The organism is Myxococcaceae bacterium, from assembly GCA_016000045.1.
Lineage (GTDB): Bacteria > Myxococcota > UBA727 > UBA727 > JABDBI01 > AER2-1.
The window spans coordinates 54,950-142,350 of sequence record JAECQY010000003.1 but is presented as its reverse complement, the minus strand read 5'-3'; the positions used below and the strand labels follow the sequence as shown (position 1 = coordinate 142,350).

The 87,401-nt window shown below is 46.7% G+C and carries 79 protein-coding genes and 1 tRNA gene (1 of these 80 cut by a window edge); 55 read left to right on the top strand and 25 right to left on the bottom strand.

Annotated features, from left to right (window positions below):
* From tuf to I8H75_02720, 4 genes are all read left to right on the top strand, one after another.
* Positions 1–146 (top strand): elongation factor Tu (gene tuf / locus I8H75_02735; protein MBH2006252.1); only part of this gene is annotated, 146 nt, incomplete at its 5' end.
* A gap of 21 nt (positions 147–167) precedes the next feature.
* Positions 168–243 (top strand) — tRNA-Trp (locus tag I8H75_02730).
* A gap of 139 nt (positions 244–382) precedes the next feature.
* A complete protein-coding gene (locus I8H75_02725) occupies positions 383–1,453 on the top strand; it encodes a hypothetical protein (protein ID MBH2006251.1) in 1,071 nt (356 codons plus the stop codon).
* A gap of 430 nt (positions 1,454–1,883) precedes the next feature.
* Entirely contained in the window at positions 1,884–2,111 is a 228-nt protein-coding gene (locus I8H75_02720; protein MBH2006250.1) for a hypothetical protein, read from the top strand.
* Positions 2,112–2,506: 395 nt separating this feature from the next.
* On the opposite strand, the gene I8H75_02715 is transcribed toward I8H75_02720, so the two are convergent.
* Entirely contained in the window at positions 2,507–2,668 is a 162-nt protein-coding gene (locus I8H75_02715; GenBank protein ID MBH2006249.1) for a hypothetical protein, read from the bottom strand.
* Between the two features lie 1,031 nt (positions 2,669–3,699).
* Here I8H75_02715 and I8H75_02710 point away from each other — a divergent pair.
* From I8H75_02710 to I8H75_02690, 5 genes are all read left to right on the top strand, one after another.
* On the top strand, positions 3,700–3,936 hold the full coding sequence (locus tag I8H75_02710) for a hypothetical protein (protein MBH2006248.1): 237 nt from the start codon (positions 3,700–3,702) through the stop codon (positions 3,934–3,936).
* On the top strand, positions 3,914–4,162 hold the full coding sequence (locus I8H75_02705) for a hypothetical protein (GenBank protein MBH2006247.1): 249 nt from the start codon (positions 3,914–3,916) through the stop codon (positions 4,160–4,162). The genes I8H75_02710 and I8H75_02705 overlap by 23 nt, the downstream gene beginning before the upstream one ends.
* A 261-nt stretch (positions 4,163–4,423) precedes the next feature.
* Complete coding sequence (locus I8H75_02700) at positions 4,424–5,722, top strand: amino acid permease (GenBank protein ID MBH2006246.1); 1,299 nt, start codon at positions 4,424–4,426, stop codon at positions 5,720–5,722.
* A 14-nt stretch (positions 5,723–5,736) separates the two neighbouring features.
* Positions 5,737–6,537 carry a helix-hairpin-helix domain-containing protein gene (locus I8H75_02695; protein MBH2006245.1) on the top strand — a complete coding sequence of 267 codons (801 nt, stop codon included), beginning with the start codon at positions 5,737–5,739 and terminating at the stop codon, positions 6,535–6,537.
* 26 nt (positions 6,538–6,563) lie between these two features.
* Positions 6,564–8,957, top strand: coding sequence for a DNA polymerase I (locus I8H75_02690; GenBank protein ID MBH2006244.1), 2,394 nt, complete (start codon positions 6,564–6,566; stop codon positions 8,955–8,957).
* 19 nt (positions 8,958–8,976) lie between these two features.
* On the opposite strand, the gene I8H75_02685 is transcribed toward I8H75_02690, so the two are convergent.
* On the bottom strand, positions 8,977–9,780 hold the full coding sequence (locus tag I8H75_02685; protein ID MBH2006243.1) for a hypothetical protein: 804 nt from the start codon (positions 9,778–9,780) through the stop codon (positions 8,977–8,979).
* Positions 9,770–10,264, bottom strand: a complete 495-nt coding sequence (locus tag I8H75_02680) for an NADH-quinone oxidoreductase subunit C (protein ID MBH2006242.1) — start codon at positions 10,262–10,264, stop codon at positions 9,770–9,772. Before I8H75_02680 ends, I8H75_02685 begins: the two co-directional genes overlap by 11 nt.
* Positions 10,265–10,535: 271 nt before the next feature.
* Here I8H75_02680 and I8H75_02675 point away from each other — a divergent pair, with 271 nt between their 5' ends.
* The 6 genes from I8H75_02675 to I8H75_02650 are packed head-to-tail and all read left to right on the top strand — an operon-like array spanning position 10,536 to position 17,523.
* Entirely contained in the window at positions 10,536–12,314 is a 1,779-nt protein-coding gene (locus I8H75_02675; protein ID MBH2006241.1) for a diguanylate cyclase, read from the top strand.
* Positions 12,311–13,171, top strand: coding sequence for a DNA-processing protein DprA (locus I8H75_02670; protein MBH2006240.1), 861 nt, complete (start codon positions 12,311–12,313; stop codon positions 13,169–13,171). The genes I8H75_02675 and I8H75_02670 overlap by 4 nt, the downstream gene beginning before the upstream one ends.
* A complete protein-coding gene (gene topA, locus I8H75_02665) occupies positions 13,153–15,408 on the top strand; it encodes a type I DNA topoisomerase (GenBank protein MBH2006239.1) in 2,256 nt (751 codons plus the stop codon). The genes I8H75_02670 and topA overlap by 19 nt, the downstream gene beginning before the upstream one ends.
* 50 nt (positions 15,409–15,458) lie before the next feature.
* The gene (locus I8H75_02660; protein MBH2006238.1) at positions 15,459–16,340 is read left to right on the top strand and encodes an alpha/beta hydrolase; all 882 of its coding nucleotides are present in this window, start codon (positions 15,459–15,461) and stop codon (positions 16,338–16,340) included.
* Positions 16,337–16,753 carry a GNAT family N-acetyltransferase gene (locus I8H75_02655; GenBank protein MBH2006237.1) on the top strand — a complete coding sequence of 139 codons (417 nt, stop codon included), beginning with the start codon at positions 16,337–16,339 and terminating at the stop codon, positions 16,751–16,753. Before I8H75_02660 ends, I8H75_02655 begins: the two co-directional genes overlap by 4 nt.
* On the top strand, positions 16,747–17,523 hold the full coding sequence (locus tag I8H75_02650) for a class I SAM-dependent methyltransferase (protein ID MBH2006236.1): 777 nt from the start codon (positions 16,747–16,749) through the stop codon (positions 17,521–17,523). The genes I8H75_02655 and I8H75_02650 overlap by 7 nt, the downstream gene beginning before the upstream one ends.
* Here the strand turns inward: I8H75_02650 and I8H75_02645 are convergent.
* Both I8H75_02645 and coaD read right to left on the bottom strand, forming a co-directional pair.
* Positions 17,508–17,750: a 30S ribosomal protein S20 gene (locus I8H75_02645; GenBank protein MBH2006235.1), complete on the bottom strand. Its 243-nt coding sequence runs from the start codon at positions 17,748–17,750 to the stop codon at positions 17,508–17,510. The genes I8H75_02650 and I8H75_02645 overlap by 16 nt on opposite strands.
* A 32-nt stretch (positions 17,751–17,782) precedes the next feature.
* A complete protein-coding gene (gene coaD, locus I8H75_02640; protein MBH2006234.1) occupies positions 17,783–18,268 on the bottom strand; it encodes a pantetheine-phosphate adenylyltransferase in 486 nt (161 codons plus the stop codon).
* 132 nt (positions 18,269–18,400) lie between these two features.
* Here coaD and I8H75_02635 point away from each other — a divergent pair, with 132 nt between their 5' ends.
* The 4 genes from I8H75_02635 (at position 18,401) to I8H75_02620 (ending at position 21,488) form a co-directional block, all read left to right on the top strand.
* The gene (locus tag I8H75_02635) at positions 18,401–18,973 is read left to right on the top strand and encodes a hypothetical protein (protein MBH2006233.1); all 573 of its coding nucleotides are present in this window, start codon (positions 18,401–18,403) and stop codon (positions 18,971–18,973) included.
* A gap of 41 nt (positions 18,974–19,014) precedes the next feature.
* Positions 19,015–19,806: a nucleotidyl transferase AbiEii/AbiGii toxin family protein gene (locus I8H75_02630; protein MBH2006232.1), complete on the top strand. Its 792-nt coding sequence runs from the start codon at positions 19,015–19,017 to the stop codon at positions 19,804–19,806.
* 228 nt (positions 19,807–20,034) lie between these two features.
* On the top strand, positions 20,035–20,325 hold the full coding sequence (locus tag I8H75_02625; protein MBH2006231.1) for a hypothetical protein: 291 nt from the start codon (positions 20,035–20,037) through the stop codon (positions 20,323–20,325).
* Between the two features lie 56 nt (positions 20,326–20,381).
* Positions 20,382–21,488: a bifunctional folylpolyglutamate synthase/dihydrofolate synthase gene (locus tag I8H75_02620; GenBank protein ID MBH2006230.1), complete on the top strand. Its 1,107-nt coding sequence runs from the start codon at positions 20,382–20,384 to the stop codon at positions 21,486–21,488.
* Here the strand turns inward: I8H75_02620 and I8H75_02615 are convergent.
* On the bottom strand, positions 21,485–21,817 hold the full coding sequence (locus I8H75_02615; protein ID MBH2006229.1) for a TfoX/Sxy family protein: 333 nt from the start codon (positions 21,815–21,817) through the stop codon (positions 21,485–21,487). The genes I8H75_02620 and I8H75_02615 overlap by 4 nt on opposite strands.
* Positions 21,818–21,965: 148 nt before the next feature.
* Complete coding sequence (locus I8H75_02610; protein ID MBH2006228.1) at positions 21,966–22,373, bottom strand: DUF423 domain-containing protein; 408 nt, start codon at positions 22,371–22,373, stop codon at positions 21,966–21,968.
* 240 nt (positions 22,374–22,613) lie between these two features.
* Between I8H75_02610 and xseA the strand changes: the two genes are divergently transcribed.
* A complete protein-coding gene (gene xseA, locus I8H75_02605) occupies positions 22,614–23,798 on the top strand; it encodes an exodeoxyribonuclease VII large subunit (protein MBH2006227.1) in 1,185 nt (394 codons plus the stop codon).
* A complete protein-coding gene (gene xseB, locus I8H75_02600) occupies positions 23,788–23,994 on the top strand; it encodes an exodeoxyribonuclease VII small subunit (protein MBH2006226.1) in 207 nt (68 codons plus the stop codon). Before xseA ends, xseB begins: the two co-directional genes overlap by 11 nt.
* Here xseB and I8H75_02595 read toward each other — a convergent pair.
* From I8H75_02595 to I8H75_02585, 3 genes are all read right to left on the bottom strand, one after another.
* Positions 23,989–24,219 carry a hypothetical protein gene (locus I8H75_02595; GenBank protein MBH2006225.1) on the bottom strand — a complete coding sequence of 77 codons (231 nt, stop codon included), beginning with the start codon at positions 24,217–24,219 and terminating at the stop codon, positions 23,989–23,991. The genes xseB and I8H75_02595 overlap by 6 nt on opposite strands.
* 72 nt (positions 24,220–24,291) lie before the next feature.
* Positions 24,292–25,347 carry a cytochrome d ubiquinol oxidase subunit II gene (locus I8H75_02590; GenBank protein ID MBH2006224.1) on the bottom strand — a complete coding sequence of 352 codons (1,056 nt, stop codon included), beginning with the start codon at positions 25,345–25,347 and terminating at the stop codon, positions 24,292–24,294.
* Positions 25,334–26,599, bottom strand: a complete 1,266-nt coding sequence (locus I8H75_02585; protein ID MBH2006223.1) for a cytochrome ubiquinol oxidase subunit I — start codon at positions 26,597–26,599, stop codon at positions 25,334–25,336. Before I8H75_02585 ends, I8H75_02590 begins: the two co-directional genes overlap by 14 nt.
* Positions 26,600–26,745: 146 nt before the next feature.
* Between I8H75_02585 and thiM the strand changes: the two genes are divergently transcribed.
* From thiM to I8H75_02535, 10 genes are all read left to right on the top strand, one after another.
* Positions 26,746–27,552, top strand: coding sequence for a hydroxyethylthiazole kinase (thiM, locus tag I8H75_02580; protein MBH2006222.1), 807 nt, complete (start codon positions 26,746–26,748; stop codon positions 27,550–27,552).
* Positions 27,549–28,136: a thiamine phosphate synthase gene (gene thiE, locus I8H75_02575; protein MBH2006221.1), complete on the top strand. Its 588-nt coding sequence runs from the start codon at positions 27,549–27,551 to the stop codon at positions 28,134–28,136. Before thiM ends, thiE begins: the two co-directional genes overlap by 4 nt.
* Positions 28,133–28,927, top strand: coding sequence for a bifunctional hydroxymethylpyrimidine kinase/phosphomethylpyrimidine kinase (gene thiD / locus I8H75_02570; GenBank protein ID MBH2006220.1), 795 nt, complete (start codon positions 28,133–28,135; stop codon positions 28,925–28,927). The genes thiE and thiD overlap by 4 nt, the downstream gene beginning before the upstream one ends.
* Before the next feature lie 13 nt (positions 28,928–28,940).
* The gene (locus tag I8H75_02565) at positions 28,941–29,633 is read left to right on the top strand and encodes a TenA family protein (GenBank protein ID MBH2006219.1); all 693 of its coding nucleotides are present in this window, start codon (positions 28,941–28,943) and stop codon (positions 29,631–29,633) included.
* On the top strand, positions 29,626–30,921 hold the full coding sequence (hemL, locus tag I8H75_02560) for a glutamate-1-semialdehyde 2,1-aminomutase (GenBank protein MBH2006218.1): 1,296 nt from the start codon (positions 29,626–29,628) through the stop codon (positions 30,919–30,921). Before I8H75_02565 ends, hemL begins: the two co-directional genes overlap by 8 nt.
* Before the next feature lie 7 nt (positions 30,922–30,928).
* Positions 30,929–31,363, top strand: a complete 435-nt coding sequence (gene ccsA, locus I8H75_02555; protein ID MBH2006217.1) for a cytochrome c biogenesis protein CcsA — start codon at positions 30,929–30,931, stop codon at positions 31,361–31,363.
* On the top strand, positions 31,353–32,504 hold the full coding sequence (gene hemA / locus I8H75_02550) for a glutamyl-tRNA reductase (protein ID MBH2006216.1): 1,152 nt from the start codon (positions 31,353–31,355) through the stop codon (positions 32,502–32,504). The genes ccsA and hemA overlap by 11 nt, the downstream gene beginning before the upstream one ends.
* 134 nt (positions 32,505–32,638) lie before the next feature.
* Positions 32,639–34,465 (top strand): translational GTPase TypA, encoded by a 1,827-nt coding sequence (typA, locus tag I8H75_02545; GenBank protein ID MBH2006215.1) that lies wholly within the window; start codon positions 32,639–32,641, stop codon positions 34,463–34,465.
* Between the two features lie 6 nt (positions 34,466–34,471).
* Complete coding sequence (locus I8H75_02540; protein MBH2006214.1) at positions 34,472–34,729, top strand: DUF1178 family protein; 258 nt, start codon at positions 34,472–34,474, stop codon at positions 34,727–34,729.
* A gap of 996 nt (positions 34,730–35,725) precedes the next feature.
* Positions 35,726–36,001, top strand: a complete 276-nt coding sequence (locus I8H75_02535) for a transposase (GenBank protein ID MBH2006213.1) — start codon at positions 35,726–35,728, stop codon at positions 35,999–36,001.
* Between the two features lie 208 nt (positions 36,002–36,209).
* Here I8H75_02535 and I8H75_02530 read toward each other — a convergent pair whose 3' ends face one another.
* Positions 36,210–38,210, bottom strand: a complete 2,001-nt coding sequence (locus I8H75_02530) for a lecithin retinol acyltransferase family protein (protein ID MBH2006212.1) — start codon at positions 38,208–38,210, stop codon at positions 36,210–36,212.
* 590 nt (positions 38,211–38,800) lie between these two features.
* Here I8H75_02530 and I8H75_02525 point away from each other — a divergent pair.
* From I8H75_02525 to I8H75_02515, 3 genes are all read left to right on the top strand, one after another.
* Positions 38,801–39,004 (top strand): hypothetical protein, encoded by a 204-nt coding sequence (locus tag I8H75_02525; GenBank protein MBH2006211.1) that lies wholly within the window; start codon positions 38,801–38,803, stop codon positions 39,002–39,004.
* Positions 39,005–39,007: 3 nt separating this feature from the next.
* Entirely contained in the window at positions 39,008–39,256 is a 249-nt protein-coding gene (locus I8H75_02520; protein MBH2006210.1) for a transposase, read from the top strand.
* Positions 39,257–39,433: 177 nt separating this feature from the next.
* The gene (locus I8H75_02515; GenBank protein ID MBH2006209.1) at positions 39,434–39,976 is read left to right on the top strand and encodes a transposase family protein; all 543 of its coding nucleotides are present in this window, start codon (positions 39,434–39,436) and stop codon (positions 39,974–39,976) included.
* A gap of 153 nt (positions 39,977–40,129) precedes the next feature.
* Here the strand turns inward: I8H75_02515 and I8H75_02510 are convergent, their stop codons facing one another.
* From I8H75_02510 to I8H75_02485, 6 genes are read right to left on the bottom strand one after another with little or no spacing between them, the layout of a single operon-like run.
* A complete protein-coding gene (locus I8H75_02510) occupies positions 40,130–41,548 on the bottom strand; it encodes an HAD-IG family 5'-nucleotidase (GenBank protein ID MBH2006208.1) in 1,419 nt (472 codons plus the stop codon).
* On the bottom strand, positions 41,545–42,603 hold the full coding sequence (locus tag I8H75_02505) for an isochorismate synthase (protein MBH2006207.1): 1,059 nt from the start codon (positions 42,601–42,603) through the stop codon (positions 41,545–41,547). Before I8H75_02505 ends, I8H75_02510 begins: the two co-directional genes overlap by 4 nt.
* Positions 42,578–43,240 carry a bifunctional demethylmenaquinone methyltransferase/2-methoxy-6-polyprenyl-1,4-benzoquinol methylase UbiE gene (ubiE, locus tag I8H75_02500; protein MBH2006206.1) on the bottom strand — a complete coding sequence of 221 codons (663 nt, stop codon included), beginning with the start codon at positions 43,238–43,240 and terminating at the stop codon, positions 42,578–42,580. The genes I8H75_02505 and ubiE overlap by 26 nt, the downstream gene beginning before the upstream one ends.
* Before the next feature lie 8 nt (positions 43,241–43,248).
* Positions 43,249–44,370 (bottom strand): PD40 domain-containing protein, encoded by a 1,122-nt coding sequence (locus tag I8H75_02495; protein MBH2006205.1) that lies wholly within the window; start codon positions 44,368–44,370, stop codon positions 43,249–43,251.
* A complete protein-coding gene (locus I8H75_02490) occupies positions 44,367–45,029 on the bottom strand; it encodes a TonB family protein (GenBank protein ID MBH2006204.1) in 663 nt (220 codons plus the stop codon). Before I8H75_02490 ends, I8H75_02495 begins: the two co-directional genes overlap by 4 nt.
* Positions 45,016–45,384, bottom strand: coding sequence for a biopolymer transporter ExbD (locus I8H75_02485; protein MBH2006203.1), 369 nt, complete (start codon positions 45,382–45,384; stop codon positions 45,016–45,018). Before I8H75_02485 ends, I8H75_02490 begins: the two co-directional genes overlap by 14 nt.
* Positions 45,385–45,464: 80 nt before the next feature.
* On the opposite strand from I8H75_02485, the gene I8H75_02480 reads away from it, so the two are divergent.
* The 8 genes from I8H75_02480 to I8H75_02445 all read left to right on the top strand — a co-directional run bounded on the left by I8H75_02480 (position 45,465) and on the right by I8H75_02445 (position 57,986).
* On the top strand, positions 45,465–46,220 hold the full coding sequence (locus I8H75_02480; GenBank protein ID MBH2006202.1) for a gamma-glutamyl-gamma-aminobutyrate hydrolase family protein: 756 nt from the start codon (positions 45,465–45,467) through the stop codon (positions 46,218–46,220).
* 4 nt (positions 46,221–46,224) lie between these two features.
* Positions 46,225–47,406, top strand: coding sequence for a cation:dicarboxylase symporter family transporter (locus I8H75_02475; GenBank protein ID MBH2006201.1), 1,182 nt, complete (start codon positions 46,225–46,227; stop codon positions 47,404–47,406).
* Positions 47,403–48,983, top strand: a complete 1,581-nt coding sequence (locus I8H75_02470; GenBank protein MBH2006200.1) for an ABC-F family ATP-binding cassette domain-containing protein — start codon at positions 47,403–47,405, stop codon at positions 48,981–48,983. Before I8H75_02475 ends, I8H75_02470 begins: the two co-directional genes overlap by 4 nt.
* 6 nt (positions 48,984–48,989) lie before the next feature.
* Positions 48,990–50,267, top strand: a complete 1,278-nt coding sequence (locus tag I8H75_02465; GenBank protein ID MBH2006199.1) for an FAD-binding protein — start codon at positions 48,990–48,992, stop codon at positions 50,265–50,267.
* A 424-nt stretch (positions 50,268–50,691) separates the two neighbouring features.
* Positions 50,692–52,311, top strand: a complete 1,620-nt coding sequence (locus I8H75_02460) for a hypothetical protein (GenBank protein MBH2006198.1) — start codon at positions 50,692–50,694, stop codon at positions 52,309–52,311.
* Positions 52,312–52,409: 98 nt separating this feature from the next.
* Positions 52,410–53,825 carry a hypothetical protein gene (locus I8H75_02455; GenBank protein ID MBH2006197.1) on the top strand — a complete coding sequence of 472 codons (1,416 nt, stop codon included), beginning with the start codon at positions 52,410–52,412 and terminating at the stop codon, positions 53,823–53,825.
* On the top strand, positions 53,776–56,139 hold the full coding sequence (locus I8H75_02450) for a DUF1566 domain-containing protein (protein MBH2006196.1): 2,364 nt from the start codon (positions 53,776–53,778) through the stop codon (positions 56,137–56,139). The genes I8H75_02455 and I8H75_02450 overlap by 50 nt, the downstream gene beginning before the upstream one ends.
* A 260-nt stretch (positions 56,140–56,399) precedes the next feature.
* A complete protein-coding gene (locus I8H75_02445; GenBank protein ID MBH2006195.1) occupies positions 56,400–57,986 on the top strand; it encodes a DUF1566 domain-containing protein in 1,587 nt (528 codons plus the stop codon).
* Positions 57,987–58,141: 155 nt separating this feature from the next.
* Here I8H75_02445 and I8H75_02440 read toward each other — a convergent pair whose 3' ends face one another.
* Positions 58,142–59,695, bottom strand: a complete 1,554-nt coding sequence (locus I8H75_02440; protein MBH2006194.1) for an AAA-like domain-containing protein — start codon at positions 59,693–59,695, stop codon at positions 58,142–58,144.
* Positions 59,696–59,816: 121 nt separating this feature from the next.
* Here I8H75_02440 and I8H75_02435 point away from each other — a divergent pair, with 121 nt between their 5' ends.
* Positions 59,817–61,649, top strand: coding sequence for a DUF1566 domain-containing protein (locus I8H75_02435; protein MBH2006193.1), 1,833 nt, complete (start codon positions 59,817–59,819; stop codon positions 61,647–61,649).
* 82 nt (positions 61,650–61,731) lie between these two features.
* Here I8H75_02435 and I8H75_02430 read toward each other — a convergent pair whose 3' ends face one another.
* A complete protein-coding gene (locus I8H75_02430) occupies positions 61,732–62,586 on the bottom strand; it encodes an oxidoreductase (protein MBH2006192.1) in 855 nt (284 codons plus the stop codon).
* Between the two features lie 28 nt (positions 62,587–62,614).
* On the opposite strand from I8H75_02430, the gene I8H75_02425 reads away from it, so the two are divergent.
* Together I8H75_02425 and I8H75_02420 are read left to right on the top strand one after the other, a co-directional pair.
* Positions 62,615–63,442 (top strand): RMD1 family protein, encoded by an 828-nt coding sequence (locus I8H75_02425; GenBank protein ID MBH2006191.1) that lies wholly within the window; start codon positions 62,615–62,617, stop codon positions 63,440–63,442.
* Positions 63,443–63,527: 85 nt separating this feature from the next.
* Complete coding sequence (locus I8H75_02420; GenBank protein MBH2006190.1) at positions 63,528–63,872, top strand: cell division protein ZapA; 345 nt, start codon at positions 63,528–63,530, stop codon at positions 63,870–63,872.
* Here I8H75_02420 and I8H75_02415 read toward each other — a convergent pair.
* From I8H75_02415 to truB, 6 genes are all read right to left on the bottom strand, one after another.
* Positions 63,843–65,051: an inorganic phosphate transporter gene (locus I8H75_02415; protein MBH2006189.1), complete on the bottom strand. Its 1,209-nt coding sequence runs from the start codon at positions 65,049–65,051 to the stop codon at positions 63,843–63,845. The two genes, I8H75_02420 and I8H75_02415, sit on opposite strands and share 30 nt — an antisense overlap.
* 13 nt (positions 65,052–65,064) lie before the next feature.
* The gene (locus I8H75_02410) at positions 65,065–65,733 is read right to left on the bottom strand and encodes a TIGR00153 family protein (GenBank protein ID MBH2006188.1); all 669 of its coding nucleotides are present in this window, start codon (positions 65,731–65,733) and stop codon (positions 65,065–65,067) included.
* A 9-nt stretch (positions 65,734–65,742) separates the two neighbouring features.
* Entirely contained in the window at positions 65,743–65,928 is a 186-nt protein-coding gene (locus I8H75_02405) for a hypothetical protein (GenBank protein ID MBH2006187.1), read from the bottom strand.
* A 128-nt stretch (positions 65,929–66,056) separates the two neighbouring features.
* Positions 66,057–70,226: a DNA-directed RNA polymerase subunit beta' gene (gene rpoC, locus I8H75_02400; GenBank protein MBH2006186.1), complete on the bottom strand. Its 4,170-nt coding sequence runs from the start codon at positions 70,224–70,226 to the stop codon at positions 66,057–66,059.
* A gap of 14 nt (positions 70,227–70,240) precedes the next feature.
* Positions 70,241–74,365 carry a DNA-directed RNA polymerase subunit beta gene (rpoB, locus tag I8H75_02395; GenBank protein ID MBH2006185.1) on the bottom strand — a complete coding sequence of 1,375 codons (4,125 nt, stop codon included), beginning with the start codon at positions 74,363–74,365 and terminating at the stop codon, positions 70,241–70,243.
* A gap of 194 nt (positions 74,366–74,559) precedes the next feature.
* Complete coding sequence (truB, locus tag I8H75_02390; GenBank protein MBH2006184.1) at positions 74,560–75,405, bottom strand: tRNA pseudouridine(55) synthase TruB; 846 nt, start codon at positions 75,403–75,405, stop codon at positions 74,560–74,562.
* Positions 75,406–75,453: 48 nt separating this feature from the next.
* Here truB and recR point away from each other — a divergent pair, with 48 nt between their 5' ends.
* From recR to I8H75_02340, 10 genes are all read left to right on the top strand, one after another.
* Positions 75,454–76,050, top strand: coding sequence for a recombination protein RecR (gene recR, locus I8H75_02385; GenBank protein ID MBH2006183.1), 597 nt, complete (start codon positions 75,454–75,456; stop codon positions 76,048–76,050).
* Between the two features lie 58 nt (positions 76,051–76,108).
* Positions 76,109–77,032, top strand: coding sequence for a hypothetical protein (locus tag I8H75_02380; protein ID MBH2006182.1), 924 nt, complete (start codon positions 76,109–76,111; stop codon positions 77,030–77,032).
* Positions 77,029–82,083: a tetratricopeptide repeat protein gene (locus I8H75_02375; GenBank protein ID MBH2006181.1), complete on the top strand. Its 5,055-nt coding sequence runs from the start codon at positions 77,029–77,031 to the stop codon at positions 82,081–82,083. Before I8H75_02380 ends, I8H75_02375 begins: the two co-directional genes overlap by 4 nt.
* The gene (locus I8H75_02370; protein ID MBH2006180.1) at positions 82,080–82,343 is read left to right on the top strand and encodes a hypothetical protein; all 264 of its coding nucleotides are present in this window, start codon (positions 82,080–82,082) and stop codon (positions 82,341–82,343) included. The genes I8H75_02375 and I8H75_02370 overlap by 4 nt, the downstream gene beginning before the upstream one ends.
* 13 nt (positions 82,344–82,356) lie before the next feature.
* Entirely contained in the window at positions 82,357–82,989 is a 633-nt protein-coding gene (locus I8H75_02365) for a MotA/TolQ/ExbB proton channel family protein (protein ID MBH2006179.1), read from the top strand.
* A complete protein-coding gene (locus I8H75_02360; protein MBH2006178.1) occupies positions 82,986–83,474 on the top strand; it encodes a biopolymer transporter ExbD in 489 nt (162 codons plus the stop codon). The genes I8H75_02365 and I8H75_02360 overlap by 4 nt, the downstream gene beginning before the upstream one ends.
* Positions 83,471–84,028 carry a biopolymer transporter ExbD gene (locus tag I8H75_02355; protein MBH2006177.1) on the top strand — a complete coding sequence of 186 codons (558 nt, stop codon included), beginning with the start codon at positions 83,471–83,473 and terminating at the stop codon, positions 84,026–84,028. The genes I8H75_02360 and I8H75_02355 overlap by 4 nt, the downstream gene beginning before the upstream one ends.
* A 1-nt stretch (position 84,029) precedes the next feature.
* Positions 84,030–85,043 carry an AgmX/PglI C-terminal domain-containing protein gene (locus tag I8H75_02350; GenBank protein ID MBH2006176.1) on the top strand — a complete coding sequence of 338 codons (1,014 nt, stop codon included), beginning with the start codon at positions 84,030–84,032 and terminating at the stop codon, positions 85,041–85,043.
* On the top strand, positions 85,030–86,160 hold the full coding sequence (locus tag I8H75_02345) for a hypothetical protein (protein ID MBH2006175.1): 1,131 nt from the start codon (positions 85,030–85,032) through the stop codon (positions 86,158–86,160). The genes I8H75_02350 and I8H75_02345 overlap by 14 nt, the downstream gene beginning before the upstream one ends.
* A gap of 71 nt (positions 86,161–86,231) precedes the next feature.
* Positions 86,232–87,401: the 5' end (the start) of a DUF1566 domain-containing protein gene (locus I8H75_02340; GenBank protein ID MBH2006174.1), read on the top strand. The gene runs 1,341 nt beyond the window's last position; only the first 1,170 of its 2,511 coding nucleotides appear in the window; it begins with the start codon at positions 86,232–86,234; the stop codon falls past the right edge of the window.

Sequence of the window (87,401 nt, the reverse complement as noted above, 5' to 3'; positions counted from 1 at the left end):
GCTCGGAAATGGTTATGCCGGGTGATAACGTGACCATCACGGTGGATTTGATCACGCCGATTGCGATGGATAAGGAACTTCGTTTTGCGATTCGTGAAGGCGGTCATACCGTAGGCGCGGGCGTTGTTTCGGAAATTTTGGAATAATATCTTTTCAGGGGGGGAATTAGGTCGCTAGCTCAATTGGTAGAGTTGCGGATTCCAAATCCGCCGGTTGGGGGTTCGAGTCCCTCGCGGCCTGCCACGAAAAGATGGTTTCTACCAAAACAATAAATCAAGAGATGAGCATATTGGCTTGTCTCTTTTTTTTTAAAAAAAAACTCTTGACGAATTAAACTAAAATTCATAACCAGATCTATCTGTGTCCGTTAAGAGTTGTCTTTATGCGATTTTTACTGTATAGAATAATTCCATTTTTAGGATATCTGGGTTCTTCGGCTTTGCTCTCCTCAGAGACGTGCAATTGGGAATCTCCAAGACTTTATTTGAATCTTAGCATGCAAGAGCCTCTGATTCCGGAGATTTTACCGCCAGAGGTGATTGAGACGGCTGTCCTCGGAAGTAAAATCGCGAGCGTTGCCAATATCGCAACAGTCTCTCCTACCACCGTGAGCCAGGGAGCGCGTGTGGGCGCGCTCGTGGCCATTCTCTCTTGTGACTTCGAAGACGAGTTTCAGGTTGAGCCCTTGAGTTGGTTAGATAGTCCTACGCAGATCTCCTTGGGGAGCACCGATCTGCACTATACCAATGGCGCGGTTTTTGGGAATTGGTTGGTCATTGGGGGGATTGAAATCGTCCATTGGGGTTTGTCGAAAAAATTTGGAGTTCGAAAAACACGATTTCCGGGTTTTGCTGTGTTGCCGTTTCTGTATTTTATGTCGCCGACGACTCAAGCATCAACGGTGATGGCCAGGCAAGGAAATACCATCGAAAAGATCTTTGGAAGCTTATCCATCGCAACCAATCTCGCTGGGGTGATTGGCATGAGCTACTGGCTGTGGAGCCATCGGGGCCAGATTCCAAGGGCCATTCATCTGCATCGAAGAAACGGTGATTCAACTTTTTTGGCTCAATACGGCGTGCTATTTGAAGACGTTAAAGCCAATCGCTACCCGTTCTTGGCTGCAGAATGTTTGATGAGTTTTTCCGCAGGTGCCTTAGCCGCGATTCAACAAGAGCCCTTTGTATCCTGCCAAAAACTTGGATGGAGCACCTTTGCGGTTTACGGTGGATTTGCAGGAGCAGTTCTCGGGTTGCAGCCTCAAGAAGAGCGCTTCGATCGATTTTTCTCGCTTACAGTAGCGAGTTTAGAAGCTGTCGCCGCGTTGATTGGAGCAGTTCGTCAAACGCTGGATCCCGATAGCCTGAATCAAATTTGGTTAGCATCGGCCAAAATAATCCCCTACTATCACCATGTATTCTGTGGTGTTTTAGTTCATCCTCATCAAAAGTAAGTCATTCCCTTGGCTCCGGAGGTGAAGTCTTGACCAAAAACGATTGCGAACAACGAGCGGCAGAGCGACTTTTGAGAGATTTTAGACGAGAACATCCGCACTTAAAGACAGCGGTGACGGAAGATGGGTCTGTACGCGGCCGGCAAGCATCTGGAACTGCTTCAAGAATTGGATTTAAAATTTATCATTACCGACAAGCCTGAGAATCTACGCTTGCTTTACGACTGAATCGATTCCTTCTCGCTCACAGAGTTGGTTCGTTGCCTCACCTAGCGTTATCACTTCCTGAATCAAGTGCCATTAAACGATACTTTCTTCGAGAAAAAAGTAAATTTTTTGGAATACGATGAAATCAACGCCTAAGGCAAAAAGCAGCATTTTGCTTGGATCACAGATCTTCCTTTAATCGGAATCGATCCTCGAAACGGTGATGCGATGTGGCCGAGCGCGTTGGCGGATTGAAAACGAAACGTTTAACACGCTGAAGAATCAAGGCTATGAGATGGGGCATAATTACGGGCACGGGCATCAGAATCTGTGCAGCAATTTGGGTTTATTGATGCTGCTGGCGTTTCTGCTTGATCAGCTTTCGGGCTATCGGATTAAAGCTTTCAACGAGCGAAAGCGTCTGCGAAGAGCTATCGAGTTTTATGAGTAGAGGTTCGGGCTGTTTTTAAGCTTTTTATATTGGAGAACTTTGAAGGTTTGTATTTGAAAATCCTACCGAAGCATCGGTACAACAGCGGCTGAGGGTGTGGCACAATCTGTTCTCACTGCTAATTTCCTTTTTTGAGGATCTAGGGGCCGGTTTATTTTCTCGTAGCTTGAATCAGTCAAAATGAAGTATTTTTCTCAAAGATAAGCGATTGCTTTTGCATCCCTTGCTATTTTTCCACGTTCGCGGGAATGGCTGTTGGACCCAGACACGGTATTGACACTGCTAAATGGTCTCCGTAGCACGATGGCAAGGAGTTCACGAATGAAAAACATATTGATGGTAATCAGTTTTTTCGGTTTATTGATACTTTCCCCTAGTGTGTTGTTAGCGGAAGCTTATGAGAAGGACCAAAATACCACTTCTGAAAGTAATGAAAGTGTCACTTTAAAGTGTTCAGGAGGCCAATCATTATGCGGTACTGCATGTTGTGTAAACAATGCTACTGTGTGCTGTGCCAGCGGTGTTTGTCTTCCAAAAAGCAATAAAACTTCTTGCATGAGTGATTACGGCCCTTATTGTTGCGAAAAAACACAAAATTGCTGCTCTTTTACTGGTGCTCCTAGCTGTTGTGCCAAGGCAAATCGATGCTGTGCTCCTAGCGGTCCAGGGTGCTGTCCCGAAGGGACAGCGTGTGGTTACTTACCTAGCCAGCCTTGTATTCGTTTGGGGGATAGATTACCAAGCGGTGAGATCCTGGACGAGAACCATCCTGATTTGATTCGACCTGGACAGCCGTGATGTCATCTTGAGGTATATATCCAAAAACTGGATACCTCTCTTAGGGAGTTTGGCTCGATGGATGTCGGGCAGGCGATTTGTTCTTCATCTGTTTGGGGGGAGAGGGGGAGTATCACCTTCAAAAGTGTCAATAAATTTTTTTTAATCCCCATCAGATCCGCAGTTATGCAGCACTATTTGTTTCCTGCCTAAGTTTGGTTGCCAAGGACTAGCTTCCAGGTGGTGGGTGATTTTTCCTGCGCGGGCCTATTCGCTGGGCTTTATTAGGGGTTTTAATCCAGCGATTTCCGCCAAAATAAATTATAGTGTTTAGACGCGCTTTCATGAATGGGGTTCTAAATTACTTTCGTAAATTTTGGAGCTTATTGTCAGGAAAATCAAAACGTGATCCACTCAAGGGATGAAATCGCTTTCTAGTTCAGGCCGAAAGCAGCTCTTGCCCAGAAGCCTTCGAGGCATCTTCAAAATCCTCTTCGCTTTTGCATAGCGTGCCAAGATAGTGGGATCTTACCCTTCTGGAACCAGCACTATCTTCTCTCCGTGGACGGCAGTGGACATCATACCTCCTTCAAAGTTTTCTGCGATGATTGCTGTGTCAAGCAGCTTGAGAGTGGTCAAAAGATCTATTACCACCATGTATTGTCTGATGTTTTAGTTCACCCTCATCAAAAGTAAGTTATTCCCTTGGCTCCGGAGGCAGTTCAGAAGTCTGAAATCTTCACCAAAAACGATTGCGACAACGAGGGGCGGAGCGACTTTTGAGAGAGAACACCCGCGCTTAAAGAGAGTGGTGACGGAAGATGGTCTGTACGCGGCCGGCAAGCATCTGGAACTGCTTCAAGAATTGGATTTGAAATTTATCATTACCGCCAAGCCTGGGAATCTATGCCTGCTTTACGACAGGATTGATTCCTCCTCGCTCACAGAGTTGATTCGTTGCCTCACCCAACGTTATCGCTTCCTGAATCAAGTGCCTTTAAACGGCACTTTTTTTCGAGAAAAAAATGAATTTTTTGGAATACGATAGAATCAACGCCCAAGGCAAAAAGCAGCATTTTGCTTGGATCACGGATCTTCCTTTAATCGGAATCGACGCTCGAAACGGTGATGCGAGGGGCCGAGCGTGTTGGCGGATTGAAAACGAAACGTTTAACACGCTGAAGAACCAAGGCTATGAGGTGGGGCACAATGGTGGGTACGGGCATCAGAATCTGTGCAGCAATCTGGGTTTGTTGATGCTGTGGCGTTTCTGATTGATCAGCTTTCAAAGCTATCGGATAAAAGCTTTCAACGAGCGAAAGAGTCTGCGAAAACCTGCGGGCTATTTTTAAGTTTTTTATGCTGGAAAGCTTTAGGTCTGTATTTGAAAATCTTACCGGAGCATCGCTACAACAGTAGCTGAGGGTGTGACACAATCTGTTGAAATAACCGATTCCTCTTGCATCCCTTGCCCTTTTTCTAAGTTCGCGAGAATGGCTGCAGATCAGGCTTAATACCTTGGAGTTCCGAAAAATATGGCTTATAAGCCCCCGAGCATGAAAATAGGATTTTGGGCTCTTTTTGCTTTGGTCACCGGCAGCCAGATCGGTTCAGGGGTTCTCATGTTGCCGGCGAACTTGGCCCCCTTTGGGTGGTATAGCCTCTTGGGTTGGGGGTTTTCGGCGATTGGAGCTTTGGCTTTGGCGCTTGTATTTTCGAAGATGTGTACTTGGTTTCCTAAAACGGGTGGTCCGCATGTCTACATTCATCAAGCTTTTGGCAAAGATGCTGCATTTTTTACGGGCTGGACTTATTGGGTCGTTTCTTGGGTGAGCACCACAGCGGTGGTGGTTGCATCAGCAGGCTATTTGAGCCCCTTGTTTGGACCCTTTAGCCCTACCCAGATGCTAGGGGTAGAAGCTATCTTGTTGTTTTGCGTGGCGGCTTTGAATTGGAAAGGGGTGCATGCCGCCGGCAGCATGGAAAAGATATTCACCTTGCTGAAATTCATTCCATTGGTCATTTTGCCTTGTATCGGAATTTTTTATTTCAATCCTCAAAACATTCAAATTTCTGCTGCAGTCGCTGAAATGTCCGGCACCTCTATTGTGAGCCGCGTGCTTCTTTTAACCTTGTGGGGTTTTATTGGGCTCGAATCAGGAACGATTGCTGCCGAATCCGTTGAGAATCCAACGAAGACAATTCCGAAAGCAGTGGTGTTCGGAACACTTTCCGTTGCGATTCTTTATCTCTTTAACAGCCTAGGCGTGTTGGGTGCGGTTCCTGCCAGTGCTCTAGAGCATTCCAAAGCGCCTTATGCGGACATGGCGCAAAGCTTGCTGGGAGGCAGTTGGTATTTGATGGTGTCTTTGATTGCATCCATTCTTTGCCTTGGAACTCTCAATGCCTGGACGCTAGCAAGCAGCCAAATTGCTTTGGGCCTCGCTCATGATCAACTGTTGCCTAAAATATTTGGAAAGACCAATCGAAACGGCGCTCCCTATTGGTCACTCCTGATCAGCGCAGCAGGCATCCTGCCTCTATTATACGGCACGACGCATTCAAGCGTATCGGAGCAGCTAGCTCAGATTATTGATTTTTCAGTTGTGGCATTTTTATATGTTTATTTGATTTCCTGTTTTGCTTTTATAAGACTTTTGAAAATTAGAAAAGAATCTTCTATTTTCGAATATGCATTGGGAACGATAGCGGTTCTGTTCTGCGTTTTAGCTCTTTCTCAGGTAGGTTGGAAAACCCTTTTGCTTTCTACGCTCTTCATTTTGACGGGGCTGCCGATCTGGTTTTTTCGAAATCGAAATAGAATGGGTTTCTAGATGATTTGCCAAGAGTGTTCTTACTTGGAGTTTTACTTTCTTTTCAACTGATTGATTTAAATCAAGCCTCTGTAAAGCAATTGATGACGGTTGAAGGCATCGGTCAAAAAATGGCTGAACGAATGCTGGAACACCGGCATGAAAAGGGAGGTTTCAGCCGCCTTGAAGACTTGATGTTGATTCCAGGTATGAAAGCCAAGCTTTTCGAGAAAATTAAAACCCAAATCACGGTAGGGCGTTTTTCCAAAGCTCGTCAAGCGATCCAAAAAAATGACTCGATGGCAGATTCAGAACTTCATGAGTTGTTCAAAGAACATTCAGCAGAACCTTCGATTCAAAAAGTCCAAGAAGAAGCCTTGCGTTATGCAAATGCGCATCCGCAGCAGCTTCGCAACTGGATTTCCAGGGCTCGCAAAGCTCATTGGTTACCCCGCCTTGAAACAGGGTTTTCTCCTCATTTTGGGCGTTGGGTTTCTAGTCGCGATAGACCCGGAGATCTCGACGAACTGAGTGCTCGTCAAGGACACGAGTGGCGTTTTCAGGTGCGGTTTGAATGGCATTTGAATCATTTGGTTTTTAATCGTGAGGAGCTTTCTGTGGGACATGAATTTTCACGTCAGTCCTTGATGCGAGAGCGAATCTTACGCAAAGTTAACGAAACTTACTTTGATCGACGAAGATTGCAGCTTCAAATCAAGCTGAATGGATTTTCAGATGCATCAAGCAAAATGGAAGCTCAAATTAAAACGGAGGAATTGACGGCTGAATTGGATGGCTTTACGGGAGGCTGGTTTAGTCAACAGCTAGACCGCTGATCGAATAAAAGCTAGACCTTGAAACCATGACAATGAAAGAACCGGTCTATATCATTGACGGCTCAGGCTATATTTTTCGAGCCTATTACGCGATTCGGCCTCTGACTTCGAAACGAGGCGTTCCAACCAATGCGGTCTATGGCTTTATGACTCTGTTGCAAAAGCTTTTGAAAGAGCATCGGCCGAAATATCTGGCCATTGCTTTTGACCCCGGGGGAAAGAATTTTCGTCACGAGCTTTACGCGGACTACAAGGCGAATCGCCCGCCCGTGCCTCCCGATTTGGTCCCGCAGTTTGCCCTCATTCAACGCTTGGTGGATGCTTTTGCGATTAAGCAGTATCGCAAACCAGGTTTTGAAGCGGATGATTTAATCGGAACATTGACCAAGCGCTCTTTGGAAGCCGGTCACCCAGTTGTGATTGTAACGGGCGACAAAGATATGATGCAGTTGGTGGACGATCGGGTTTGTTTGCTGGATGAACTTCGTGCTTTGAGGACTGGATCCGAGCAATTTATTCGAGCTCCTCAAGTAATTGAAAAATTTGGAGTGCCTCCGCATCAGGTGATCGATGTTTTGGCGCTTGCTGGAGATGCATCGGATCACGTGCCTGGGGTCCGAGGCATTGGTGAAAAAACGGCGGCTGAACTGGTTCGAGAGCATGGCCGGCTTGAATCGATTTTAAACTACGCACCTTTGATGACTCAGAAATCAAGGCGTGAAAAATTGATGAGAGACAGCGATATGGCTCGTTTAAGCAAACAACTGGTGACGATTGATTGTGCCGTGGATTTGGACTTTTGCTTAGAGGATATGCAAAGCCGAGATCCGCATTGGGAGGTTCTGGAAAATTTATTCGAAGAACTCGATTTCAAAAAAAGTGCTCGATCGGTTCAGAAACAAGAGCCTGAAATGAAGCTGGATGCTTCTCGATTGGGGGTATTTGAAGGAGTGCGAAGCTCGGAATCCTCTGAAAATCTTGGACTGGTGGCTTACGATGCCAAGCGAAGCTTGAAATGCGGACAGATTTCTGGAGATCCGATGATTGCTTCGTATCTTTTGAATCCGGATGCAAAGCACGAACTGGATGCACTATTTGAGAATCACCTTGGCCGAATTCCAGATAGCGCTCAAGAAAAAGCGATCGGCGTTCTGAAATTGACTCAAATTTTAGAGGCACAACTTCAGCAAGAAGGGCTCTGGGAGCTTTATGACACCCTTGAGATTCCATTGGAGAATCTCCTCGCCAAGATTGAGGCAAACGGGATTAAACTTGATTTTCATTTACTTCAAGAGATGAGCCAACAATTCGGTGCTAGACTCCGAAATCTTGAGGATGAAGCGCACCGCTTGGCGGGCCTTTCTTTCAATCTGGGAAGCCCCAAACAAGTGGCTGATGTTTTGTTTAACCGGCTTCAATACCAGTCTTTGCGCAAGACCAAGACCAGCCAATCAACAGACGCGGATGTCTTGGAAGAGCTGGCTCAGCAGTATCCTTTGCCCAAATTATTGCTTGAGCACCGCATGCTTTCAAAGCTTAAAGGGACTTATATTGACGCTCTTCCTCGTTTGGCGGACCCAACAACGGGACGTATCCATACTGTATTTAACCAGGCTGTAGCTGCTACAGGACGCTTAAGTTCCAGCGACCCCAACTTGCAAAATATTCCGATTCGAACGCAGGAGGGCAAACGAATTCGAGAAGCGTTTATAGCTTCTCCAGGCTTTCGATTGGCCTCGTTGGATTATTCTCAGATCGAGCTCAGAGTTCTTGCCCACGTTACAGAAGATCCGGTTTTATTGGAATCGTTTGCTCAAGATCAAGATGTGCACGTTCGAACCGCGAGCGAAATTTTTGATCTTAAACTGGAGCATGTCAGCTCAGAGCAGCGACGAATCGCTAAGACGATCAATTTTGGGCTTTTGTATGGAATGGGTGCCTATAAGCTGAGTGAGACTCTGAATTTATCCCGAGCAGATGCCACAATCTATTTGAAAAAATACCAAGAGCGGTACTCAGGCATCTATTTATGGCATCACAAACTTCTAGAGCAAGCCAAGCGCGAGGGGTTGGTGAAAACGCTTTTAGGTCGAAGGCGCTTTGTTCAGGATTTAAATTCCGAAAATCGCATGCTTGCCGCTCGGGCCGAGCGCATTGCCATCAACACACCGATTCAAGGTAGCGCTGCTGATATTGTGAAAAAAGCGATGCTGGATGTGGACCGATATCTCGAGGCGAAGTTCCCTCAAGTCAAGATATTGCTTCAGGTGCATGACGAGCTGGTGTTGGAAGTGCCAGAGCCGATCGCGCAAGAAGTGGTGTTTGAGGTTGCCAAGATCATGGAAGGAGCGGTTCAACTCAAAGTTCCCATGAAGGTTCAAAGTGGAATTGCAACAAACTGGGCTGCTGCGCATTCGTAATCGCAGCAACGACAAAGGTTTAGCGATCCATTTCAGTGCCTACCATGCCCAATGAGGCGAGGATGATTGGGATGTCGTTCACGCGAGATCCAACCAGGATGGTTTCCAAGGCTGCTGCATGAAAAAAGGAAGGCGTTCGAACCCGCACGCGACCGCCAAGAATGTTGACTTGAAACAGACCTTCAGGTGCTCGATTAGGATTGGGGTTTTCTATTTCAGCTAATTTGATCAAAACCCGAGACCAAGCGTCGCCACAATGAGAAGCTTCACACGCCTCGAGCGAAGGTCCTGTGAGCCCGTAAGAAAGAGCTTCTGCCTTCAGAATCGACCCTTTTCCCATCAAGGCGTTTTGAACGCGTTGACAGGATTTGAACTTCTTCAGAAATTGATTGAGGTTTTGATAAGACAGACGCAACAAAGATTGTTCTTGCAGAAGCCCTAAGATGCGGCGAACAAAAAAGAGATGATACTGTTTGGCTTCTTCTGCCAAGATGGATGGATTCAAAGCAGGCATTCCGCTTGCCAAGCGATAGGCATTTTCGCAGTGATGAGGACAGAGAAAGTTAACACGACGAATTTCAACGCAAGCTGCTTCTGGTTCCAGATATTCAAGCAGCTTTTCAATGCCTTGATGGGACCAACCTATTTCACTCTCTACTCGGAGGATATTTCGATTTTCTAAAACAAGTCGCAGATAGATGGGAAATGGCTGTCCTGGATCTGTCGGAAGGATAACGTGTTCATATTGTCCCGCTGCGAGTCCGTAGAATTTAAAGCGGCAAGACTCTCGCTCGTGCGGAGAAAGGAGCAGTTCATCTTGCATGGTGAGGCACCAAAGGCTGAGCTTTTGTCCATGGATAGGTCTTTCGAAGGGGGTATCCTGTGAATTCGGGATACAAAAGCAAGCGTTTTAAATTTCGATGCCCTTCAAACACAATGCCAAAGAGATCAAAGCACTCTCTTTCAAGCCAGCAGGCACTTTTAAAGCGGTCCGTGAGACTTGGCATGTGTAAATGATCGGGGACTGGTATGGTTAAGCGAAGGGAATCAAATTCATATCGAAGCAGCAAATGAGTGTGTTGATCAATCGCGAAAAGGTCCAGGAGTACTTTCGGTTCTTGAGTTTCCAGGCTCTTCAAGAGAGAATCTTCCGAGATATCGCAAGAGAGGGGTTGAATGTCTGCAGGATGCTCGAAAAAGGGGGGCTCTACGCTGGAATAAGATGCATAGGAGATGAAGGAATCGTTTGAACGAAGACCCATGAAATCCAAAAATGGACCCATTTTATGAGATGGAATGGCGATCATCGAAAGATGTCTCTTCGATGGGAAAGCCAGCCTAGAACGGGAACTGTCAGCAGCGATAAAGGTTCAAGTTCCGAAGCAAGGATGGCGGCCCCAACGCAACTGAAAAAAACGAATCGCTCAACATACCGAACCGAATAGCGAGGGGTTCCGGTTTGTTTCAGGTAGAAGTTGAGCGAATGACTGAAAGGACGCCGCATAACGAGTTGAATTGCTAGCACAGATTTGCGTTTAGTTGTGTTAGGGTTGGAACAAATACGTTGGAATCGGTTGTATGTTTAAAAAAAATCTGTCTGTTTCTAAGCAAATAGCGCTTCGAATCGTTTTTTTTGGTTTAGCGCTTTCTGCTTTTGTTTTTTCATTCTTGATTCCAATCCAGATCAAGATGGATCGGAAACATGCGATTGAGCATGCTCATATGGTTTCTGATGCGATCGCTTCCGTTTACCAGACGATCGAGCGGCGTGATCAAGCAGAGGCGATGAGCGAAATTATGCTCGATTTCGTCGGCTCCTCGGAAGTGGCGTTTGTCCGAATTATGGGCGCAGGGAACCGTGTGCTCTACAGCAGTGATCCGAGTCAGAGTACTCGAAAGGAAGCTTACGAGCAGGGCGAAAAGCAAGTGGGAACACTTCTATACGTTACAAAACGTATTTCAACCCACGATGCCAGAGTCAAAGCCATCGAAGTGGTGATGGATTTAAAAGCGATCCAATCCGAATCAAAGCTATTCTTAGTGAAGCTAGCCTTCTCGTTTTGGCTGGTGATCCTTATTTTGGCTGCCATGATTGGCTGGATGACTCATGGGATTGTCGGAGTTCGATTAACTCGCTTGATCTCAGCCATGGGCACGGCCGAAAAGGGATCTTTTCTGGTGCGCGCCAAAGTGGATAACATGGATGAGGTCGGTATCCTGAGCGTCGCGTTCAATAAACTTTTATCTGCTCTGACACGCATGCAGGTGCGAGAAATCGAGTGGGAACATGACTTACAAGAGGCCCATGAGCAACTTTCCATCAAAGCCCGCCTAGAGCAAGCGAACCAAAGTCTGAAGCGGCGTATTCAAGCGCAAGAATTGTTAATGGACGCCGCTCATCAATTAGGGGCTATTTTAACAAAGGAGTCTTTAGCTGGGCGGCTATACAGCTTGTTGAAGGAAAGGCTTGGATGGGCTGATTTTGGAATCTATTTGCTGTCACCGGAGAATCAATTTGTTCTTGAAATAGGGTGTGGATTTCTGGACACATCCGCCTATAAAAATTTGCGTTTTTCGTTTGGAGAAGGAATTACCGGTACGGCCGGTCAAGAAGCAAAGCCCATTTTGGTGAATAACATTTTGGAAGACGATCGGGTCCTTTTCAGGGACAGACCTGAAATGCCTAAAGGCTCTCTTTTGTCGATTCCTATGTTGTATCAAGGAAGAGTCATTGGCGTGATGAGCTTTTTTCATGAAAAGGCTTATGCCTTTGATGAACAAGACGTCGTGATGTTGGATACCTTAGGAGCTTTGGTTTCGATATCGCTTAAAAATGCACAGCTTTACGAGGAAACGGTTCAACTCGCTACGACCGATCCTTTGACGGGGCTTATGAATCGCCGAGCCATGGAACGATTGATTGCGAATGAAATCATTCGTTCCAATCGCTTTGACACTCCGATGACTTTGTTGATGATCGATGTCGATCATTTCAAGGACTATAACGATCGAATGGGGCATGTCATGGGAGATTTCGTGTTGAAGGAAATAGCCAGTTGCTTACAAGAGTCGGTCCGAAAAGTGGATGGGGTGGCACGCTTTGGAGGAGAGGAGTTTTGTGTTATTCTACCGCAAACTGGCCCGGACTCCGGGCTCGAGGTGGCTCAGAAATTAAGAATAGCCGTTCGAGGATTGAAGGTGTCCGGTGCTTCGGGGCAGCCTTTGAAGCATCTTTCGGTGTCCATTGGAGTGGCTTGGTATCCTGATCAATTGGAGTCGAATCTAATTGCTGCTGCGGATCGGGCTCTTTATCAAGCCAAGCGAGCTGGCCGCGATCGGGTTGTTTTAAGAACATGATCTGTCAAGTTCTCGGCCTTCATCATCCTCACGTACTTGGGCGTTTATTGCGAGCTCCGAGCGTGCCTAAATGCGCTTATGTTCGGGGAAATGCGGAATTGCTCCGGTTTTTGCCATCGGTAGCGATTGTAGGGACTCGAAAGCCTTCCGAGCAAGGCCTCAAACGAGCGTTTAACATAGCGGCTCAATTGTCCCAGTCAGGCGTTTTGATCGTTTCAGGAGGAGCCATTGGGATTGATATGGCTGCTCATCGGGGCGCAATCTCCGTCGAAGCAGAAACGCTTGCGGTTTTAGGAGAACCTGCGCGCTTGGAGGGCGATGAACGCCCCGAGCGACTCAGAAAATTAGGTTCCCTTTTAACGACGGTAACTGTTTTTGCTCCGGAGACTCAAATTGGAAAAACCCTTTTCGTAGCCAGAAATCAGTATATTGCAGCTTTGGTGGATGCAGTTGTGATTGTCGAAGGGACTCTAAATTCAGGAACGCTTCATACGGCTCGGTATGCTCAAAAGATCGGAATACCGGTTTGGGCCATACCGGGTGATCCGGACAATCCGCTCGCATCGGCTTCGAATAGTCTTCTTCAAAACCAGGAAGCCCGTGCACTCTTTGAGCTTTCAGCGCTTGTCAACGCTTTGGGCTTAGAAAAAAAATCGTCTTCTAAAAGCGATTGCCTTGAAGAGCAACACCCTTGGCAGGCGCTGTTTCAGCGACATCAAGGCTCATTGACGCTTGACATTCTATGCGATGCGCTTCATCTTCCGATTTCTCAAATCCAGTCCGACTTGCTTCGACTTGAGTTGACCGGTAGAATTAGCCGAAAAGGCGCAGAAATTGTATGGCAAAATCACTCGTAATCGTTGAATCTCCAGCAAAAGCCAAAACCATTCGAAAGTACCTCGGTCATGGGTACGAAGTCTTAGCCTCGGTGGGCCATATCATCGATTTGCCTCCTAATCGAATGGGCGTTGATTTAGAAAGCGGCGAATTTACGCCTGAGTACGTTCCGATTGAAGGCAAATCCAAGGTCATCAAAGAGATCCAAAATGCCGGAAAGCACGCGGAGGCGATCTATTTAGCTCCTGACCCGGATCGCGAGGGCGAAGCCATCGCTTATCATTTGCGCAATTTGATTCAAGAAAAAGCAAAAAACACACCGATATTCCGGGTTCGTTTTCATGAAATTACGCAAAAAGCAGTCAAAGAAGCCTTTAAGCATGCCAGTGAGTTGAATTCCGATCTTTACGATGCCCAACAGGCTCGTCGGGTTTTGGATCGGGTTGTTGGGTACCAAATTAGCCCAATTTTGTGGAAAAAAGTCCGCCGAGGTCTCAGCGCTGGCCGCGTCCAGTCTGTGGCGGTACGTTTGGTTGTGGATCGTGAACGCGAAATTATAGCGTTCGTTTCCGAAGAGTATTGGTCTGTGGAAGCATCCAGCGATGCCGGTAAAAAACCATTGTTTACTTCCAAGCTTATCAAAACAGACCAAAAGAAAGTGGAGCTGAAAGAGGCAGAGCAGGCCTATGCTGCGAAACAGGAAATAGAGCAGGCCAAAGCATTGGTTGAGCAAGTGACAAAAACCCGACGTCAACGGCGGCCGGGTCCTCCCTTTATCACGTCCAAGTTACAGCAAGATGCGGCCAGGGCTTTTCGCTTTACCAGTAAAAAAACCATGATGCTGGCTCAAACGCTCTATGAAGGGATTGATTTGGGCGAAGAAGGGACCGTTGGTCTCATCACTTACATGCGTACCGACTCAACTCGAGTGAGCGAAGAAGCGATAGCTGCTGTTCGTGGCTATATTGGGTCGAATTTTGGAACGGATTTTTTACCGGAGAAACCAAACTATTTTAAGACTAAGAAGAGCGCTCAAGAGGCGCATGAAGCGATTCGACCCACTTCGATGCAGTATCATCCTGATCAGGTAAAAAGCTTTTTAAAACCAGACCAATTCAAGCTTTATCAGCTAATTTGGGAGCGCTTTGTGGCCTCTCAGATGACACCCGCTCAGTACGATCAAACGCAAGTCGATATTGCAGCAGGCCGGCATACGCTTCGTGCAACCGGTTCGGTGTTGGTTTTTGAAGGTTTTCTAAGGGTTTATCGTGAACAGGTCGATGAAGACGATCGCGAGGCTCAAAGTGAGCAAAAGGAAGAAAAGACGCTTTTACCGGAATTGGCTCAAGGAGATCCCATTGATTTCAAGAATGTGGAAGCGCTTCAGCATTTCACTCAGCCTCCACCAAGGTTTACGGAAGCCAGTTTGGTTAAAGAGCTTGAAGATAAAGGCATCGGTCGCCCCTCGACGTACGCGAGTATTTTGTCCGTGATCCAAGATAAAGAATACGTTGAGAAAAAAGAAGGGCGCTTCTTTCCAACGGAACTCGGCTCTCTGGTAACCGACTTGTTGGTGGATTCGTTTCCTCAAATTATGGAAGTCGCTTTCACGGCTGGGATGGAAGAAAATTTAGATAAAATCGAAGAAGGTGCCGCTGATTGGAAACAAGTACTGAGGGCTTTTTACGAACCGTTTAAACAAACACTGCTGGGCGCTAAAGAATCCATGCGAGACGTCAAACGCATGGAGGAGCCAACGGATTTTGTTTGTTCGAAATGCGCTGAGCATAAGATGGTTGTGAAATGGGGAAAAACAGGCAGCTTTCTAGGTTGCTCAGGCTACCCTGCTTGTAAAAATACCATGGCATTTTCTCGGGTAGATGGAAACATTGTTCCTCTGGCAGAAGAAAAAACGGACTTGGCGTGTAAAACCTGCGAAGCACCCTTGGTGATTAAGCGCGGTAAATTTGGATCATTTTTGGGATGCAGCCGCTATCCAGAGTGTGCTTTTACGATGCCGATGCCGACGGGTGTTAAATGTCCTAAATCTGGCTGTCATGGGGAAGTCGCTGTCAAGCGAAGTCAAAAAGGCAAGGTTTTTTATGGCTGCAGCAATTATCCTTCTTGCGATTTTGTATCTTGGGATAAGCCGGTTAATTCGCCATGTCCAGTTTGCAATAATCTCTATCTCATCGAAAAAACTCTTCGCTCTGGAGCTCAGATAAAGTGTCCAAGCTGCGGATATCAAAAAAATTGAACTGATATTACATCCTAATGCATTATTTAATTATTTTTTTTGTTACCATAATGGGTTCTTCTTGTAATTTAGTTCAATTGCAGAAGCGTTATGTTGAGCGCAATGTCCGTCAAGTGGGCCTTCAATCCCAAGAGATTCGATTGGGTGAAGATACGATCCGGTATTGGAAAGGCGGAAAAGGCCCGACTCTTCTATTGCTTCATGGATTTGGAGCAGATGGAACCGTTGCTTGGGAATCTCAAATTCTAGAATTAGCCAAACATTTTCACTTGATCGTGCCCGATTTGCTCTGGTTTGGAGGATCGTATTCGCTTAAGGCCGACTTTTCCGTAGAACATCAAGCTCGAGCGATTAAAAATCTCTTAGAACATCTGCAAATTCAAAAGACCGATGTGATGGGCATTTCGTACGGCGGCTTGGTGGCCATGCTATTGCTGGCAGAATCTCCGGAGCAAGTTGGAAGAGCTATTTTTGTTGCTTCGCCAGGACCTGTATATAATCCACAAGATTACGAGGAGCTGCTGGAGCGATTTCAAGCCAAAAATCCGGCTGAGATTATTCTCCCGCGGACTCATTCGGGGCTGAAACGATTGCTTGATATTGCTTATCGAAACCCACCGTGGGTTCCATTCTTTGTTCAAAAAGATTTGATCGAGTACGTTCAAGACAACCCAGAAGGTCAACGTACAGCTTTGTTGGAGGATTTGGTGTCCAACTTTACACGGGTTCGCCATCGTCTTCAGATACACCCCAAGCATGTGCTCATCGTTTGGGGGAGCGACGATACGATTTTTCCATTGAAGATCGGGAAACGATTAAAAGATTATTTTGGAGCAGAAGCTCAGCTTCAAGTGATTGAAGGAGCTCGGCACGCTCCCAATATTGAGTTTAATGTCGAATTTAATCACATTGTTTTGGGCTTTTTGAAGTGATTCGAAAGCTGGCCTTAGAAGATCTGGGCTGGATTGCCCAGCTTGATTCGTTGTGTTTTGAAAAACCCTGGTCCAAGTCTGCTATCCAAGAAGAGCTGCTTCACGCGGATGCGCATTGCTATGGAATTCCAGAAGCGGCTGTTTTATTAACTCGCCAGCTGGCAGATGAACGCTGGGTATTTCGCATCATGACAGCACCTCATGTGCGGAGGAAGGGTTATGCTAAGCAGCTGATCAAGGCACTTGAAGGGCTTGATTTATGGCTTGAAGTCAGTGAATTAAATCTTCAAGCAATCGCGTTCTATGAAAATTTAGGCTTTGAAAAAATCTGCAAGCGCCTGAATTATTATCCTGAAAGTGCTTGGGTGATGCGACGTTGTTCGCCCAAAGAAAATGGAGTTTCAGCATGTTAGACTATGAATTGGTGGACTTTGGAAGAGGGCGTAAACTTGAGCGTTTTGGGAGTGTTATTCTGGAGCGCCCGGAAGCTTTGGCTCAACAGGAAGCATCGAGTTTGAACTGGAGGCCGCATAGCCTATGCCGAGATCTTGTGGGAAATCGGTACGATTGGCAACCCAGACTTGAGCCTTGGCTGATTCGCTACGAGTCTTTGGAGTTTGAACTTCGGCAATCACAATCTAAAAACATTGGAATTTTTCCAGAACAAGAACAAAACTGGAAGTGGCTTAGCAAAAGAGTTCGCTCCGGCTTTAAAGTACTCAATCTTTTTGCTTACACGGGTGTTGCTAGTTTGGTGTGCGCGAAAGCAGGCGCTTGCGTGACACACGTCGATGCATCCAAATCAACGGTTGCCTGGGCTTCAGCGAATGCTCAAAGAAATCAAATGAAAGGCATACGATGGATTGTGGACGATGCTCAAAAATTTGCGGAACGGGAGTTCAAGAGAGGCAATCGTTACGATGGAATTATTTTGGATCCGCCGCCTTTTGGACTGGCTCAAAACAAACAATTTGTGTTTCAAAAAGAGATTTTAAATTTATTGGTGAGCTGTAAGGTGCTTTTACGAAGCAACGAATCGTTCTTTCTGTTGAACAGCTATGCCCAAAACATGAGCCCTCAGAATTTGAAATTGCTCATTGGAAAGGTATTTTATGAAAAAAAAGCAGAAGTGGGAGAGCTTAAACTCGGCCCACTGTCGATCAGTACTTACGCGCGATTTTGAGCCGCTTTCATCAAACGAGAGATGCGTCTAGAAGCTGCTTTCTTGTGGATCACGCCTTTGCGGGCGGCGACCGCTAGTGCTTGTTGGCCAAGCCGGATGGCCTCTGGGCCCATATCACCCTGTGTTTTTTTGATTTGGGTATGTAAAGCGCTTTTAGCAGCACGATTACGCGAACGTCGCTTTTCGGATTGAATATGTCGTTTGGCTGCAGAAACGTGATTGGCCATTCTTAAAAATCTCCAGAACGCTCACTCTAGTCCTAATTCGAGGCTTTTGTCAAATGGGATAGAGCTTCTGAAACCGCTTTGGGGACCATGGATTCCACGTTTCCTCCCAAGCGAGCAACTTCATGCACCAATTTAGAGGATACATAAAAATTAGTTTCACGAGTCATCATAAAGACGGTTTCGATATCATCTGCAATTCGGCGGTTCATGTTTGCCATCATGAATTCATATTCGAAGTCACTGATTGCTCTCAAGCCCCGTAAAATTGTTTTAATGTGGCGTGATTTCGCGTAATCGACCAAAAGACCTTGAAAGGAGTCGATCTCGACGTTCTTAAACTCGCTGGTGCAAACTTGTATCAGTTCGAAACGTTTTTCGAGACTAAAAGTAGGCGTTTTGCTCGAATTTTGCGTGAGAGCAACGACAACATGATCGAACGCCGATGTGGCGCGCTGAATGATGTCCAGATGGCCGTTGGTAATAGGATCAAAATTTCCGGGATAAATGACGCTTCGCATTAATAAGTTTCTGGAGTGTGCATGAAAGAAGGGATGCTCACAAGTGAGTTCTTTATTTGGAGACATGTCCGGAAAGCTCTCAAAAAAAGGCATAAAGTTGACACTTTTTACATATTGTGTCACCTTTGTGTCGTGTCTCATCTCCTTCCATCTGGTCTTCAGCACGCACCCTTTTCAATTGAAAAGGCATGCAAGGAAGGTATTTCCTATAAAAAACTTAGGATTTGGCTGCAGCAAAGGCGCATTGAGCAATTGGAACGCGGGATTTTCAGAGCGACTGGGGCTCGTGATTATTGTGAAACTGACCTATTCAAATCTGCCTTGCTGCGCATAGGAGAACCCAGTGCAATCTGTTTGTTGTCCGCCTTGGCCTACTACCACTTGACAGACGAGATCCCCCATAAAACCTGGATTATGGTTCCAAGGTCTAAACGATCTAAGCAACCTGACCTCAGACTGGTTCGTGTAACCCATCCTTATTTTGAAATCGGTATTGTATCTCAAACTGGGCTTCGAATGACATCGCTTGAAAGAACTTTGGTTGAGGCCATTACAAAATCTCGTTACCTGGGTAAAAGCATAGGTTTTCAAGCCTTAAACCAGGCACTTCTCGAAAAAAAAACAACATTAAACGCTGTAATAAAAATGGCCAACCAACTTGGAGTCATTCAGAAACTCCTGCCCGTTATCGAGGTATTGTTGTGAGCATTCATCAGAAACTAATGGATCTGGCAAAAACCAATTCCATGCACATTAATCAACTTCGGGTCCTTCTAGGCTTAGAACGTATCGTGGCACGCCTTGAGCATCACTCTATTTTAAGAAAGCATGTCATTTTCAAAGGTGGATTTGTTTTATTTAAAACAATTTCTCACCCACGATTTACGCGCGATATAGATGCTTCTGCCCTCTCGTTATCCAAATCGAGTCTAATAAACTGCGTAACAGAAGCCCTGAGAACCGATCTCAAGGATGATCTCTGGTATGGCGATATCACCATAAAAGAACTTGTTACTCACCATGAACTGGGTGGATATCGGTTTGATTGTGCTTTTCAGATCGGAAGTATTCCGCTGACAAGACAAATTCACAAACTTTCACGTCTACATTTGGATATTGGCTTGGGAGATCGCATTCCTAAAATTCCGAAAACTCAAAAAATGATTCCACTCATCCAAACAAATTCCGAAATTTCATGGCGAGTCTACCCGCCTGAAAGCATCTTGGCTGAGAAACTGGAAACTCTTTGCCGGCGATCAGAAAGTAATTCCAGAGCAAAGGATGTCTTTGATTTGCTTAAACTGCTCTCCATCTGCAAAAATTCTAAAAGATTAGAGACCTCAATACAAACCACTTTTCAAAATAGAAACACTCCCATCCCACCCTCGTTTTTTCAGCATATTTCTGTTTTGAATCCGTGGGTACTGAAGCATGCCTGGAACTCAGTTAGTCTTGCTGGCAAGAGAGATTCATTTGAACAAGCGTGGTCAACACTTTTGAGACACTTGGAAGAGCTGGATGCCCTATTGTACGACTAGCAATTTTTCCGGCGACCTTTTCCTCGGGAGCTTCTAGGAGTGGGATTCTCGCGTCATTTTATCATCCGACATGTTAAATTTCAGGAGAGATTAGCTGGGAATGGCGCTTCTACTTTGCCTGGGGGACCCGTTTTTCATCGGTGATACGCTGAGGCAAGCATTAAATTGAACCCGTGCTATTCCAGAGCACCCGAGTTGAGTTAAGATCCAAGACAAAGGTGGCGCAGTATGAAAATTTTATTGATCGATGATAATCTAAATGATTTTCCAATGTACTTAGAAAAGGTTGCTTTTCTACGCTCTCCTCTTGAATTACTCTATACGAATACGGTCGAATCTGCCTTGAAACAAATCGAAAAAGGAGGAGTGCATCTGGTTTTTCTTGGAAAGTCTTTTCAAAAAAAATCAAGTTTGTTGAGGGAGCAACACCCTCATCTAGATGTTGTTGGGATAAAGGGCCCGAACGATCGAGCGTTTTCTATGCTAAAAACGCTTTCATGCAAAGTGAAGATTACCTAACTGCTCTAAGACAACTGTTGGATGCAGGTTCCAATCCAAAGATGGGACTTGAGTGTATGCGTCTTTTATTATCCCGTGTTGGGAACCCTCACAGAGGCTTCTCCTCTTTGCATGTGGCTGGTACAAATGGCAAAGGAAGCACCTGTGCTTTTGCGTTTTCGATTTTAAGAGAGCAAGGGTACAAAGTCGGGCTTTACACAAGTCCGCACCTTGCTTGCGCGAGAGAACGAATTGCAATGAATGGATGCATGATCTCGGAAGCTGATTTTGCACGTTTACAAGCGATACTCCCCCAAGGAGGCACGTTTTTTGAGCGGTTGACGGTGATGGCGTTCCTTTATTTTGCAGAGCAAAAAGTTGACATGGCTGTGATCGAAGTAGGTTTGGGAGGACGACTGGATGCTACCAATGTCCTGACCCCTTTGGCTGTTGGGATCTCAAGAATTGGATTGGATCATCAAGAGTGGCTAGGAGACAATTTACTGGAAATAGCAGCTGAAAAAGCTGGCATCCTAAAGCCAGGAGTACCTGCTTGTTGGAGCCCTCAAGAGCCTGAAGTAGACGCTGTTTTTTGCCGAATGGGAGGAAGCAATGCTTACCAATCGATTGAACCGTCATGGGAGTTGGGACTCAAAGGCTCGTTTCAATCTCAAAACGCGAGCTTGGCTGTGAGCTTGATTCGATCGGCAGGGATCGATGTGTCTTCAAGAGCGATTCAAGATGGGCTTCGAAAAACAAGATGGCCGTGCCGATATGAGTGGATCTCAGAAAATCCAAAAGTATTGATCGATGGCGCGCATAACCCGGATGGCACCCAAACGCTGATTGACTCTTTACGCGAGGATCTGGGAGACTCTTTATCGGAGGCTGTTCTTTGGATCGGTTGTACCCAAGGGCATTCGGTCGAAGACATAGCGGCTTTATGGTATGAAGTGAGTCCAAAGCTATCCGTGCGCGTTGGGCAGTCTCGTGTGCCGAGAGCGGTTCCTGCAGCAGAGCTCAGAGCCTTGTTTCAACAGGTTGGATTTCAAGACGTCTGTGAAGCGACGGAAACTTTTGAATCCGATCGAATCCATATCATCACAGGATCGCTTTATTGGTCAGGAGAGGTGCGGAATCGTTTTGTTCCCATGATTCAAGATCCGTTCTTGGGTTTCTATTAAGGTTTAGAGGCAGCTTGTCCAATTCGAATGGCTTCTTTAGCCCAAAGCATCAACTGTTCACGATTCTCAACAATTTCATTGGGTACTTGGTAGTAAGATTTTAAAATTTGTTTGGGGTTGGGTTGAAATGGCTTCATATTGGCTTTCAGATATGGATTGCGGCTAAGATCGTCTGTCTTAAAGAAAAGGGTTCCTTGCCAGATAAGCCCAAAAAATGTCATGCCTCGATAAAGCCCGACTCCACCAAACATTCTGCGGCCCCGGATTTGCAGAGCCTGTAGCTGGTCATGAATGATGTAGTCGCTGAATGAATCCAGTTCTTGTGCCATAAGCCTACCTTTCCTAATCAACCCTGCTTGAGTCTGTGTTTGATGACAACAGGGTTCAGCTCTCAAAGCAAGACGTTTCAACAGATATTGTTCACCATTCCAGTGATAGCAAAGATATAGAGCAAGCTGTAGGACAGGATGTAGAGGCTCATAAACGATGATATTCGGAAGAGACTTCATTTGGCGACGGACGCGCCCACTCGCATGGATGCACTCGAGTTGTTAGGAAGCCAACGCTCATCCAAGCAGCCATCAGCAATAGTCCGCCGATGGGTGTGAAATTTGACCAAAACTCCATTCCTGTCATCGTTTTCAAGTAAATTGATCCGCAAAAAAATACGCAGCCGATGCTGATAAGAGAGCTTGTGGCACGCGATCGCGAAGAAACTACGATCAGAAATATGGCATGCATAAGCTGAAATCGAGTTGCGGTTTCAAAGCTTTTAAGGCTCGGAGACTCCGATAAAATGTGAGCGCCGACAGCTCCCAGTAGCACGGCTGTAAAACCTAGAAAAGCGGCTGCGATTTGAAAAATTTTGATCCAGCGTGATTCCATAAGTTCGTTGCTAAGTTAAATAAAGATGATTTTCAATTCGGCATGCACGATCACGATGATGGTGGTCGCCGGCCTTGTTGTTTCAAACCGGTTATTTGACCATCCAATCCTATGGTTCCAGAACCAAAAACTTTTATTTGGATTTGCCTTGATGCAGTGCTCAATTTGTCAGAATGGGTATTGGGATCGAGCTTTGTGTCCCTATTGCGATTTTGTATGAACTCCTCAATGAACCGGGTGATGGACTCAAGTTTAACGGTCAGCCAATTGGTTGCCAGGATTCGGCAGGATCTTGAAACAGGTTATCGGCAGGTGACTGTTGTGGGAGAAATTTCTTCCTTTAAGCCCTGGCGCTCAGGCCACTGGTATTTTGACTTGAAGGATGAACAAGCAACCTTGCCCTCGGTGATGTTTAAAGGGTCCTGCGATCGAGTCAAATTCGAAGTGCAAGATGGTTTGCAGGTTTTGCTGACGGGCCGGGTGTCGGTTTATCTTCCTCAAAGTAAGATACAGCTGATTGTTGAAAGCATGGAACCGGTCGGTTCCGGCGCGCTTGCGCTTGCTTTTGAGCAACTGAAGCAAAAGTTAGAAAGAGAGGGTTTTTTTGATTCGGCCTCAAAGAAACCGATTCCATTTTTCCCAAAAGTATTGGGTATTGTGACCTCGCCACAGGGAGCTGCTTTACAGGACATGCTTCGAATTCTGAAGCATCGCATGCCCGGTCAATCGGTGCTGTTGTCTCCCGCTCGTGTGCAAGGCCAAGGGGCTGCGGAAGAGCTGGCCATAGCTCTTAAACGATTGGAAAGCCAGAACTGCGATCTGATTATTATCGGTCGAGGCGGGGGTTCTTTGGAAGATTTATGGGCTTTTAACGAAGAAGTTCTCGCGCGCGCCATTTATGCGTGCAAAACACCCATTATTAGCGCGGTCGGTCACGAAACAGATTTCACCATTGCTGATTTTGTAGCAGATTTGCGGTGCGCAACTCCAACGCATGCTGCGCAAACAGCTGTCCCAGACAAGGCTGAGCTTCGGCAGGCTTTGAAGCGTTTTGAGGCGCGCCTGCACAAGCAGGTTCAGGCAACCCTCAACCGAATGCATTTGCTTTTAGAGCGTCTTTCTAAACGTTTTGTTTCTCCGAAGGTTCGGCTTTTGACTACGGTGCAACGTTTGGATGCCCTGGCTCAGAAATTAGAAAAAGTTTTATCCAAGCGTTTGCAGAGCACACGCGAAAGAATGGTTTCCAGCGTGACCAAATTAGAGGCTCTTTCGCCGTTGAAAGTCTTAGCCAGGGGCTATGGGGCTGTATTTTTTGAAGGTCACGTGGTGAGCAAGTTGGAACAGGTTCATTTAGGGAGCTCGGTCGATGTGCGACTGTCGAATGGAATTTTAGGAGTTGAGGTGAAAAGCAAAGATGGACTTTGAACAAGTATTGAAAAATTTAGAGAGCTTGGTGAGTCAGCTGGAAAAAGGCGACTTAGCCCTGGAAAAGAGTTTAGAAGTCTACGAAAAAGGTGTTCAGACGGTGAAAGAAGCCGAGAAACGTTTGCAAGACATGCAAGGCAAGATCGAGCAACTCATGGCCGATGGTTCGAAAAAAGAGTTGCAAGAGCATTCATAAAAACATGCCATTGTCGGCGATAACCTGATCCAAACGCGCTGTTGCGATCAGTTCAATGGCTTTTGGACGTTGCTTTTCGGGAGCTAGGATCCGGAGAGTATGCCATTCCAGTGGTTGAGGTAGAGGAGAGCTCACTTCAAGCATGGCGGCAACGCGCTCGCTAATCAAAAAACGGACGATGCGTTGGCCTTCGATTTCATTAGACGGTGCGTACACTGGAACCATACCTTCCTCTCCATGCCTCAGCGTAGCATTGCTGAAGGGTTCATTGCCAGTTTGGGACCCAAAAATCTGATTTCAAACCGGCTTGGTGGGTGAAAACAGGCGATAGAGCCAGATGAAAGAAGGAATCAAGGCACAGGCTCCAACACCTAAAGCAATTAAAACTGGGTTTAGAATCGCACGTGAAGCGGCGCTATCTAAGATGGTATGAGTATCTACGATCAGATAGGGAAATTGCCCGAGCGCCCACCCTAAAAGAACAAGAAGGACTTGACTGATGCCAGCTAATTGCGCAACTCGGTCATAGCCCTTGCGCAAAGCCGAAAACAAGACAATTGCGCTTAGAAATGTCAGGGCCTGTAAAGCAAGAGACCAATCTTCATAAAGAAGAGCCTCGTGGAGCCTCGGGGCATCCGTTCGAGATGTAAAAATAGCTATTAAAAGCGAGACCGCTGTCAAGACTTCAAAGAGAATTCCAAATTTCCGAAAATCATTTTTGAGCTTTTCGGAATTGGCGCGCAGAACAAGATAAAGTGAGGATAGCAGGCCGCATAGGCTGAGAGTTAAAAATCCGATGATCACCGGAAATTTCTGAAGCCATGGCCCGATAAAATAAAAATAAAAATCTTGATCAATGATCTGCCTTGAAGTTCCCCAGGAACCGTCAATGAAGGTGGGTGAGGGCAGAGTCGGTATTTGGCCAGATGCAATGGTGGCTAAGCAGATTCCCAGCATGAAAGGTGTCAATAGGCTGGCAATTCCAAAGATAAAGCCCCAAGTCTTTTGAGTTTGGCTGTTCGGAAGGTCGTATGCACGAAAGATGAATGAACACCCTCTTAGAATAATCCCCACAAGCACCAGTGTCAGTGGAATGTGGAGAACAATGCTGATGGTTTCAAAAACGAGTGGAAAACACACAAATAGAAGAACCACGATGATAATTAGCCAAATATGGTTCGATTCCCAAATGGGCGCGATCTGATTTGCGATCAGCTTTCTTTTTTCTGCCCGGTGTGGTCCAAATGAGAGAAGATCCAGGATTCCTCCTCCAAAATCAGCTCCTGCTGTGAGCATGTAGATGCACAAGGCGATCCATAAAACCGCCGCCAGTAAATACTCAGGCGTCCACATGAAACACCCTCTTTCGAAGCAAGTAGACAACAATGAATGACAAAATGCCATACAGACCTGTAAAAAATAAAAATGGAATTTGAAGATATGGCATTGGCGTTAAAGCTTCACTGGTTCTCATCGTATGCCAGATAATCCAAGGTTGTCGACCGATTTCTGTCACCATCCAGCCTGCTTCCACCGCGATGAAACCCATGGGAGAGCACAAAGCCAGTAACTTTAAAAACCAAGGAGTCGATTCAAAAGATTTTTTCTTTCCGTGCAAAAATACTCCGAGCAAGGCTGTTGCCAGCATGGCCATACCTGCGAAGATCATGACTTGAAAGCTTACATGAATGGGCCAAATGGGAGGGCGCTCATCGACGGGGAAGTCTGCGATGCCTCGGACGACTGCATCCGGGTTTTCATAGGCTAGAAAGCTCAGCATTTTCGGTATCTCGATCGCGAACTCGGTTCTTTGCTCTTTCTCATTGGGCCAGCCGAAGATTCGCAGAGGGGCTCCTGCTTCTGTTTTCCATTGCCCTTCCATGGCCGCAAGTTTCATGGGCTGGTATTGAGCCACATGCATGGCGCTTAAATGGCCGCTTGCAAGTTGCAAGGGAATCGTCACTGCGCCGACCCAGAAGGCGACCCGAAGCCCTGTCTGGTGAAACAGATTCTCGGGTTTCTTCAGGAGTCCGATGGCGTGAATCCCTGCCGCAAAAAATCCCATCGAAGCATAAGCTGCTAGAACCATATGCAACGACTGAGGCAGCCAGGCTGGGTTATTCATCGCTTCGAAGGGATCAAAGTGCGTAACGACTCCATTTTGAATCGTGATGCCCGTTGGGGTGTTCATCCAACCGTTTGCTGCAACCACTAAAATCGCAGAACTCGTGCCGCTGATCAGGACCATCACTCCTGTTAACCAATGCGCTCTCGTTGAGATTTTTTCCCATCCGTAGAGATAGATTCCGAGAAAGATGGCTTCCAAGAAAAATGCAAAGCCTTCTAGAGAAAAAGGCATTCCAATGACAGGACCGGCGAACTTCATGAAGGTTGGCCAAAGTAAGCCAAGTTCAAAGGATAGAACAGTTCCGGATACGGCTCCCACCGCAAACATAATTGCCGTACCTTGTGACCAGCGTTTGGCCAAAGTCAAGTAAAGTAGGTTGTTGGTCCTGAGGTAGACCCACTCCGCAATGCACATGAGTAGAGGCATTCCGATGCCGCAAATGGCAAAGATAATGTGGAATCCCAAGGATAAGCCCATTTGCGAACGCGCAGCGAGGAGATTTGTTATCATTGCTTCCATCATGCCAGATGCAATATTAGGATTGCAATGGAGGGTTGTTTTTTTTGAGGAATTGCGACAGCCATGGGCTTGCTCGAAGAGAATTACATCTGTATGGCTGCGATATGAATTTGGATTTTCATTCGATTGTTCGTGATTTGGAGTTGGTAAGGCGCAACAAGCCGCTGGTCTTAAATTTAACTAACTTTGTTTCTGCGGGTTGGGTTGCGAATGGATTGTTAGCCATAGGGGCTGCACCTGTGATGTCGCAGGCAGAAGAGGAAATAGAGGAACTCGTCGCTTCTTCAGATTCGCTGGTCTTAAATATCGGCACAGCCGATCGAATGATGGTTGGAGTCATGAAGCGCGCACTTCGTCAAGCGTCTCAACTTGGAAAGCCTGTGGTTCTAGACCCGGTTGGAGCAGGTGCCACACCCTGCAGAACCCGGATTGTTCAGGAGTTGCTTGAAATCGGAGGCGTTTGTGTGGTTCGTGGAAATCCTTCTGAAGTCGCTGCATTAGCGGGAGGGAAATCAACGACTCGAGGAGTTGAGACTTCGTTGTTGCCAGCCGAAGCGCTGGAGTACGCCTATTCAATCAATCAGCAATATGGTTGTGTCGTGGTGGTTAGTGGTCCGGATGATTTAATCGTTCAGAGCCAAGGAACCGCTCGACTTTACAATGGAACAGCGATGATGGCTCGTATCACGGGCATGGGCTGCTTAGCCTCTGCCATGATAGCGGCTTTTTGTGCTGTTCAACCCGTTTTGTTTTCAGCCTCTCTTCATGCAATGGCTTCGATTTGCATTGCAGGTGAGAAAGCAGCTTCAACGGGCTGTGGTCTAGGAAGCTATCAAACAGTCTTTCTGGATGTTTTAGCAAATTTGGATGAAGAAATAGTCAAGTCATTGTTAGCAGTGGAGTGTTTATGAAATTACAATTGGTTTTAGAGCCTCATGCAGATTTACCTGCCCTGATTAGGGAAGCGGTCCGCGGGGGGGTTACCTTGGTTCAGTGGCGAGACAAGTACTACAACGATCGCGATTTTTACGAACAAGGTCTTATTGTCAGGCAAGTATGCCGGGAATTGCAGGTTCCGATGGTCGTGAATGATCGCGTTGATATTGCTTTGGCCATCGGTGCGGATGGAGTTCATATCGGGCAGTCTGATTTGCCTTACGAAGTGGCTCGCCGGATTTTGCCGGCTCATATGATCATCGGTTTGACAGCCGAAACGCTGAAAGATGTCGAGCAAGCGGAACCGCTTGAGGTTGCCTATCTGGCCTTAAGCCCTGTTTTCGAAACACATACCAAAGAGGACACAAAGGCACCTTTTGGCTTGGAAGGCGTTCGGAAAGCCCGTTCCATCAGTCGGCATCGATTGATCGCAGTGGGTGGAGTGAACCGCGGCAATATTCATGAAGTTTTGAATGCTGGAGCGGATGGAGTAGCCGTTGTAAGCGCAATCTGTCGTTCTTCATCTCCCTGCGAGGCTGCCAAGGCCCTTGTGGTATGAAGCGTGTCTTAACGATCGCTGGCTCCGATTCTGGTGGGGGAGCCGGAATTCAAGCCGATCTTAAGACCATTTCGGCCATTGGCTGCTACGGAGCAACTGCCATTACAGCTTTGACTTCTCAAAATACAAGAGGCGTTAAAGGGGTTTTTCCGGTCGAGCCTAGTTTCATTCAAGAACAAATCGAAGCGGTCCTGGAGGATATTGGGGCTGATGCCATTAAATTGGGAATGCTTTACAACGCCAATGTGGTTGAGATCGTAGCCAATTGTTTGAAGCGTTACCCAGCGATTCCAGTGGTGATTGACCCGGTGATGATTTCACAATCCGGGCATCGTCTTCTTGAAAACGATGCCATACTCGCTTTGAGAGAGTATTTATTTCCCAGAGCCTATCTTCTGACGCCTAATCTTGACGAAGCGACTGCTTTGGTTGGCGAGCATCACGTCGAGAGCATGGCACATAAGATTCTTTCAATAGGACCTAAGGCTGTGCTGATCAAAGGGGGTCATCGGAATACGCGTACCTTTGATCACGCAGAGGATTATTTGCTGAAATTTGGTAAAACTCAAGGAACCTATTTTCGTTCTTCTTGGATTCGAACCCGCAACACTCATGGAACAGGCTGTACTCTATCTGCAGCCATTGCGTGCTATGTTGCGTTCGGACATCCTCTCAGTGAAGCTGTAGCCCTCGCAAAATCCTATTTGAATGGGGCCATGAATCGCTCAAGTCCGTATTCGATAGGTGCCGGAGCCGGCCCTGTTTGTCATCATTGGAAGATCCTAGGATGAAGGGAAGATTGGCATGAAATTAAGCTCTACCCGTTGCGCATGGTTATTCAGCTTGATGGCTTTCAGTGCTTTTGGGTCGAATTTTATGGATCTTGCAGACCAAAGAACAGAGCCTTTGTTGATTCGCATTTTAAACCATCCTTTCGTTCAAACTCTGGCAAATGGAACTCTTAAAGTTGAAAATTACCGCTACTACAAACAACAAGATCGACTTTACAGCACCCGTTACGCAGACGTTCTCTCGGCTTTGTCGATTCGCACGCACAATGTAACCGTTAAGAAATTTTTAACGAAAGCGGCGATCGATTCTCTTGAATACGGCGCGACGGGAAGCGAACATGATTCGCAACAATGTCCTAGCTGCCAAGCCTATTCGGATTTTGAGCTATCTTCGGCTTTCTTTTCTTTTGCAGTTGGACTTTCCGCAATGACACCTTGTTACACTGTTTACGAACGAGTGGCGGATTGGATGCTTCAGCATCCTGTGAGCGATAATCCCTATCAGTCGTGGATGGATGCTTGGTCTTCATCCGATTTCAAGAACAGTGTTCAAGAGATTCGGGCGATCATGAATCAAGAGGCTCTGAAAGTCGATTTGTCTGTATGGGATCGAATGTTAGAAGCTTATGCTTTAGCAGTTCGCTATGAATGGCAATTTTTTAATAGCGCCTGGAATTTAGCCAAATGGGAGCCAACTAATGAATGATCGGTTAACCAACGAGCGCTGCTTTGAGCAAGCTCAAAGCCTGATTCCAGGTGGAGTGAATAGTCCTGTCAGAGCCTTTCACTCAGTGGGTGGAACACCGATATTTATTGAAAAGGGTCAAGGGGCTTTTTTGATTGATGTGGAAGGCAATCAATATGTAGATTACGTCCTTTCCTGGGGGCCTTTGGTCTTAGGTCATGCTTTTCCTACGGTGGTCGAATCCGTTGTTCAGTCGGCGCAAAATGGCACCAGTTTTGGTGCCCCCACTCGAGCAGAGACGGAATTGGCGGCATTGCTGGTGTCCCTTTTCTCTTCGATGGATCAAGTTCGCTTTGTCAACAGTGGCACCGAAGCAACGATGAGCGCCATCCGACTGGCTCGTGCTTTTACTCGACGAGATAAAATCATCAAATTTTCGGGGAATTATCACGGGCATGCAGATATGTTGTTGGCGCAAGCCGGTAGCGGTCTGGCGACCTTAAGCCTATCGGCTTGCTCTGGAGTGACCCTGCATTCGGTTCAAGACACCTTGGTTGCTCAATACAATCATTTGAAATCCGTTGAAACTTTGTTTGAAGCGCATCCAGGTCAGATAGCTGGCATCATCGTTGAACCGGTTGCGGGCAATATGGGTTTGGTGTTGCCTCAGCATGATTTTTTAAGTGGCTTACGCCGGCTTTGCGATGAGCACGGAGCTTTACTGATTATAGACGAAGTGATGACTGGATTTCGTGCAGCGATTCCAGGGGCTCAAACCCATTTCGATGTTCAAGCGGATATTACGTGTTTGGGTAAGGTGATTGGTGGGGGCTTGCCCGTGGCAGCGTATGGTGCTCGTCAGGAGATTATGGAGCAGGTGGCTCCTGTTGGAAATATGTATCAAGCGGGTACGCTTTCTGGAAATCCCCTTGGCATGGCTGCTGGTTTATCCACTCTGAGAGCTTGGTTATCGGAGGGAAGATTTGAATACACTTCTCAGCTTTGTCGTGAATTCGTAGAGGGCTTGAATGAACTTGCAAGTCGGCGAGGGATCTTGGTTCAAATCAGTTCGATCGGCACCCTGTTTGGCATCTACTTTTTAAAAGAGCCGGGTCGAGTGACCAACTATGAAGAAGCGAAGCGCTATGTGGATCCTGTGCGATATGCTCAGTTTTTTCATCAGATGTTGAAGCGAGGTGTCTATTTCGCTCCAAGTGCGTATGAAGCAGGTTTCATGAGCTCTGCTCACACGAAGGAAGATATTGCTAAAACTCTGCATGCTGCGGAGGTGGCGTTTGCTTTGTTGTGAGGCCCATTTGCTTTGGATACACCTCCTTTCATCGCTTGCTTCCGATGTGTTTTTGGTGCTCTCGGCGCTCATCTCGATTTTGTATTTGAGGCAAGATGCAAACCTGAAGCGTAAAAAGCGAATCGGTTCATTGCCTTCGCTTCACAAGATGGATCAGTTCGGGCTTTTTCTATTGTTTGTGGCGTTTGTTTTGATGACATTGGGAATGTTTGCAGGCTCGATATTGGCCTATCAGACCTGGGGACCATATTGGTACCTCGATCCGCGCCAGCTTTGGTCCGTTTGCGTATGGCTACTCTTTGCTTTCGTCTTATTGGCTCGTTGGCAGGCTGGTTGGCGTGGACGAAAAGCGGTTTTTGTCAGTTTATCTGGAAGTATGGCCATGCTTCTCGGTTTTTTCCTTTTGAATTATTTTCATTGGAGCCAGCATTATGGGCTCTGACTTTCTGTGTTTAGGAATTAATCACCAAAAAACCCCGGTGGAACTTCGAGAGCGGCTTTCTTTTTCCAGTGAACGCTTAAACGAGGCTTTGTTGCAAGCTGTCGCTTCCGAGTATGTTGATGAGGCTGCGATTGTGAGCACATGCAATCGCATTGAAATCTACGCTCAAGGTCACAAAGATTTTGCCGAAGCAGCCTTACAAGATTTTGTGACGGACTACCACCGAATACCAGCTCAAATATTGGCGCCGCATTGGTACTGCTATCAAGGTCAACACGCTTTTACTCAGTTGATGCGAGTCGCTTCTTCGCTGGATTCGCTGGTGATTGGAGAACCGCAAATCCTTGGGCAGGTCAAATCGGCGTTTAAAAGGGCTCAAGAAAGTGGGACTGCCGGACCCAAACTAACCCGGGTATTTTCCCAAGCTTTTCATGCTGCCAAAAAGATTCGCTTTCAAACAGAGTTGGGCAAAAATCCAGTCACAGTTTCTTATGCTGCAGTTCAGCTGGCTGAGAAAGTATTTGGAGATTTAAGTTCTCTCAAGTGCTTGCTCTTAGGACGTGGGGAAATGGGCTCGTTAGCGGCTTCTCATTTCAAAGAAAAAGGGACGCAGATCCAATCCGTCGGAACCGATTTTTCGCTGCAGCAAGATCTTCTCGAACCGGATTTACTCGTTGCTTCTGCTACGACCCAGGCTTATTTAGTCACAGCAAACGCACTGCGTTCCATCATGAGGCTACGCCGCTATCGTCCACTTTTTGTGATTGATATTGGTGTGCCGCGCAATATTGACCCAGATATTGTTCAAATTGATGGCGTTTATTTGTATAATATTGATGATTTATCTCAGGTGGTCTCAGAAAATCTGAATGAGCGCAAAGGCAAAGCTCTTTTAGCGGAAACGATTATTCGTAAGCAAGCTCTTGCTTACGATCAGGATAAAAAAATACGGAATTTGAGCAGCCTCATCCTAAATTTGGAAAATCAATCTCGAAGTATCTCGGAAGAAGAGTGGGAGCGTTTGTTGAAAAGCAATGTATTCTCAGCGGATCAGCGAAATCGTTTGCTAGAGTTTAGCCGTGTGCTGAGCTCAAAACTATTTCATGTGGCCGTAGAGGTTCTGAAAGAATCAGCAAAGTAGAAGATAGCTAAAGCCCCCATCGGCCATTCCCGCTCCTGCTCCGCAATAAAGGCGACTACGACGACTTTACGGTTGCCCTGATTTCATCAGTAGCGCATTGCATAACTGCGCCATTTTGTTAGGGTGCCGCTTCTATGACCCAAATAACTCCGGATAAAATTCGCAATGTTGCGATCATTGCTCATATTGACCATGGAAAGACAACCCTTTTGGATGGGCTTTTAAAGCAGTCCGCAGTATTTCGAGAGAATCAAGCGGTACCGGAGCGCGTCATGGATTCCTATGACCAAGAACGAGAGCGCGGGATTACGATTTTTGCAAAACATTGCTCGATTTCCTTTGGCGATTATAAAGTCAATATTATCGATACACCGGGACACGCCGATTTCTCAGGCGAGGTTGAACGAGTCTTGGATATGGTGAACTCTGTGCTCTTATTGGTGGATGCGCGAGAGGGTCCTATGCCGCAAACACGTTACGTCTTGAGTCAGGCGCTGAAACGAGGATTGCGTCCTTTGGTGATTATTAACAAAGTCGATCGCCCGCATGCGGATCCAGACCGTGTTTTGAGTGAGACTTTTGATTTATTTGTCGAACTCTCGGCAAACGATGAGCAATTAAACTTTCCGTATATCTATGCGTCTGGTTTATCAGGCTATGCTTGCAAGTCTTTAGACGATCCCAGGGACAGCTTGGCGCCTTTGCTTCAGCTCATTGTGGATGCAGTTCCAGCTCCGGGCGGTGAATTGGATAAACCCTTTTTGATGCAAGTGGCGACGGCTCCCTACGATGAATATTTAGGCCGTGGAGCTTGTGGGCGTATTCTGCATGGAACCGTTCGAAAGGGAACGGCTGTCACACACGTGACTGCTCAAGGTGAGCAAAAGACGCTTCGACTGACTCGAATCAAAGGCTATCATGGAATCCAGCAAGTGGACATAGAAGAAGCAGGTGCTGGCGATATCGTGAATCTCTATGGGGTTCCCGATGTTTTGATTGGAGATACTCTATCCGATCCAGACCATGTTCAAGTTTTGCCGGCTTTGCGAGTCGAAGAGCCGACCATCTCGGTTAACTTTATGGTGAATTCAGGCCCTTTTGCTGGACAAGATGGCAAAAATATCACCATGAACAAGATTCGGGATCGTTTGAATAAGGAAAAGAAGGCCAATATTACGCTTCGAATTGAAGAACTGCCAGATTCGCAAGAAAGCATGCGGGTGTCTGGGCGAGGAGAGTTGCACTTAGCCGTTTTGATTGAAGCAATGCGTCGAGAAAGCTACGAATTTTGCATATCCAAACCAAAAGTGATTACCAAGCAAATCAACGGAATTTTGCATGAAGCCTTGGAACGCGTCTACGTTGAAGTTCCGGAAGAGAATTCAGGGGCCGTGATCGATGCTTTAGCGAAGCGTAAAGGAGAGATGCAAAGTTTTGATACCAACGAACACAAGATTACCCGAATGGAGTTTTTGATTCCTACTCGAGGCCTCATGGGGTTCAGGCACGACTTTCTAACCATGACGCGGGGGGAAGGAATTCTGACCAATATTTTTGAAGATTTTGTTCCTTGGAAGGGTGAGATTCCCAAACGTAAAAACGGTGTCATGATTTCCATGAATCAAGGTCGAGTGACTCCTTATGCTTGCTTTTCATTGCAAGAAAGAGGCGTCTTATTGGTGGAGTCGAATGAAGATACCTATGAAGGAATGATTGTTGGCGAACATTGTCGAGATAATGATATTCCAGTCAATATTACCCGAGAAAAAGCGTTAACCAATATGCGAGCAGCGGGTAAAGATGAAAATATTGTTTTGACTCCGGCACGAAAGTTAACGCTGGAACAAGCGATCGATTACATTGAAGACGATGAACTGGTTGAAGTCACTCCGAATCATTTTCGATTTCGAAAGATTTATTTAAAAGAAAATGACCGAAAACGGGCTGAGAAGCATAACTAATGACACATGTATGACTTAAAGCTTGAATGTGAGGCAGGGCACCGCTTTGAAGGACTGTTCGATACAGAGAAAGACTATATCGAACGATTGGATCAAGGCGAAATCTGTTGCCCGGTCTGTGATTCAGAGTTTGTCATGCGATCCCAAGCGGTTCGATCTCAGTCGGGTCGGGCTCTGATGCAGCTCATTCAAAGCCTCAAATCCATTTCGGACCTGAAAGTCGATCGAGCTGGGGATCTGTTCTTTAAGCTTTTATTAGATTAACCTGAGTTTCGTTTAAGAGATTCTCAACAGGCTAAAAATAAAAGATTTTTTCTTCACATTGGAGTTTTTAAAGATCATCCTGCTTTTCTCACTCAACACAGGAGAAAACAAGATGACAGAAATATTTTGCATTGTTGGCGATTTTTTCAGGCCCTTCCAGAAGATTTTGAGAAACAACTGGGGATATGAAATGCAATGAAAATCCGTCGACGTCTAGGAGAACTATCCCTCACCCAGATAATGGCAATCCTTATTCTGTTTCAGAACTCAGGATATCGCAATTTTAAGACCTAGTACTTGGACTATGTCGGTCGACATTTGCGTTCAGAATTTCCGAACTTGATTTCTTATTCCCGTTTCGTTTATCTCATGCCAAGGGCTTTGCTCGTATGACCTTTTTTGATGCTTAATGTGTGGAAAAATAAAGGGGATTCAGGTTCTTTAGGTAGAGCAAGAACATCATGTGGGATATTCACCTCATGAAAAGACTTTGAAGCCCAGGCCCTATGAGAAGACGGATGCTACTTTGGAAGAATAGATTACAGGTATGTATGCTCGGGGCATGAGTGTTTGAGATATTTAATCTCAGCTTGAAAGCTTTCAGGGAGTCGACGTTTCGTCCGCGCTCATCTCAAAAATTACGGATAAAGTGTTTGAGGGCATTCAGGAATGGCAAGGCACCCCCTAGATGATGTCTATGCGGTTCTTTTCAGAGATGCCGTTCACTACAAAATTAGAATGGATTTGAAAGTGGTCTCCAAAGAGCGTGATCGGAATCAATCCTCAGTGAAAAGTCGATGTATTGGGATTATGGCTGTCTGAGGCGGAGGGCCTCACTTCTGGTTCAGCTTTGCATCGTTTACCCAATCCGCAGCAGCCCCAAATACCTGGCTTCACGTTGCCAGAAAAAGTTTGTAGCCGATCTAAAGTGTGTCTACCGGGGGCTTCCTCTCGTGAACTTGCTGAAGCGGCTCTGGAAATCTAGAGACCAAGTGGATGACAAATCAAGAAGTGCAGTCAAGGGATGGCGAGATAATTGGCTCACCTTTCCACATGCTTTGTTTCCGGGAGGAAATCCGTAAGATGATTGATACGACCAATGCTGTGGAAGCGCTGCATCGTCCATTTCGAAAAGTGACTAAAGCCAAGGGCTTTTTTCCTACAGACGAGGCGCTCAAAATTGGTTTAAAAGACTTTTTCAGAAACAAGCGAGACAGGCCAGTGATACTGGGCTCGCTTCAGATGATATCCGGGGATCGAGTGTCGGTTTGATCAATAACACGACCAGTTACACAAACTATTTTACAGTCTCAGCAAAACTTTTGTTCTTGCCGTCCTATCATCCAAGGCTGAGTTATCTAGTCAAATACACGTAATCCCGCTTTACAAGCCTTCTCACAAGCGTTTGAAGCATGTTTGCTCTCTCAGGGAGAGCCCGCCATCACACAATGAACAATGCCCATGTCGAAACCGTTAATACCTAATTAAGCGGCAATTTAATGGTCCTTGGTAAACCCTTGATCTGCTCACCAGCGCTTCGCAGTTCAAGCTCGACCTCATTACGGCGTACCGAAGTTTCATTGTTTACATGCGGCCCAGGCACTATAGTAATGTAAAGGCGTTTGCCCTCTAATTTTGTTTTGTAAGTTGGCCTTTCTCCTACCTTTACATAACCAGAAGTATAATTGGGTATTCTTTCTGTCCGCGTATACTTTTTCCCTCCACAGGATACACTACAGGTATAGTGATCTTCCCATTGCTTGACATCTATTCTAATTTGATCCATCGAAAACGGTAAAGGCTCAACCTCAAACGTTACAGTAAGACCTGTGGTTTGTATGTGCCGCAATGATCGAGACACATTGGTAGCAGGTTGACGAACCTGTTGCGAAAAAGCGACTGGTTTTCTTGAGAGTTCTTCGGCAATTTGCCTTCGAGAGCGAGGCGAAACGTCAATATTGGCCATCGAAGGCTGTTCTGCGGAAACAGGAACGTGTCCCGCTCCCGATTGCCTTCGAGAGCGAGGCGAAACGTCAATATTGGCCATCGAAGGCTGTTCTGTGGAAACAGGAACGTATCCCGCTTCTGATGCTGGGGTTGATTGTTCAACTTTGACATCGGAGACAGGAGATTTGGAAGTTGCCTCAGATTCACGCTTCCCTTTTGGCTTTGTCAGTCTCATCCCTTCACATTGTAATGTCGTTGTATTAGGCAACTCAGCAATAGTATTTCTTACTTCCAACTCTGTTCTAGCCTTCATAATTTTTTTTGCAGCCTCAATAAATAGATCACGAGTGGGATTTTCTGAGCCATTCTTAAAAACTAAAAAATTACCATTTCTATTAATCGAATTGCTAATTGCTCTCCAAAAAAATATGGAAAATGAGCCAACAATTGTTTCATCAACTGAGTTGTGGAGATAAGGATCATTTTCATGACCATTGACTGGGTATTTTACACAAAACAAGGCAAGGTGATGACAATTTTCATTGATTAGGCCCCAATTGGCGCGCCCGAGATTTAGAAGAGCTAGGGCAATAGTCTCTTCGGGTTTGCTTGGGCGATCACTTAAAACCTCAAAAAAAGTTTGCTCACCATCAAGAAATCGTACCAATGTGTCAACTCGAACACGCGTCGATGATCCCCATTTGCTCAACTCACGAAGATTAGAGGCACTTTCATCAGGAAAGTAGTGAACAACAAGGCCGTTACCTATGTACAGAGCATAATGTTTTGAACTGACAGGACGATGTATAATCATAGGCACCATGGATGGCTCTTCCCCTAGATGCAATTCTTTTGTTTGGGGCTTGTACGATGACACTCCATCAAGTGGTTTCCCTGTACGAGACGGCATTATATCATTTTTTAAGACTTCATTCAAATCACTTTCAGAAGCTTTTTGTTCGCTCCCGTGCGATGCCATCCGTATTCCTGGCACAACATAAAAACCCAGAACAATTGGTTGCTCAAGGTCTCCTGCCTTCGGATCAAATACACCTGCAACTTCATCATCAGATTCTGACATAAGTCCTAGTTTCACAGGTTCTCTCAAAAGCTCATACAACTCAGCCTGCATCTCCTCAACAGACTGGCCCTCACCAATTCGTTTCACGGAATGCCGCGCCTCATCAATCTGCCGCCTTAGCTCTTTGATGCGCTCTTTACGTTCTCTGACAAGCTCTTCAAACGTTTTTTCGCGCTTCAAGAGACTTTTGAACTCATCTTGCCTCCGCTTCGCCTCTTTGTTTATTTCTTCTGTCTTCACAACTCCTTCTTGGATAACCGAAGCGATGTTCGACAAAAGGGGAAACACAAACAAACTTTGACTTAAGCGAGAACGACTTGTTTGCAACTTAACCAGACTGCCGATGGTCCTAAAGGCACCATGAAAACCAATTGGATGCCGAACGGCCAGCTCAGCCTGAGAAACGGAACAGATGAAAAACACATGAAGGAAGACAAGAAAAGACTTATTCATTTCGAACTCCTATGGACTACATTTCAGTCAAAATCCTCACTATTCCTTTAAAATTTGAATTGCAATCCTTGTTTTTTAATCTGGATTTGTTGGGCTCGAAAGTAAGCTTCTTGAATCCTACAAACCTTCTCATCAGCAAGCAAAGCGTCGAGTTCCGTTCCGTCTTATGATCAGTTTCAAGAGCCCGATACATCCAAGGCCTCAGAATAAGCCCGCAGATGGCTCAGATATGGTTGAGCGACAACAAGGCTCGATTTCCACTTCGAGGATCGAGAAAAATAGAGATTTGATTTGACTTAACCTCGCTTTTTTTGAATATTTGCTGTTTTTATACAGCCGAGATTGTTAGATGTTTAGTCCCAGACTGCGATGGTATCTATGGTGTGCCAAAAGCAACTTGGGAGAAAATACTGGACAAATACTTCATGGATGCGCCCGAACGACAAAGGCAGTGTGCCGAGAGATATAAAATAGTCAAACGAGCCTAGCGTCATGGGATTAGTCGACTGCCCAGCACTGTCGAGCAGCCAAACAAGAAAGAGAAATTCAAAAATTATCCCATTGGCTATTTTCATATCGATATTACGGAAGTGCATACAGAAGAAGGTAAACTTTATAGGTTCGTAGCGGTTGATAGAACCTCGAAGTTTGCCTACGCTGAACTCTTGGAAAAGTATGGAAAAATAGAAGCTGCCGAGTTTCTTAAGCGCCTTGTGCAGGTTGTTCCTTATAAAATCCATACCCTTTTAACAGACCATGGTGCTCAGTTTACGAACCGCGGAGATCAGAAATAGGCATTGACGCCTATTTTTGATCGGATCTGCCAGCAAGAAGACATTGAGCATCGTCTGACACAAGTGAATCACCCATGGACCAATGGCCAGGTAGAACGGATGAATCGGACCATTAAAGAAGCGACAGTGAAAAAGTATCCCTATCAGACACATCAGCAGCTTAGTCAGCACCTCAGGGATTTTCTCAATCCCTGTAATTTTGCAAAGCGCCTTAAAACTCTAAAAGGGCTAACTCCTTACGAATTTATTTAAAATCATGGCAAAATCTGCCACAATCATTCAGGACTCAACCAAACCATCACAACCAGGGACTAAACACCTGGTTGCATTTATGGAATATTAAAACGCTATCCGATGAATCGGAAAACTCCTGCCATGCGTGAAGAAAAACGAAAAATCATCAAGGAAAAAGCGGGCGAGCTTGCGCACATCGATTGCCATCACTTATCTAAAGACACGGTCGTCAATGACCCCAAACGCTACGATTTAGTTTGTGTTGTTGACAGTTGTACTCGAGTGGCTTGGGCTGAGGTTATGGACGACATCACAGCGCTATCGGTCATGTTTTCAACCCTTCATTGCTTGAACCAAATAGGTGACCGCTTTGATATTCGATTTGCTGAGGCCATCACGGATAATAGTCCTGAGTTTGGTCCCCAAAAATCGGCTAGCAAGAAGAACCATCCTTTTGAAAGATTGTTAATGGAATTGGGCATCAAACATCGTTACACGAGACCCTACCGCCCGCAGACGAACGGTAAAGTAGAGCGCTTTTGGAAGACGTTGAATGAGGACCTGATTGAAGGAACCTATTTTGAATCCATTGATTCTTTAAAAAAAGAGCTTTTTAAGTACTTATTATACTACAACAAGTTGCGTCCTCATCAGGGATTAGCAGGGAAGAGACCCCAGGGGAATTTGCCAACTCTTGTCAACGAATTACTTGACATCTACAATTGCGAGGAGGCCTAGCCGACGAAGTAATGACGACGTTCTAGCTAGGCAAAAAGTCTATTCTAGTCCTTCTCAAGCTCCTCAATTTGCCCGAGAACAAGATCTGAAGCTGTTCAAAAACTTTGCCCATCGAAAATGTGTTCCATGTTAAGGGTTCGATTCAATATTTCGCTAGAATCGAAATGGCAGATCGTGACTCATCAACTCGGCTCGCTTTCGGAAATGATGCATGGGGCTGTAAGGGAGGAAATTGGTAATACGAGAAGTGTAGATGCAAGCATAAGCTTTTACCTGAGAACCAAAGCGGCTTAAGTCGTGGTGTTCGTAGAAGAGTTCGCCCCAAAATGGATGAAATCGCCTTTCAAGGTCGTCTTGGACGAGATCCATTTTGCGATCAAGGCTCCCCAGGTGTTTTTTGGCGGCCTCCATTTCATTCCGCAGTCGAACGGCCTCTGCCTGAAGTCCGGTGGAATCCAAATAGGCGAGTAGAGCCCGATGAAGGCCAATTTCCTTATCTAGGGTGATGCGTTCTTGATCAATCTGTCTGAGTTGATCGAGTTCAGGTGTGAAACGCATTGATAATTCAATTTCTCGTGGAAGCTCTTCGACGATCAGGCAAGTTCTCCAAAGAGTTTCTTTGCGGCTTCGCACAATGTCTCCGTAGATGTGATCGCCTACGTAAAGAACCTTCCCACCGACTAGGCCGGCCATTTCTTCAAATTCAGCAATATTGCCACCTTCATAGATAGGATGCGAAGACTTCTCAGATATTTTTTTAAAAGGAGCTCCTTCCGTAAAGAAAGCAGGCTTTCGACTGTCTGTGATGACGTAATCAAAATAGGGCATCCAGTTTCCCAACAAATAGCTCATCACGGTTTCGGTGTAGTCGAAGTGACTGTTGGTTAATAGAAAGAGCTTTTTACCCGATGAACGTAGTTTATGAAGCGTGAGAGCAATATCGTTGTGTGTTTCGATGAAGCGAGGCAAATCTTTTCGAATGATGGATTTGAGCGAACCATTTGAGTGAATCGTATCGATCGAGTGTCGAATATCTTCGAAAATTTGAGCGAAATTCGGAGATTGATGACGAAAAAAATGGACGAGATCGCAGTACAAGGAGGCCTCGGGCATCGCAAATAAGGTGTCGAGCGAAGCGAAGTCTGAAGTGATTTTGATCTTATGATTTTGATAGAGATCCTTGATTTCTTCGCTGGCGAGCGCTCGATAACCGTGCTTGGCTCTCCAAACTTGCCCATGCATATCCATTTTTAAAAGAAGGCCATAACGCTTATCGACCACCAATCCTCGAATACTTAGATTCGGATCGTACTGAAGTTGATACAGATCCGCTGGATAGCCCAATGTCTTTACGAGATACTCAAGGGTCATCTCGTACTGGAGCTGTTCCATGGGTTTCTTGTGATAGTTGACGAGAGTATAGTCCATATCAAAGCCAATGGCTTCGATGGAACTGAGATCCAGGCTTCGATTGGTATAAATCTCTTGGCTTGGATCTCGAACAAGGCTTTGGGGATCTCGTATGTGTTGCAGGATTGAGGGTGAAATCGGTGAGAAATAGGATGAGCTCATAGTAGTTTTTCCCAAAATGACATTTTATGGCTAATTTCATTCGATTCCAGATTTGAAATCGAGCCTGGAACCAGACCCGCTCCTGCAAAAGCGCTTAAATTCGGAAAGTGAAGTAGCGCTCCTCGTATGGCAACATAGAACTCACTTTCCATAGGACCGATATAACCCATTGTACCGGCATAAAATCCACGATCAAAGGACTCTATCTGGGAAATGGATTTTCGACTCTCAACAATCGGCCATCCGCAAACAGCAGCGGTTGGATGCAGAGCGGTTAAAATATGTTCATCGGTGATCGATGGAGCTAATACTCCTTGGAACTGAGTTCGAAGGTGCATGATGTTGGGAAGTTTGACCACTTCGCGCCTCAGAGTGATCCGGTAATCTAAGCAGAGGCTTTGAAGGCTAAGAAGAATGTTGTTCACGACGATTTCGTGTTCATGAATGAATCGGTCGTTGGTTTCAAGAATCTGTTGATTTTGTTGATCTTCTTCGAGTGAGAGTCCTCGTGGCATGCTTCCCGCTTGAGCTTCGGTGTAAAAATTTTGAGATTGACGCCGGTAAAGTTGCTCTGGAGAGCTGCCTAGAAAGACGATTCCAGGCTGGGGTTCGAAATAGTAGGGCGTGCACGTGGGAAAGGCTTCGATGAGACCTTGCAACAAATCCAATGGATTTGGCTCACTGCTCAGAGAGTAGATTCTTTTGCGAGCTAAAACGAGTTTGCGAAGGGATTGATTTTTTAAGAGTTCATAGGCTTCTTGAAAAGGTTGCTCCCAATCGGACTCGATCGAAGTGGCTGGATTCTGGTGAGGCTTCGCGATGGACCTTCGGTTCGATCGAACTGGATTCGCAGTTTGGACCTCGATGGGAACCATGAAACGTGAATTGCCAAAAGGTTCCCAATCCGCATCAGAGCCTTTGGTTGAATCAAATCGAAGCAAGCCAAAAGATCCTAAGACCGGCTGATCGCTTTCAAAACGAATCCCATACCCTGCTCGTGAGCCAAGGTAGAAACGAGGCGTTGGCTTGTCACGAAGCCAGTTTATCAGTGACATAGATGGTTGCCACTCCAAAGCAGAGCGGAATTCGTCGCATCTTGTGAAAAACTTTTTCTGAAAACTCTTCAACCGACCGGTTGAGGTATCGATACGCTTGGTAGTCTCCGGAAATGAGCCCACCCATATAAGGAAGGATATGGCGAAAATAGAAGAGGTAGAAGAGGCGAATCAAAGCGTTGGGGGGAAGAGAGAATTCAAGAACGATGAGACGACCGTTGGGCTTCAAAACGCGCATCATCTCGGCGAGTGCTTGCTCTCGATTTGGCATGTTGCGCAAGCCAAATGCGCTGGTGACGACGTCGAAAGTATGATCTTCAAAGCGAAGGTTTTGTGCGTCTCCTGGCTCAAGATGAATTTGCTCGGAAAGCCCTAGGCGTTCAATTTTGCTTTGGCCAAATCGAAGCATTTGCTCGGCCATATCGATTCCAATGACTTGAGCCGCTGGGTGATTCTGAGAAAAAAACTGAATGGCTAAGTCGGCCGTTCCTGTGGCAACGTCCAGAATGTGTAAATTCGAAGACTCAGGAAGCAAGGAAGCAACTTTTTTCCTCCAAAGTTGATCCTGACCAAAAGAGAGGAGACGGTTTAAAAGATCGTATTTTGGCGCAATTTGATTAAATAAAGCGTGTACCATTCAGGTCCCTACAGGTTTGGCCCCCAAGAAGGTGTCCAGTACTGGACGCCTCGTGTGATTTGCTTTTGGAATGTGCCATCCAGATTTGAAATAAACAAGTCACGTCCACCATTTCTGGTGGAAGCGAATACGAGCATCCGTCCATTGGGAGCAAACGATGCCTCGTCATTTCGACCCTGATCCTGGGTGACACGAGTCACTCGACCGCTTTGAACGTTGACCAGAAAGACATCGAAGTTTTTTTGCTCATCGCGTCCCGTAAAGACAATCTGATCGCCCAAAGGACTCCACTTGGGTGATTGGTTGTATTTTCCTTGCCAGGTGATTCTTTTGATATGCGAGCCGTCTTGATGCATGGTGTAGATTTGCGGGTTACCCGATCGATTGGAAACAAAAGCAATTTGTTTGCCATCCGGGCTGAAGGAAGGAGAGGTATTGATGGAGAATCCCGAAGTTAATTTCCGGAGATTTTGTCCTTGGGTGTCCATCAAATAGATGTCGCTTTTTCCTTCGTATGAGAGAGTCGTCGCGATCTCTTGTTCGTTGGGAGAAAATGAAGCCCCCGAGTTGATTCCAGGGCGATTTGAGAGGATTCTTAAATGGCTGCGGTCGGTGCGGATGCTGTAAAGGTCTGGATTGTTTCGGGCGTAGCTGGTGAATGCAATTTCTTGGCCGTTTGGCGAGAAAATGGGCAAGATATTTATGCTTGGGTGGGTGGTGATGGGTTTCGGATTTTCTCCGTCAAAGTCTAACAAGATAATCTGTTTTTTCTCATTGGAGGCAACGATTTTTGAATTAAAAAAAGCAGGCTCCCCGGTGAAGAGCTTATAGAGATCGGAAGCAATCCGGTGAGCTAGTTGGCGTGAGGCTGGGGATTGATAGCGAAAAAGCTTGTTTTGAGCTTTCACCCGGATGCTTTGCGGGTCAGAAGAAATTTCAATTTGGGCTTCTGCTGAAGAGGGCTGAGCAGATTTGAAGACCCCTGAAAGTTCCAAGTCTTCCAGAATGATCGGGCAGAGTTCGGCTTGGCCTGTGATGGAGATCTGAAAGGGCCGAAAACGCGCTTGTTCGACCTTAATGTGGGCAAAAGTCCAAAAAGCACAAAGTACAAAAAGGCTGATTCGAATCATGAACACTCCATGGGGCAAAATTGGATCAAAAGACCCTGGGTTTGGTACTGGCGAGCCAGCGTGAGAGGAGGGGGGCCAAAGCTGTGAATGTTTTCGCTGGCTTCTAATACAGCTTGATCAAAGCGCCTGTTTCGGGACGCTTTTTCAACGCGGATGCGGATCAGGTGTCCGGTGGGAGCAATCCAAAGGCGTACGAAAAGTTTCAGGGTTCGAGCTTCTCGCTCTGAGATCACACGCGGAATTTCATAGCTCTCACGTAAAATTTCAGAGACTTGCAGTTCGTAAGAATGGGCAATCTCACGGGACAGTGAAGTTCCTAAGCTGCTGCCTTCTTTTTGGCCTTCCGTGCTTGGTTTTCCAAAACGCTTTTTAAGAAGATCCAATGGATGGCTCGGTTTTGGATCCATGGGCTTGACCGCCTGCTTGGCCTCTTTGGGTTTTGGGATAGCTTGAGGAGCTGGCGGTTGATATTCTGAAGCATCCAAGCGAGGCAGTAACTTCTCATCGCGAGGAGTCCCCAGGCGTGTTAAGCGAACCTGAATGTTTGCAGAGTCCAGCCTAATCGTAGGTTTACAGGCATCCAAGAGGTAAAAAGCAACGAAGAGCCCATGCAGGACTAAGCTTCCAGCAATCGCCAGCCCAAATCTACTCAAGCTCATCTCCGGCTGCTTCGGTTACCAAACTGATGTTATCGACTCCGTTTGCTTTCAACGCTCCCATGATTTTGACGACGTATCCATAAGGAAGCTTTCGATCCGCGTGCAGGAGGATCTCTTTGGACTTTTTGAGGGTATCTGCGACCTGATCTAAGGTGATTTCTTGTTCCCCTAAAAAAATTCTTCGATCCTGAGTGAGGCTTAAAGTGGGTTTTTGATCCGCTCCAGCAATTTCATGAGCGGTGGCTTCCGGGAGCTGTAAATCAAGACCCGAGGTCATCATGGGAGCCGTAACCATAAAAATAACCAGCAAAACCAACATGACATCAACCAATGGCGTTACATTGATCTCGCTCATGGGGTGATAATTTCCAGATGAGGAAGAGTTCAATTGAATTGCCATGCTGTAAACTGTATCGTGCTTAGAGGATTTTGACCATGACCGCTGCGAGAAAACCCATCATTGGTATTACCACCGTTTCAACCATTCTCGAAAAGCCGCTGGTGATGCTTGCGCAGAGTTACGTGGATTTGATTGCTTCCGCTGGGGGCATTCCTGTTTTGCTGACGCAAGATCCCGAGGTGATGAAGATTTTAGAGGGTTTGTTGATTATAGGAGGCCAAGACTTGGATGCTCGATTGTATCAACCGAAGCCCCGGGTTGTTTATCGTGCGGGTTGCAACATGCCTTGGAAGCGGCCGCTGGATTACGCTCCTAATCGAAGGCGCGATGATTTTGAAATCGAACTGTATCAAGCTGCGAAAAAGAAGCGAATCCCGATTTTGGGGATTTGCCGAGGTCTGCAACTCATCAACGTCGCAGAAGGGGGGACGCTTTACGAGGAGCTGCCAAAATCCAAGGTGTTGCACGAGTCAGGGCCAGATGGTTGGGCCGAAGGGCATTTTATACGAATTGATTCTCAGTCTAGGACGTTTAATTTCTTTAAGACGCAGAGCTACTACCTGTCTTCTCGACACCATCAAGGAATCAAAGACTTGGCAAGCAGCTTGAGAGCGAGTGCTTGGGCGGAAGATGGTTTGGTGGAAATCGTCGAATGGGCAGGCCCCGATCAATGGATCTTTGGAGTCCAAGGCCATATCGAGCAAACTCGCCATAATTTCCCTTTGTATCAAAACATGATAGACGATTTCATCCGAAGCAGTATCGAAACTGGCTCTTCGTTGTTGGGATAAGTGAATGACTCAGGTTATTTTAATCGTGTCCATCGTGTTGGGTGGGATGCTTGGTATGCAATTTCCGGCTTTCGGCCGCTCGTTGGCACCGCTGGGCGATGCGTTTATCAATTTGCTTTTGGTGACGGTTTTGCCGTTGGTATTTTTCTCGATATCAGGGGCAATTTCGAAGCTCGGTCATCGGCAGCAATCTCGAAATCTTTTCATGGCGATGGGTCTTGTCTACGGCTTTTTGAGTTGGATGGTTGCTTTGGCAACGGGTCTTGTGTTGATTGGCTTATTCCATGGGAATCCGAGTGCCCAAAGCTCACTTCAGGCGCCGGTATTGGCAGAAATCGATCTATTTTTCATCGTTAAGAACTTCTTTTCGGTAACGAATTGGACCGAACTTTTTGCCACGAAGAATATCCTAGCTTTGATTCTTTTTTCTATTTTGACGGGTCTAGCCGCTCGAGAGGATCAGAAATGCCAAGACTGCTTTGCTGTGGCTGAGAAGTTGTTGATGCGCATGTTCGATCGGGTGATGAAATTCGCACCGCTGGGCTTTTTGGCCTTTTTTGCTTCTTTGGTCGGCCAAATGGGGGGTGAGGCGATTTCAAAATATCTTGAAATTCTTGTCATTTACCATCTTTGGGGCGGAATTTGGGCCCTGGTTCTTTTTGGATTTGCTTTTTGTCTGGTAGGCCGTTCCTTGTTTCCGGCACTGGTACTGCCGTCGCTCACTTCGGTGGCGACGTGTAGCAGCATTGCGAGCATTCCTGCCAATCTAAAAGCGGCTGAGAGACTCCAGATTCCAAAGTCCATTTACGAAGTGAGTACCCCCATTGGAGCGATTTTATTCAAACAAGGTTCTGTGATGGGAGGAATGTGTAAAATTGCGTTTTTATTTTCGTTCTATCATCAGGACTTGGCGAGCTGGCCTGTTTTCATGAGTGCTGTCGGGGTGTCCGTCTTGGTGGGATGTGTGATGGGTGCCATTCCGGGTGGAGGTTCGATCGGAGAACTGTTCATTTTGAGCGTCTATGGTTTTCCTCAAGAAGCCTTGATGTCCATCGTGGCCATTAGCCTTTTAATCGATCCCATGGCTACTTTTTTGAGCGTGACCGGAAATACGGTGGCGAATCTTTTCATTCAACGACAGATTGACATTTTGAACCGATTTACTAGTCTGCGACTCCTCCCATGATTAAAACGCATAAGATTTCACTGTTTTTTGGCAGCCGTAAGTTATTCGAAGACGTTAATTTGGTTTTTACGGACGGTAATTGCTACGGAATCATCGGGGCCAATGGCGCTGGCAAATCGACTCTTCTGAAAATTTTAGCCGGTGAGCAGGAAGCGAGTTCGGGGACGGTTGAGATGAGTCCGAACGATACCTTGTCGGTCTTGAAGCAAGATCATTTTCAATACGAGGACAATACGGTTCTCGATACCGTTTTGATGGGCCATACAAAGCTTTTTAAGTTGATGAAAGAGAAAGACGCTTTGTACGCGAAGCCTGATTTTTCAGACGCCGACGGCGAGCGAGCGGGTGAGCTCGAAAATCAATTCGCCGAACTGGGCGGGTACGAAGCGGAAACCGATGCCGCAACTTTGTTGGCAGGGCTTGGCATCATGCAAGACCTGTTGTCTACCACCATGCGAGACTTGAAAGGCCTTCAGAAAGTAAAGGTTCTCTTAGCTCAGGCCTTGTTTGGAAAACCAACCAACTTGCTTTTGGATGAACCCACCAACCATTTGGACGATAAGTCGATACGATGGCTTGAAAACTACCTTTTAAACTACCCAAACACCGTCATTGTGATTTCCCATGATCGGCATTTCTTAAACAAGATTTGCACGCATACGGTTGACGTGGATTATGGGAAAGCCAAACTTTACACGGGTAACTATGATTTCTGGGAGCAGTCCAGCCAATTGGCTTTGGAGCTTCGTTCCAGCGAAAATAAGAAACGAGAAGAAAAAGCCAAAGAACTCGAAGCCTTCATTGCCCGATTTAGCGCTAACGCTTCCAAGTCGGCACAGGCGACCTCTCGGCGGAAAATGCTTGAGAAATTAACCATTGAAGATCTGCCGATATCGGGTCGAAAGAGGCCGAATATTCTCTTTCAGCAAAAAAGAGAAGCTGGCGACATTATTCTCGAAGTCAAAGACCTTTGTTTGACTAAAAATGGTCAAAAATTGCTGGATAATATCTCATTTTCTTTGAAAAAAGGCGATAAAGCGATTGTCGTTGGTGATCACGAGCTGGCCCGGACAGCGCTTTTCCAGGCATTGATGGGGGAGCTGCCGGTGGATTCTGGAACCATTCGTTGGGGTTCTACCGTAACGCCCGCTTACTTGCCCAAAGATCAGAATCCTTACTTTGAAGGGCTGGATAGCAATTTGATCGATTGGCTGCGACAATATTCCGAAGATAAATCAGAGAATTTTATCCGTAGTTTTCTCGGTCGCATGCTTTTCTCCGGCGAAGAAACCTTGAAGCAATGCGGCGTTATTTCCGGAGGAGAGCGGGTTCGTTGTCTATTGGCTCGCATGATGTTGCTGGGACCCAATGTTTTGCTTTTTGACGACCCGACGAATCACTTGGATTTGGAATCGATTACAGCGCTCAACAATGCGGTGAAATCGTTCCCAGGGACTGTTTTGTTTGCAACGCACGATCAGACTTTTGCCCGCACGGTCAGCAATCGCTTATTGGAGATGCAAGGTATCCAGCTCATGGATCACCAAGTGAGCTATGCGGAGTTTTACGTTGATTAAGTACCCATGAGATTTGAAACTGCTCCACAACTCTTGCAGCGTTATGCTCAGGATGAAGCCGCTGGGGTTCAGCCTTGCCTGCCTTGTGCCGTGGCTTTCCCAGAAACGAGTGAGCAAGTACGCATGGCTTTGGATACTGCTCGGAAAAATAACTGGTGCGTCGTTCCCAGAGGGGCTGGAACTGGAAAAGCAGGCGGCTGTGTGCCTGTGGGGCCAAGCCTGGTCCTGGATTTTTCGAAAATGAACCGGATTCTTTCCGTTGATGCCATCAACCGCACCGCTCGGGTTCAACCGGGAGTTGTACTGGCTGAGTTTCAAGCGGTTTTGGATGAACAGGGCCTCTTCTATCCTCCCGATCCGAATTCGTTGAGCCGTTGTACCATTGGAGGAAACGTTGCAACCAATGCAGCCGGTCCCAGTTCCCTGAAATACGGTCCCACGCGAGACTATGTACTCGGTCTTGAGGTGGTGCTGGCGAATGGGCAAATCGTTCGCTTGGGCAAAGAAACACTGAAAGGAGTTGCCGGTTACGACTTGGTCTCTTTGATCTGTGGCAGCGAAGGCACCTTGGCACTGGTAACGGAAATAGTTCTGAAAGTGATCCCGAAAGTCCCGGTTGCTCAAACCCTTCAGCTCTGGTTTCAAAGCGATGAGAGTGCGATGGAATCGGTTTTTCAAATTTTAAGAACAGGCATCTTGCCCCGCGTATTTGAATTCGCGGATAAGCTTTGTGGAGAGGGTCAAGCCAGCGTATTGCTGGAGCTTGAATCGGAAATGCCCGAAGCAAGTTGGCGCAATCTTCAAGGTGTTGTTGAATCGGAGATAGCACTTGATGAAGGGAACAGGCGGCGCATTTGGAGCCGTCGAAGACAATTGAGTGAGAATTTGCAACGCCGTGCTCCGCATAAACTCTCGGAAGATATCGCGATACCCTTGAATCGATTGCCTGAATTTGCAAAGCGTTTTAAGCATCTAGGAGATTCTTGGGGGATTGAAACAGCGATTTTCGGCCATGTGGGAGAGGGCAATCTGCACGCTCAGATACTAAGCGATTCTGTCCTTGGACCAGAAAAACAAGCTCACATTCTTTCTGAGCTATTTAAGTTAACCATCGAATTAAATGGAACTATTTCAGGTGAGCATGGGATTGGATTGGTGAAAAAGCCGTATTTGCCATTGGAACAATCCGCTGTCGTCATCGATTTGCAAAGAGCGATTAAGAAAGTATTTGATCCAGAGCAAATTCTAAACCCTGCTAAGATTTTTGAACATGGAACCCAGTAAGAAAAATTACGCTTTATTGCCGGATGTGCTGGGGGTAGCTTCGGGGGCTTTTGCGCTCCTGGTGTTCTTCTCGTTGCTCTCATTCGATGTGTCGGATAATTTCGTCTACCCGCATGGAGGCTATCGAATCCAGAACTGGATAGGCCCTGGGGGAGCGTTGTTGTCAAACGCGCTCTACACCTTATTCGGTTTTCTGGCTTGGATCCTGCCGGTTTTTCTGGTTTTTTTGTCCGGTTCTTTCTTTTGGAGACAATCTCGATTCGTTCGTCCACCGGTTTTAATCGGTGCATTTTGCCTCCTCGTTGGTAATTCAGCGATTTTGGGAGCATTGGGTCAGGGAAATGCCTTCATTTCTTTTCCTTGGGGTGGGTTATTGGGCTGGAGCATTCACCAGGGTCTTACAACACTTCTGCATCCAACCGGTATGTGGATTTTCTCCATGAGCCTCAGTCTCATTGGGGTTTTGTTGATGGGAGTTCCAATTCGTCTGCGTTGGCCGCTGAGATCCCCCAAAAAAACGGAAACAACTTCTGTTTTAAAAATACAAACACCCTCCACGGTTGCCAAAGAACCACCCGCTCCATGGACGATTCCCGTTGTCGAAAAGCCCAAACTGGAAGTTCCAGAATACATTGTTCAAGCGGAACAAGAGGTTCCTTTCGAACTGCCTCCTTTGAGATTGTTGGATTACGACGCGCCTCCTCCGATTCAGATCGATGAACGACTCATGAAGGCTCAGGCAGAGCGCTTAGAGAAAACCTTTCGTCAATTTGGCATTGAAGGGCAAGTGCGTGAAATTCGCCCAGGTCCCGTGGTGACTTGTTTTGAGTTTGTTCCAGCGCCTGGAATCAAGCTTTCTCGAATTGCCGCCCTGGCAGACGATATCGCCATGGCCATGACGGCTTTGCACGTTCGAATTGTGGCTCCCATTCCGGGCAAGGGAGCCGTTGGGATTGAACTTCCCAATGAACAACGAGAAACCGTTTATCTCAAAGAGATCGTGGCTCACCCAAGCTATCGAGAACAGCCGCACAAGTTATGCATGGCTGTTGGTAAAAGCATCGAAGGCAAGCCCTTTTTTGTCAACTTGGCGGATATGCCGCACGTGTTGATTGCGGGGACCACCGGTTCCGGGAAATCGGTGAGCGTGAACGCGATGATTTGTTCCATTCTCTACCGGGCGACTCCGCAAGAAGTGCGATTCTTGATGATTGACCCGAAGATGCTTGAATTAAGCATTTACGAAGGGATCCCGCATCTTTTGCTGCCGCCGATCATTGATAGCAAGAAAGCTTCTTTTGCCTTGAAATGGGCTGTTCGAGAAATGGATAAGCGCTACGCGCAGATGAACGAGGTGGGAGTCCGAGACATTGCGGGATACAACGAAAAAGTCGATTTAGCCGATCGCATGCCCTTTATTGTGGTGGTGATTGATGAATATGCGGACTTAGTGGCTGTTGCTGGGAAAGACGTTGAAGTTTATGTGATGCGACTGGCCCAAAAAGCTCGTGCTGCGGGGATTCACGTCATGCTGGCCACTCAACGACCGAGCGTTGATATTATCACCGGGGTGATCAAAGCGAATTTCCCCGTTCGAATGGGGTTCCGGCTTTCGGCTTCTCAAGACTCAAAAACGATTATTAATCGATCGGGGGCTGAGAAGCTTTTGGGCAGAGGGGACATGCTGATGATTCCATCGGGTAGTTCAGAACTTGTTCGAGTTCATGGGGCTTTTATATCGGAAAAAGAGCTTTCGCGTGTGGTGGATTTTTGGAAGCTTCAGTCTAAGCCAGAGTACGACATGAGCATCGTGGCCGGAAGCGAAGAAGAGGGTGGGGAAGGAAGCGGTAGCTCAGACTCGAACGACGAACGCTATGCAGAAGCGATTGAAATCGTTCGCCGAACTCAGAAATGTTCCACCAGTTGGCTTCAACGCCAAATGGGTGTGGGCTACAATCGTGCCGCGAAGATGGTTGACCAGATGGAAAGAGAAGGGGTTGTAGGTCCGATTTTGAATGCCAAAGGCGATCGCGATATTTTTTAGAAAGTTTAAGAAAGTATCTTTCAAGATCGTGAATCTTGTTCTAGAGATTTGCTTTTGAGCATAAAATAGCGATTATTTTTTTGCAGGTTTCGGAGTGTATGAAACGGATTGTTGCCTTCAGTTGGGTGTTTGGGAGTGCACTTGTTTTTGGAGCGACGGATTTTCCATGTCCTCGACCAGAATCCAGGGTTTGCTTGATCTGGGATGAATTGAGCCCTTTTCCAGAGCCTGCTTTGCCGGTTGCTTTGACGCAAGCCACAAAAACAGGCAGCAGCGTGTCGACTTTGTTAAGTACGGTGACTTCGGTGGGCCCGAGTCAAGTGGCGCAAAATGCCAGAGCCGGTTTAACGCTTAGCCTGCTGTCTTGCGAAGACAGTTTGCCACCCGAAACGGGTTCTTTAGGGTGGTCAGAAAGCCCAACGCAATTATCGCTTGGGAGTGGTAACTTGCAATATCACCTTGGAGCAGTCGTCGGAAATTGGCTGTTGCTTTCAGGAGCCGTGGGAATCTGGAGCGCTGTCGCCTACAAACTCGGAGCTTCTCGAGCTCATTTTCCAGGAAGTTTGGTGTTGCCGGTTTTGTTTTTGATCTCTCCCACCACCTCTTCGTCTTTTGCCTTGATCCGACAAGGGAATATTCTTCAAGGCTGTGTAGGATCAGGCTCTTTGATTCTGTCTTTCATGGGAACGAGTGTCGCAGGCGTGGCCTTGCATCCTCGATTTTTCAAGGCTCGCTGGGATGCTCATGAAAAAGAGTGGGTAGATATGCCCCCATCTTCAGCCTGGCTGGCGAAATATGGCGAGCTGTTTGAAACCTATGGAAAGGATCGAGAATGGTATATTTTGATTGAGCTTATGACTTCGATGGCTGTCGGAGCTCTTCAATCGTATCAGGCGTTGCAAGCAGACTGTGGAAATTTGTTGTGGGCGGGGATGGCTGTTTACGATGCTTACGCATTGTCTCAGTTCGCGTTGTGGCCCAATCAAAATCAACATGCTCAAAGATTTTATGCCGCCGTCGCGGCTTTGCAAGCGATAGCTCTCAGCACACAAGCCATTGCTTCTGCCACGGCATCGGAGGAGACGCAGCAGAAGATAAAAAGCGTTACTCAAACCATCGTGGTAGTCACCGAATACGCAATGATGCTGAAGACTCTATTTGATATTGGGCTGCGTTTCAAAAGTTGGTACGAGCATTTTCGCCCTTCGAAAAAGCTTAACGCCTTGGCCAAGTCTTCTTCTTCGAGCGAAGCCGCAGGGATTTTGCTGACCGAAATGGCAGGCCCCTTGCAGGGAAGCCTACCTGCTTTAGAGGCCGATTGGGCCCCTTCTACTCGCGCACAAACACCCATTGATTTAAATTTTGAAGATTTGGATTTTATCCCAGAAGCAACCGAATTAACGACTGCAGAAGAGTTGTTCGAGTCCAATCCAACTCTCCAGAGCTTCGGAGAAGTGTTGAAAGATGCGCAGATGGCTTATGAAGAATCTAAAAACCCAAGCACGGTGCTTTAGGCCGGCAAGGCTTTTAGCATTCTTGATTTGGGGACAAGCCGCCAATGCTGCCTGGCTTAATCAAAGCCAGATAACGGATACCGTGGCGAATCAGGCACTAACGCAGCTCGTTTCGAACCAGACATTGCCTGCCGCCCAGCAAAAACAATTGTTTTCGACCGGATTGAAGGCTTTGTTTGCCGAGTTAACTCCGGCGATTCAAGCGATGCCGGATTATACGGGCCAATTTGTGGCCAATTGTTCCATTTTCATGAACACTCAAATCGAGCAGGTTCTGTGCGAGATCAACTCCACGATCGCTTTGGGGAGACCGGAGAGTTGCGGACAAAGTTCCTTACTTCCTTTGGAATATGAGCATCAAATTACCGAAAGCGCGATTTTGTTGGTGAGTTTTTACGCGGATTGGACGGGTAAGACGTCGTTATCCTCCGAGTCTTATGCGGTTCGTTTGTTCGATCGGATGCCAACGTGCACCGTGTCTGCGAGTGTTTCAAAGACAGGACCAGCGCTCAGCCAAACCTTGAGCCCTACCGAGTCTATCTCTCTAAGTCCTACCACAAGCCCAAGCGCTCCGGTGGTTTGGAACCCCCAGTGGGCGAATTGGCAAGTGACAACCGGCGTCTATCGAGATAACGCCAATCAAACGGGCCGCTATTTTGAATCGGTTCCATGGGTTATCACGGATCGGATGACCGGTTTGCAGTGGCAAAAGGTAGGGAGTGCACCTGCTAGCAATTGGACGGCTGCCCAGGCCTATTGTGCCAATTTGTTTGAGTCTGGGTTTGGAGACTGGCGTTTGCCCACACACGTGGAACTTCAGACTTTGGTGGATTATACGATGGATTGTTCTGGTCCCAGCGTCGATCGGGATTTTTTCCCAAGCACTCAAACCAGCAGTTACTATTGGTCCTCCGACGCTGTACAGGGTTACCCTGGGAGTGCTTGGTGGGTGAGTTACGGCAGCGGTGCCTATTACGCAGGCCTCGTTTGTAGCCAGGGTTATAGCGGTGGTTGTTTTGCAGTGCCTGCGAGCGGCTTTGTCCGTTGTGTGCGGCCCTGGTCGGTAGATCGAGAAGTAGGTCGTTATACCTTTAACAACACACAGGTTCTGGATACCGTGACGGGCCTGAACTGGCAACGAACGGTTTCCGGAACTTACAACTGGAGCGCGGCTCAGGCTTATTGTGCGGGTTTAAACTTGGACGGTTTGAGCTGGCGTCTTCCCAGTATCAAAGAATTATCGACGCTTCTGGATGTTCGCGTGGCATCTCCGGGTCCGACCATCAACACGACGGTTTTCCCAAGCACGTATCAGACTGGGTTTTGGGCGTCGACGCCTTATTCGTGTGCGTCCCCGTCCCGCGCGTGGAATGTGAATTTCGGTTATGGTAGTGTCGCCACGTATGGCATCAGTAATACGCTCTATGTTCGTTGTGTGTGTTCTCCTCAGGTTTACAATGCCGAGTGGGCGAATTGGCAAGTAACAACCGGCGTCTATCGAGATAACGCCAATCAAACGGGCCGCTACCTTGAATCGGTTCCAGGGGTTATCACGGATCAGATGACCAGTTTGCAGTGGCAAAAGGTAGGGAGTGCGCCTGTGGGCAATTGGACGGCTGCCCAAGCTTATTGCGCAGATTTGTTTGAGTCTGGATTTGGGGACTGGCGTTTGCCCACGCATGTGGAACTTCAGACCTTGGCCGATTATACGATGAGTTGCGCTGGGCCCAGCGTGGACCCGGATTTTTTCCCAGGCACTCAAACCAGCAGTTACTATTGGTCCTTCGACGCTTTGCAGGGTTACCCGGGCAGTGCCTGGTGGGTGAGTTACGGTAGCGGTGCCGGTTATGCTGGCCTTGTTTGTGGCCAGGGTTATGGTGGTTGTTCTTCAGTGCCTGCGAGTGGCTTTGCCCGTTGTGTGCGACCCTCATCGGCGGATCGACAGGTGGATCGTTATACCTTTAACAACACACAGGTTCTGGACACCGTGACGGGCTTGATTTGGCAACGAACGGTTTCCGGAACCTATAACTGGAGTTCGGCACAGGCTTATTGTGCGGGTTTAAACCTGGATGGTTTGAGCTGGCGCCTTCCCAATGTCAAAGAATTGTCGACGCTCCTGGATATTCGCGTGGCATACCCGGGTCCGACGATCAATACGACGGCTTTTCCGAGCACACCTCAGGCTGCATTTTGGACATCAACGCCTTATTCGTGTGCGCCTTCGTTGTACGCCTGGTTGGTCTATTTCCTCAGAGGTGCTGTGATCAACGCTGGCCTAGGCTCTAATTACTCTGTCCGTTGTGTGCGCTGAGGAGGGATTCTGGCCCTTTGCGTCGCCGTAGATGTCGAGTCCTTGATGAGCACGCAATTTCGTGTGAGTTATTGGATGGAATAGTGGTTGTCACGTTTATGGAGAACACTTAGAGTGTGTCGAGAGAATTGCTTTAGATTTGAGCTTGCATTTATAATTCTTCCTATTTCGGAATTAGAGATGTATGACAATTTTAATTATTTTATATTTAAATATAATACTTATTTGATTCAATTTCACATCCTCGAGAAGGGGTGTGAATGATGAATCGGTGTTTGGGTTCATGGCTGTTATTGCTGTTTTTACCGGTTCAAGCAGGCTTTGTGCTTCGAAATGGCTTCTCTGCATTTTTGAATCAACAGTTTTCAAATCTGACGCAGCTCAAGAATCAAACAAGCTCTTTATCCAAAGAACTCGTGACACAAAATGCCATGAGAGGATTATGGGCTCTTATTGGGCCTCATCTCGGAGCCTTACCGGGTTGTTGCAAGAAGCCTTTTAGTTCAAATTGCTCTGTGTTTTTTGATGCTGAAATTAACCAGATTGTATGTGATGCGCAATTTGAAGAGGTTCGACAAATTTCGAAATTCTGCGAAGCAGAGCAACCGTTTCCAGCGGAGTATTTGACGCAGTTACACAAGAGTAATATTCTCCAGGCACGCATTATTGTGGGTCTGGCCCCTGTGCAGCATCCCCAGGTAATGTATTGGTTGTATGACAAATTGCCATCGACGCTTTCACAATCTGTGACACAGTCAAATTCCATGAGTGGCCACAGCACTCAAACCGACACAGATTCCGTAAGCCGGATGAATAATAGCACCACGGGTTCTGCTAGCTCAACGATTAGTCTTACAGAGAGTTTGTTGTCGAGCAGGAGCGTGTCGCTTAGCCAAACTGTTACTCAATCAATTACTCCAAGCGATTCAGTCGCAACAGACTCGGCTAATCTGTCGCACTCTTTGAGCACGAGCGATGAGGTGGTTTGGAATCCTGAATGGGCGAATTGGCAAGTAACAACGGGTGTCTATCGAGACAACGCTAATCAAACGGGCCGCTATCTTGAATCCGTTCCAGGGGTTATCACGGATCGGATGACAGGTTTGCAGTGGCAAAAGGTAGGGAGTGCACCTGCTAGCAATTGGACGGCTGCCCAGGCCTATTGCGCTGATTTGCTTGAGTCTGGGTTTGGGGACTGGCGTTTGCCCACACACGTGGAACTTCAGACCTTGGTCGATTACACGATGGATTGCGCTGGCCCCTGCCTGGATCTGAATTTTTTCCCAGGCACTCAAACCAGCAGTTACTATTGGTCCTCCGACGCTTTACAGGGTTACCCAGGCAGTGCCTGGTGGGTGAGTTACGGCAACGGTTCCTATTACGCAGGTCTTGTTTGCAGCCAGGGTTATGGTGGTTGTTCTTCAGTGCCGGCGAGTGGCTTTACACGCTGTGTGCGGCCCTCGTCAGCAGATCGAGAGATAGATCGTTATACTTTTAACAACACGCAGGTTCTGGACACCGTAACGGGCTTGATTTGGCAGCGAACGGTTTCTGGAACCTATAACTGGAGTTCTGCACAGGCTTATTGTGCGGGTTTGAATCTGGACGGTTTGAGCTGGCGTCTTCCCAATGTCAAAGAATTGTCGACGCTTCTGGATGTTCGCGTAGCATCTCCGGGTCCAACAATGAACACGACGGCTTTTCCAAGCACGCCTCAGAGTTGGTTTTGGACATCAACGCCTTATTCTTGCACGTCCCCGTCCGGTGCGTGGGTCGTGTATTTCGGTTATGGCAACGTCAGCACGTATGGCATCAGTCCTCCCTACTATGTTCGCTGCGTGCGTTGAAGACGGGATTTTTACTTTTTATTTTTATAAAAATATAGACAAAAATAAAACCTATGAAGACATTTAGAAATATGCGTAAAATTTGTTCATCTGTTGGAAAATTCGTATGATACTCATTTTAAATTGGCTTAATTTGGCCTAGACAAAGGAGTGTGCTATAGCCCCCATACTTGAATGCTTCGCAAGCCAACTGAGTGGGCCTTTTGATAAATCTTTTCATCCCAAGTCTTTTGACTCTTGGTGTCAAACAACAAGAGGTGGCCCTGGGTGGAATTGTTTTTATCCATGTAATCTGCGGTCTGTTCCAAACCATCGACTAATGTTTTAGGGCCGTAATCAATCTTGGTTTCAATGACAAAACGTTGGTGTTTAAACTCCACCAAAAGATCCACACGTTTACGCCCTAATGCGTACTCACGATGGATTTTTCCGCCTCCGTTGATGACTCGTTGCAGAAAGGCCATTAAGAGCAGATGCGGCCCCGCTTCTTTATAGCCCATGTTCGGAACCAACATTTCTGAATTTTCTCGATAAAACTGCACAAAGGCTTCCAGCAACTTCTGCATGTTCAAAGTGCCATCCGAGTTTAGATACCAAGCGGTCTGTTGGACCATGGAGGCTTGGATAGCATGGGTGAGTTCTCGGGGGATGATTTCTTGATAGATGGGATTGGCAATGACCAAGTTTTTGTTCTCATCTCGTTTAATCAAGCCCAAGTCGATGGAGTAAGACAAATCGTCCTGAGGTAAGTCAAAGACAGGGTCACCCAACAAAATCGCGCTAATAACTCGATGAATCCTGGGTTCTCGCAAGCGATCGATCAGAACATCTAAATGGGTGTCTCGCCGGGCGATCAGAACCTCTTTGGCCCGTTCGAACACGGCTTTCGTAATGGGTTGCGTGCGGTCTTTAATATCGTCAAAGCACGCTTGATAGGCCATGGCATTGATTAACCATGGCTGTCCTCCGGTTTGCTCAAAGGCGTATCGAACGGCATCTTCCTCAAATACCTGACCCGTTTCACGCGTATGTTGAGCGTACAAATCAGCGACTTGCTCAAAATGAAAAGTATCTAAAAATAGACTCTTGGCACTGATATTAAAGGCACTGCCTCCCTGAATAACGGCTTGAGTGGCTTCAGACCAGATGGGGTAATCTCGGATATCGCGAACCCCAATCAGGCAAACAGAAGAGGGAAATAGGCGAGGTCTTTGGCTATAGCCAGCTCGTAACTGCCTCAATACGGCAATCAATGAATCACCCACTAAAGAATCTATTTCATCGATAAACAATAGAATCGGTTTTGGGCGCTGAGATGCCCAGAATTGGAGAAAGGCCCCCAACTCATTGCCAGTACTATCTTCGTATTTTCTAGCCGAATCGAAATAACTTAAAACCGGATCATTCGGGAAATAGGCTAATAACCCCAACCGAATTTGGTCTACAATCATCCGAATCGCATCCTTCACATGATTTCGCATGGCCTGTGCTGGTTCTACATTGACATAAAGGGCAGTATATTGACCTTCTTGATTGATTTTATCCGTCAAGCTTAAGATGCCCGAGGTTTTGCCTGTTTGCCGAGGCGCATGAAGCACGAAATATTTTTTTTGTTCTATCAGGCTCCTGATTTCGGATTCATGCGAACGACCGGGAACAAAATAGTGGTCACTGGGGACAATCGGCCCGGCTGTGTTAAAAAAGCGCATAGGGGCAGTATCTCATGGTTCAGGGGTTCCATCAAGCAGAACGCCATGCGGCTTCTTGATATCCCATTTAGAACTCCAAAGCCTTTTCTTGCTTTCTCTCTTGCGCTAGCAATGGCGAATCGTGATTAGGAAAAATCTAAAAACCCAAGCACGGTGCTTTAGGCCGGCAAGGCTTTTAGTATTCTTGATTTTGGGACAAGCCGCCATTGCTGCCTGGCTTAATCAAAGCCAGATAACGGATACCGTGGCGAATCAGGCACTAACGCAGCTCGTTTCGAACCAGACATTGCCTGCCGCCCAGCAAAAACAATTGTTTTCGACCGGACTGAAGGCCTTGTTTGCCGAGCTGACCCCGGCGATTCAAGCGATGCCGGATTATACGGGCCAATTTGTGGCCAATTGTTCTATTTTCATGAACACTCACATCGAGCACGTTTTGTGTGAGATCAACTCCACCACCGCTTTGGGCAGACCGGAGAGTTGCGGACAAAGTTCCTTGCTTCCTTTGGAATACGAGCATCAAATTACCGAAAGCGCGATTTTATTGGTGAGTTTTTACGCGGATTGGACGGGTAAGACATCGTTATCCTCCCAGTCTTATGCGGTTCGTTTGTTCGATCGGATGCCAACGTGCACCGTGTCTGCGAGTGTTTCGCAAACAAAACCAACGCTCAGCCAAACCCTCAGCAAAGCCTCTTCTCGGAATACTTTGAGTTTGCTGGGTACGCTCAGTCACTCTTTTGCCCAAAGCTTAAGCCCGAGTCAAAAGCACACTCCTACCCTGAGTGATGCAGAGTCGGTCACGGGAAGCTCAAGCAGGACTCTCAGTGCCTCTCAAACTGCGTCTATAAGCGTTTCACAAGCACCAACACGGAGTCAAACCTTGAGCAAAGCCTCTTCCAGAAATACTTTGAGTTTGCTGGGTACGCTCAGTCATTCTTTCACCGAGAGCTTAAGCTTGAGTCGAAAGTATACTCCTACGCTGAGTGATGCGGAGTCGATTAGTGGAAGCTCAAGCAGGACTCTCAGTGCGTCCCAAACTTTGAGCTCTACCCAGTCGTTCAGCCCGACCCTCAGCCCCAGTGCTCTCGTGGTTTGGAACCCTGAGTGGGCGAATTGGCAAGTGACAACCGGTGTCTATCGAGATAACGCCAATCAAACGGGTCGCTACCTTGAATCGGTTCCAGGGGTTATCACGGATCGAATGACGGGTTTGCAGTGGCAAAAGGTAGGGAGTGCGCCTGCGGGCAATTGGACAGCTTCCAAGGCCTATTGTGCTAATTTGTTTGAGTTTGGGCTTGGAGACTGGCGTTTGCCCACACACGTGGAACTTCAAACCTTGGTGGATTATACGATGAATTGCGCTGGTCCCAGCATGGATCTGGATTTCTTCCCAGGCACGCAAAGCAGTTACTATTGGTCCTCCGACGCTTTACAGGGTTACTCTGAGAGTGCCTGGTGGGTGAGTTATGGCAACGGTGCCGGTTACGCGGGCCTTGTTTGTAGCCAGGGTTATAGTAGTTGTTCTTCAGTGCCTGCGAGTGGCTTTACGCGCTGTGTGCGACCCTTGTCGGCGGTTCGAGAGGTGGATCGTTATACTTTTAACAGCACACAGGTGTTAGACACGGTGACGGGCTTGATTTGGCAGCGAACGGTTTCTGGAACTTACAACTGGGGTGGGGCCCAGGCTTATTGTACGGGTTTGAATCTGGATGGTTTGAGCTGGCGTCTTCCGAATATCAAAGAGTTATCGACGCTTCTGGATGTTCACGTGGCATATCCGGGTCCGACCATCAACTCGACGGCTTTTCCGAGTACACCGCAGGGCACCTTTTGGACATCAACGCGTTATTCGTGTGTGTCCCCGTCCTATGCGTGGAGCGTGTATTTCGATTTTGGACTCGTCGGCTCAGATAGCGTCGGCGATGCGCGCTTTGTTCGGTGCGTGCGTTGAAGATGGGATTTTTACTTTTTATTTTTATAAAAATATAAACAAAAATTAAATCTATAACAATGTTTAAATTATCTAGAAAATTTCATCCATAAGATTCAAATTTGAATCGCTTTCGATCGATTCCAATTTCTTTCATCATGTGAGAAATCGATTCAATAAATCTTGGAGTCGGTGAAATGCCAGAAATTTCTGCTTTTTTTCTATGCCACTTGGAGACTTCTGAGCCGCAAGCGTAGACGAGGACTCGATTGGGATCGTTCATGAGCGATCGAATCAAGTCAAGAGTGGGTCTTCCATAAAAGACGCCTGCTTTTTGTTCTCGGGTTAGGACAGGAACATAACGAAATCGATCCGGATACTGATGAGCCAAAAGTTCAATCTGCGTGCGAAATATCGTATCTTCTTCGGTTTTGTTCACGTAAACCAAAGTATGCCGAACTTCTGGATGCCGGTTTTGAATTAATTGGTCCTTTAACAAAGAAAAATTGGGCACAATGCCAGATCCAGCTGCTAGATGCAAAACTTCATCGGTGTGTTCAGGTAGATCGAGTGGCAGCGTGTAAGGCCCCGTGTAACCTAAAAATCGAACCAAGCGACCTTTGATGGCAGCAGAAGCTAAAAATGGAGATAGGAGAGGGGGGTAGTCGTCATGTTCGGGGGAAAATCTTTCGGGTTTGATGGTAATTGATACCGTTGATTCATGAGGTGCCGAAGCCATGGAATAAGCGCGTACCACTTCACGCTTTCCTTTTTTGGCTTCTAAGTAGGCAACGAGTTCAGAGAGTTCCGGAAATTGCTTGGGGTCGATGCTCAAGAATTGACCCGGCAAATAATTTCGGTCCTCCGTTTGAAAATGAAGGGTCCAGGTATCTTGAGTTTCTTGAGTCGCTTCGATAACCCGAGATTCGATGAGCCTGATTTTCTTGCCAATAGTCATTGAATGTGTTTAAATTAATGCAATAAATATGCAAGTAGAAATTACGGAAACACAAAGTTCTCGTCGGTGCAGTGCCTACTGTACAGCCAACAGTTACCAGATGAAGGAGCTCCTGGAGCATTTGCAAGAGCAAAAGGCTTTGGTGACGTATTTTCGAAGCAGTCACGTGATTCACCACTATGAAGGAGAAGACAAAGGGGACGTCTTCTATTTTTCGAATGGAACCGTGGTGATGTGGGGCCTTAGCATTGCTGAAGAGCAGGAGATCCTATTTCGATTACGGCCCTTTGAAAGCGACCCGGTGCCTGAAATCGAAATCGAAGAATCGCGTTACTCGATTGGTCGCGTCGCGAAGATTCTGAGAGATGACATCACGATTCCAAACAACGACTTGGTTACCAAATTGGCTTTTGCGCACGGTTTGGCTCAGTCTGTTAAGCTCGAAATCTTTGAAAAACGCATGGCGAAGCGAATCGCCAGCATGGAAGATATTCCCAAAGACTTAGCGGTCAAAGGTCGCATACAGCTTTCCAGAAAGCAGCTAACACGAGTCATGGGCGAGCTTATTTTGGAGCGAAACTCGATTAACTTGTACTCCAATGTTTTTGATACGCCGGATTTTTTCTGGGAGCATTCGGAATTGGAGCCGCTTTACCGAATGATTTCGCAGGACTTAGAAGTGACTGCGCGAATTAACGTCCTTAATAAGCGGATGGATATGCTCAAAGATTTGGTGCAGGTTTTAAATCAAGAAGTGAATACGCGCTATTCGTTCTTGCAAGAATGGGTCATTATTCTTTGGATCACCTTTGAAATTGTCACCACGATTTTGGCGGACGTGTTAAAAATCTTGTGACCCATAATGAATATTATGTTAACTTGGTTTTATTGAAGAAACCGCTCTTGTTTTTCGTATCTGCCACGTGTTAGGCTCTCCCCGCATGAATAGCGGCGAAAAACGAAAAGTTGAGGTGACTCTGCAAGGCCAACGCTTCCAGGTTCGGACGGAAAAGTCCGATGCTTACCTGCACGGTCTTGCAAATTTTGTCTCAAGCAAATTAGAAGAAATTAAACGAGCAGCGAAAACAGCTTCTGCGCATCAGATGTCTCTTTTGCTGAATATGAATTTAGCGGATCAGCTTTTTGAAAAAGAAGAACAGTTGAATCGCTTGAAAACGAATCTAGCACTCCAAGCTCAGAACGCTCTACTGGATGTCAATACCGTGCTGAACATGCTGCCTGAAAACGCTCAAGGGCTAGATGAAGAGGCCGATCAACCCGTTTAGAACCATGGAAATGGCACAAGTTGCTGGCATGGTGATGATCCACGAATTCAGAATTCGGCGAATCACGATCAGATTAAGTCCAGAAATGCCTCTTGCAAGCCCGACTCCAATCACCGCTCCGACTAATACTTGTGTGGTGCTCAGCGGAAGCCCAAAGTGACTCCCGACCAAAATCGTAAAAGCGGCTCCAAATTCAGCCGCAAACCCCCGAGTTGGCGTAATCTCGGTAATACTATGACCGATGGTTTCAATCACCTTTCGACCGTAAGTCGCAAGCCCTAACACAATTCCAATACCGCCCATTCCCAGCAACCACCATGGAACCTGAGAAGTAATGACGATGTGGTGGCTAAAAGCGATCGCAATCACCGCCGCTACAGGTCCAATCGCATTGGAGACATCGTTGCTGCCATGGGCAAAAGCCATAAAACAAGCTGTAATTACTTGAATCCAAGCAAAAACCTTTTCAACGCGTGCAAGCGTATCATTTCGATCGATGGCTTTGTGAGTCACCCGACGAATGGCTCGAGAGAATGCAAACGCCACCAGCGGTGAAGCCAGCAAAGGCATCCAAAGTAGCTTGGTGGGTATAAAAAGAGACACGAGTACCAGCACAACCGAACAGAGAATCCAAGGTGCCCACTTTTGCGTGATGGCCAAAGGATCCTTGGAATCGAGAATGTACTTTCGAATGGCAAAGAATGTGATGAGCGCAATCATGCCGCCCAGAACGGGCGAAATGATCCAGCTCAAACTGATCCGTCCCAGCATTTGCCATTTAACCGAATCAACCCCTCTGGAAACCAATCCGAATCCAATAATGGCACCCACCAAGCTATTCGTGGTAGAAACCGGGAGACCTTTGGCGCTGGCGAATTGAAGCCAGATACCGGTAGAGAATAAAGCGGCGGTCATTCCCCAGGCAAACAAAAGCGGGTCTGAAACAAAAGAGAGCGGGTCTACAATACCCTGCTTAATGGTGTTGGTAACGTGGCCACCTACTAAAAAAGCACCCAAAAATTCAAATATCGCAGCAATGGCAATGGCTTGCTTAATCGTGAGCGCGTGGCTGCCAACGCTGGTTCCCATGGCATTGGCTACGTCGCTCGCTCCGATTGACCAAGCCATGTAGAAACCAACCAAGAGAGCAAGAGCAAGAACAAGTAAAGTAGTATCCATGAAAATTTTCTTTTTAGCTTGAAGAGATCATTAAGCGAACGTGACTGGACATGCGTTCGGCAGAATTGGCTAAATCGCCTATTTTGTTGGCGATCTTGTTCCACATCAAGAGTGCTGCTGGTTTTAAATCGTCTTCAATCAAAAAAAGCGATTTGCCAAACTGGTCTTGTGCTTTATCTGCAAGGTGTTCTAGGTGATCGATATCGTCAATTTTTTTGTTAATTTCCAGAGCATCAGGGCCTGTGAATCCAGTTTCGAGCAAACGATCCAAAGCGGAGATGACTTCGCTGGATCGACGCACGACGAAGAAAGAACTCGATAATAAGTTGGAGAGCGGAGCCTCAAGCGCTTGAGGGACTTCCATTCGGCGTAAAGTGAGTAAAACGCCTAGGTCTTCGCAGATGTCTGGTATGGCATCCATATTGGATAATACATGCAGCAAATCGCGCCGATCGACGGGTAAAAAAATACTTTTGGAAATATGGGATCGCAATTCCTGCTTGATTCGATCGCAATGATGTTCGATTTGGCTGATTTCTTTTGCGATCTCTTCAACCAAATCCTGATCGCCTTGCTTCAAAGCTTCAAAGAGTGCCTCCGTTTTTTGAGTGCAACGCAGGGCTTCTTGCATCAAGTCTTGCAAAATGCGAAAAGGGTTTTTAGCGAGTAAATTCCAAAGCATAAAAAATCTCTAATAAAGGGTGAGCATACAGGCGGCAAAAAGGCTCACAACTCCGAAAGCCCCTGCCCAATAGACTTTCGGATCTGTTTTAATTTTTTCTAAAAAGGCTTGATCTTTTGGACGATTACTTTCCAGAGCCAATCGACGAACCAGTTGGAAATTGCCGCTTTCAAACGCCTCTCGGATGTGTGACATACCTACCCTTCTCCGCTAATCGATCCAAATCCACAAGAGGGTCTCTTCTTGGTATCCGTCAAAGCAATTGAGCGCGAAAGAGAAACTCAAATCGCGCTCAAGGTAAATTTAGTGCCCTACTTCACAAATTAAGCAGACTCAAGAAGTTCCACAGGCACGCTTTCCATCAACCCACCCTCTTCTATCACACCAGAGTCATGGACTTCCATGTTGAGATAACGATAGTTTGGTAGACCCGTACCCGCAGGAATCAGTCTTCCCATGATGACGTTTTCTTTGAGGCCTCTCAAGTAATCTGTTTTGCTCCCAACGGCAGCTTCAGTCAAAACTTTAGTCGTTTCTTGGAAAGAGGCCCCTGAAATGAAGGACTCTGTTGAAAGCGAGGCTTTGGTAATGCCCAACAAAAGCGGTTCTGCAATCGCAGGCTGACCGCCTTGAGTCAATATTTTGTCGTTCTCGGCTTCAAAGACTTGCTTTTCAACTTGTTCGTCGCCGAGGAACAAAGTATCGCCTGCTTCCTTAATTCGAACTCTTCGCAGCATTTGACGTACGATGACTTCAACATGCTTATCGTTGATGCGAACACCTTGCAGACGGTAGACTTCTTGGATCTCTTCTACCATGTATTTGGCCAGCGCTTTTTCCCCCAACACTTTGAGAATGTCATGGGGGTTAACCGAGCCGTCCATGAGAGGTTCACCCGCTCGAACGAAATCGTTTTCGCGAACACGAATGTGTTTTCCTTTGGGAATTAAATACTCGCGTACTTCTCCAAATTCCGGTGTCACCAATACTTTTCGCTTGCCCTTGGTGTCTTTTCCAAAAGAAACGGTACCGGTGATTTCGGAGATCACGGCGTGATCTTTAGGTCGACGAGCTTCGAAGAGTTCAACAACCCGTGGCAACCCACCGGTAATATCCTTGGTTCGCGCGGCTTCACGGCTTAACTTCGCAATGATGTCACCCGGCTCGACGCGATCGCTGTCTGCAACCATCAAAACGGCGCCAACAGGCAATAGGTAGCGAGCTTCCGAGGATTCGGTCATGATGGAACTCATGACTTTGCCAGCCTGGTCTTTGACCGTAATTCGAGGTCTGGTGCTCGTATCTCGTCCTTCGGTTACAACCTTATGCGAAAGTCCGGTTGTTTCATCTGTCTTCTCAGAGAGCGTCACCCCTTCGAGCAAATCTCCGAAATGAACCACCCCGCTTGCTTCCGTGAGAATGGCAGCGGAATACGGATCCCATTCTACTAAAATCGTTCCGGGTTTCACAACCTGGCCATCGGATACCCGAATCATCGATCCGTAAGCAGCAGGATAGATTTCGCGTTCGCGCCCGGAATCGTCAACAATCTTAATGGAGCCTTGTCGATTCATCGCTACAAAGACACCATCTCGACGCTTAACAACGTGCAAATTGTCGAATACAGCTTTTCCTTCGCCTCTGGAACTGTGGCTGGACTCTTGACGGGACCCGGAAGCAATCCCCCCGATGTGGAAGGTTCTCATGGTTAACTGAGTACCTGGCTCGCCAATGGATTGCGCGGCAATCACACCAATCGCTTCACCAACATTGACCAAATGGCCGCGGGCTAAATCACGTCCGTAGCATTGTACGCAAACACCCCGTCGAGTTTGACAAGTCAAAACCGAACGAATGCGAACTCGAGAAACACCGGCTTCTTCAATTTTGGCGACCAAGGCTTCGTCAATTTCTTGACCTGCCTGAACCAAAACATCTCCGCTCACCGGGTCGGTGACTTCCTCAAGGGGAACTCGACCCAATACGCGATCACCAATCTTTTCGATGATGTCATTGCCTTCGACCAGCGGAGTAATCTCAATGCCGTCCAAAGTTCCACAATCGTATTCAATGATAATCGAGTCTTGTGCAACGTCGACCAAACGTCGAGTCAGATAACCCGAGTTAGCCGTTTTAAGGGCCGTATCCGCTAATCCTTTACGAGCACCGTGAGTCGAAATGAAGTACTGAAGTACCGTGAGCCCTTCTCTAAAGTTGGCTGTGATCGGAGTTTCAATAATTTCGCCCGATGGCTTCGACATCAAACCACGCATACCCGCCAGCTGCTTAAGCTGCTGAGTGGAACCACGCGCTCCAGAGTCGGCCATAATGTACAAAGGATTGAAGGAAGGCGAAATTTTCTTTTCCTTGCCATCGGCTGAAACAAGTTCTTCCGTTGAAACAACTTCCATCATTTCCGTTGCAATTTCTTCGGCTGCCTTGGACCAAATATCAATGACTTTATTCTTACGCTCTCCGTCTGTAATCAAACCTTCTACGTACTGGTCTGTGATTTCTTCAACTTCCTTGCGGCAACGCTCAACGATTTCCTCTTTTTTCTCTGGAATGATCATGTTGTGCATGGCGATGGAAATACCGGACCGAGTGGCTTCGGTGTATCCAAGCGTTCTCAAACGATCCGCTAAAATAACCGTTTCCTTTTGGCCAGAGAGTCGATAGCAACGATCGATCAAATCGGTGAGTTCTTTCTTACCCATGACTTTATTAATCGCTACGAAAGGAACAACCTCGGGGATAACTTCGTACATCAAGACTCGACCGACGGTCGTATCCAACAGATGACCGTCTATACGGACCTGAATGGCGGTATGAATCGTCACTTCCTTGGCGTCGTAAGCCATTCGAACTTCTTGAGGATTCGAGAACTTCATGCCTTCGCCTTTGGAAAAAGGTCTCATCCGCGTCATGTAGTAACATCCGAGCACAATGTCCTGCGAAGGAACAATCACCGGGCGACCCGAAGCAGGAGACAAGATGTTATTCGTGCTCATCATCAAGACGCGCGCTTCTAATTGCGCTTCGACAGAAAGCGGTACGTGCACCGCCATTTGGTCACCGTCAAAGTCCGCGTTAAAGGCCGTACAGACAAGAGGATGAAGCTGAATGGCTTTTCCTTCGATCAAAACAGGTTCGAAGGCTTGCATCCCCAATCGATGTAAGGTGGGTGCGCGGTTAAGAATAACCGGATGTTCTTTGATCACTTCTTCTAAAACATCCCAAACTTCGGGTTTCTCTTGTTCTACCATGCGCTTAGCAGATTTAATCGTGGTGACGTAACCACGTTCTTCAAGCTTGTTATAGATAAATGGCTTGAAAAGTTCGAGCGCAATGATCTTGGGCAAACCGCACTGGTGCAAGCGAAGCTCAGGACCGACTACAATAACGGAACGGCCTGAATAATCTACCCGCTTACCCAGCAAGTTCTGACGAAAGCGACCGTATTTTCCTTTGAGCATGTCGCTCAAGCTCTTCAAAGGTCGCTTGTTGGGACCCGTGATCAACTTGCCACGACGACCGTTGTCAAACAAAGCATCGACGGCTTCTTGAAGCATTCGCTTTTCGTTGCGGATAATGATTTCAGGAGCGTTCAACTCTTGAAGGCGCTTCAATCGATTGTTTCGATTAATGACTCGTCGATAGAGATCGTTTAAGTCAGAAGTTGCAAAACGCCCACCCTCCAAAGGGACCAGAGGTCTTAAATCGGGCGGAATGACTGGAATAACTTCCAACAACATCCACTCGGGCTTGTTCGTGGAACCTTTGAAGGATTCCAAAACTTTGAGGCGCTTAGAGATTTTCTTGCGTTTAGCATCCGAAGTCGAGTCTCCCAACTCAATACGCAATTGCTTAACAAGGTCTTCAATACCTTTGCCGTCCCCGTTCATGCCTCGTTCTAGTTGTCGAAGCAATTCCCGAACAGCTTCAGCGCCCATGCCGACCAAGAAACTATCATCTCCGTACTCATCGAGCGCTTTTTGATATTGTTCTTCGGAGAGGAGTTCCCCCAAAGCCATTGGGGTAGCACCGGGATCGACTACGATATAGGACTCGCAATAAAGAACCTTTTCCAGATCTTTTTGAGCCATATCTAAGAGAGCTCCAATTCGGCTCGGCAGGCTCTTTAAAAACCAGATGTGAGCGACAGGAGTTGCTAAGACAATGTGCCCTAAGCGCTCGCGACGAACTTTGGATTGAATCACTTCAACCCCGCATTTTTCGCAGACAACGCCGCGATGCTTCATGCGTTTGTATTTGCCGCAAAGACATTCGTAATCTTTTATCGGTCCAAAGATTTTGGCGCAGAAAAGGCCATCTCTCTCAGGCTTAAAAGTACGATAATTGATCGTCTCTGGTTTTTTCACTTCACCGTAAGACCAGTCGCGAATCTTATCTGGACTCGCTAGCTGAATCTTAATCGCATTGAAGCTGAGAGGATCTTTTGGCTTTTCAAAAAAATTAAAAATGTCTTTCATTATCTAAACTCTTTTTAGGCTTTCGTTGGATCCATTTCATCCAACAGCTGAACATCCAATGCCAAACTCTGCAACTCTTTGATCAACACGTTGAAAGACTCTGGAATACCAGACTCAAGCACGTGCTCTCCTTTGACAATCGCTTCATACATCCGTGTACGACCGATCACATCATCCGATTTCACTGTCAAAAATTCTTGCAACGAATAGGCAGCTCCATAGGCTTCCATGGCCCAAACTTCCATTTCTCCTAATCGCTGACCACCAAACTGAGCTTTACCTCCCAGAGGTTGTTGGGTGACGAGTGAATAAGGTCCAATGGAACGTGCATGAATCTTATCATCCACCAAGTGATGGAGTTTCAGCATGTACATGACGCCTACGGTCACATCTTGATCGAATGGCTCGCCTGTGCGGCCATCAAACAAAATGGTTTGACCGGTTACATTTCGGTTTCCAAGTTCCAAGAGCTCACGGATTTTCTCTTCTGGAGCGCCGTCAAAAACCGGCGTCTGCATCGAAATTCCTCGTTTTAGCTTTTCCACCAATTTAGGCAACTCGGTATCCGGAAGCCTTTCAACAAGCGCTTCGTGGGAAGCATCTCCGAAAATTTCCTTGATCTCATTTCGAATGAGCGCCAAATCACGTTGTTCATGAAGCATTTGCTCCAATTTTTCACCGAGACCTTTCGCAGCCCATCCTAAATGGGTTTCTAAAATCTGACCCACGTTCATACGGCTAGGCACACCCAGCGGATTCAAAACGAAATCGACTGGAGTTCCATCGGGCAGATAAGGCATGTCTTCTTCGGGAAGAACGCGCGAGATAACCCCTTTGTTACCGTGTCGACCTGCCATCTTATCGCCGGGCTGAAGCTTTCGCTTCACTGCGACGTAGACTTTCGCAATTTTGATAACCCCAGGAGGCAATTCGTCCCCTTCTTTCAAACGCTTGATGCGTTCGCTGAAAGAGGTTCGTACCGCTTCTATTTGCTCCGTAAGCGTTTTGACAATTTTTTGAATGCGATCTGAAATTACCGTATCAGAAACAGAGATATCGCCGTAATATTTCCAATCAACGCTGCTCAAAAGTTCGGAAGTCAGCTCATCGCCTTTTTTAATCAGAACTTTGCCTTTCTCATCGATCAGCTTATTGATCGTGACTCGATCTTTTAACAGCGCAACCATACGTTCAACGGCTGAGTTTCGAATGATTCGAATTTCGTCGTTCTGATCTTTCAAAAGCTGTGCTTCGCCTTCTTCTTCGTTCGAACGCGCACGCGAGTCTTTATCAATGCCTTTTCGAGTAAAGACCTTCGCATCGATGACCGTACCTGTCGTGCCGGGCGGCATGCGAAGGCTGGTATCTCGAACATCTCCTGCTTTCTCACCAAAGATAGCACGCAAAAGTTTTTCTTCGGGCGAAAGTTGAGATTCCCCTTTCGGAGTAATCTTACCAACCAAAATATCGCCTGCTTTAACTTCGGCACCGACTCGAATGATACCCGCTTCGTCCAAATCACCTAAAGTCTCATCGCCCGCATTGGGGATGTCTCGGGTGATTTCCTCAGGTCCAAGTTTTGTATCTCGAGCCACGCATTCGTATTCTTCAATATGAATCGAGGTATAGAGGTCTTCTTTTAAGAGGCGTTCCGAAATCAAAATCGAATCTTCGAAATTGTATCCATGCCAGGGCATGAACGCGACAACCACGTTCCGGCCCAAAGCGAGTTCTCCGCAATCGGTCGAGGGACCATCGGCAATCACATCCCCTGCTTGAATCGCATTTCCGATCGAAACAATCGGTTTTTGATTGAAGCAGGTGCTCTGGTTGGAACGTTGGAACTTATTCAGCTTGTAGATATCAACCTGAGAGCCATGATCATCGATTTCATCGGAGTTGACGCGGACCACAATACGAGAGCTGTCAACGTAATCAATGACCCCCCCTCGCTTTGCTACACGGCAAACGCCGGAATCTCGTGCTACAACGGCTTCCATGCCCGTACCCACAAGAGGCGAATCCGAACGTAAGAGAGGCACTGCCTGTCTTTGCATGTTCGAACCCATCAAAGCTCGGTTTGCATCGTCGTGTTCCAAAAATGGAATCAGACCTGCAGCCACTGAAACAAGCTGATTCGGAGAAACGTCCATCAAGGAAATTTCTTCGGGACGCTCGAGAGTTGTTTCACCGCTTTTTCGGACCTGAACAAAGGAATCCAAGAAGGCTCCGGTATCGGGGTCTACTTTAGAGTTTGCTTGTGCGATGACTTCGTTTTCTTCCTGCAAGGCTGAGAAATATTCAATTTCATCGGTTACTTGGCCATTTCGAACACGTCGATAAGGCGTTTCGACAAAGCCGTATTCATTGACGCGAGCAAAGGTGGACAAAGAAGCAATCAAACCGATGTTCTGACCTTCTGGGGTTTCAATGGGACAAATACGTCCGTAATGTGTGGTATGCACATCTCGAACTTCGAAGCCCGCTCGCTCTCGAGTTAATCCTCCCGGTCCAAGTGCAGACAAACGACGCTTGTGCGTAATTTCAGACAACGGATTGGTTTGATCCATAAACTGAGACAACTGAGAGGAACCGAAAAATTCCTTCACCACAGCGGCTACAGGTTTGTTGTTGACCAAATCATGAGGCATCAAAGTATCAACTTCTTGAACACTCATGCGCTCTTTAATCGCGCGTTCCATTCGAACTAAGCCGATACGATACTGATTCTCAATCAATTCGCCAACGGCACGGACACGTCGATTTCCAAGATGATCAATGTCATCCAATGAACCTGTGCCATTACGTAGTTCGATCAAATAGCGAACCGTTTCTAAAATGTCTCGCTTGGTGAGGACGCGATTGGTTAACGGCTCATCCAAATTGAATTTATGGTTAAACTTCAGACGACCCACTTCGGAAAGATCGTAACGCTCTGGATTGAAAAACAGATTCGTAAACAGATTTTCGGCCGTCTCAAGCGTTGGAGGATCTCCGGGTCTCATGCGACGATAAAGTTCAAGCAAAGCCTCTTCACGATTCGAAACTTTGTCTTGCGCAATGGTATCGCGCAAGTAAGAACCAACGTTTAGGCCATCGATAAACAAAACTTGAATTTGTTCCAAGCCCGATTCAACCAGACTCTCAAGTTTTTTGAGTGTCAAAGCTTCATTGCACTCGAGGATAACCTCTCCGCTTTGAACATCAATAACATCTTTGGCGGAGATTAAGCCTGAAACCTCATCATCTTCAAGTTGAAGCGACTGGATGTTGGCTTCTTGCATTTTTTGCACGGAAAGCTTGGTGAATTTGCGATTCTTTCGAACCAATACTTCGTCGGACTCAGGGTGGACAATGTCCTTGGTCGCTCTTTGTCCCAACAGCAGATCATAGTCCGCTACTTTAGAGAATCCATTGCCTCGATTCAGAAGCAAGACTTCGGTTTTGTAGAAGTAACTAAGCAATTCTTCTGTCGAATAACCCAAAGCTTTCAAAACAATGGTTGCCAAGAATTTCCGACGTCGATCAATGCGGCAGTAGATCAGATCTTTGTGATCGAATTCAAAATCGAGCCAAGAGCCGCGATAAGGAATGATGCGAGCATTGTAAAGCAATTTTCCGGACGAGTGCGTTCTTCCACGATCACTGTCGAAAAAGACACCGGGGCTTCTGTGAAGCTGAGAAACCACAACCCGTTCAGTCCCATTCACAATGAAGGTTCCGAAGTCGGTCATCAAAGGCACTTCGCCAAAGTAGACTTCTTGCTCTTTAACGTCTCGGATGGTTTGGTTGCCAGAAGACTCATCTTTATCCCAAATGACCAAGCGTACAACAACCCGAATGGGGGCCGCAAAGGTCATTCCTCTGGAACGACATTCTTCGACATCGTACTTAGGACGATCGAAATGGTACCCTACAAATTCGAGAGATGCCGTTTCATTGTAGTCTTTAATGGGAAAAACCGATTGAAATACAGATTGCAAACCGGAATTTTCGCGTACATTCCAAGCAGTATCCATCTGCAAGAACTTATTGTAGCTCTTGCGTTGGATATCGATCAGACTTGGGGTCTGAAGCTTGGTTTTGATTTTTGCAAAATTTTTCCGAGTTGCGAAGTTTTGTAAAATTTCAGTCACCATGGGCTGGGAGTACTCCGCTTCTTTCATGCTATGATCAAGAAAACACTAAAAAAATCAGACAAGAACCCTGAGTGCCAAGTTAGGGGGGGCAAAGCTTGGAACACAGGGCCCTTGTTTGATCAGGGTCTTCCTCTATGTCGATTAAAGTATCCTGTCAAGTGCGTCTTCATGAAAAAACGATGCAATTTCAGGTACTAGAACCCTCGAACTGGGATTAAGCAGCCCTGCTCGACTCGGACGATTCCGATGATCTCATCTTTATAATGTGCCAAAGCAAGCCTGAAATCCAGTTCTGTGTCTAGGGGAAAAGAAGGTTTTTGTCCCTTTCTGATCGCCAAAGCGATTGATTCATCAATAGCGATTTTCGGAAGGTTCAGGAGAGCCGCTGGGCCTTCTCGGAGTTCTGGCGAGCAGTCTTTGATATCGTAATGCCCGACTCGAGTTCTGCGAAGCTCGGTAAGATGAGCCGGAAAGCCAAGTGTTCGCCCCAGATCTCGGGCGAGTGCTCGGATATAAGTTCCTTTGGAGACATGAGCCCGAAAGCAAAAGCGATGATGATCGACTCGCTTCAGAAGCTTAAGTTCGAATATTTCAATTTCTCTGGCAGGGAGTTCGAGTTGCTCACCTCTTCGAGCTTTTTTATAGGCTCGCTCCCCACCGATGGATATGGCCGAATAAATGGGTGGAACCTGAAGTTGCTTTCCCATAAATTGCTGCAACGCGGCTTCAATTTCTTCCGTCTCTAGGGAGTGAACCCAGGCTTCAGAAACGACTTGGCCATCGCAATCGTCGGTATCGGTTCCTTGACCCAGTAAAACTTCTGCCTCATAGACCTTATCTTCCGAAGTAATGTAATGGCTAAAGCGCGTATAGCGTCCGAGCAGAACAACCATGAGACCTGTGGCAAAGGGATCCAGCGTTCCCGTATGCCCAACCGCTCGTATCCCATGGGTTCGACGAACTTGAGCCACCAGATCAAAAGACGTGATGCCTTTGGGTTTGTCAACGAGGAGAATGCCTTCAGGGGTTTTATTTATCAAGGAAGTGCCTTATAGGCACACAGTGCGAAAGGGAGCAATATGTTCGATATGAAACCAAACCCGATTCAGCATGCGATCGACCAATTCTCGCGTTTGCCAGGAGTCGGTGAGCGCACGGCTTTGCGTTTGGTTTTACATCTCGTCTCAAACGATCGAGAAGCTTTGCTTGGACTTGGCCAAGCGTTAGATGCTTTGTCAACCCAGGTGCGTGAATGTTCGACCTGCCACATGGTGACGACCGAGTGCAATCAATGCTCTGTTTGCAGCTCAACGAGTCGGGATAAAAAAGTCCTCTGCGTCGTGTCTAGAGTTCAAGACTTAATGGCGTTGGAAAGAACCGCTGAGTACCGAGGTCTTTATCACGTGCTTCATGGGGTATTGGCTCCGATGGAGGGAATCGGGCCAAGTAAATTGCGAATCCAAAGTCTATTGAATCGTCTCCTAAAAGAAGAGGTGGAAGAAGTTATCTTGGCGACCCCGGCAACGGTGGAAGGTGAAGCCACGGCCTTGTTTTTATTTCAAGAGCTTTCGGAGCGCTCTTTCAATGTAACCCGAATTGCCACAGGAGTACCTGTCGGAGGAGAGTTGCAATTTGCGGATCGCATGAGTTTAAGTAGAGCCTTGGCTCTTCGAAGACACTTTTAACTCTAGGGTATTGATATTATTTCAATAAACATATTATTTTAGAACGGGTACGCCTTTTATGCTTATTTTCAAAAATCCATTTTTTGTCGCTCTGATGCTCAGTGCTTGCTTGATATCTGAGAATTTTGAGTTGTCACTCTCTAAAACGATTGAGAATGATAAAATATTGCAACTTGAACAGCAGATCAATAATTTAGAAGAAAAAATAAAAAGTCAAAGAGCGGAACTAAAAACACTCAAAGATAATATAACAGGAGCCCTTGATAGCGATGCAAGGCTTATTATTTATGCGCTGTCTGGGGATCAAAACTGCCATTTGACGAACGTGGCCTATGCGCTAGACGGAACCCCCATTTCTGAGAACTCTAGGAAGACACGGACTATTTTTGACTCTTTTGTCAACGAAGGTCAGCATGTGATTTCTCTGAAAGCTTATTGCGGGGGTAACAATAAAATATTTACCTACGTCAATTCAGAAATAAGCAAAATTTTAGAAGCTAAAATCTCCATTACGGCAAAACAAGGCGGTACCAGCTATGTCGAGCTTCGAGTCAACAAAGATCGAATTCTTGAAGATACCAAAGTGGTCGCTCATCACATTCGAGGTCGAACCGTTCTTCCTTTAAGCGACATTCCACACTTACTCCCGGGCTCCGTTGCGAAAAATCCCAAAATGGCCATTGTGATTTCGAAAGACCTTGTTGCTAAGTCCAAAATCGAGGGATTGGAAGTCTGTCTGAGTGAACAACACCTGCCTTCTTTGCCCATGCAGGTCGAAGTCAAGAAAGGCATTCTTGTATTCGATGGAACGGCTGTTGCAGGTCGGCACGAGCTCAAGATCATCTTACGTTTGCAAAATAGAGATGGCAGTCTAACCCTGATTCCTTTGAGCACAAGTCTGGATGTACAGCCTTCTCAAAAAACAGAAGTGCTCTTTAGCAAACACAGAAAAGCAGTGATCCAATATGGTGCTCTGCCGTGAAGAGGGTTCTCTTTCTTTTAGGCTGCGCTTCATTGGAGTTGTTTGCTTGGGACTTGGGTCCTTTGTCTCAGCAATTAGGCGAAATCGATCGCAAAATAGAGCATCTCAAGCAACCGATCTCTGAAAGAGCTTTACAGGGCCGTCTTGATCAAGCTTGGATTTATTTTGAGGCAGGAGAATACGAGAAGGTCTTGGCCTTGTTGGTTCCTTATGCGCTTTTAGGCGACAACCCAATAGACGCCTTGATGGGACATTCTCAGTTTGAACTCGGGAATCTGTTGGGAGCGAAAGAGCATTTTAAGCGCCTCAAAGACAGTACCAGCTTATCTCGTCTGGTTCAAATCTCAGATCGATTCAATGATTTCAAAAATGTCGAATATTATTACCAACAAATTTCGAATCCACCGGATTACATTCGTTATATCTACGCACGGCAGCTTATTTTAAATCAGCGATCCGCCGAAGCAGTCCCTTACCTTATGGAAGCTTCGTCGAAGTCTCCCTATTTTGAAAATGCGCGCTATTTGCTGGCCCTTGCTCGCATTCAGCAAAATCAGTTTGCAGAAGCTCGAGATCTTCTTGAAACGCTTCAGGCATCGCCCAATTTACTGCTTCGTGACCTGGCTCGAAAAGGTTTAGGCAATCTCTACCAGCAACTCGGAGAGCCAGAAAAAGCAATGGGCCAATATGCTCTGTTAGCCGATACCCATGAGCTGGCAAGAACTCTGATGTTGGCAGGAGATAAAGCGCAAGATTTGAAGCAAGCTCAAAATTTCTATCGTACCGCGACGGATCAGGCTCCGGATCGCCAGCTCCTTGCCAAGTTATTATCCCGTCAAGATCGCCATCAAGAAGCAGGAGCGATTGTTCAAAATATTCGAAAAGAACTCGAAGGAATACAAGAAGGAATTCGCCTGAGAAACCAAAGGTTCAAAGACTCCTCTTGGCTGCAGAATCAAGAAGAAATCATCCGTTGGCGTTCGCTTCAAAATCGAATCGTTTTTTTGAAAAACTTGCTCAACGATGCGCTTCTTGAATATGAGCTCTTGGAGGTAGAAGCCGTTGATCAATACCAAAAAGAGGATTCTGTGTTGGGCAAGCTTCGTCGAGGAATGGAGGATGCGGGTGAAAAATTAGGCCTTTACTCAGGCTCGATGTTTCAGCTGGCGCTTCGTTCGGATTTGAATTTTGCTTATCGAGTCAAATCGGTTGAGTTTTGGTGTGATTCGGTGCCGGTTCAACAGAACAACTTTCAAAAAATTGGTATCGGAACACATCGCTTAAAAGTCATCGTATCCTACCAAATCAATTCAGGAGAGCTTTCTTCAAGTCTGCTTTATCGGTTGACTCAAACCTTTGAATGGAATTCTAAAAAAGCAGCCAAAACAGGATTAACACTTGTTTTGAAAGACAATCCTTCCGATCTTAAAAAGATTCAAATAACGCTTGAATCTCATGTTGAAGAAACGGACTTAAATCAATTGGCTCAGCTTCAAGCAACCTACTCCATTCTGACCCAAAAATTAGCCCGAGTTGCGCAGCAAGAAATTAAAAATGCAAGTTCCAGACTCGTGACAGCCAAAGCAGGCTTAATGGTCTTAAAGAGCCATTTAGCCGACTTAGAAAGTGCCTGCACCCAGTTATTTGACGAAATTCTGCAAGATAAGGCCCCTACTTGGTTGAGCCGCATTGAGCAGCAGCTTCTGACGAATCATCAGACTGAGATCGATATCCATTTGGCTGAGTACAATCGCCAAAACAATCGAATCGTACAAATTGAACAAGTGAAGCTAGGCGAAAAGCGTAAACTACTCAATCTACCCGATTCGACCCAGATGGGAGAGCTTGAAAGCGATTATAAAATTGCCAAAGACCTTGTTTTGGCTAAACGTACCCAACATGTAGAAGACTACTATAATCGTGAACTGATTCCATTGAAAAAACTTCAAAAAGACGATGCAAAGAGTTTGATTCGTCAAATTAGTCAATTTATCCAAAAATATCCAGATGCAATTAAGAAGACCGATTTTTCATTAAATATTGCAGATTTATATTATGATTACGATCTTCAAGAGGCAATCCGATATCTTGAATTATTCATTAAACATCGAATTGATTCAAAGCACTTGGATTCGGCGCATTATTTGCTTGGAATATCCTTTAGGTACGAAGGCGAACTCCAAAAATCAAAAGATAATTTTGAATTGTTACTGAGAAAATTTTCGACCAGCGCCTATGCCGATGAAGTGAAATTTCGATTGGCTGAGATTTATTTCGAAGAAGAAGATTATGCTGAAGCGTTGAAATACTACACCCAGCTCGCTCTGCCCTACCCTGGAATTTACGCAAGACGAGCCACATTCAAAGTAGCTTGGATTCTATTTGCTCAGCAGAACTACTCGCAAGCAATTGATGGGTTCCGAAAGATGCTCAGCGACTTTCCAGCTCAAGGTGATCAAGATGTTTTACAACAAGAGTCTGAACGATACTGGGCTCGGGCCATTCTTGAGCTTGATTCACAGGATCCTCTGAGACAGGCGCTTCAAGATAAAGCTCCGCGCTCCGTTTTGCTGATGCTTGGGAAGCTATTGACTCAAAATAAACGCAATCCAGCAGCCATCGCTGTGTTGGCTCAGGCGATCCAAATGGATCCGGAAAATTCCAGCAACGAAGCCGTCGATGCGCGCATTATCGCTCTATCGCCTGAGCCATCGATGCGAAAAGAAATCATCGCGCGCTACATCGATCGCCCTCAGTCAAAAGATTTCATCCAACCGATTCTCTTAAGCCTTGCGATTCAACTTTTTAATGAGGCTAAAAAAAAGAACGATCCGAAAATTTTTCATGAATCTGCTTACTATTTCGCTCAATTTGTTTCTCACTTTCCGACTGATAAGCAGCTCGATGAAATAATTTATTTTTACGGAGAGAGCTCTTTTAAGGCTGGAGAATACCACCAAGCTGCTCAGGCGTTTGCTCAAATCCGCGACTGGAAAGGAGCAACGGCCTATCGATCGCAAGCGGCATTGGATGTGGTTTATGCTTACGATTCTTGGATTAAGCAAACCTTTCCAGAGGCTGACTTTTCAAAACTTCAGCTTTCCGATCTGGGTCGTTTTGAACAACCGATGCCGAGCCCAATGCTGGATTTTATCGAAGCCGTTCGAACTTTGAAAAACAACTTCCCCCAAGTTCCAGCTTATCCGGCATTCTTGTTTCAAGTTGCTTCGATTGAATACTCTTACGGTGCAGAAGCTGAGGCTCAAAAAGATTTCAGGGCGTTGATCCAGGAATATCCTGAAGCTCCCGCGGCAAGAGTCTCGGCTAATTTGTTGGTGGGAACACTCGTTCAAAAGCAAAAATGGGCTGAGGTTGCTCAAACAGCGCTGCAGTATGAATTTTTAGGACCTGAATTCTCTGAAATCAAGCGAAATGCACGTTTCAAAGAAGCCAATGCCTTATTTGCAGAAGCCAAATCCCATGAGGATTATCAAGCCGCCGCTGCGGTTTACGATTGGGTTCTTAACAATAGACCTTCGGAAGAAGTCCGTGAAAAGTCGCTTTATAATGCTGCGAAAGCCTTGGATCAGGCTGAATTATACGCAGAAGCCGAACAGCGATTTGAAGAATTGATTCGTCTCTATCCCAAAGGCCCATTCGCTCGCAACGTGCTCGTGGATCGAGCTGTCTTTTTTCAGCAAAAACAACTGTTCGCTGAATCCGCCCGCATTTACCTGAAAATCAAACAGGAGCCTTCTGCTTTATTGCAAGCGGCCATTCATTTTGAAGCAGCGGGCAATTGGCTTTTAGCAGCCCAAACCTTTGAACAATTCACGAAGGAATACCCCCAAAATCCCGAGACTCCGTTGGCTTACCAAAGAGCGATACAAGACTATGAAGAAGCTCGTCAAGGAAAGGAAGCCACCGCTTTGCGAGGGGTGTTCTACAAGCGCTTTCGAAACGAGTCACCCGAAGCGGACTTTGCGCTCTTAGTGCCCGAACTGAACGCGTATTTTGCTCTTAAGATAGAAGCGACAACGAGCCAAGGGCAATCGAATGAGCTCATTCGAAAAACCAATCGATTGGCGGATTTGCAAAAGCGTTATGAACGAATCGTGAAACGCTACGATCTCTCAGAATGGAGTCTGGCCTCTCTTTTTGAAATTGGAAGACTCTATCAGAATTTATTTGAGGTTCTCTTGAAAGCTCCTTGTCCGAGCGATGTGCAAAAGCTTCAGGAAGAGGCGTGTGACGAGTACGCGAGCATTCTGGAAGAGAAGGCTATGGTCTTAGAACGAAAGGCGATCGATGCCTTTCATCGGGTGATCGATCGCAGCCCTGGCGTTTCGGGTGGAATCGCTTGGCTTTCGCGAGCCAAACAGGCTTTGAATCAAATTAAGCCCAGCGATTACGAGGCTTTTGAAGAGCTCCCCATCGCCTCTATCGTGGCGGAAGAAAGCAACCTGCAAGCTTCTGGAAATAAAACGAATGCTTTGCAGATGGCTCAAGGCTATATGGCTGAAAAGCGCTATCGAGCGGCTCAACTCATCTTGGAAGAGTTGGAGGGTCAAGAAGCTTCTGTTCAGGTCAAACTTTGGCTTGCCTACAGTTATCAAGCACAAAAAATTGGGAAAAAAGCAGAGGAACTCTACCAGTCGATCGATGTGCCCCAAGCCTTGATTGCACTCGGAGAAATCTCTTTAGATCGAGGTGAAATCTCAAAAGCCGTGGAGTATTTGCAGAAAGCAAAAAGCAAGCTTCCAAATTCGATCACGGCTTCACTTTTGCTCGGAAATGCCTATTTCTTGGCCAAAGATTACCCCAATGCCTTGAAATCTTACTTTTTTGTCGTTAAATCAGAGCCCGATTATTTTTATGGTTGGCTGAGTTTAGCCATGGTGTACATGGCTCAGAAAGACGATGTTGGGGCGGTTGAGGCTCTTGAGAAATTTCAGGCATCGAAGAATTTGGATAAGGCATTGTTTTTACGAGTTTCCCAGTACCTAAAAGTTGCGAAACAACGATTGTTGTTGAGGAAACAAAGAGCATGAAGAGTCTGTTCGGAATAGCTTTGCTTGTGCCTGGAGCTTGGGTGTATGGGGTTCAACCCTCTCGCCCTCAAGAAAATTCGACGCGTGTGATTGAGTTGGGAGAGGTGCAAATTCATGGAGATGTTGATCGCTCCAATGTGAATTTTGTTTTACCAAGGGCACAGTTTGATTTTTTGCGAGATCGACCCAGGGAAGAACCGGAAGACATAAAAGAAGAGATTTTAAAAACTGCGAAATACGATATTTTTAAGGTAGAGTGAGAAAGGAGACACGATGGAAGGCTTTGCGCGATTTTTTGTTGAAGGTGGGATTTGGATGGCTCCCATCGGATTTTGTTCTATGTTGGTGCTGGGTATTACCGTTGAGCGATGCTTCAGCTTGTTTGCGATCCAAAGCATCGATTTGAAAAAATTCTGGGAACCCATGAAGCAAGCCTTGGATTCACACCAAGTGGCTGAAGCCTTAAAAATCTGTGACTCTCATCAGCATTCCGCTTTATCTCTTGTTTGTCGGCGTGCTCTTGAGCAAGCGGAGAAATCAGAAGATGAGATTCGCGCCGGAATTGAAGAAGGGCTTCTTGAGGCGGTTCCTTTGGTTCAAAAGAGAGCGCATGCGCTTTCAGGTTTAGCTTCGCTGGCCACTTTGCTGGGTTTGCTCGGCACGGTCATGGGTTTGATCGAGGCCTTTACGGTTGTTGCTGACGCGCCTCCTGATCAGAAATCCGTGCTGTTGACTCGAGCTATTTCGGTTGCGATGAATTGTACGGCTTTTGGTTTGATGGTGGCCATTCCTGCTATGTTTTTTCAAATGTTGGTATCGGGTGTGGTCAAGAAGCTCGTGGATGGAATTGATACCCTCGCAATTCGCTTAGAAGCTGCTTTAATCGGTGCTCGAGTTAAAAAATGAGAAGAGGTGGCCGCCGCCAGCGCAGCACGAGCGAAGAGCTTCCAGAACCTGAAATTTTGCCTATGATGAATGTTTTGTTCATGTTGGTGATGGTGTTGATGGGCATGTCTGCTTTCTTGCCGATCGGAGTCATCCGTGTGGATGCACCTCAATTTGGAGGTGTTTCGGATGCCGTGAGCCCAGAAGCCTCGAGTGGCCCTGTTTTGGATTTAATGGTGATTGTTCTCAGCAATGGAATTAATTTGCAGGTTGCGGGTAAAACTTTAGGCACCAGCGAAGAGCCTTTGTTTCCGAAAACCCCTCAGGGCTATGATTTTGAAGGGCTGCGTCAAAAATTCACGGAGCTCAAATTGGATTATCCAAACGAAAACCGAATGATTTTGATGGCGGATTCCGACGTCATTTACAATGATATTACGCATATCATGGATTCGGCGAGGCCAATGTTCGAAGAAGTTGCTTTTGTTCCAGGAGTGGTGCCATGATGCGCCGCCGTCGATTTCGAAGTGAAGAAAGTCCCTATCGCGTTTCTTTGACTTCGCTGATGGATGTTGTCACCAACATCTTGGTGTACACGATTAAGATTTTCGCCGTCAGTCCCATTGTGGTTCAAGACCCATCGGTTGACTTACCGCACTCCACGACCCGAGAGAATGCAGAAGAAGCAGTCGTCGTTATGCTCACAGGGATTCGGCGCATGGAAGGAGCGGTTTCAGACGAGATGAAAGCTCTTTATGAGACCCCGACCATTGTTGTGGATGGCCGGGTCGTCGAGAAAATAGATCCGAAAACGTACCGTGTTCCCGCGCTCGCCAAGAAAAACGGTTATGTCATCACCTCGCTGAGAGAAGAGCTCATTTCGGTGAAAGCGAATCAAAAACATACGGCTGAGTTTATAAAAAACTCCGGATTCACCGGGAAAGTTGTTATTGTGGCCGATAAATATACTCCCTATCGTGTTTTAGTCGATGTTCTGGTGACTTGCGGTGATGCGGGTTTTGGAAAGTTTGAATTTGCGGTGATCAAGCAAGAGGCTTAGAATGAACGTATTTGAGAAATTGAACAACGCTCTTTTGCTAAGCGCCCTTGCCTTCTCGCTTTTGCTTCACTTGTTTGTGGCCATGTCGATTATGAACATTAAGATTCCAGAACAGGTGACCCAGCGCGATTTTGAAAAATGGGTGAAGACTGTTCAACCGATTCGATCCAAGGGGATTGTTCTCAAAAAAGTTCCGGCTCCTTTGGCGCATGAAGCCAATGAGCCCGTTCCAATTCCCAAACCAGCTAAAGAATCCAAAGTGGCCGTCAACGAGCCCGCTGTTCTTCCCTCGAACAAAGAATCGGCTTCACCTTCAGCAACGCCCAGCAAAAGCCTGCAAGCTTCTCCCAAAGAGCCTGGCCAAGGATCAAACCCGATTCGGAGTAAGTTGGCTTCTTCGGGAGTTTTGGGTCTGATCGGAGTCTCGGGTGAATCCAGCGGACAAAAAGGCCGTGGAACTGCAATGGCCAATGTCTTCTCCTCGAATTCTGATTCGTTCAGCGATGATTTGGATTCTGCGATGAAAGAAAAACGCAGTTTTGCTGTGGCCTCGGGATCTGGGTTTTCAAAAAGTTCGTTGAAGGGTTCTAGCGGATCTCTCAAATCGACGGCGGACATCGATTCGGTTGGAAACAGTTCCAGCGGTAAAGTAGCCGTTGCAGAGAGAAAAGAAGCCGAATTGCCAGTGGCACGCGTTTCCTCCGGCAATTCCAGCGTGACGAAGGGTTCTGCGGATCAGTTGGGTGTTCTAGGCACTTTAGCCAAGAAAAATTCTTCTTTTACCCGGTGCTATGAAAAAGCCCTCAAAAACAGCCCTGATCTATCGGGCAAGTTGGCTTATCAAATGAGTGTCTCTGCTGAAGGCAGTGTTTTTGAGGTTCAATTTATTGAAGATACCTTGAGATCGTCTGATGTTTCCGATTGCATTCGAAGCATTTTATTGAGACTCGTATTTTCGCCACCGAAAGGAGGACCTGCTATTTTTAGCAGCGTGCTCGTGTTTGGAACGACTTAATTTTGAAACTTTAGAACAGGCTGTCGCTCCTGTATTTCGGGAGATGCAGCGCTATGGCCTTTACGTAAATCGAAAGGCTTGGGTGGAAACGATTGAAGTTTGCCGAACTGAGATGCTAAAATATCAGAAGTTGGCAATGGATTGTCTTTCAGGCCCTCAGCATTTGGACTTATTTGGAGAGTCCAGCCTGAACTTGAATAGCCCAGCAGATGTGGCCGGTGCTTTGTCAAAATGCACGAACCCTGCAGAGGCTCAAGCCAGCCTGGATCGCTATCGAGAAATGGCCAAATTGGTCCAAACTTACGGAGCCACTTTTATCGAGTTTATCGATCCGATATCTTGGCGAATTCATGCTCATTTTGAGTCGACGGGAGCCTCGACAGGTCGAGTTTCCTGCCATCGACCGAACCTTCAGAATCTTCCTTCAGATACTCGTTTTCAAGCCTGTTTAAGCGCTCCTGCTGGACGAGCGATTGTGCGAGCAGACTATGCTGCGTGTGAACTGCGTATTTTAGCTGATTTCTCAGGCGACGCTTCGTTTCTCAAGGCCTTTGAAGACAGCGAAGATCTGCACACTCAAGTCGCTATTAATTTGTTTGGCAGCCCCACCTATCGAGAACAAGCGAAAGCAATCAATTTCGGGATCATTTACGGAATGGGTTCTAAGTCCTTGGCTGCAAGTTTGCAAGTGACGCAGAATCAAGCAGAAGAGTGGTTGAAACAGTATTTTAAGAAGCACCCGCGCATTAAAGCCTACCTAGACTGGAGTGTCCAAGAAGCTTACGCCAAGGGCTATGCTCAGACTCGCCTGGGTAGGCGTCTTGCGCTGAATACGAGCCAAGACATCTCTCGTGTCGCAAAAAACATGCCGATTCAGGGAACTGCTGCAGAACTTGCTAAATTAGCGATGGTATGGGTGCATCGACGCTTATCTCAGGATTTTCAAGAAGCTGTTTTGGTCAACATGATACACGATGAGCTGGTGGTGGAGTGTCAAGAAGCAGATCAGCAGCAGGTTGCCGAAGTGCTCGTCTATGAGATGGAACGCGCTCAAAAGAGAATTTGCCCACGTGTTCAGCCGAAAGCGGAAAGCGTGATCCTGCCGTATCGTCCTTGATATTGCAATTTATTATTACGGAAACTCCAAAAGCCTTTTCTTGCTTTCTTTCTTGCGGTAGCAATTGCGGAATGAGGAAAAATCTAAAAACCCAAGCACGGTGCTTGAGGCCGGCAAGGCTTTGGGTGTTCTTCATTTGGGGGCAAGCCGCTGTTGCTGCCTGGCTTAATCAAAGCCAGGTAACGAATGCCGTGGCGAATCAGGCACTAACGCAGCTCGTTTCGAACCAGACATTGCCTGCCGCCCAGCAAAAACAATTGTTTTCGACCGGATTGAAGGCTTTGTTTGCCGAGTTAACTCCGGCGATTCAAGCGATGCCGGATTATACGGGCCAATTTGTGGCCAATTGTTCCATTTTCATGAACACTCACATCGAGCGCGTTTTGTGTGAGATCAACTCCACGATCGCTTTGGGGAGACCGGAGTGCTGCGGACAAAGTTCCTGGCTTCCTTTGGAATATGAGCATCAAATTACCGAAAGCGCGATTTTATTGGTGAGTTTTTACGCCGATTGGACGGGTAAGACGTCGCTGTCCTCGGAGTCTTATGCCGTTCGTTTGTTCGATCGGATGCCAACGTGCACCGCGTCTGCGAGTGTTTCGCAAACAAAACCAACGCTCAGCCAAACCTTCAGCAAAGCCTCTTCTCGGAATACTGTGAGTTTGCTGGATACGCTCAGCCTTTCTTTCACCGAGGGCTTAAGCCCGAGTCAAAAGCGTACTCGTACGCTGAGCGATGTGGAGTCGGCCACGAGAAGCTCAAGCAGGACTCTCAGTGCGTCTGAGACGAGCGGAAGTTTGTCGTATTCCCAAACCTTGAGTCCTACCGAAAGCCCAAGCGCTCCGGTGATTTGGAATCCCGAGTGGGCGAATTGGCAAGTGACAACCGGTGTCTATCGAGACAACGCCAATCAAACGGGCCGCTATCTTGAATCCGTTCCAGGGGTTATCACGGATCGGATGACAGGTTTGCAGTGGCAAAAGGTAGGGAGTGCACCTGCTAGCAATTGGACGGCTGCCCAGGCCTATTGCGCTGATTTGCTTGAGTCTGGGTTTGGGGACTGGCGTTTGCCCACACACGTGGAACTTCAGACCTTGGTCGATTACACGATGGATTGCGCTGGCCCCTGCCTGGATCTGAATTTTTTCCCAGGCACTCAAACCAGCAGTTACTATTGGTCCTCCGACGCTTTACAGGGTTACCCGGGCAGTGCTTGGTGGGTAAGTTACGGCAGCGGTGCC

Coding starts and splice junctions, on each gene's coding strand:
- I8H75_02725 (MBH2006251.1), top strand. CDS start 383: ATGCGATTTTTACTGTATAGAATAATTCCATTTTTAGGATATCTGGGT.
- I8H75_02720 (MBH2006250.1), top strand. CDS start 1,884: ATGCGATGTGGCCGAGCGCGTTGGCGGATTGAAAACGAAACGTTTAAC.
- I8H75_02715 (MBH2006249.1), bottom strand. CDS start 2,668: ATGCAAGAAGTTTTATTGCTTTTTGGAAGACAAACACCGCTGGCACAG.
- I8H75_02705 (MBH2006247.1), top strand. CDS start 3,914: ATGAATTTTTTGGAATACGATAGAATCAACGCCCAAGGCAAAAAGCAG.
- I8H75_02700 (MBH2006246.1), top strand. CDS start 4,424: ATGGCTTATAAGCCCCCGAGCATGAAAATAGGATTTTGGGCTCTTTTT.
- I8H75_02690 (MBH2006244.1), top strand. CDS start 6,564: ATGACAATGAAAGAACCGGTCTATATCATTGACGGCTCAGGCTATATT.
- I8H75_02685 (MBH2006243.1), bottom strand. CDS start 9,780: ATGCAAGATGAACTGCTCCTTTCTCCGCACGAGCGAGAGTCTTGCCGC.
- I8H75_02680 (MBH2006242.1), bottom strand. CDS start 10,264: ATGATCGCCATTCCATCTCATAAAATGGGTCCATTTTTGGATTTCATG.
- I8H75_02675 (MBH2006241.1), top strand. CDS start 10,536: ATGTTTAAAAAAAATCTGTCTGTTTCTAAGCAAATAGCGCTTCGAATC.
- I8H75_02670 (MBH2006240.1), top strand. CDS start 12,311: ATGATCTGTCAAGTTCTCGGCCTTCATCATCCTCACGTACTTGGGCGT.
- topA (MBH2006239.1), top strand. CDS start 13,153: ATGGCAAAATCACTCGTAATCGTTGAATCTCCAGCAAAAGCCAAAACC.
- I8H75_02660 (MBH2006238.1), top strand. CDS start 15,459: ATGGGTTCTTCTTGTAATTTAGTTCAATTGCAGAAGCGTTATGTTGAG.
- I8H75_02650 (MBH2006236.1), top strand. CDS start 16,747: ATGTTAGACTATGAATTGGTGGACTTTGGAAGAGGGCGTAAACTTGAG.
- I8H75_02645 (MBH2006235.1), bottom strand. CDS start 17,750: ATGGCCAATCACGTTTCTGCAGCCAAACGACATATTCAATCCGAAAAG.
- coaD (MBH2006234.1), bottom strand. CDS start 18,268: ATGCGAAGCGTCATTTATCCCGGAAATTTTGATCCTATTACCAACGGC.
- I8H75_02630 (MBH2006232.1), top strand. CDS start 19,015: ATGCACATTAATCAACTTCGGGTCCTTCTAGGCTTAGAACGTATCGTG.
- I8H75_02625 (MBH2006231.1), top strand. CDS start 20,035: ATGAAAATTTTATTGATCGATGATAATCTAAATGATTTTCCAATGTAC.
- I8H75_02620 (MBH2006230.1), top strand. CDS start 20,382: ATGCGTCTTTTATTATCCCGTGTTGGGAACCCTCACAGAGGCTTCTCC.
- I8H75_02615 (MBH2006229.1), bottom strand. CDS start 21,817: ATGGCACAAGAACTGGATTCATTCAGCGACTACATCATTCATGACCAG.
- I8H75_02610 (MBH2006228.1), bottom strand. CDS start 22,373: ATGGAATCACGCTGGATCAAAATTTTTCAAATCGCAGCCGCTTTTCTA.
- xseA (MBH2006227.1), top strand. CDS start 22,614: ATGGACTCAAGTTTAACGGTCAGCCAATTGGTTGCCAGGATTCGGCAG.
- xseB (MBH2006226.1), top strand. CDS start 23,788: ATGGACTTTGAACAAGTATTGAAAAATTTAGAGAGCTTGGTGAGTCAG.
- I8H75_02595 (MBH2006225.1), bottom strand. CDS start 24,219: ATGGTTCCAGTGTACGCACCGTCTAATGAAATCGAAGGCCAACGCATC.
- I8H75_02590 (MBH2006224.1), bottom strand. CDS start 25,347: ATGTGGACGCCTGAGTATTTACTGGCGGCGGTTTTATGGATCGCCTTG.
- I8H75_02585 (MBH2006223.1), bottom strand. CDS start 26,599: ATGGGCTTATCCTTGGGATTCCACATTATCTTTGCCATTTGCGGCATC.
- thiM (MBH2006222.1), top strand. CDS start 26,746: ATGAATTTGGATTTTCATTCGATTGTTCGTGATTTGGAGTTGGTAAGG.
- thiE (MBH2006221.1), top strand. CDS start 27,549: ATGAAATTACAATTGGTTTTAGAGCCTCATGCAGATTTACCTGCCCTG.
- thiD (MBH2006220.1), top strand. CDS start 28,133: ATGAAGCGTGTCTTAACGATCGCTGGCTCCGATTCTGGTGGGGGAGCC.
- I8H75_02565 (MBH2006219.1), top strand. CDS start 28,941: ATGAAATTAAGCTCTACCCGTTGCGCATGGTTATTCAGCTTGATGGCT.
- hemL (MBH2006218.1), top strand. CDS start 29,626: ATGAATGATCGGTTAACCAACGAGCGCTGCTTTGAGCAAGCTCAAAGC.
- hemA (MBH2006216.1), top strand. CDS start 31,353: ATGGGCTCTGACTTTCTGTGTTTAGGAATTAATCACCAAAAAACCCCG.
- typA (MBH2006215.1), top strand. CDS start 32,639: ATGACCCAAATAACTCCGGATAAAATTCGCAATGTTGCGATCATTGCT.
- I8H75_02540 (MBH2006214.1), top strand. CDS start 34,472: ATGTATGACTTAAAGCTTGAATGTGAGGCAGGGCACCGCTTTGAAGGA.
- I8H75_02535 (MBH2006213.1), top strand. CDS start 35,726: ATGACAAATCAAGAAGTGCAGTCAAGGGATGGCGAGATAATTGGCTCA.
- I8H75_02530 (MBH2006212.1), bottom strand. CDS start 38,210: ATGAATAAGTCTTTTCTTGTCTTCCTTCATGTGTTTTTCATCTGTTCC.
- I8H75_02510 (MBH2006208.1), bottom strand. CDS start 41,548: ATGAGCTCATCCTATTTCTCACCGATTTCACCCTCAATCCTGCAACAC.
- I8H75_02505 (MBH2006207.1), bottom strand. CDS start 42,603: ATGTCACTGATAAACTGGCTTCGTGACAAGCCAACGCCTCGTTTCTAC.
- ubiE (MBH2006206.1), bottom strand. CDS start 43,240: ATGGTACACGCTTTATTTAATCAAATTGCGCCAAAATACGATCTTTTA.
- I8H75_02495 (MBH2006205.1), bottom strand. CDS start 44,370: ATGATTCGAATCAGCCTTTTTGTACTTTGTGCTTTTTGGACTTTTGCC.
- I8H75_02490 (MBH2006204.1), bottom strand. CDS start 45,029: ATGAGCTTGAGTAGATTTGGGCTGGCGATTGCTGGAAGCTTAGTCCTG.
- I8H75_02485 (MBH2006203.1), bottom strand. CDS start 45,384: ATGAGCGAGATCAATGTAACGCCATTGGTTGATGTCATGTTGGTTTTG.
- I8H75_02480 (MBH2006202.1), top strand. CDS start 45,465: ATGACCGCTGCGAGAAAACCCATCATTGGTATTACCACCGTTTCAACC.
- I8H75_02475 (MBH2006201.1), top strand. CDS start 46,225: ATGACTCAGGTTATTTTAATCGTGTCCATCGTGTTGGGTGGGATGCTT.
- I8H75_02470 (MBH2006200.1), top strand. CDS start 47,403: ATGATTAAAACGCATAAGATTTCACTGTTTTTTGGCAGCCGTAAGTTA.
- I8H75_02465 (MBH2006199.1), top strand. CDS start 48,990: ATGAGATTTGAAACTGCTCCACAACTCTTGCAGCGTTATGCTCAGGAT.
- I8H75_02460 (MBH2006198.1), top strand. CDS start 50,692: ATGTGGATTTTCTCCATGAGCCTCAGTCTCATTGGGGTTTTGTTGATG.
- I8H75_02455 (MBH2006197.1), top strand. CDS start 52,410: ATGAAACGGATTGTTGCCTTCAGTTGGGTGTTTGGGAGTGCACTTGTT.
- I8H75_02450 (MBH2006196.1), top strand. CDS start 53,776: ATGCGCAGATGGCTTATGAAGAATCTAAAAACCCAAGCACGGTGCTTT.
- I8H75_02445 (MBH2006195.1), top strand. CDS start 56,400: ATGATGAATCGGTGTTTGGGTTCATGGCTGTTATTGCTGTTTTTACCG.
- I8H75_02440 (MBH2006194.1), bottom strand. CDS start 59,695: ATGCGCTTTTTTAACACAGCCGGGCCGATTGTCCCCAGTGACCACTAT.
- I8H75_02430 (MBH2006192.1), bottom strand. CDS start 62,586: ATGACTATTGGCAAGAAAATCAGGCTCATCGAATCTCGGGTTATCGAA.
- I8H75_02425 (MBH2006191.1), top strand. CDS start 62,615: ATGCAAGTAGAAATTACGGAAACACAAAGTTCTCGTCGGTGCAGTGCC.
- I8H75_02420 (MBH2006190.1), top strand. CDS start 63,528: ATGAATAGCGGCGAAAAACGAAAAGTTGAGGTGACTCTGCAAGGCCAA.
- I8H75_02415 (MBH2006189.1), bottom strand. CDS start 65,051: ATGGATACTACTTTACTTGTTCTTGCTCTTGCTCTCTTGGTTGGTTTC.
- I8H75_02410 (MBH2006188.1), bottom strand. CDS start 65,733: ATGCTTTGGAATTTACTCGCTAAAAACCCTTTTCGCATTTTGCAAGAC.
- I8H75_02405 (MBH2006187.1), bottom strand. CDS start 65,928: ATGTCACACATCCGAGAGGCGTTTGAAAGCGGCAATTTCCAACTGGTT.
- rpoC (MBH2006186.1), bottom strand. CDS start 70,226: ATGAAAGACATTTTTAATTTTTTTGAAAAGCCAAAAGATCCTCTCAGC.
- rpoB (MBH2006185.1), bottom strand. CDS start 74,365: ATGGTGACTGAAATTTTACAAAACTTCGCAACTCGGAAAAATTTTGCA.
- recR (MBH2006183.1), top strand. CDS start 75,454: ATGAAACCAAACCCGATTCAGCATGCGATCGACCAATTCTCGCGTTTG.
- I8H75_02380 (MBH2006182.1), top strand. CDS start 76,109: ATGCTTATTTTCAAAAATCCATTTTTTGTCGCTCTGATGCTCAGTGCT.
- I8H75_02370 (MBH2006180.1), top strand. CDS start 82,080: ATGAAGAGTCTGTTCGGAATAGCTTTGCTTGTGCCTGGAGCTTGGGTG.
- I8H75_02365 (MBH2006179.1), top strand. CDS start 82,357: ATGGAAGGCTTTGCGCGATTTTTTGTTGAAGGTGGGATTTGGATGGCT.
- I8H75_02360 (MBH2006178.1), top strand. CDS start 82,986: ATGAGAAGAGGTGGCCGCCGCCAGCGCAGCACGAGCGAAGAGCTTCCA.
- I8H75_02355 (MBH2006177.1), top strand. CDS start 83,471: ATGATGCGCCGCCGTCGATTTCGAAGTGAAGAAAGTCCCTATCGCGTT.
- I8H75_02350 (MBH2006176.1), top strand. CDS start 84,030: ATGAACGTATTTGAGAAATTGAACAACGCTCTTTTGCTAAGCGCCCTT.